Raw genomic sequence first — 110171 nt, forward strand, 5'->3', positions numbered from 1 at the left:
TCGATGCACTGGTGTTCAAATGCGATATACTCTGGGCCATGCTTGACGCGCTTCAACACGCCTATGGCGAGCGGGGAAACATACCGCCCGGCGCCTTCCAGCCCGAGGCAGCCCTATGACGGCGCTGCGCGAAAGAGCTGTGGTGTCGTTGCGATCGGTACCTTCGCTGCCGAAGCACGTGCGCATACAATACGATCCCTTGCGGCAGGCATTCGCCGTGCTTTCACCGGAAAAGATATTCTGGCCGAACGATGTCAGTCTCGACATATTGCGACGCTGCGATGGACGGTCCACGGTCGGCGACATCATTGCCGGCCTTGCCGCCGATTATGAGGCCGAACAGGAGGCCGTGGCGACCGACGTCATCGCCTTCCTGCAGGAATGGTCGGACAAGCTGCTGGTGAGGCTATGAGCACGCCCCTCCTCCCTCCAATCGGCATGCTGGCGGAACTGACGCATCGCTGCCCGCTGCAATGCCCTTATTGCTCCAATCCGCTCGAACTGCTCAAGGCCAATCGCGAACTCGACACAGAGACCTGGCTCGCCCTGTTCTCGGAGGCCGCCGATCTCGGAGTGCTCCAGGTGCATCTGTCCGGTGGCGAGCCGACACTGCGCCGCGACCTCGAGCAATTGATCGCCGGGCTTGCGGGGCGCGGCGTCTACACCAATCTGATTACCGCGGGCGTTGGCATCGTCGAGGGCCGTGTCGAGGCATTTGCCGAAGCCGGTCTAGACCATCTGCAACTGAGCTTTCAGGGCGCGCGGCCGGCGACCACGGATCGCATCGGCAACCACAAGGGTGCCCACGAAAAGAAGCTGGAGACGGCACGCCGCGCGCGCGCGGCCGGTCTGCCTCTAACCATCAACGCGCCGATCCATCGCCATAACATCGAGGAGGTGCCGGAATTCATCGATCTCGCCCTTTCGTTGGGCGCGGAGAGGCTCGAGATCGCCAATGTGCAATATGCCGGCTGGGCGTTAACCAATCGCGATCAACTGATGCCGGAGCGTGAAGCGGTCGATAGGCAGGCGGAGATCGTCGCGGAGGCACAGGAGCGGTTGGCCGGCATCATCAACATCGATTTTGTGACGCCGGACTATTTCGCGATCTATCCCAAGCCGTGCATGGGCGGCTGGGCGCGGGACGCCTTCATGGTGACGCCTGACGGCACCGTACTGCCCTGCCATGCCGCACAGACGATCCCGTCGCTCAGCTTCGAGCGTTTCGAACCACGCAGGCTGTCCTCGATCTGGGCCGATTCCCCGGCGTTCAATGCCTTTCGCGGTACGGACTGGATGCAGGAGCCATGCCGCGGCTGTGAGCGGCGCGAGATCGACTGGGGCGGCTGCCGCTGCCAGGCGATGGCGATCGCCGGCGATGCCGCTGCAACGGACCCGGCTTGCGCGAAATCGCCGATCCATGCTCGCATGGCAATGCTGATCGACGAAGCCAAGCGCATTGCCACAGTTCCTTCGAGAGAAGAAGCATTCGTCTACCGGCGGATCGGTGCGGTGACCGAATCCGCCTGACCTGGCGAGAAAGCGCTTCTCACCCCCTCGGCAAGACGCGTAGCGTCTGCTCGTCAAACAATGGCTCGTCCTGGCCGATGCGCACAAAAAGCAGGCTGTACCCCTCACCCGCGGGCACCTCGAAATACTGCATGCCGTCAGGCATTTCACCCCAGTCGCCGCAGGGCGGTTCGGGAATCTCGTCGGAGCTGGCAAGTGCTTTCAGCTCTTTCGCATAGGCGGCGTCGGGGCTGAATGTGTAGCGTTTGACGCCGGCGGGTACCGTGCCCTCGGTGTAAGGCGCCAGCACACAGCGGGCGCTGACGGCCTTGTCGGTCTTTTCCAGGAACAGGCGCTGCAACGCAGCCTCGGCGGTTTCGCCAGGCTTGATGTCAAAGACCTCGACAAGAGGGTCAGCCGCGCCGCCGTCGCTGTATTTGATGGCGAGCGCTTTGCCGGCGAATTCGAAATGGATCTGGCGGAAGCCGAAATCGCAGCGCTGCGTCCAGGCGGCCAGCCCGACAGTTTTGTCAGACAATTTTTCCCAGGCGCATTTGTCGATGGGCGGGCGCGACGGCGCCGGCTCGTCCGCCATGGCTGGTATCGTCGCGGATGCAAGCAGGGCACTGGCCCAGATGGTCGATCGCACGCTATTCATCGCTGCATCCTGTTAAAATGAAGGCGTCCCAGGCCGAACCGCCTGGATTGGCATTGGCGAAATCGGCTCCTTCGGTGAAAGCCACGCCGAAACCGGGCAAGAGCAGCCCTCTCGGCGCCGGTGTCGCTTCGCGCGAATTCAACTGCTCGGCGCCGCCGCCGGTCAAGGCATAGACCTGGCCCTCCCATAGCCTGCACAATCCGCTACCGTCCTGCAGGCCGCCTTCCCGGTCGTCGTCGGTGCAGGCGTGGCGAATGGTGCCGAGCGGGAAGGAATTCTTGCCGTTGGTCCAGGTGATGTCGGCGGGCAGGCTCGTGCCGGCTTTGGGCACGGCCAGCGAAAACACTTCGGCCGTCAGCGCCGCCGGCTCGTTGGCGAGCGGCCGGAATTGCACGACGGCACCCGAGCGCGGCTCCTGATAGGTGGCGTGACTCAGGAGGCATTCTTTTGCCAAGGCCGCCTGCATCGGGCCGAGCAGGCCCAGGAGGAAAAAGGCCAGTATGCGGGTGATCATCCAATGTCTCTGGGAAAGCGTTGAGTCGGCCCGCACAGTCGCATCATCCGCGCAAAAGCATAGCAAAATCCGGAACGGCGGCGTTTGTCCGCTCCTGGACAAAACTTGTCCACGCAAAATCCCACCAGCCTGTATGGTCGAGCGCACTGATCGAAGGAGTGGTGATGCGGCGTTTGGTGATGACGACGGCAATATCCGCATTCGCCGGTGGCTCCGCGCTGGCGGCGCCGCCTTATGTTGGGACATGGTCTAGCGACAGGCTGAACTGCCACGCGGCTCCCGACATCCAACGCGAGACTGTGTTCACAGTGGACCAGGCGTCGCTGTCGTTCCCCGATCTCGGCTGCGAGCAGGCGACATTTCGCAAAAGCTCGACCGGTTGGGTGGTGCATGCCAGCCAATGCTACGGTTCCGACCCGTCGATCGAGGAGCCGTTCGCGCGTGTCATCCATATCGTCAGGCATGGGGCCACGCTGCGGTTCACCTGGCCTGGCTTCGACAGCGGACCGCTCGTCCGCTGTTGAAGGCGTCCGGCGCCTCAGACCAGGCCGACCAGAAAGGCGGCGCCACCGAGAAAGCCTGCCGAGCAGATCCATAACAGCCAGAGCCCCCGTACCCGGCATTCCAGCACCGCCGAGCCGGGGTTGGCGGGGTCATAGTGGACGTCGACCTTGCTGCCTTCGACATACTGCCGTGCCTGGCCGCCGACGAGGCCGGGCAACGAAGCCGTCACGGTTCCGCCGAAGGTCACACGATCGGCGCTGTAGCGCTGGCCGGCGACGTCATAGGAGTAGACGATGCGGGATTTGAAGACGGTGCGCCAGCGACCATGGCCAGAATGGTTTCGGAGCGCCTGCAGGCCCGAGTTATCGATGCGGCCGGCAGTGACCGGCCATTTTGCCGCCTGCTCGGCCAGCGATCTCTGGACGAAGCCCATGCGCAAGGCAAACAGGCCCATGAACAGCAGCAGCGCTCCCGCGCCGAGGTTTTGCGGCTTGGGCAAATGCGGCCTGATCGCCTCCAGGACGCCGCCGACGGAAAACACCAGCACAAGCGCGCCGACCACCAGCCCGGCCGAGAGCTGGATCATGAACTTGAAGGCGCCTTCGGGCATGGTGCGCTCGATCACGGCTTTGCTCGGATCGGCCGGATTGTAGAAGACAGTCACCTCCGCGCCGCGGGGAAACTGGGCAAGGGTTTCGGTGACTTCGAAATTCCCCAAATTCTCCTTCACGCTGTAGCGCGAGCTTTGAAATTTCTTGCCGCCGACCTTGTATTCGAAGGTGATCGCCGGAAAATTGCGCATTTCGGTCGTATCAGTGCTGTCCGAACCAACGCCCGAGCTTCTGACCTCGCGTGCCTCGACGCGCGACGAGATGATCTTTCCCGGCGTCGGCAGCCAGCGGCTGAGTGCCTTCACCTCTCGCCATTTCATGAAGGTGATGAACGACAGCGCGCCCGCGACCACGCAGGCAAAGCCGACAAGCATGATCTTGAGTTCCAACTCGTCTCCCCCCAGGAGTGCAGGAACCCGCACATAGACAGCATGGCGGCGGCAATGTCTTGTATTTTCGCAAATCTGAAAAGGCTGAGCAGCGCAAACGGCAACAGCCCACGCCGCGTTATGCAGGCTTCACGGCCAGGAACGTGTTCCATTCTTCGCTATTGCGGCCGACGTTGAAATCGTCCCTGATAAGGACCAGCCCGGCGCCTTCGAGATGGGCGGCGAAGTCGTCCCTGCGCCAGTAGACCATGTGATATTCGCCTGATCTCTCGCCGTCGCCATTGCGCATCGAGACGAGGAAGGCGCCGCCCGGGCGCAGCGACCCGGCTATCTTGGCAAGCACCTGGTCGGTCTGGTCGCGAGGCACGTGGATCAGGACGCATAGGGCAAGGACCGCGTCGTAGGGGCCGCCGAGATCATCGGTGATGAGATCGAGCAACTCGCCATGCTTACCACGCGCGGCCTGCAGCTCGAGAAACCGCTTGGTGGCGTCGGTGCGCCGAACCTTGACGCCCAAATTTTCCAGAAAATCCGCATCGTATCCGGCTCCGGACCCGACTTCCAAAATCCGGCCACCTGTGCCGGCGATTGCCACCAGGCGCTTGAGCGATGCCTGCTCCCTCTCGTTGGGAACATGGCGCACGATGGCATCATATTGTTCCGCATAATCCTCGTAAGCGCTGATCGTTTGACGGCTCTGTGCCAGAGCCTCCGATGACACACCCATCTTTTCCTCCCATGCGTCCTTGTTGGTCAAAGAGCCAGGCACTTTCCTCAGCGAATGCTGCCGGCGGAAGCGTGTCCATCGAGCAGTCCGATATCGCGCTTGAAATGGTCCGACAGCGCACGCTGGTCAAGCAGGCCGCGTGAGCGGGTCCTGAAGGGAGCGGCGAAGAGGTCGAGGATCGGCGGACACCCGAGAAAGCGAACGACGCCAAGCCTGATAGCTTGTCTCAGTTGGCGTCGGCTACCGTCTGCCGGCCCCCGGCCCAGGCGCGCCATTGCCGTTCGTCGCCATGGAAGACATTGAGGTCTATGCGGCCAGTGACGCCGTGCGACAGGCCGGAGCCGGAATACTGCCAGAACAGCCATTTGCGACCGGGATAGACCTTTGACGGATGCTGGGCGACCGCACGCAGCCAAAACGGATAGTCGAGGAATTCGCCCCTGAGATTGTCGCGGTAGAAATCGGGCGCGGTGTAGATGATGGGCCGCTGGCCGTAATAGCGCTCCAGCTTGTCCATGAACACCTGCATCTTTTCCAGCACCTTTTCGCGCGACGGCCGCCGCTTGCAGCTGGACTCGCCGTTCCACTCGACGTCGATCACCGGCGGCAGCGCGCCTTCGACCCTGGGCACGTTGCGGATGAACCAGTCCGCCTGCTCGCCCGCCGTGCGGCACCAGTAGAAGAAATGGTAGGCGCCGCGCTTCAAGCCGGCGGCGTCGGCGTTGCGCCAGTTTTTCATGAACATCGGATCGAGGTGGTCGCCACCGTCGGTCGCCTTGATGTAGGCGAAGTTGGCGCCCTGCGCCCGCAGCTTGTCCCAGTTGACGTTGCCTTGCCAACGCGAGACGTCGACGCCGTGCACTGCAAGGCGGCGAGGCGAACCCTTGCCGAAATTGATCGGCTTGGCGTCGCGAAAACCGTAACGGGTGAGCGGCCCGGCAAGCATGGCCGGTGCCGCGCGGGTCAATAGCTTGGGCGGCGACACCAAGGCTGCCGGCTCGACCGGCAGCCCGCCGATATCAGGCACTTGGGGATCAGGCGCATCAGGTGCGGCAAACACCCCCGTCTCTTCCTCCTCCGCCAAGCCGAACGGGCGCGTTTTTTCCCCCGGACCGTTGTCAGACATGGGAGCCAATCCGGCCCTTGCCGCCCTGTTGCCCCTTGCCGCCGGAGCAGCGGCGATCGGTGCCGGCGGCCGGATCACGGAACTGGTGGTCTCGTTGGAGGGTTTCTGCAAATCCAGCGCATCGACGCCGGCCGTTGACGAGCAGCCGGCAAGGCATAGCGATGCTATCAAAAAACTGACGACGCCCGGAATCCGCATCTGGACCTGTACTCAAAACACAACAGACCGAGGGCGAAACGACAGCCGACGGACAAACCGGATCAGTTATGAATGAGAAATTACCAATAAAGTTTGAATCAAGTTTTTTTCGCCATACCGCATGCGGGTAAGCGCGGTGGAAACTGGCTCAGGATTTCCTGAAGACGCCGATCATCGGCCCGAGATTCCAGTAGTCGTCTTTGCGGCCGATGGCAGGCGCAAACAGGCTGGATATCGTGCCGTCGAGGAACAGCGCGTTATCGCAACCGAGCGCGTCGCGGAAAAGCCGGGCGAAGGCATGGAAGGTCACCGTGCCATTCGAAATCGCAAAGACCGCGACGCCATCCTTTCGCACCCCGACACCGTCGCGGGTTTTCCGCGAAGTGCCGTCGGCCTGGAATTTCGGATGCAGCTTGCCGTCGATCACCAGCATCGGCCCCGATTGCGTCGCATAGTCGACGGTCGGGCGCCTCTTCACGAAGTCCCTGGTGGCGCGGACCGCGGCCCTGCCGTCGCGTATGTAGAAAATGCCGTTTGGCTGCAGGGAAAAGTTGCCGCTTCCCGAACCCGTTTTCACCGACGCCATCTCCTGGCCGCGCTCGACATAGAGACCGACCGGCGCGAGGTTCGGGTGATACATGCCGGCATTGATGCCGAACAGCATCGTGCGCCCGATCGCCTGTTGCGCGGCATGCAGATTGTGCAGCGACTGAAACGGCTTGCCCGCCGCATCCTTCCAGAACAGCTCGAGCTGATATCGTTTCGGATCGACCTCGCAAACGAGATAGCTGGTCGCCTCGAAGGTGAAGTCCCGGCATGGTGGCAGCGAGACAACCCACTGGCCGAACGACGCGCCAAGCGCCGCCACCGACGGCAGCGCCCCCTTGGCCATCGCCAGCAACAGTGGCACCGATTGCAGGAGGGTCAAAAAATCCATGTGCGTACCGGAATCGAAGTTCGAGGTCCGGTACGGATATAGCCCGTTTCAAGCGATACTGTGGAACTGCCTTAGACGAGCCATCCCATGGCGACGCTCGACAACAAGACGATGCCGAGCAGGCCGCGATAGATGACGAACGGCCAAGCCGAGAAACGCTCCAGCACGCGCATCAGCCCCCATATGGCGAAGAAGGCGGAGATCGACGCGACGACCAGCCCGACAGCAAGCACCGACCAGCCATGGGCGTCGAGATGGACCTTGTGCAGTTCCCAGAGTTCCTTGAGGCCGGCGAGCGCGATGGCAGGCAGCCCGAGCAGGAACGAGAAGCGCGCCGCTTCGGCCCGTTTGAAGCCGAGCCCCAGTGCCGCTGTCAGGGTCGAGCCCGAGCGCGAGACGCCGGGGACAAGCGCGCCGATCTGGGCGATACCGACGAGCAGCGCATCGGTCAGCGACGCATCGCCCATGCTGCGCCGGTGACGGGCAAAGATCTCGGCCAGCGCCAGCAGGATCGCCATGGCGATGCAGGCCCAGCCGATCACCGTCAGGCTACGCAGCGGCGAATTGCAGGCGTTGAGCAGGCCCGACAGCGCAACGCCGGCGATGACGATGGGGATCGTCGCCAGCACGATCCAGAGCGCCAGCTTGAAATGCCGGTCGGCGAAATCGCGTCGCGCCAGAGCGTCGAGCGATCCAAACAGGATATCCCTGACGTCGCTCCAGAAATAGCTGACCACCGCGGCAAGGGCCGCAAGCTGCATGGCGGCGGAGAAGGCGGAGCCAGGATCCTGCCAGCCGAGCACGGCCGGCACGATGCGCATATGGGCAGTCGAGGAAATTGGCAGCAGTTCCGTGATGCCTTGCACCACGCCGAGGAACGCCACCTTGGCGAACCCCAGGCCGACGAAGCCCGTGTCGAGGCCTTGGGTGCAGATATCGGCCAAAATCGAATTCCGTGCATGAGAGATCGGAGTTGCGTGGACCGACCATCGGTCAATCCCGGGCAAGCCTTATCGTCATGGGCCGGATAATCAATTTACGGATTTGTAAGCTGGCACGCCGAGGTGCACGCCGTTCGAAAACCGGCCCACCTTGGGGCCGGCTTGAGGCACACAGGGAAAATCGCAAAGCGACTACGGGCAGAGCCAGAGTTTCTGGCATGTCCTGGCGATCACATGCGCCGGCGGCACTTCGGGCTCATCGGTCGAAGGCCGGCGAGCCCGTTCGAGCAGCATGCGCACCTGTTCGGGACGCACACGATCGCGCTCCATCACAAGCAGGACCATCGGATCTCTCAAAAGCTCGTCCAGGGTGCTGATGCTGTCGTTCATCCGTCGTCTCCTCGAATGCCGTACCCGCGACCCTTAAATAGGACGACAAAGATGGCTCGCCAATGACGCTTTGCCGGCTATCTCGTGTCGATTTGGATTAAATTTTGGCCATGCTTGCGCTCTTCCCTTCCCCTGGCGCTGCGCGTCGATCCACCTTCTTCCACAACAAGGGGAGAAGGGAAAAATTAGCCTGGCGGAGGGGCGCCTTCGTATTTCGGCAGGCCGTCATCAAGCACCAGCCAAGGCTGCTTCGAGGCCGTGAAAATATGCATTTGCGGCTTGAAAACCGTGGGATCGTCGAGCGAACCGGTGGTGATGCCGATAATCCCTGCGGAATCACGTCGGGAGAACAGCGTTGTGCCGCAGCTCGGGCAAAAGCCGCGCTTGAGATCCGGTGAAGAGCCTATAGTCGCCAGCGGCCCATCGATCGTCACGTCCTCGATGCGAAACAGCACGCGTGCGTTGAAGGCGGCGCCGATCGCCTTCTGGCAAAGCCGGCAGTGGCAGACGCGTTCGTTGATGGGAGCCGCGTCCGCGCGGTAGCGCACCGCCTTGCACAGGCATCCGCCCTCATATCTTGCCATTGTCTGGATCCACTGGTGGGAGAGAATAGGCGCGCAACGTATCGGCGGGGCCGATTGGGTCAATTGAAAAGCTTTGATGCAATGTCATCGCTTGTGCTGATGCGAGTTGGGATGAAGCCATGACGCCGAAAGCCGTCATGGAGCCACGGAATGCCGGCTGCCCGCCAACAGCCGGCGGTTTTGGCGTTCACTCCATTTCGCCGACGACCTCGTCCCAGGTCTTGACCTTGGTCTGGCCGTTTAGGAACGGCAGCGCGGCGGCCGTCAGCTCCGGGGCGAAGAAGACATCGTAGTGGGTGCGGTTGGGCAGGATCGCCAGGCGGTTCTGCGACAAGTTCTCGCGCATCCAGCCGGCGTCCTTCAGTCCGCCGCCGAGCATCTGATAGAACTTGATCTCGTGTTCGGGCTTATACATATCGCTGTCGCCATAGACCAGCATGACAGGCATCTTCAGCTTGGCGACATCGGCCGAGTAATCGCGGTTCTGACGCATGAAGCCGCCCAGCGCATCGAGGAGCTTCGGGAACTCCTCCGGATGTGGCGCCACCGCGACGTAGGATTTGTACATCGGCGTGTCCTTCATGAACTCAGCCGCGGCTGCGCTCACCTGTGCCTGCTGCGGACGCATCTCGTCATAGAAGCCGTCCGTGGCGTAGCCGGTCGATACCAAGACGAGGCGGCGCACCGCTTCGGGATGCTGGACGGCCATGCGGAAGGCGACGCCGCCGCCTAGCGAATAGCCCATGACATCGACCTGGCTGTAACCGAGCGCCTTGACGATGGCGGCCATGTCGTCGCCCATCGCCTCCACGGTGAATGGTCGGTCACCCAGCGCGGTGCGGCCGTGACCCTGCAGGTCGACGCCGATGACGGTGCGGTTTTCGGCAAGTTTCGGCAGGATCGGCGCGAACATATCCGTGGTGCCAAGACCACCATGCAGCAGAAGCAGCGGCTCGCCCTTGCCATAGATTGCATAGTAGTAGTTCAGGCCGTTGATCGTCAGAAGGCCGGACTTTTCCGGCTTCGGCAGTGCATTCGTTTCAGTCGTCATGGCAGGTTTTGTCTCCTCTGCATTGATGATGCCCGGGCAGGCAAGCAGTGCTGCGGCCGAAGCAAAAATGGCGAAAAACAGGGTTTTGAACATATCGATCTCCTCTCCTGTCGATATCAAGGCGTTATGCGGATCAAAGCGTTTTGGCGAGTTCTTCGAGCTGGTCGGCGCACTGTCCCCAGCCCTCGTGGAACCCCATCTTCTCATGCTGTTCGCGGTCGGCGACGCTCCAGTGCCTGACCCGAGCGATGTAGCGGGTCTTGCCGTTGCCCTCGTCCTCGAAGGTCAGCGCGACGGTCATGAACGGCTTTTCCGAAGGCTGCCAAGCCTCAGTGTAGGCGTCGGTGAGGACGATCTTCCTGCCGGCAACGACTTCGAGGAAGACACCTGGGTTGGGGAACTCGTTGCCGTCCGGGCTGGCCATGACGACAAGGCTCGAGCCACCGGCGCGCACATCCATCTCCGCGCGCGGCGTCGTCCACGGTTTTGGAGAGAACCAGCGCGTGATCAGTTTCGGATCGGTCCAGCAGCGATAGACGTTCTCGCGCGGCGCATCGATGATGCGGGCGAGAACCAGTTCGCGGTCGTTGGTGGGGGCGATGTCGAGCTTGGTGGTCATGATGGCGTCCTGCGTTTGATCTGGCTTCCGTCCCAAGGACGAGCCGATGAACCGCAAGCCGACATCGGCCAGCGAAAATTTTGCGACACCGTTTCGATTGACCCGAGGCGTCACTCACCTTCGTCATCCACGGGCGGAGCACGAACGCAGCTCCGTCGCGGAGACCCGAGGATGACAAAGTGATCGATGGGCCAAAGCCTTAGTGGCGCTTGGCTTGCACCAGATAGGCCTCGATCTCGGTCTCGCCGAGCCACTTTGCCGCTTCCAGCCGGTGCAGGCCTTCGACGAGGATGTGGCGCTTGCCGTCATGGCGGACCTGGATCGGCGTCTTCATGCCGTTTTCCAGAATGTCCTCGGCGAGATGGCGGACGGTCTCGGGATGCAGCGTTTTCTTGCGCGCCGTCGGCACGTAGATCTCGTCGACCTTGACCTTTTGCACTCTGAGCATGCCGACCCCCGTGGCGGAAACGCCGCCACCCCTGAAATAGTCCGTTTGATGGAGGTGGCCAAGGGTGCGGCTAACGAATACGAAGTCCGAAGGCCATTCTCGGTTCGAAGATGCCAGGGACAGCAGATCGTTTGCCTGTCGTCGCGCGTTTCGATATTGCGTCTGCGCGATCGTCGAAGGCCACGGAGCAAATCCCCATGAGCAAATCTCTCGTCACCTTTGTCGGCGTCGCTCATCCCTGGATGTGCGACGTGATGGGGCACGTGAATGTGCGTCACTACGCGGCGATGTTCGATGATGCCAGCTTCCAGCTTCTCGGCCATATTGCCGGACAGGACGACAACCAGGCGTCGCAGATCGGATGGGCCGACGTGCGCACCGAAATCGACTATCGGCATGAAACGAAAGCCGGTGCACTCATCACCATCCGCTCGCATGTCGTGAAGATCGGCCGCACCTCCATCACCTTCGAACAGGTGATGTTGGGCTCGCTCGACGGCATTGTCCGCGCATCGAGCCGGACGACAAGCGTGCGCTTCGACCTTGCCGCGCGCGCCTCGGTCGCTCTGGACGAGCCGATGCGCGACCGCTCTTCGGCCTTCTTGATCGAATAAGCCTGTCTCCGCCCGTCAGCCTATGTAGATGCGGTCATCGAGGGGCGTGTCGGCAATCAGCGTCTGCAGCCCTGACAGCAGCGCCTTCTCGGCGCGGTTCATCACCTTGTCCGGATTGACCAGCAGGAAGATGTCGATGGCCGGCGGCGCGTCATAGGGCGGCAGCCGCCACAGCATTCCATCCGCCACATCCCGCCGCGCGACGTGCAGCGGCAGCGGCCCAATGCCCAACCCGGCGACGATCATGCGCCGCACCTCTTCCAGGCTCGAGGACACGCCGACGACATCGGCATTGAGCCGGGCCTCGCTGCGCAACAGCGCGACCGGCCGCAACGCATCCGAGATATGGTCGGTCTGGAACGATACCGAGGGCTCGCCTCGGAGATCGGTCAGCGTCAGCCCGGTTTGCCCGTAAAGCCTGTGCTGCGGCCCACAGAAGAAGCCGAAGAACTCGCGGTAGACCATCGCATATTCCAGCGCCGGATCGCGCTGGCTGACCAGGCAGATGCCGAAGGAAGCACGCCGCTCCCTCACCTGCTTGGCGACTTCGGTGCTTGCTGCGACTGAAATGGTGATGCTGGCGTGCGGGTAGTTGCTGTGGAACTCGGACAGCGCCTGATCAAAGAGCGGCGAGACGACATGGCTTGCCGTCGCGATCATCACATGGCCGGGAACATCGTCGCTGATGCCGCGCATCAGCAGCGGCAACTGCGATATGGTGCCGAACACCTCGACGCTCTGCTCGTAGAGAAGCCGCCCGACCTCGGTCAGTTCGAAGCGCGTCGCGTCGCGCTCGACCAGACGCCGGCCCACCCGGTCCTCCAGTCGCCGCAGAGCATTGCTGACGCTGGGTTGCTTGAGGTTCAGTCGCTCCGCAGCTCGCGTGATGCCCTTCACCTCCGCGATGACGACGAATGTCCTCAGAAGGTTCCAGTCGAGATCCCAGACCAGCCGTTCGGGGCGTGGAAGTACCATTCCTGATATCTATGCTCTCTATTCGCATTATCTATTTGCGCAATGATACCGCAAAGGCAATCATTGATGACAGGAAAGCGTCTGCACGCCTCCCAAGAACAAACCTTGCGCGCCATCCAGAGGAGATGAAATCAGATGAACAGAGTATTTTCCGGCATCGCCGTTGCGGCCCTGCTGCTTGCGTCGACCTTCACTGCCGTTTCGGCCAGGGCCGACGACCTCGAAAAGATCAAGGCGGCGGGCGAGCTGAAGATTTCCATGAGCGGTCAGTATCCGCCCTTCAACTTCGTCAACGACCAGAATGAAGTCGTCGGTTTCGACGCCGATATCGGCAAGGCCATCGCCGAGCGCATCGGTGTCAAGGGCACCATCATCACCACGGCCTGGGACGGCATCATTGCCGGCCTGCTCGCCAACAAATACGACACCGTCGTTGGCTCGATGACGATCACGCCTGAGCGTGAAAAGGTGGTCGATTTCGTCGGGCCTTACTACCACGCCGGCCGCGCCGTTTTCGTCAGCGAGCAGTCGAAAGTGCAGAGCCTCGACGACCTCAAGGGCAAGACCATTGGCGTGACGCTGGGCGAGACGCATGAGAAATGGGCGCGCGAAAAGGGTGGCTGGGATATCCGTACCTACAAGGGCCTGCCGGAAATGCTGCTGGAGCTGAGGGCCGGCCGCGTCGACGCGATAGTCGTCGACAACATTCCGGTCATGGTTGCCGTCAAGGAGACGGGCGAGAAGGTCCGCAAGCTCAACACGCCCGATATCGAAGGCGGCGCTGTTGCCATCGGCATCGCCATCCGCAAGGACAATCCGGAGCTCAAGGCTGCGATGCAGAAGGCGCTGGACGACATGCTGGCGGACGGCAGCTACGAAAAGATCTCGATGAAGTGGGTCGGCAGCGACATCCGCTGATCTCTCCTGGCTTCAGGCGAGCAAAGCCGCCTGAAGCCGAGCGTTACTCCTGCTGGACCCTTTCATGGATTTCTCCTTGATGCAGCGCGTCTTCCCGTTCTTCGTGGAGGCCGCCTTGGTGACGATCGAGATCACGGTGTTGGCCCTGATCCTGGGCCTCGCGGCTGCTTCATTGGCCGCGGCCGCCAAGATGTCGAAATCGGCAATCCTGCGGACCATCGGCACGCTCTATGTCAGCCTGTTTCGCGGCACGCCGTGCCTGATCCAGCTCTTCGTGCTCTATTTCGGCGGCCCGCAGATCGGCATCAATCTGGAGCCGTTCGCCGCCGGCGTTATCGGCCTCGGTCTCAACATCGGCGCCTATATGGCGGAATCGATCCGTGGTGCGCTGGTCGCGGTCGACAGGGGCCAGACGGAGGCCGCCCGCACAACAGGCTTCAGCCGTTTCCAGACCTTGCGCAAGGTCGTGCTGCCGCAGGCCGCACGGCTGATGATCCGGCCGCTCGGGGTCAATACGGTTGCTTTGTTGAAGGGATCAGCACTTGTGTCGACCATTTCAGTCGTCGAACTGACCTACACCGCCCAGCGCTTCATCGGCTCCACCTACAAGCCGTTCGAGATATTCGGCGTTGCAGCCCTGCTCTACATGATCATGGTCTACGCGGTTGCGCGGATCGTCGACCTGCTCGACAAACGCTTCGCCATCGTCTGACCGGAGAGCACGATGCAAGGTTTGGATTTCACCGTCGTCGCGCCCTACTGGGACCTTCTGTTGATTGGTGCCTGGTGGACGGCGGTGCTGACGGTCTCGGCGGGCGCACTCAGCTTCGTCGGCGGCATCCTGTTCGCGGTCATCGTGCTCTACGCCCCTAAGATCGTTGCCTATCCCGTGCGCGCGCTCATGTGGGTGTTCATGGGCACGCCGCTGCTGTTGCAGCTGTTCCTGATCTATTTCGGCCTGGTGCAGATCGGCATCGACATTCCTGCCCTTGCCGCCGGCATTGTTGGGCTCGGCCTGCACTTTGCCGTCTACAATGCCGACATCATCCGCGCCGGCATCGTGGCCGTCGATGTCGGCCAGACGGAGGGTGCGCGCAGCATCGGCTTCGGCAAGTGGCAGACGCTGCGCCATGTCGTGATACCGCAAGCCATCCGCAACACGGCACCACCGATCGGCGGTAATCTGATCGCGCTGTTGAAGGAATCCTCGATCGTCTCGGTCATCGGCATCGCCGAGTTGGTCCATTCGGCCCAGCTGGCGATCAGCGAAACGTTCCGCCCGTTCGAGTTCTACATCACCGCAGCGGCGCTTTATTACATTCTCAATCTTGTGCTCGAGGCGGCTTTGCGTCGGTTTGAAAGACATGTGGAGGTTTCCCGATGAGCACGCAGCGGCCAATGGTCGAGGTTCGCGGCGCGCGCAAATCGTTTGGCGCCGTCGAGGTTCTCAAAGGCATAGGCCTGTCGGTCGATCGCGGGCAGATCGTCGCCATCATCGGCCCGAGTGGCTCCGGCAAGAGCACGCTGCTGCGCTCCATCAACCATTTGGAATCCCTGGACTCCGGTGAAGTCTGGCTCGACGGCGTGCAGGTCAACCAGAAGCTGCACGGCCATGCCTTCGAGCGGCACATCAACAAGGTGCGCCAGCAGATGGGCATGGTGTTTCAGCACTTCAATCTGTTCCCGCATCTGACCGTGATCGAGAACATTTCCATGGGACCGATCATCCTAAAAGGCATGACCAAAAGTGACGCGCATGCGCTGGCGCATAGCCTCTTGTCCAAGGTCGGGCTCGCCGACAAGATCGACGCCTACCCCTCGCGGCTTTCGGGCGGCCAGAAGCAGCGTGTGGCCATTGCCCGTGCACTGGCGATGCAGCCCAAGGTGATGCTGTTCGACGAAGCCACCTCGGCGCTCGATCCGGAACTGGTCGACGAGGTCAACGCGGTGATGAAACAGCTTGCCGCCGAACACATGACCATGCTCATCGTAACGCATGAGATGCGCTTTGCCGGCGAAGTGGCCGACAGGGTGCTGTTCATGGATGACGGCGTGATCGTCGAGGAAGGCCCGCCCGGCGACATGTTCCGCGCGCCGCAGAAGGACCGCACGCGCAGCTTCCTCAAGAAATATCTTTCCGCCTGAGTATGACCATGACCAGCCCAAACACGGAATTCCCCGATTTCGGACTGACGCCGGAGCAGCGCCGCCACGCGGTGCGCGGCCACTATTACGAGTGGCCAGGCATGGATGGCGAGCGCGGCGAGATCTGGTGCTACAGCGACCGGTTTTCCTATCGCGCCGGCGAAACGGTGGCTTTGCATGTCAGTTCGACAGCTGCGACGTTCGGCATCACAATCACCCGAGATGGCGGCAGCGAAAACAAAGTATTCGAGAAATCGGGCATCGCGGCACGCTGGCAGGACACACCCGACCAGTGTTCGGCTGAAGGCTGCGGTTGGGACCCATCCTTCGAATTTCGCGTCGGAGCGGGCTGGCCGTCCGGCGCCTATCGGGTCACGCTGACCGCCGACGGGCTCGACGGCAAGCCGATCCAATGCCACCATATTTTCATCGTCTGCCCGCAGCCGGGCCGCAAACCTGGCCGCGTGCTCCAGGTGGCGGCGACAGGCACATGGCTGGCCTACAACACCTGGGGCGGCTCCAACCACTATCAGGGCATCACCGGGCCGGATCGCAACCAGTATTCGCCCATCGTCTCGACGCAGCGCCCCTGGTGCCGTGGCTTCGTCGTGCTGCCCAAGGATGCGCCGCGTGTGCCGCTGGAGGTCGCTGTGCCGCCGAAGACCGTGCCGCGCTATCCGCACATGGAGTGGGCGCTCGCCACCGGCCATTCGAAGAAATACGCTTCGTCCGGCTGGGCCAGCTACGACAGCCATTTTTTCCGCTTCGCCGAGCGGGCCGGCTATCAAGTCGATCTCGCCAGCCAGCATGATCTGCATTTTTCGCCGGAAATTCTCGACGGCTATGACTGCGCCGTGTTCGTCGGCCATGACGAATACTGGACCTGGGAAATGCGCGATGCCGTCGACGCCTATGTGACCCGCGGCGGCCATGCGGCGCGCTTTGCCGGCAATTTCATGTGGCAGACGCGGTTCGAAGACGAGGGCCGCCGGCAGGTCTGCTACAAATATCGCTCGCGTGCCGAAGATCCGGCCTATCTCCCAGACGGCGACGTCACCCGTGCCACCAATTCCTGGGAGGCGCCGGAAATCGGCCGGCCGGGTTCGGCGACCTTCGGGCTCAACGCGACGCGCGGTGTCTATGCCGGCTGGGGCGGCTGTGCACCGCGCGGCGTGCGTGGTTTCCCGGTCTACCGGCCCGAGCATTGGGCCTTCGCCGGCACCGGCATCTACTATGGCGACCTGCTGGGCGCCGACAGCCATGTCTATGGCTATGAGGTCGACGGGCTCGACTTCGAGATACGCGGCGGCCTGCCCTACCCGACTGCGACCAGCGGCGCGCCAGATGGCCTGCAGGTTCTCGCCGTCGGCATGGCATCCCAGGTCGAGGAAAGCGCCGATATCCCGATCGAGGACCAGTTCCTCACCGACGAAGACGGCCGCTTCACCGCCGAAACGTTGTTTGGCGAGGCGAGCGACGCCAATCTGGAAAAGGTCAAACGCGGCAACGGCATGATCGTCAATTTCCCGCGCGGCAAGGGCGAGGTGTTCCATGCCGGAAGCTGCGAATGGGTCGCCGGCCTGCTAAGACAGGACCCGATGGTCGAACGCGTCACGAAAAATGTCCTCGATCGTTACCTCGGAAAGCCCTGACATGTCGAAAGTCCAATCCGCCGTTCAAGAAACCGAAGCCCGGCGAGACTCGCATCTGTTCTATCTGTCCAGCCTGCGCCGGCCGCTGATCGACCGCGCCGAAGGCATCTACATGTGGACGCAGGACGGCCGCCGCTTCATCGATGGCTCGAGCGGCCCGATGGTGGCCAATATCGGCCATTCCAATCGCAATGTGCTCGACGCCATGAAGCGGCAGATGGACCGCGCCACCTTCGCCTATCGGCTGCATTTCGAGAACGAGCCGGCGGAGGAGTTGGCGCGGGAGTTGGCCGGCAAGCTGCCGGAGGGCATGGACCGCATCTTCTTCGTCTCCGGTGGCTCGGAGGCGACGGAATCCTGCATCAAGCTGGCGCGGCAATGGGCGGTCGCCACCGGCCAGGCCAGCCGCTGGAAGGTGATCACGCGTTTCCCCTCCTATCATGGTGGCACGTTGGGTTCGCTCTCGATCACCGGCGACGATGCGCTGGCCGAAACGTTCGAGCCGATGATGCGGGTGATGCCAACCGTGCCGGCGCCGAATGCCTGGCGCGACCGCGACAATCTCTCGATTGAGCAGCGCGGCATCCGCTATGCCGACATGCTGGAGGAGAAGATTCTTGCGGAAGGTCCAGACAGCGTGGTTGCCTTCATCATGGAGCCGATCGGCGGTGCGGCGACCGCGGCGCTGGTGGCCCCGGACAGTTATTATCCACGCATCCGCGAGATCTGCGACCGCTACGGCATCCTGCTCATCCACGACGAAGTCATGAGCGGTGTCGGCCGCACCGGCAAATTCCTCGGCGGCGATCACTGGAACTGCAAGCCAGACATCGTCGCCTTGTCGAAGGGGCTGGGCTCCGGATATGCGCCGCTTGGCGCACTCGCCGCACCGATGCGGCTGGTGCAGCCGTTGCTCGCCTCCGGCGGCTTCCAGCACGGCCACACCTATGCCGGCAATCCGCTGGCCTGTGCCGCCGGCCTGGCTGTGCTCGGCGAAATGGACCGGCTCGACCTGATCGCCAATGCGGCAGCCATGGGCGATGTGCTGATGGACGGGCTTAAAGGCCTGGCGAAGCGGTTTCCGTTCCTTGCCGACGTGCGTGGCAAGGGCCTGCTCACCGGCGCCCAGATGGTCGCCGATCCCGAGACCCTAAAACCGATCGACCAGAACAAGAAAGCCACGCAGCGGCTGCTCGACCTCGCCTATGAACGCGGGCTGATCATCTATGGCCGCAGGGTCAAGGGCGGCGTCGACGGCGACAATTTCATGGTCGCGCCACCGATGATCGTCACGGCCGAGCAGGTCGGCGAGATCATCTCCATCATCGGTGACTCGCTGGAGGTTCTGGCCGCCGAGCTCGACCTGCCGGTCGGAGGCCAGGGGTAAGAATGGCACCGCGAAAAGTCATCATCACCTGCGCCGTCACCGGCTCGGTGCACACGCCGTCCATGTCGCCCTATCTGCCGGTGACGCCGGACCAGATCGCCGCAGACGCGATCGCGGCGGCGGAAGCCGGCGCCTCGATCCTGCATCTGCACGCCCGCGACCCGAGGGATGGCCGCCCGACCGCCGATCCGGACGTCTACATGCAGTTCCTGCCGCGCATCAAGCAGGCGACCGATGCAGTGATCAACATCACCACCGGCGGCTCGTCGCTGATGACGCTGGACCAGCGGCTGGCAGCCCCTTTGCGGGCCGAACCCGAAATGTGCTCGCTCAACATGGGTTCGATGAATTTCGCGCTGTTCCCGATGCTCGACAAGCCGAGGGAATGGCAGCACGAATGGGAACCCAAGCTGCTGGAAGCCACCCGCGACACGATCTTCAAGAACACCTTCGCCGATATGGAAGCGGTGCTGGAAAGACTGGGAAAGGGCTGCGGCACGCGCTTCGAATTCGAATGCTATGATGTCGGCCATCTCTATTCGCTGGCGCATTCGCGATCGGGGGTTGGTGTCGGGACCGCTGTTCATCCAATTCGTCCTTGGCATATTGGGCGGCATCGGCGCCGACCCGGACAATCTCGTCCACATGAAGCGGATCGCCGACAAATTGTTCGGCGACAGCTACCAGTTCTCGGTGCTCGCCGCCGGCCGCCAGCAGATGCCGCTGATCTCAATTGCAGCAGCCATGGGCGGCAATGTCCGTGTCGGGCTGGAGGACAGTCTCTATGACGGCCGCCAGCTGGCGAAATCCAATGCCGATCAGGTGCGCCGTATCCGTGGCATTCTCGACGGGCTGTCGCTGGAGGTTGCAACGCCCACCGAAGCGCGCGACATGCTGGCGCTCAAGGGCGGCGACCGGGTGGCGTTTTGAGATGCTGATCTGAGATGAACCTGAAATGATTGCCTCGCCCAAAATCCGCCTCCGCCCCGGCCGAGTGGAAGACGTCGAAACCATCCACGCCGCGATCCTGAAACTCGGCACGCATATCGGTGCGCCGGAGGAGATCATTTCGACAGCAGATGATTTGCGCACCTACGGCTTTGGTGAAAAGCCCGCTTTCTCCACCCTGATCGCCGAAGTGGGCGGCGAGTTTGCCGGCCTTTGCCTGCATTTCCCGATCTTTTCGACATGGATGGGGCGGCCTGGCGTCTATGTGCAGGACCTCTATGTCGAGGATCGTTTTCGCGGCCGCAAGATCGGCGAGCGGCTGCTGCGGCGTGTTGCGGCGCAGTGCCGGAAGGAAGGCGGCGTCTATCTCCGGCTGTCCGTCGACACCGACAATGAAGGGGCCAAGGCCTTCTACGAGAGGCTGGGCATCGCCTGGTCGAGCTACGAACAGACCCAAAAAATCATCGGCGAGGCCTTCTTTGCTTTCGCCGACGCGCCGGAAAACGGGGATCAGGAATGAAAGCCTTCTATGCCGAGGAACAGAAGCGCCACGACCCCAGGGCCTTTCTTTCGAGCGGCGCGGCACAGCCCAATCCGGAAAAGCCGGAGCGCATCGAGAGATTGTTAGTCGGCGCACTATCTGCGGGTTGCACGATCGAGCGACCTCGGGATCATGGGCTCGGCCCGGCCGCGGCGGTGCACACGCCGGAATATCTGGATTTCCTCGAGCATATCTACGCGCGCTGGCAGCGCATCGAGGGCGCTTCGGCCGAAGTGATCCCCAACATCCATCCGATCGCGCGCAACGGCTCCTATCCGGCCTCGGCGGTCGGCCAGGCCGGCTATCACATGGCCGACACCGCCTGCCCGATCTCGGGCGAGACATGGCAGAGCGCGCTATGGAGCGCCTGGAGCGCGGTCGATGCGGCCGAGGCGGTGATATCAGGCGCACCGGCCGCCTACGCGCTGTGCCGCCCTCCCGGCCACCATGCCTTTGCCGATGTTGCCGGCGGCTTCTGTTTCATCAACAATTCGGCCGTCGCGGCGCAGGTTCTGCGCAAACGGGCCGCACGGGTGGCGATCCTCGATGTCGACCTGCATCACGGCAACGGCACGCAAGGCATCTTCTATGCACGGCCGGATGTGCTGACCGTCTCACTGCACGCCGATCCGGTGCGCTTCTATCCGTTCTTCTGGGGCCATGCCGACGAGCGCGGCGAAGGGCCCGGCCTCGGCTACAATTTCAACCTGCCGCTGCCGCGCAAATCCGCCGACGCGGCGTTTCTCGAAGCGCTCGAGGTGGCCTTCCAGCGTATCCGTGCCTTTTCGCCCGACGCGCTCGTTGTGGCGCTCGGCCTCGACGCGTTCGAGGGCGATCCGTTCGGCGGACTTTCGGTGACGACGCCTGGCTTCTCGCGCATCGGCGAGGCCATCGCAAAGCTCGACCTGCCGACGGTCATCGTCCAGGAGGGCGGCTACCTCTGCGACAAACTCGGCGACAATCTCACCGCGTTCCTCACCGGCTTCGGCGGCAAGATGCGGTGAGTGCTCAAGCCAGCGTTAGGAGCGCTGCTGCCTGAGCATGGCGATGACCCGATGCACACTTTCCAGCGTTTCGTCGATTTCGGCTGCCGTGTTGTAGTGAGCAATGCCGATGCGCACGACGCCATGCTCGGCTGGAATGCCGAGCTGGTGGACGATCTCCCAGGCGTAGTTGTGACCGGACCACAGGAAGATGTTTTCGGCGTTCATCTGCCGCACGATTGTCTCCGGCACGATGCGCTCGACCGTGAAGGAAACCGTCGGCACGCGATCGCCGAGCCGCTTCGGGTCGGTGATGCCGTGGACGGTCAAGCCCTCGATATCGGACAGGCCGTCGATCAGTTGTTGCGCCAGCGGGTTTTCGTACGCGATCGAAGCCGCGAACGCCTTGGCGATCTTCTGCCTTCTTGAACCGCCCTCGCCCGCCGCCGCGCCAAGGTCGGCAAAGTAGTCGACTGCGGCGGTGAGGCCGGCCATCAGCTCGATCTGCGGCGTGCCGAGTTCGAACCGCTCCGGCAGGCCATTCGACGAACAGCGGCATTTATAGGGCTGCAAGTCATCGATGACGTCGCGCCGGCCCCACAATATGCCCATATGCGGTCCGAAGAATTTGTAGGCCGAGCAGATCAGGAAATCGCAGCCGAGCTCCTGCACGTCGATCAGCCCGTGCGGCGCGAATTGGACAGCATCGACATAGACCAGCGCACCGGCATTCCTGGCTATCGCAGTCAGCGCCTTCACCCGGTTGATCGAACCGGTCAAATTGCTGGCGTAGTTCAACGCGACCAGCCGTGTCTTCTCCGAAAGCAAGCCAGCCAGCGTCGCCTCCTCGACCTGCCAGCTGGTTTCGTCGAACGGCAGCCAGCACACGACGAGGCCGTGATCCTCGGCCAGTTGCAGCCAGGGCGAGACGTTGCCCTCATGGTCCATGCGGGTGAGGATGATCTCGTCGCCGGGCTGCATCGTGCGGCCGAGCGTGCGCGAGATGTGGTAGGTCAGCGTCGTCATGTTGGCGCCGATGACGATTTCCTCAGGGCTTGCGGCGCCGAGGAAATCGGCCATGGCCTCATGTGCCTCATCGACGACGGCCTGCGCGGCAATCGTCGTTTCGAAGTAGCCGCCAAGGTTCGCATTGGTGGTCAAGAGACAGCGCGATACCGCATCCGCCACTGCCTGTGGCACCTGCGTGCCGGCAGGGTTGTCGAGATAGATGCGGCGGCGGCCCTTGTCGGTCAGAGAGAGAGCGGGAAATTTCCCCCGGATAGCCTCGATCGGAAAATTCATTGCCGCCCTTCTCCCATTGTAATCGTTGGATATTCGGCCAGAAATCCCCGTTCAAGGACAGGGATTGCCGACCCGCTGGTGGATCGCATCCACCGCCTTCTGCATTTCGTCGGTCCAGACGACGTCGACGGAAGACAGCGCCATATCGAGCTGCGCAACGGTCGTCGCGCCGACGATGTTCGAGGTCACGAACGGCCGGCTCGAGACAAAGGCGTTGGCAAACAGTGCCGGCTCCAGGCCAAAGGAGCGCGCCAGCTCATTGTATTCGAGTTGTGCCTCGGCGGCACCTGGCGTCTCGTAGCGCTGGCCGCGATTGAACAGCTGCGTGCGCGAGCCCTGAGGCCGCGCGCCGTGGTCGTACTTGCCGGTGAGATAGCCCTGCGCCAGCGGCGAATAGGGCAGCAGCGACACCTGCTCGCGCTCGCAGACCTCGGCGAGATTCACCTCGAAGGTGCGGTTGACGAGATTGTAGGCGTTCTGGATCGACGCGACGCGCGGGCCGATACCCTTGTCGGCTTCGGCAAGGAACCGCATCACGCCCCAGGAACTCTCGTTCGACAGGCCGAAATGCCGAATCTTTCCTGCCTTCACCAATTCGTCAAACACGGCAAGCGTCTCGGCGATCGGCGTTTCGCCGGCCGGTGCGCCGACGGAATCGGCGCGCGGCGACACGGCGCCGACGCGCGTCGGGTTGGCGCCCCAGGGGATATCCCGCTCCGGCCAGTGGATCTGATAGAGGTCGATGTAGTCGGTGCCGAGCTTGGTCAGCGACTTGTCGATGGCGTCAAAGATATCGGCGCGCACCAGTTGCGACGGCCTGTCGCCGCGAAACCAGCTGTTGGCCGTGCGGCCGACGACCTTCGAGGCCAAGATCACCTTGTCGCGGTTGCCCTTGGCCTTCATCCAGCTGCCGATGATCTTTTCGGTCCGCCCCTGCGTCTCCGCCTTGGGCGGGATCGGATAGAGCTCGGCGGTGTCGATGAAATTGACGCCGCGCGAGAAAGCCAGGTCCATCTGGGCGTGGCCTTCGGCCTCGGTGTTCTGCTGGCCCCAGGTCATGGAGCCCAGGCAGATCTGGGTAACAAGAAGATCGGTCCGACCGAGACGGCGTTTGTGCATGGATTCGGCTCCGGAGGAAGGCTGGCGCGACTGCGCGGAGGAGCCGCATCTATAGGCAAAGCAGAGCCGCTCTCCAAGCCTCGCCAGGCCGACTTTTGCGTGAACCAGCCGGGTTAGCGGCGAGCACCGGCCAGTGCACGACGCTTGGCCTCGTCGATCAGCATGTTGGCCACTTGCATGCGGATCATGGCGCGCTGGCGCAAATGTGGGGCGACGCGGTCGGGATGGTTGGCAAAGGCAAAGCTGCGGCGCATACGGCCGAAATCGGCGACCTGCTTGGGCTGATTGAGGCCGAGTTCGACGGCGATGGCTTCGGGATCGATCGGCGGCAGTTTTTCCTCGGGCTTTGGCTCTTCGCCGGCGAGAACCAGCTTGGCATGATCGAGCAAAGCGGCGAATTCGGTCGCCAGATCCGCGCCCGCCTCGCGATATTCGGCAGCGGAAACCTTGATGCGGCCGGAATGGAGTTCATCGGCCACCGAAAGATAGTCGAACGGGATGGATGGACGAGCGCCGGCCTCTTCGCCCTCGCCATTCTTGTCGGGGGCGATGAAGAGGTCGTCGAGCAACGAAGCGAAATCCCGCTTGGCGCCAGTAGCGATGTCAGCCTCCCCCTCGCCCGACCATTCGGGTATCGAAGCATAGAACCGGCTCGTTAAAAATGCATGGCACCGATCTCAATGAATTTAGCCGTCGCCTCGTGGCAGCCATGCAGCCAGCATTCGAGGCTACGATGCGCGTCAGCAAAAGTTTCACCCGGTTGCGGAAAATGGCGAAAAAAATCGCCAAGACATGGCAGGTATGCAAATGCTGCACTGCACAATTGTCACGATTCACCTATATTGGCAGCCGTGGAGGACCAATTTGGGGCTTGAATCATGGGTTTCTTCACTGAAATGTTCGCCCGGCCTCGGCCACAGGAACATCTGAGATACCGCTCGGCGCTCGCGCTGCTTCATTCGATGAGCAATGCCGACCGCGCCGACATAGGGATCAAGCCGGCCGACTTCCCCCGCATCGCCCGCGAAATGTCCATTCGCTAGCTGCATCCGGTGTTCAGGATGTCCCGGATCGGTCCGGGACACCTCCAAAAAATTCAATTCCTTAGCGCGATCCCAGGAACGTCGCCTTGCCCAACGGTACGCCATTGTGGCGAAGGATGTCGTAAGCCGTGGTGAGATGGAAATAGAAGTTGGGCATGGCCACATGCAGCAGATACTGCAGGCCGGGCATCGAGCTTTCGCGTCCACCAAGCTTCAGCTCGATGATCTTGTCATCGGAGCCGTCGAATTCGGCAGCCGAAAATGTCGCGAGAAGGTCGAGCGTCTTCGTGATGCGAGCCTGGACATCGGCAAAACTCGCCTCATTGTCCTCGTATTTCGGCACTTCGCGGCCGGCGAGCCGTGACGGCGCGCCCTTGGCATGATCGGTGGCGATCTGCACCTGCCTGGTCAAGGCGAACATGTCCGGCGCCAGCCGCGCCGTCAGAAAAACCTGCGGGTCTATCTTGCGGTCCAGCGCATTCTGTTCGGCGGTCGCAAGCACATTGGAAAGCGCTTTCAGCCTGGCCGAAAACACCGGCACGGATGCCTCATACATCGATATCGTCACGTCAAATCTCCTGCCCGGCCCAGCGCCGGCGGACGCGACGTAGCGCCTTCGTGCAGGATTTTTCAAGGCCGCCGACGCCGCGTCACCACGTTGCCGCAATCGCCGTCGTAGAATCCTCTTATCGAGCGGAGGTTCCCGATGAGATGCGCCCTTTTCGCAGCGACTGCCTTTCTCTCCCTTGCCCCGATCGGTCAAACGACCTTGGCAGCCGAAGATGCCCGCGAAACGCCCTATGTCGACGACCGGTCGAGCGCCGATGCTGTTGTGCGTTCGCTCTACAGCGCCATCAGCCGGCACGAATTCGCTCGCGCCTGGGGGTATTTCGGCGATACAAAACCGGCAAAGGATTTCGACAGTTTCGTCAAGGGCTATGACGGCACCGACAAGGTCGAGGTCTTGACCGGGGCGGTTTCCGACGAAGGGGCGGCCGGCAGCATTTTCTACAACGTGCCCATCGCCATCCGCGCCACCGACAAGAGCGGCGGCGAAAAGGTTTTTGCGGGCTGCTACACGCTGCGCCAGGTGAATGCCCAGATCCAGGCGGAGCCACCCTTCGATCCGATCCACATCGAGAAGGGGGCACTGAAACCCTCCGCCGCCGATTTCGAGGAGGCGCTGCCGCCAAGCTGCGGCGATGGGCCGCCGCCACCGAAGAAGGACACTGCGCTGGAGCAGGCAAAGAAGGCGTTTCTGGCAACCTATGGCGGCCAGTGCGACAAACAGTTCCTGGCCGACGAGCCGACGGTCTTTTCAATCAAATACAAGGACAAGGATGCGCAGCCCGGCGACCCCGACAAGGAGACGCGGCTGTTCCATTTTTCCTGCTCGGCCGCCGCCTACAATGAAAGCTCGGTCTATTATATGACCGACGAGACATCGGCCGTGCAGCAATTGCAATTCGCCGAACCCAAGATGGACATCCGCTACGAGAACAATGACAGCAACGGCAAATTGCTGGGCATGAGCATCGTCGGTTTCCAGACGTCCGGCTGGGCGGTCAATTCCGACTATGACGAGGCCACCCAGACGATCACCACGTTCAACAAGTGGCGCGGGGTCGGCGATGCTTCCGACGCCGGCACGTATCTGTTCCGCAACGGCAATTTCTCGCTGGTCCAGTACGACGTCGATGCATCATATGACGGCGAGCAAAATCCCGAGACTGTCGTCGACTACAACACTGCGCCTTGAGCGTCACACGGGCTTGCAGGCAGCCTGTCAGGGCGACTTCGACAGCATCCAGTTGAGCGTGCCGCGCCAGTCGGTCATGCGGATCGGGGTGCCATGGGTGCCGGTCTCGAAACGAACGAAACGGGTCGGGTAAGTCTTCGATTTGGCCAGGATCGAGCGAAAGAATGCCTCCTGATTTGCCACTGGGAAGACCACGTCGTGACTGCCCTGGCCGAAAAAGACCGGCACACGGCGCTTGAATGCTGGGCTGGTGAAAAAGCTCTCATCCCATAGCGAGCCGAGCAGCAGCAGGCCGTTGATGCGGCCGCCCATGTCCTTGCGCGCGGCAAGCTTCCAGCACAGCGCACCACCCATCGATCCGCAGGCAACGAAGATCTTCGCGCCTGGCGACCGGTCGGCATAGTGACCGATCAGCGCTGCCACCTGCGCTGCTCCCTTGTCGCCGAAATCGGTAAAATCCGGGCTAAGGTAGAGGCCGCCATTGCTGGCCATCAGGTTCTTGAGCCGGTTGAAATTGCCGCCGAAGGTGAAGTCGTCGACGCCTTGCTTGCGGCTGCCGCCCTGCCCGTGCAGGTAAAGCACGATGATGCCGGCGCCCTCGGTCTTGCCGACGGCGAAATGCCTGATATCGCCGGCGTCGGTTTTCAGCAACAGATCCTGCTGCACCTTGCGCACGCTGGCGTCGGTATATTGGGCGTTCACCCGCCGCTCGGGCACCTGGTCACGCTGGTTGATGTCGCGCATCTCGCGGTAGTCGATGACCGTGTAGGCACCGTTGCTGTCGGACGACAGCGTGGGCGGATAGGCGAAGAGATCGTCCTTGAAGGGTTTTAGGGACAGCGTCTGACTTTGCGCGGCCGACGACAGCAACGCGGTCGTGACTGCAAAGGCACAGAAAATTTGGCGGCGAAAAGACATACCCAACGCATGCGTAATTCGGCTTGGGTTTGTCAATCCTGCAGCACACCGCCGGCGCCTTCCAGCGCCTCGCGCGTGTCGACATCGACAGACGCCGCCGCGCCGATCTCGACATCGATGACATCGAGCCCTTCGGTCTCGACCAGATGGCGTGCACCGGTGTCGCCCTCCAGATGGGCGATCGCCGGAAACAGCGAACGCGGCAACAGCACCGGATTGCCGCGCTTGCCGTCATGCGAAGCGCGGACCACCGCATTGCCGCCGCCCTTGCGGAACGCATCGATCAAGCTGTCGAGATCGTCGGACGTGATATCGGGCATGTCGCCGAGCGCGATCATCACACCGGCGGAGTCCTCCGGCAGATAGGCAATGCCGGCCTTCAGCGACGTGGACAAGCCGTCGGTAAAATCAGGATTGTCGGCGAAGGTCACGTCGAGGCCCGCCAGCGCAGCGCGCACCCGCTCGCGCTGGTGGCCGGTGACGACGACAGTTCTGGACGCCTTCGAGCCAAGCGCCCGCTCGGCGGTGCGGCGCACCAGCGGCTTGCCGTCGAACAGCGCCAACAGCTTGTTCGGCCCGCCCATGCGGCTCGACCGGCCGGCCGCCAGCAGCACGATGCCGACCTTCAGCTGAGATTTGGCCGGCAGCGGTTCGCGCGGCTGCGGCCGTGTGGGGATTTCCATCAGCAGCCCGCCGACCCCCATGCCGGCAATATCCCTGGCGGTCACGTCGAGACCGGCGATCAATCGGTCCAGCACCCAATCGAACCCGTTCTCCTTGGGACTGCGGGCGCAGCCGGGCGCGCCGATGACGTGCTTGCCGCCGAGCGTACCGAGCACCAGCAGATTGCCGGGATCGACCGGCATACCGGCGCGGACGACGGTACCGCCCGCCCTCTCGATCGCCGCGGGAATGACATCGGCGAAATCGCTCATCGCCGAGGCGCCGAAGATCACCACCATGTCATTGTCGCGCACCAGGGAAGCCGTGGCCTCCGCCACCGGCGCGATCTCATGCGCCGTGCGGCGCTCGGCCGTCAGCCTGCCGCCGGTGCGCGCCAGCCGCGCTTCGGTGACGCGCAGCGTCTTGTCGAGCACGGAAGGCTTGATGCCCGGCAGAACCGTCTGGATGACGCCGACACGCACGGGCCGGTAGGCATTGACGGCAAAGATCTCGCCTGCGGCGCAGATTTCTGTCGCAGCGTCGACCAGCGCTGAACCGACCGCGAAGGGAATGATCTTCACCGTCGCGACCATCTGGCCTTTCTCGACCGGCGCATGCTGCGCCAGCGTGGCGATGGTGATGGCGGGATCGATGGCATTGATGGCGTCGATGGCAGCGGCATCGACCGTGAAGATGCCCGGCGCCTTGGCGTGGAGGTTGACCCGCCCGGTCGCGGCAGGCTTGGCTTCGATGCCGCGAAAGGCCATGCTCCCGGCAATCGTTTGCGCGGCCGCATCCTCGCCGAGGTCGTCTTCAGCCAGAACAGCCGCAACGACCTCGGAAACACCGGCAGTCCGTAGCAGCGCCACATCTTCGGCGCTCAGCCTATGCGCCTTGCGGAAGCGGCGTTCACCAGCGGTGGTGGAGTGTGCCAGCACCGCGCCTTCCGCCGTCTCGATCGGGATCGGTCCGAATTTCACGCCGCCGCACCTTTTGCGTCCAGCCCGCGCGAGCGGAAGGCATGGATCGCCTGGGCCAACACCGCAACAGCAATCTCTCCCGGGCTGGCAGCACCAATATCGAGCCCGATCGGCGCATGAATACGGGCGATCTGGTCGGCGCTCGCGCCCAGCGCCAGCAAACGTTCGACACGCTTGGCATGCGTCTTCCTGCTGCCGAGCGCGCCGACATAGAAGCAGTTGGCGTCTAGTGCTGCCTTCAGGGCGAAATCATCGACCTTGGGATCATGGGTGACGGCGGCAAGTGCGGTGTAGCTGTCGAGCGGCTGACGCTTCAGCACATCCTCCGGCCATTCGGCATGAAGCGCCACATCGGGAAAGCGGTCCGGCGTGGCGAAAGCGGTGCGGGGGTCGATGATCTCCACGGGATAGCCGGCGATCTTCGCCATCGGCGCCAGCGCCTGGCTGATATGGACAGCGCCAATCACGACCAGACGCGGCTGCGGCAGATGCGCGTTGAGAAAGAAAGTCCGCCCCTCGGCTTCGACCGAACCGGAATTACCGGTGCGAAACGCCCTGGCGATCGCGGTTCCGAGATCGCCGGCGACGTGATCGCCCTCGCGCACGATCCGGTCGCGCCCGTCACCGAGATCGGTGACAAGGATCGCCGCACGGCGGGCGCGTCGTTCGGCGTTCAAAGTTTTTAAGGCGTAGGGATCCATCAGGAAATCTCTTGTCCGAGCATCATCTTGTCCAAAAACCGGGTCCCACTTTTTGGGATCATGCTCTAGCCCAGTCTTTCCACGTACACCTTGATGCGGCCGCCACAGGACAAGCCCACTTGCCATGCGGTTTCATCGGCAACACCGAACTCCAGCATCCTGGCCTTGCCGCTGTCGATGACGTCGATGGCCTCGCTGACCACAGCGCCTTCGACGCAGCCGCCCGAGACGGAGCCATGGAAATTGCCGTGTGCGTCGATGACCAGATGGCTGCCTACAGGTCGGGGCGCCGAACCCCAGGTCTCGACCACTGTCGCGATGGCCACGTCCTTGCCGTCCTTCATCCAGCCCTCCGCAATGATCAGCGGGTCGCGGGCCTCATCCAGATAAATGCTGTTTTCCATGACCGTTTCTCCAGAAGTCTGTTTTTCTCGGGATCTGTTTTCCGGATGGGAAGGATATGGTTATGCGGCGCGCCTCGCGCCAGCTTCCAGCCATCGGCGCGGATCGACGGATTGTGCCGACTTCTTGTCCAATGACGCGCAGAGATCGGCGAGCGCATCGAGATTGTGCACCGAGCGGAACTCGTCGACATGCGGCAGCATCGCCTTGACGCCACGGGCGCGCGCCTGGAAGCCGTCGAAGCGCAGCAACGGGTTCAGCCAGATCAGCCGCCGGCAAGATTTGTGCAGGCGCTCCATCTCCTCCGACAGGCCGGCGACATCGTCGCGCTCCAGCCCATCTGTGATCAGAAGCACGACCGCCCCCTGCCCCAGCACGCGACGCGACCATATCAGGTTGAACTCGGCCAGCGTGTCGCCGATGCGGGTGCCACCCGACCAGTCCATGACCGCCGCCGAACAGTCGGCAAGGGCTGCATCCGGGTCGCGATGGCGCATCTGCCGCGTCAGATTGGTCAGCCGGGTACCGAAGACGAAGGTGTGCACGCGACGCCTTTTTTCCGTCAGCGCATGCAGGAAATGCAGGAAAATCCGCGTATACTGGCTCATCGAGCCGGAAATGTCGGCCAACACGACCAGCGGCGGATGAACCTCGCGGGCTGAGCGGAATTTCGGCAGGATCAGTTCGCCGCCGGTGCGCGCGGCCGAACGCATCATGGCGCGCGGATCGATGCGGCGGCCATGCGCATCGGCCTTGAAGCGCCGCGTCCGCACCATGTCGAAAGGCAACCGCAACTGCGCGATCGCCTTCTTGGCGTCGGCCATCTCGGCGGCGTTCATCTGGGCAAAATCCTTGGCCCGCAGCACCTCGTTGCCGGAAAAGGTGAAGCGGGCGTCGACCTCGATCTCGGGAATTTCCTGTGGCGGCTGGTTCTTCTGGTGTCCCTCGAACATCGCCTGGCTGACTCGGTTTTCAGCGGCGCGTGGCTTCTGCTTTTCCCTGGTGTCGGGCGCCACCGGCGAAAACATCGCCAGCATCTTTTCGATCAGTTCGCGCGACTTCCAGAACAGCCGGAAGGCCTCGTCGAAAATGGCGTGATCCTCATGCCGCGACACCAGCACGGCGTGCAGCGTCCAGTAGAAATCGTCGCGCGAACCGATGCCCGCGGCGAGCACCGCCTCGATGGCGTCCTTGACCGAGGCCGGCCCGACCCGCATGCCCGCCTTGCGCAAGGTGCGGGCAAAATAGACGATGTTGTCGGCGATCCGCCCGTGCGGCATGGCCTCTTTTGGCTCGGGGCGCGGCATCGCCTACTCCGCCGCCGAAAGCTCGGCCTTCACCTCGTTGAGGATGCGCCGGCCTTCGCCCTGTTCGATGCGGGCAATGTCGTCCTGGTATTTCAACAGCACGCCGATCGTATCGGAGACGGTTTCCGGATCGAGCGCCACCTTGTCGAGCTCGGTCAGCGCGCCGGCCCAGTCGATGGTTTCGGCGACGCCCGGCACCTTGAACAGCTCGATCTGGCGCAGCTTCTGGATGAAGGAGACCACTTCGGCCGAAAGGCGCTGGTTGGCCTGCGGCACCTTGCGGCGCACGATCTCCAACTCGCGCTCGGCATTGGGATAGTCGACCCAGTGATAGAGGCAGCGCCGCTTCAGCGCGTCGTGGATCTCACGGGTGCGGTTGGTGGTGATGATGACGATCGGCGGCTCTTCCGCCTTGATGGTGCCGAGCTCGGGCACCGTCACCTGGAAGTCGGACAGGATTTCGAGCAGGAAGGCCTCGAACGCCTCGTCGGTGCGGTCGAGCTCATCGATCAGGAAAACCGGGGCAGCCCCCGCCTTGCCGGTCAGCGCATCGAGCACCGGGCGGCGGATCAGGTATTTTTCGGAGAAGACGTTGCGCTCCATGGCGGAGCGCTCGACCTTGCCGGCCGCCTCCTCCATGCGGATCTCGATCATCTGCGCGGCGTAGTTCCACTCGTAGACGGCGGACGAGACGTCAAGGCCTTCATAGCATTGCAGGCGGATCAGCCGGCGGCCGAGCGCCTGTGCCAACACCTTGGCGATCTCGGTCTTGCCGACGCCGGCCTCGCCCTCAAGGAAAAGCGGCCGCTTCATACGCAACGACAGGAACAGTACGGTCGCCAGCGACCGGTCCGCCACATAGTCCGCACCGGTCAGGAGATCGAGCGTCTCGTCGATCGTCCGTGGCGCGGCGCGCGGTTTCAGCTCGGTCATTCTTTCTCCGTGAACGCCGCCGCTCCGCTTTCCAGTACGTGGTAGCCGCGGGCGTGATAGATCAGCGGCCGCAAATTATCGCCCATCCGCAGGCCTGTCACCTTGCCAAAAAGCACACGATGGGTGGCCAGGTCCTTGGTATCGATCAATTCGCAGTCGAACACGGCGAGCGCACCCTTCAGCGTCGGCGCGCCGGTGGAGATCACGTCCCATTCGCCGAGCGCGAAGCGCTCCTCGACCGGCAAGCCGGTGATTCCGGAAAAGCCGACTGACAGCGGCTCCTGGTGGGAAGCCAGGGTGTTCAAGGCAAACCTGCCGTTTTTCACGAACGGTTCGTTCTTGGGATTTTCGCGATTGAGACAGACCAGAATGGTCGGCGGGGTGTCCGAAACCGAGCAGGCCGCGATCACCGTCGCGCCGCGCTTGCCGGCCGGCCCGTCGGTGGTGACCACATGGACGTGGCCGGCAAAGTGGCTCATCGCGTCGCGATAGGCCTGCGGCCCAATGTCGTTCTTCTTCAGCACCGTATTTTTTCCATTGTCAGGATCCTATCGACATATATGGCCAGACATAGCCCGCCACAAGCGAAGTGCCTGAGCCATATCCCGAAATTCGCGTGTTGCACCAAGGCCGGGCAGCCTTTAGGTCTTGGCGGCAACAGTGCCGGGAGCGTAGGACCGGCCCGGAGGATCCCATCGCTCGAATGCGACCCAGGACAAGAACAATAGCGGCGCTGTTCTGGCTGTTCCTGGCCAGTGGTGCGGATGCCCGGACGCTGCTGGTCGGCGTCTCGGCGCCCCTGTCGGGACCATCGGCCATTCTCGGCAAGCAGATCGAGGCCGGTACCGGTATGGCCGCCGAAGCGAACGGCATCGAACTCAAGACCGTGGATGACGCCTGCACCGCCGATGGCGGCGCTGCCGCGGCCAGGGAATTCGCAGCCGTCAAGGTCAATATCGTAATCGGCTTTCTCTGCACCGAGGCGATCGGGGCGGCGATGCCGATCCTGAAGGACGCCACCATTCCGGTCATCACCATTGGCGTGCGAACCGAAAGCCTGACCGACCGCCGCGCCAAGACCGGCTGGCCGGTCTATCGCCTCGGACCACGCGGCGACGATGAGCGCAATGCGGTCGCGTCAGCCCTCACCCGCCTGTGGCAAAACGAATTGTTCGCCATTATCGACGACGGCACCATCTACGGCCGTGAAATCGCCGAGACGTTGCGGGCAGCGGCCGAACAGGCAGCGCTGAAACCTGTGTTCGTCGACACGTTCCGGCCCCAGCTCGACAATCAGATCGGCATGATCGGTCGGCTGAAGAAGGCCGGCGCGACGCATGTCTTTGCCGGCGGCGATGGCGACGACATCGCCATCATGGGCCGCGATGCCGCACAGCTTCAGGCGGGCATCGTCTTTGCCGGCGGCGAGAATCTGCGCACGCCGCCCGGCGACGTGCCCTATTCCTTGGGCACACTGATGATCGCACCGCCGGAATGGGCCGATGTCGCCGATCCAAAAGTGCTGGCGGCCTTTGCCGCGCAGAAAGTCGTGCCCGACGGCTATACGCTGCCGGCCTTTGCGGCGGTCGAAATCGCCAAGGCAGCGTCGGGCTTGTCCGAAAGCTCGGGCAAACCACTGACCGAAGCTCTGACCGGACAGGATTTCACCACGGCGATCGGGCCGATCCGGTTTGATGCGAAAGGCGATCTCAGCCGGAGCCCCTACCGCGTCTTCCGCTTCGATGGCACGCGCTTTGCGCCCTTGGAAAGCAACTGATGTTTCGCACCGGCCCACGCAACCTGATCACCGACGTTGCCGGCCTGCGCGTCGGCAATGCGTCCGACGCCAGGCTGAAATCCGGGGTAACGACCGTGCTTTGCGATGCGTCCACAGTGGCCGGCGTTCAGATCCTGGGCGGTGCGCCGGGCACCCGCGAGACCGACCTGCTCGAACCGCACAATTCCGTCGATGTGGTGCACGCCGTGGTGCTTTCGGGCGGCTCGGCTTTCGGCCTCGACGCAGCTTCCGGCGTGCAGGCGGCGTTGCGTGAACGCGGCATCGGCCTCGAGGTCGGCGGTTTTCGCGTTCCGATCGTGCCGTCGGCGATCCTGTTCGACCTGCGCAATGGCGGCGACAAGGATTGGGGCCGTTATCCGCCCTACCGCGAGCTTGGCTATGAAGCCGCGCAAACCGCCACCGCCGATTTCCAACTCGGCACCATCGGCGCCGGCACCGGCGCGCTCACTTCGGGGCTGAAAGGCGGCCTCGGCTCCGCCTCGACGCTGCTCGACAATGGCGTCACCATCGGCGCGCTGGCCGCCGTCAATCCGACCGGTTCGGTGACCACAGGCCGAACCCGCCATTTCTGGGCGGCACCGTTCGAAATCGGCGACGAATTCGGTGGGCTTGGCTATCCCTCGCCGATGCCTGACGAGGCGAACCGGATTCTTTTGAAGTACCGCGACAAACATTTTGGCCGGCAGACGGAGACCGGCGGCAACACCACCATCGCCGTCATTGCCACCGATGCGGTGCTCACAAAGGCTGCCGCCAAGCGCCTGGCGATGTCGGCGCATGATGGATTCGTGCGCGCCATCTGGCCGACGCACACGCCGGCCGATGGCGACCTTGTGTTCGCGCTGGCGACCGGCACGAGCGGTATCGAACTCTCCGCCGATGCAGCAATCGATCTCTACGCCGCCGCCGGCGCCACCATGGCGCGCGCCATCAGCCGAGGCGTCTATGCCGCGACACCTGCCGAAAACGATCTGTTTCCGGTCTGGTCGTCACGCATGAAGTGAAGCGATCAATCAGACCGGATCGGACTTTTCTTCCTCGAACGTCACCGCGACATCAGAATTCGCCGACAGCCAGACCTTCTTGCCGTCGACTTCGGCAATCAGGCTCAGGGGAATGTAGTGGTGATGGCCCTTGTGGGCGCCCTCGCCGCTATCGGCCTTGGTTAGCTTGATGCGCTGGCCATCGACCTTGTCGACAGTGCCGACATGCACGCCATCGGCGCCGACGACTTCCATATGCTCACGAATTTTGCTGGTGTCGGTCATGGTGGTTCTCCATTGGGACTGCCGACAATAACAAATGACGGGCCGATTGGATGCATCGGCTTTCGCACCGCACGACGTTTTGATTCCGTCGTGCTAGGGGATTGAAACGATCACGGGGGTGAAGACCGATGCGAATGCTCTTTCTGTTTGCCGTTGGCCTGCTTGCACAGCTTGCGACCTCGATCGCGGCTCATGCCGGCGATGTCGCTGAACTTGAGATCCTCGGCTTCACCAAGGACGGCAGCGTCTTCGCTTTCGAGGAATATGGCGTGCAGGATGGATCGGGCTTTCCCTATGCCAACCGCTACTACATCGACACCAGCACCGACAGCTTTCTGAAGGGCACGCCGATCCGGGTCCGGCTTGAGGACGAGAATGCCAAACTGGATGCGGTGCGCCTTCAGGCCCGGCAAAAAGGCGAATCCATTGTCAGCCAGGCCGAGTTGGACGCCAACCGCGGCATCACCGCGGGTTTCAACCCGGTGACCGAGCTTTCGGCGGATCCGCACCGGATGGCGGTCAATCCGCGCCCGATCTTCACTCCGGTCGACCCACCGCTCGAGTTCCGGCTCGACGAGTTGGGCATGAACAACGCCGATGGCTGCGAGAGCCAGGGCGAAATCAACGGCTTCCGGCTGCTGCGCATCGAGGCGCAGGATGGCGGCACGACCAAGCTGCTGCACGAGGACAAGGCGATACCGAAAAGCCGGGGTTGCCCGAACGGCTATCGCATCGGCGCCGTGCAGACCTTTTCCATGGACAGCCTCAGCGCCTATGCCGTGCTGATCGCGGTGCGCCAATACGGCTTTGAAGGCCCGGACTTTCGCTGGATCGCGGTGACCGGCCGCCTGTGACACCCCCTGCTCAACCCGCCGCGCGCGATCGTGCGCTGAACCGCCTTCGCCGCGCGATACCGACGCCGCGCACAGCACTTGTCGGCGCCTTGTTGTGGGCTGTGACAATGGGCGCCAGCGCGCTCCTCACCTTGTTTTTGGGCGACTGGGAGACGCCGGCGAAAATCCGCATTGTCACCATGCTGTTTGCGGCGGGAGCTGCGCTGGCCTTCCCGATCGGCCTGTTCGCGGCGCGGCTGGTCTCGCAGGGAAGACGCTGGGAAGTCGCTTTCGCCGCGGCCTTCGTGTGCCTAGCAGCGGCGACGATCGGCCTGACCGGCGGGCTGTTTGCCCTGCAGTACCGCTCCTACTACGCCGAGTGGCATGCGCCTGCTTTCACCCGCACCTGGGTCCTCCAGTTCGTCTTCACGACGTTGATTGCGCTCTATCAATTCGTGGTGCTGGGCATCCGGCTCTATTTTCCAGTTGGTTTCATCGCTCTGTTTGCCGCGGGCGTCTGGTTTGCGCGCCAGCGGCGTTGAGCATTTTGCTCGCCTCTGTTAGGACGCGGGCAAACTTCTCGATATGTCAGGACTGACCGATGATCCCTCGCTATTCCCGGCCGGAAATGGTCGCCATCTGGTCGCCAGAAACCCGGTTCCGCATCTGGTTCGAGATCGAAGCCTATGCCTGCGATGCGCTGGCCGAACTCGGCGTCATCCCCAGGGAAGCGGCAAAAACCATCTGGGAAAAGGGCAGTGCCGCAAAATTCGACGTCGAGGCGATCGACGAGATCGAACGCGTCACCAAGCATGACGTCATCGCCTTCCTGACCCATCTTGCCGAATTCGTCGGGCCGGACGCCCGCTTCATCCACCAGGGCATGACCTCGTCCGACGTTCTCGACACCTGCTTCGCCGTACAGCTGACCCGCGCCAGCGACATCCTGCTCGCCGATATCGATGGTCTGCTTGCAGCGCTCAAGCGCCGCGCCTTCGAGCACAAGAACACCGTCACCATTGGCCGCAGCCACGGCATCCATGCCGAGCCGACGACCTTCGGCGTCAAGCTGGCGCAGGCCTATGCCGAGTTCTCGCGCTGCCGCGAGCGGTTGGTGTACGCGCGTGAGGATATCGCCACCTGTGCGATCTCCGGGGCGGTCGGCACCTTCGCCAACATCGACCCCTATGTCGAGGAGCATGTGGCGGCTAAGCTCGGCCTGAAGCCCGAGCCGGTGTCGACACAAGTAATCCCGCGTGATCGCCACGCGATGTTCTTCGCCACGCTCGGCGTCATCGCCTCGTCGGTCGAGCGGCTGTCGATCGAGATAAGGCATTTGCAGCGCACCGAAGTGCTCGAAGCGGAAGAGTATTTTTCGCCGGGCCAAAAGGGCTCGTCGGCCATGCCGCACAAGCGCAACCCTGTGCTGACCGAAAACCTCACCGGCCTTGCCCGCATGGTTCGCTCCATGGCGATGCCGGCGATGGAGAATGTGGCGCTCTGGCACGAGCGCGACATTTCCCACTCCTCGGTCGAGCGCATGATCGGCCCTGACGCCACCGTGACGCTCGATTTCGCACTGTCGCGGCTGACCGGCGTCATCGACAAGCTGCTCGTCTATCCCGACAACATGCTGAAGAACATGAACAAGTTCCGCGGCCTCGTGCATTCGCAGCGTGTCATGCTGGCGCTGACGCAGGCTGGGTTGTCTCGCGAAGACTCCTACCGTCTGGTCCAGCGCAACGCCATGAGGGTGTGGGAGCAAGGCGCTGATTTTCTTGAAGAATTACTGGCCGACAAGGAAGTGACCGCTGCCCTGCCCGAGGCCGAAATCCGCGAGAAATTCGACCTGGGCTATCACACCAAGCACGTCGACACGATCTTCAAGCGGGTGTTTGGCAAAGCCTGAGGCAAAGCGCTATACCGTCGCTGGCCGCGAGCGGCAGGCTTCACCTTCTCCCCTGTGGGAGAAGGTGGATCGGCGCGCAACGCCGCGACGGTTGAGGGGTGCTCCAGCTTGGCGCAGCCCTCAAATCAAGCCTTGCCGGGAACAGTCCTGATCACCGTGCCCCATGGATCTTCGCGGGTCACCGGGCTGGTCACATTGTCCGAACGCATCTCCACCCAGGCCAGACCCGACCGGCTGGGATCGCGGCGGCCGGCGCCCGAACTCTGCCAGGCGTTGGCGCCGATGTGGTGGTGATAGCCGCCTGACGACAGGAACACCGCCTGGCCGCCATATTTGGCCACCGTGTCGAAGCCGAATTCCTGGTTCCACCAGGCTTCGGCGTCTTCCGGCCTGCCGACGCGCAGGTGGACATGGCCGACGACGCTGTTTTCCGGCGCGCCCTGCCAGCCGGCGTCACCCGCAGGCACTTCGGCAACGACGGACGGAATGTTCATCCGCTCGGTCGCCATCGCCACCTTGTCGCCATTCCACTTCCAGTCCTGCGGACGGCGGTCGGCATAGATCTCGATGCCATTGCCTTCGGGATCGGTCAGGTACAGTGCTTCGCTGACCAGATGGTCGGAAGCGCCCTCGATGGCGATCTTGTTTGATATGGCGTGGTTGATCCAGCGGCCGAGATCGGCACGGCTGGGCAGCAGGAAGGCCGTATGGAACAGGCCTGCGCTGCGAGGATCATCCGGCTTGGCCGAAGGATCGGCCTCGATGACCAGCAACGGACGGTTGGCGGCGCCCAGCGTGATCGCCCCATCGGCGCGGCTCAGTTCCTGCAGACCGACGATGCTGCGATAATATGCGGCAAGGCTTTCCGCGTCGCGCGCCTTCAGCCCGACGCGGGCAACGCTGACCGGGGTGGTGGCGGCAAAAGGCAACTCGCTCATCAAATGCTCCGTTCGACCGGCCTGCGATGAAGCTCCCAAAGCGAGAAACCCCACTCCGCCGATCATTGTACGTCGTGTCAGTTCCAAAGTCAGGGTTCCCGCGCACGGCTGTTTCTTTTCCTGACCACAGATCGTCCATCCGCATCGTTCACACAAGACGCGAAGAAGCGAACATGGTGTTCACTATTGTGATCAAACGTGGCGTTTCTGCCGGTTGCACGAAGCGATGCCGCTCGCTATCTCAGCGCCATGAAGGTCAGAGACGCAGATATTCTCATCGTGCCGGGCTACACCAATTCCGGCCCCGACCATTGGCAGAGCCGCTGGCAGTCGAAGCTGTCGACGGCGCGCCGCGTCGAACAGGCGGAGTGGTCGAAGCCGGTGCGCGAGGACTGGACGGCGAGCGTCGCCAAGGCGGTCAACGAGGCCGAGCGGCCGGTCGTCCTGGTCGCGCACTCACTTGGCGTCGCCACCGCAGTGCAAGCCATTCCGCAATTCCGCAAGCCGGTCGCCGGGGCCTTTTTCGTGGCGCCGCCCGATGTCGCCAATCCAAAGATCAAGCCAAGGCACCTGATGACCTTCGGCCCCTACCCGCGCGAACCGCTGCCTTTTCCTTCGATCGTGATCGCCAGCCGCAACGACCCGTTCTGCGCCTTCGATGTCGCCGAGGACATTGCCGGGGCCTGGGGCTCGCTGTTCATCGACGCCGGCGAGACCGGGCATCTCAGCGAGGATTCAGGATTCGGCCCTTGGCCCGAAGGCTCCATGACCTTCGCCAAGTTCCTGACGGACCTGTAATATATACGGTCAAAGCCTGAACACGAAGCTGCTCGGCAGGCCATCCGGCTTGCGTGAACAATAATTTAATGCAGATCGCGATAATCTCTCCAGCAACGGCGAACTCTGTTCGCCGAACGATTATATTCGCGCGTACTAAATAGCAATTATTCAAAGAAAGCCCATACTTGGCCAAGGATGCTTCACTCGAATTGTTAAGAGGTGTCGCCGCGCTCGTAGTTCTGAATGGGCATTGTTTGGGTGCTTTTGCGCCATTGATGGAAGGCGAGGGAGACTTGGCCGGGCAATCGCTCAAAACAAGCCTGGCTTTCGTCGCGTTCAATGGCGGCTCCGCCGTCTACCTGTTTTTCGTCCTGTCTTCCTACGTGCTCGTGAAGCGTTATTTTCAGACCAGCAAGGCACAAGATCTGCGGTTGGGTGCGATCAAGCGCCTGCCACGCCTGGCCGGCCCGGTACTCGTTACGACGCTGGCATCCTGCATCATCTTCAAGCTCGACCTGTATTTCATCAAGGATGCGGCCGCCGTCACCCAATCCGACTGGCTGAGAAGTTTCGGCAATGCTTCAAAGGTGCTATCGCCGGAGACTGCGAGTTTCGCCGACGCGTTTCTGCAAGGGGCGTGGCGGACGTTCATCTACGGCGACAACTATTATGACAGCAGTCTGTGGACCATGACGGTCGAGTTCTGGGGGAGCATGCTGACCTTCGCCCTCGCCCCGATCGTCTTTTTCCTTCAAGGCCGCTGGACGTTATCGTTCTGGGTCTGCATAGCAGCAGTCGTGTTCCTGGCGCTGCAAGTCAGTTACTTTCTTTGTGCCTTTCCGGCCAGCCTCTTGCTCTATCCGCTTCTCGCCATGGATTTTCGCCCGAATCGGTGGGTGAGAGGCGCCATGGTGATGGTTTCCCTGGCGCTGCTGGGTTATGCGGGGAGTGCCGTGGGCATATATCGCCCGTTCGCCGTGCTTGACGTGGCTTCCGATGTGGGCCTGCGGCAAGCCTGCGTGGCCATCCCGGCAAGCGTCATGTTGGTCTACGCGGTGCTGAGTGTGGATGAGCCTTTATCATGGTTCTCGGGTAAGGTGGCACGTTTTCTGGGCGAGCTGTCCTTCCCACTCTACCTCGTGCATGTACCCGTTATCTGCTCATTGGGGTCATGGGTTTTGTTGACAAGCGGTTCCACCGCACTCGGCGCCGCCGCCGCCATACTGGGTTCGATCCTCGCGGCGTTGCCGCTCATGACCTTCAACAACTGGTGGGTCCAGATGGTCGGCGCCCTGTTCAACAGGTTCAGGCGCGGCGGACCTATCGCCGCGGCGCCTGCGGCGTCGAGCGCCTAACCGCCCGGCGCTGTGACGGCAGTGCGTCCGGTTCGGGTTCAGGATCCGATCGAATCCTTGATGCCCTTGAGCAGGGTCTTTGCGCCCAGTGAAATCAGCGCATGCTCCGAGCCCATGGCCAGCAGGCGATAGCCCATCGACACGACCCGGCCGGCAATTGCCGGCTCGACAACGTAGATCGCCGCATGTTTGCCGGCCTTGCGGGTGCGCTCGGCCACCGACGCCACCGTCTCCATCATGCTTTCCAGCGTCGAATTGACCGTGGCGCCATTGCTCCAGGCGATCGAGAAATCCGACGGGCCCAGGAAGATGCCGTCGATGCCGGGCGTGTCGAGGATGCCATCGAGCGCATCGAGGGCTGCACGCGTCTCGACCATGGCGAAGGCCATGGTGCGCTGGTTGGTGTCGCGCAGCCAGTCGGCCTGGTCGCCTTGGCCGTGGCGGGGAAAAGCGTAGGTCGGGCCCCAGGAGCGCTCGCCGACCGGCGGGTATTTCATGGCGGCGGCGAACAGTTTTGCGTCGGCAACCGAGTTCACCATCGGCGCGATGACCGCCTCGGCGCCGAAATCGAGCGCGCGGCTTGCCATGTCGAAACGGCCAACGGGAATTCGCACCAGCGCCGGCTTGCCGGTAGCGAGCACCGGCACCAGGCCACGCAGCACGCTGTCTTCGTGATGGCCGCCATGCTGCATGTCGAGCGTGACGGCATCGAAACCCTGCTTGGCGACGATCTCGACCGTCAAGGCATCCGGCACACCGGACCATGCGGTGAACAACGTTTCATCGGCCGCGAGGCGGGACTTCAGGGACATGAACTCTTTCCTTGTTAGCGACCGCAGTTTCAGCCGGAAACGGCGGCAAAGGCAAAGAAAAACCGCCCGGATAGGCCGGGCGGTCGATTGGTCCAGCGTATGGCCGCGGGATCAGCGCATGGCCCGGATCAGGTGTTCTTGATCTGCTCGATCGCCTGCGCCATCAGTTCGTCCATGGTGCGGCGGATCTGGTGGTCCGACTGCTCGACGCCGGCCGCGTCGAAATCCCCGCGGATCTTGCGGAACACGTCGTGGTCGCCGGCCTCCTCGATGTCGGAGATAACCACTTCCTTGGCATAGGCGTCGGCATCGGCGCCGGACTTTCCGAGCTTTTCGGCGGCCCACAGGCCGAGCGCCTTGTTGCGGCGCGCCGAGGCCTTGAACCGAAGCTCCTCGTCGAATGCGAATTTACGCTCAAAGCCCTCTTCACGGTCTTTCATGCTGCTCATGGCGTCCCTCCGGGTCAAATTCGATTCGTTGGCGGTGAATATGTGCGTTGTCAAAGCACAAACCAAAAGGTCGCGGGCCGGTCAATATGCTTCATCGCATGCTGCGCTGCGGCATTTCAGTCCCGAAAGCGGTTGATTGGAAGGATTTGCCGATTGAGCAAACGATGTGATTGGGATAGACCCGGCATTGAACCCTACCGTAGCCGCACTATTTCAGGCAGACGGACAGGAAATGGTCTGATACCGCCTGTCCGGAACCCCAGAGAAAAATCAGATGAAAAATCGCCGCCGCATTTATGAAGGCAAGGCCAAGATACTCTATGAGGGACCCGAACCGGGCACGCTTATCCAGTTCTTCAAGGATGATGCAACCGCGTTCAACAAGAAGAAGCACGAGGTCATCGACGGCAAGGGCGTCCTCAACAACCGCATTTCCGAGTATATTTTCAACCATTTGAACCGCATGGGCATTCCGACCCATTTCATCCGCCGTCTGAACATGCGCGAGCAGCTGATCAAGGAAGTCGAGATCATTCCGCTCGAAGTGGTGGTGCGCAATGTCGCCGCCGGTTCGCTGTCCAAGCGGCTCGGCATCGAGGAAGGCACCGTTCTGCCGCGCTCGATCATCGAATTCTATTACAAGGCCGACGCGCTCGACGACCCGATGGTGTCGGAAGAGCACATCACCGCGTTCGGCTGGGCGAGCCCGCAGGAGATCGACGACGTCATGGCGCTGGCGATCCGCGTCAACGACTTCCTCTCCGGCCTGTTCATGGGCGTCGGCATCCAGCTCGTCGACTTCAAGATCGAATGCGGCCGCCTGTTCGAAGGCGACATGATGCGCATCGTCGTCGCCGACGAGATCTCGCCGGACTCCTGCCGCCTGTGGGACGTGGCGACGCAGGACAAGCTCGACAAGGACCGTTTCCGCCGCGACATGGGCGGCCTCGTCGAGGCCTACCAGGAAGTTGCCCGCCGCCTCGGCATCATGAACGAGAACGAGCCGCCGCGCCCGACCGGCCCGGTGCTCGTCGCCTCGACCGACGGCCTCAAAGGCAAGCCGCACTGATCGCGGTTTGCGACCCGATAATCAGAACAGGAGCATGTCCAGCGTGATCAAGGCCCGCATTACCGTCACCCTCAAGAACGGCGTGCTCGACCCGCAGGGCAAGGCGATCGAACACGCATTGTCCGGCCTGGGCTTCGGCGGCGTCGGCACGGTGCGGCAGGGCAAGGTGTTCGACGTCGAGCTGGCGGAAAGCGACAAGGCCAAGGCCGAAGCCGACCTCAAGGCCATGTGCGACAAGCTGCTGGCGAATACGGTGATTGAGAATTACGCGGTGGAGATAGGCTGATTGAACTCAGTCTTTGCAAAACATGCAAGCAACGTTGTGGAGCTATTCCACCGACTCGACGATGCAATAGCCCGTGGCTTTCTGGATAAATTTCCACCAGAGCCGGGTGTGTATTTATTCTTGGAGGATGGCACTCCCGAAAGAATCGGGCGTACGAACAATCTCTCACAGCGATTAAAGAACCATCTCCGGCAAGATCATGGTTCTGCTGCGTATGCCTTCAAACGCGCTCGTCAAAAGCTAGGGCTAAAGCCCACATATCGCAAAGGTTCCGGCAGGAAAGACCTTCAAAAAGACCCGGCTTTCGTTGAAGTTTTTCGGGCAGAGATCGAGCGATTGAAGACACTCAGCGTGAAATATGTGGTTGTTGAAGACATTGCAGAGCAGTACCTGCTCGAAATTTACTCAGCAATCGAATATGGGTTCGCCCTAGACGAGTTTGGGAATCACTAAGAAAATGAAATCCGCCGTCGTCCTCCTGCCTGGCCTCAATCGCGACCGCGACATGATCGCGGCGCTGACCAAGATTTCGGGAACACCGCCGGTCACCGTCTGGCAAACCGACACCGAAATCCCCGATGTCGATCTGATCGCCATTCCGGGCGGTTTTTCCTTCGGCGACTATCTGCGCTGTGGCGCGATCGCCGCGCGCATGCCGGTCATGCGGGCAGTGGCCGAAAAAGCGGCCGCGGGCGTGACGGTCATCGGCGTCTGCAACGGTTTCCAGATCCTGGTCGAGGCCGGCTTGTTGCCGGGCGCCTTGATGCGCAACACCTCGCTGAAATTCGTCTGCCGGCAGGTGAAGCTCGAGATCACCAATGCCAACACCATGTTCACCCGCCGCTATCAGCCGGGCCAGATCATCCGCTCGCCGGTCGCGCATCATGACGGCAATTATTTCGCCGACGCCGACACGCTTGCCCGTCTCGAAGGCGAAGGCCAGGTGGTGTTCCGCTATGCCGAGGGCACCAACCCCAACGGCTCGATCAACGACATTGCCGGCATCGTCAACAGCCAAGGCAATGTGCTCGGGCTGATGCCGCATCCGGAAAACCTGATCGAAGCAGCTCATGGCGGTACCGACGGCCGCGGACTGTTCGAGAGCGCCCTCGGCATCGCTGCCTGACGATATCGAAGCGAACAGCTTGAAAACAGCCGGACATTCCTGTCTCTTTGGAGCAAGTCTGGTTCATTGGGGAGAGAGACGGTCATGAAACTCTATTCGCGGCCGTTGTCGCCCTACTCGTCGATCGTGCGGGCATTGGCCTACATCAAGGACGTGCCACTCAAGATCATCGCGCCGCCGCCCGGTTTTCCCATCCCGGAAGAGTTTCGCGCCATCTCGCCGATGAACCGGATTCCGGTGCTGATCACCGGCTCGGGCGAGACGATCGTCGAATCGGTGGTCATCGCCGAATATCTCGAGGAACGGTTTCCAGAACCGGCGCTGCTGCCCCCCGATTCCAAGGACCGTGCGCTGGTGCGCATGTTCGCCCGCATCACCGATCTCGATGTGCTGACCCCGTTGATGAAGCTTTTCGAGCTTCATTCCGTGCCGAAGCGCAACAATGCCGAGATCGACGCTCAGTTCGCCCGCCTGCATCATGGACTGGCGGCAATCGAGGCCCGTATGGCGCAAGGGCCCTTCGCACTCGGCGACGACATCAGCTTCGCCGATGCCTGGCTGACGCCGACGCGGTTCATCTTCAACAATTTCCGCGCCATGACAGGACGCCACGACCTGCTCGACGCCTATCCCAAATTCGACGCCTACCAGCAGATCGCCTCGCAACACCCGGCATTGTCGCGTGTGTGGGGCGAGATGACCGACGGCTTGAAAATCTTCCTGTCCGAGCTTGAGATGGGTGCCGCTTGATCAAGTCGAGGACGATCGCGCTGGTCGCCGCGACGGGCTTTGTGCTGGCATCCTGCCAGTCGACGCCAAAGAGCACGCCTGTTCCCTCGGGCAAAAGTGCAGCGCTGCTGGCCATGGAACAAGTGGCGATCGCCGCCCACAAATGCTGGATCGCCAGCAAGGACCCGGCCTTCAAACCGTATCAGATGGCCAATGAGCTGAATTCGTTCAGCGGCACGCCGCGTTTCCTGCTGGTTCCGGCCAAGCACTATGGCGGCAAACCTTTGCTGGTCGTGCAGGCGCAAGGCAATTCTAGCCGTGTCGACGTCTTCGGACCGCTGATGAACGATCCGCTCGGCGCCCGCATCGGCTCCGACATTTCCCGCTGGCAGGCCGGCAATCCGGCCTGCGCCGCGACGGCCTAGCCCATGGGCCGGTTCCTGCAGATTGTGGGGCTGGTCATCGGTCTGGCCGGGCTCATCCTGCAGTTCTGCATCAGCATTCCTGCATCGATGGAAGCAGGCCGCAGCCTGCTTGGCTCCGTCATTTTCGTCTTCAGCTTCTTCACCATCCTGACCAACATCGGCGCGGTGCTGGTGTACACGTCGCTGCTGTCACCCACCTTCTATGCCTGGCTGCCGGCCTTTGCAGGGGCGCGGATGCGCACCGGCGTTGCGGTTTCGATCGCACTGGTCTTCATCATCTACGCAACGGTTCTGGCACGACTCTGGCAGCCGCAGGGACTGTTCCTGCTCTGCGATGTTCTCCTGCACTACGTCACGCCGGTGCTGTTCGTGCTGTGGTGGCTGATATCGGGCGCCGACGGCCGGACACGCTGGAGCGACATTTCGTGGTGGGTGATCTATCCCATCGCTTATCTGGTCTATGCGCTGGTGCGGGCGCCGCTTGCCGGCGAGGTGCCCTACCCTTTCCTGAACATCGCCAAGAACGGCGCGACCAGCGTCGTCATCTCAGCTGCAGCCATCACCGGACTTTTCCTCGTGCTGTGCGTGGTCGCCGTCCTTGCGGACCATGCCGTTGCACGCACCAGGGCGTCGAGGGTCCGTTAGAACTGTGCGGACCTTCTGTCCGGATTTCCCGGGACCATCATCTTTCCCAAACCGGTTCCCACTTTTGGGATCACGGTCAGTCCCAGAACGGCCTGATGCCCTCGCGGTGGGCGTCGCAGCGCGTGACGCCGATATCCTTGAGCTGGTCGTCGGTCATCTCCAGCAGAGCCAACCGGCTGCGGCGGCGATCCAGCAGGTTGTCGATCCATCTTGCCAGCGACCTCAGCACGCGCACAAGGCGGCTGACAAAGCCGCGCTGAGCCGACGGGCGTGTCGATTGGGCCGATAATGCAGCGCTCGAATGACGTATTGTCACGATTGTATTCATTTTCTTTCTGCCAAAGTCCTAAATTGTACCCTTTTGGCACGCGATTGATATGTATTGACTCATCTATCGGTGCAATATAGAAAATTGTCACCATGACAAATTGGCTTCCAGATCTCACTGCCGGCTCCGGCCCGCTGTATCAGCGGCTGGCGGATTCCATCGAGACGGACATCGATCGGGGCGTGATCGATGCCGGCGCAAAGTTGCCGCCGCAGCGCGACCTCGCCTACGACATCGGCACCACCGTCGGCACGGTCGGCCGGGCCTATCAATTGCTGCGCGAGCGTGGGCTGGTGAGCGGCGAGGTCGGGCGTGGAACCTATGTGCTCGGCCAGCGCGCGAAGCCGGATTTTCCGGCTCCGGACGTCGGCGGCGAAGGCACGCGCTATATCGATGCGCCTAAAGGCAAGCTGCGTTTCGACAGCACCGCAGCACCTGATATCGGCCAGGGCGACATTGTCGCCGGTGTCCTGTCGCGCACGGCGCAAGACCATCCGCATGAGATTTCGAGCTACACCAGGGATTTCCCCGAACGATGGTACGAAGCCGGCGCCCGCTGGTTGGCGCGCAATTCCTTTCGCCCGGATGCCGACACCATCGTTCCCACGCTCGGCACCCATGCGGCGGTGATGGCGGCGATCGCGGCGCTCACCATGCCTGGCGACTATGTTGCCTTCGAGCACCTCACCTACTCGCAGGTTTCCCGCAGTGCCGGCTTGATCGGCAGGCGCACCGCGTTGGTGGCATCGGACGATGAAGGCATCGATCCGCAGGATTTCGAGCGCGTCTGCGCGCAAAAGCATCCCAAGATGATCTTCCTGATGCCGACGGCGCAGAATCCGACGCTGGCCACCTTGTCGGCGGCGCGCCGCGAAGCGATCGCCCATGTCGCACGCGAATACAATGTCGTCCTCATCGAGGACGACCTCTATGGCAATCTGACCGATGATCCGACGCCGTTGCTGGCCGAATATGCTCCTGAGAGGACCATTGTCGCGGGCGGCCTGTCGAAGTCGGTCGCAGCCGGTGTGCGCGGCGGCTGGCTTTCCTGCCCGCCCGCCTACCGCCACCGCATCCGCGTCGCCCACAAGATGATGACCGGCGGCATGCCCTTCCTGCTGGCGGAGGTGAATACAAGGCTGGTGCTGTCCGGTCAGGCGGATGAGATACGAAAGCGCAGCATCGCCGAAATCAGCGCCCGCATCGCCATCGTACGCGAGACTTTGGCCGGCTTCGCCTTCAAGTCGCATGACAGGGTGCCCTTTGTCTGGCTGACCCTGCCCGACCCCTGGCTTTCCGGCACCTTCAAGAACGCTTGCCTGGAGCACGGCGTGCTGATCGACGACGAGGACGAATTCAAGGCCGGCCGTTCCGAGCAGGTTTTCCATGGCGTCCGCTTCGGCGTTTCGCAGCCGAGACAGCGCGGGGATATCGCTGAAGGCGTTGCGGTGATCCGGCGACTTCTCGATGAAGGCCGCGCCGGCTACGACAGCTTCTCCTGACACTGCGTGGCTTTGTCCGGTTTTCCGTCGTTTTTCGTCAATCCATGGGTGTATCGGCCGCAAGGCTTGCGATAAGACGGGACTCAAAATCCCAACGTCCCGGATAAAAATCGCCGCCCATGACCATTTCCAATTCCGTGCCGATCACCCCCGAGCTCATTGCCTCACACGGGCTCAAGCCCGACGAGTACCAGCGCATTCTCGACCTCGTCGGGCGCGAGCCGAGCTTCACCGAACTCGGCATCTTCTCGGCGATGTGGAATGAGCACTGCTCCTACAAATCCTCGAAGAAATGGCTGCGCACGCTGCCGACCACCGGACCTCAGGTCATCCAGGGGCCGGGCGAGAATGCTGGCGTGGTCGACATCGGCGATGGCGACTGCGTCGTCTTCAAGATGGAGAGTCACAACCACCCATCCTACATCGAGCCCTACCAGGGTGCGGCGACCGGCGTCGGCGGCATATTGCGCGACGTCTTCACCATGGGCGCGCGGCCGATCGCGGCGATGAATGCGCTGCGTTTTGGTGCGCCCGACCATCCCAAGACCAGGCACCTCGTTTCAGGCGTGGTTTCCGGCGTCGGCGGCTATGGCAACGCGTTCGGCGTGCCGACGGTCGGCGGCGAGGTCAATTTCGATGCCCGCTACAATGGCAACATCCTGGTCAACGCCTTTGCAGCGGGCCTTGCCAAGACCGATGCGATCTTCCTGTCCGAAGCCAAGGGAGTCGGCCTGCCGGTCGTCTATCTCGGCGCCAAGACCGGCCGCGACGGCGTCGGCGGCGCCACCATGGCTTCGGCCGAATTCGACGACAAGATCGATGAGAAGCGTCCGACAGTGCAGGTCGGCGATCCCTTCACCGAAAAGTGCCTGCTGGAAGCCAGCCTCGAACTGATGGCCTCGGGCGCCGTCATCGCCATCCAGGACATGGGTGCGGCCGGCCTCACCTGCTCGGCGGTCGAAATGGGCGCCAAGGGCGACCTCGGCATCGAGCTCGATCTCGACAAGGTGCCGGTGCGCGAAGAGCGCATGAGCGCCTACGAAATGATGCTTTCGGAAAGCCAGGAGCGCATGCTGATGGTGCTGCGTCCGGAAAAGGAAAAGGAAGCCGAGGCGATCTTCCACAAATGGGGGCTCGACTTCGCCATCGTCGGCAAGACCACCGACGATCTGCGCTTCCGCGTGCTGCACCAGGGCGACGAGGTTGCCAACCTGCCGATCAAGGATCTTGGCGACAAGGCTCCGGAATATGACCGGCCGTGGATCGAACCGAAGAAGCCGGCGCCGCTGGCCGCCAATGATGTTCCGCAAGCCGATGTTGCAGACGCGCTCCTGAAGCTGCTCGGCGGTCCCGACCTGTCTTCGCGCCGCTGGGTGTGGGAGCAGTATGACACGCTGATCCAGGGCAATTCGCTGCAGCTTCCAGGCGGCGATGCCGGCGTGGTGCGGGTCGAAGGCCATGCGACCAAGGCGCTCGCCTTCTCGTCCGACGTGACGCCGCGCTATTGCGAGGCCGACCCTTACGAGGGCGGCAAGCAGGCGGTGGCCGAATGCTGGCGCAACTTGACCGCCACCGGCGCTCTGCCGCTGGCCGCAACCGACAACCTCAATTTCGGCAACCCGGAACGGCCCGAGATCATGGGCCAGCTGGTCGGTGCCGTGAAGGGCATCGGCGACGCCTGTCGTGCGCTCGAATTCCCGATCGTCTCCGGCAATGTCTCGCTCTACAACGAGACCAACGGCCAGGGCATCCTGCCCACCCCGACCATCGGCGGCGTCGGCCTGATCGCCGATTGGTCGAAGATGGTGCGGGCCGGCTTTGCGGCCGAGGGCCAAATGATCCTGCTGGTCGGCGCGCCGGCGTCCTGGGGAACGCATCTCGGGCAATCGGTCTATTTCAGGGACATACACGGCCGCACGGATGGACCGCCGCCGCCGGTCGACCTCGAGCATGAAAAGCGCGTCGGCGACCATGTGCGCGCGCTCATCGCCTCCGGCATCGTCACGGCGGCGCATGACGTTTCCGATGGCGGTATCGCGGTGGCTTTAGCCGAAATGGTGATGGCGTCCGGCATCGGCGCCACCGTTCCCGGCCTTGTCGGCACCGACCCGATCCCGGTCTGGTTCGGCGAGGATCAGGGCCGTTATCTGCTGACGCTGTCGATCGACCCGCATGGTGACGAATGGGACGCCATTCGCAAGCAGCAGGGCGAGCTTGGCATCTTCGCGCCGTGGATCGGCTCCACAGGCGGCAGCGCGCTGAAGCTTGGCGACGCCAGGGCAATCCCGGTCAGCGAACTCTCCTCGGCTCACGAAGGCTGGTTCCCGCGCTTCATGGATCAGGCTAGTTGACCACACTGGCTGCCCGGGCGCTGCTTGCAGTCGTTTTCTGGCCGTCGCTGTTCTTCTTCTGGTTCCTGGGACCGTTCGTCTTTTTCCTGCTGTCGACAACCTCGAGCGAGGTTTGTATGCGGCTGGAAACACGTGCGGAGTTCCTTGCCGCGGCGAACGGCGCCGTCCCGATGCTGGCGCTGCAGAACCTCCTCTACGCGGTCCCGATCATCTGCCTGGTGCTCTGGGGCCGCCTTTTCCCGGATCCGGCACGGGCAAGGCACATCGTCACCTGCGTCAAGCTTTTCGCCGGCACGGTGGTCGTGGGCGCGTTGTGGGAGTACGGCTCGTCGCTCATCTGCGACGGCCATGGCCAAGGGTTCTTCTCGCCGGCTTGGCAAATGACGAGCTATCTCCCCATTGTCAGCCTGCTGCTCAACGCGCCGCTCTATGTGCTTGCCTTCAGCCTTGGCCGCGCTTTCTCGACACGCGAGGACGTTGCCGAGGATGAAGCAAGCCCACCGGCCTAGTCTTTCTCTGAAGCCGTGTGGCCGTTGGCGGGACAGAACGGCTTCAATCCGGACCGGAAAGGCTTTAGGCTCACCCGACTCTCATCTTATGGCCGGCTACCGGCCGCTCGAAACAGGATTTTGCCATGGCAATGGATGCCCACGACATCGAAAAACTGATCAAGGACGGCATTCCGGACGCCAAGGTGACGATTCGCGATCTCGCCGGCGACGGCGACCACTATGCGGCCGAGGTGGTGGCCGAGAGCTTTCGCGGCAAGAGCCGCGTCCAGCAGCACCAGATGGTCTATGACGCGCTGAAGGGCAATATGGGCGGCGTGTTGCACGCATTGGCGCTGCAGACCAGCGTTCCCGACTGACCCTTAGCGCTTGGCCCAACACGGCTCATCCTTTGCGCCATTTCAGCCACGGCGCGGCTAACGTCTTGTTTCGAGCAATCGTTGGGTTTATTTGAAGGGTATGTTTCGAGCCTGACTCCCACAGGCGGGAAAGGATATTCCATGAGCAGCATCAACGACTACATTGACAATGAAGTGAAGGGCAACGACGTCGTCCTTTTCATGAAGGGCACACCTGGTTTCCCGCAATGCGGATTTTCCGGCCAGGTCGTCCAGATCCTCGACTATATCGGCGCCGACTACAAAGGCGTGAACGTCCTGGACTCGGCTGAACTGCGCCAGGGCATCAAGGAATACTCCAACTGGCCGACGATCCCTCAGCTCTACGTCAAGGGAGAATTCGTCGGCGGTTGCGACATCGTGCGCGAGATGTTCCAGGCGGGCGAGCTGCAGACGTTCCTCGTCGAGAAGGGCGTCAGCGTCAAAGGCGCCGCCTGATTTCTGTTTTGTGCATGCCCGAAATCGACGTTGATTTTCGGGCATCGAGCACCAGGCACCGGGGCAACCTCACCTCGGCAATTTTCATGTCCTGACCCCAGGACCAGGACGAGCCAATGCGCCGGCCCGCCGGCGCATTTTCGTTTGAAAGATCGGACTTGCCGTGGACCAGCCAAAACCAGCGCCGCAATCGGCAAGCAAACTGCCCATTCCGCGCTGGGAGTTCATCGCTCTGTGCGCGGCACTGATGGCGCTGAACTCGCTGGCCATCGATATCATGCTGCCGGCTCTGCAGCAGATCGGCGCCTCGCTCGGCGTCGAAAATGAAAACCACCGGCAGTACGTCATAACGGCCTACATTCTGGGCTTCGGTGGCGGGCAGCTGTTCTTCGGGCCGATCTCGGATCGCTTCGGACGTCGCGCACCACTGGTCGCCGGGCTGGTGATTTATGTCGCCGCGGCTGCGGCCGCCGCCGTTGCACCAAGCTTTGAAACACTTCTGCTGTGCCGGGCCGTGCAAGGCATCGGTGCAGCCGCCACTCGTGTCATCGCGGTCTCGATCGTGCGCGATACGTTCGACGGCCGGCGCATGGCCGAGGTGATGTCGCTGATCTTCATGGTGTTCATGGCGATACCGGTCATTGCTCCCGGCATCGGCCAATTTATCATGCTGTTTGCGACCTGGCATTGGATCTTCGTCACCATGGCCGTCGGTGCGCTGCTCGTCTCGGCCTGGTCGCTGCTGCGCCTTCCTGAAACGCTGCATCCCGAACATCGCCGGCCGCTGACGCTCAACTCCATTGTCGGCGGGTTTCGTATCGTTCTCACCAACCGCATTGCGATCTGCTATGCCTTCGCCAGCACCTTCATTTTCGGCGCCATGTTTGGCTTCATCGCTTCGGCGCAGCAGATCTATGTCGACATTTTCAAAGTCGGCGAGATGTTCCCGGTCATCTTTGCCGGGGTTGCGGGCGTGCTCGCCTTCTCCAACTTTCTGAACTCGCGCCTTGTCGGTCGCATCGGCATGCGCCGCCTGTCGCAGAGTGCGTTGCTGCTGTTCCTGGTCATCAGCCTTGCCTGGCTGGTGATTTCGCTGGAGATGAAGATGCCGCTCTGGCTGTTCATCACCTTCTTTGCCTGCGCCATGCTTCCATTCGGTGCGCTCGGCGCGAACTTCAACGCGCTGGCCATGGAGCCGCTCGGCCAACTGGCCGGCACGGCTTCGTCGATCCTCGGTTTCATGCAGACGTTTCTCGGCGGCATTCTCGGTACGCTGATCGGCCAGGCCTTCAACGGCACGGTGACGCCGCTGGCCGCCGGCTTCTGCAGCGTCTCGGTCGCCGCGCTGCTGATGATCTTCATCGCCGAGCGCGGCAAGATGTTCCAGCCACAGAACCCGCCCGTTTCAGGGCACATCACCGACTTGCATTAGGACGCACCTTCAAGGGCTGCCGTGAACCGAGGGGCAAGCATGCGCCCCGCAATTGCTTCGCCCATGCTGTCCGAAAAGTGCAATGGCAGAGCGTCATCGAGTGCCCTGAGGATGGATGCCACGAAGGCCCGGCTGCGCTGGGCATCGGTTCCCAGATCGGAATATGTGGCGCGAGGTTTGCCGATCAGCGTGCCGTTGCGGCGAAGCGAGAACCGCAGCGTGAGGGACATGCCCGCGGTTCCGGGTGGCGGCTTCCAGCAGGCATAGATCGCGTCCGACATCTCCTTTATCGTGTCGACGGGATCGGTACTGCGACAGCTGCGCTCTTGCGACCTTGCTTCCAGGGAACTGGCGAACAGACCGGCGGCAAGAGCCGCCGCGACAAATGCAAACCGAGGTTTCATTCGAGAGCCTCCGGATTTGCGCGAGATTGTACTGCTTTCGGCTAACGCAGCAATCGATCCTACTGCGCCCAGAGCTCGCGGCGCAATTCGTGCCAGCTTTCCTTGTCTGGCGCGACAAGCAGGCCGCCGCCGAGATGCGAGGGCAGATAGGCGCTGCCGTCGAAGCGCGCCGCATGGCCGCCGGCCTCGGCATGGATCAGCACGCCGGCCAGGTGGTCCCACGGCATCAGCTTGTTGTAGACGACGAAGTGGGCATGGCCGCTCGCCAGCAGGCGGTATTCGTGCGCGGCGCAGCGATAGGCGAACTGCGACAGGATCTTGGTCTGGTTGCGCGCCAGCCGTGTCCGTTCCGGCTCGGCCATATATTGCCAGGAGACAGAGCCGGTCATCTCCGAGATCGGCGCGGGTACCGCTACATGCACCTTCTCGATGCTGCCGTGCGCATGCCGGATATGGCTGCCGGCACCCCTGGCGCCAATCAGCCAGTCCTTGCCGACGGGATCGTGGATGATGCCGGCGACGGTCTCGCCCTTGACCACGACCGCCAGCATGACGCCGAACAGCGGCACGCCGGAGGCGAAATTGAAAGTACCGTCGACCGGGTCGATGACGAAGGCCAGATCGGCATCGCCCAACCCGTTTAAAAGCGCTGGATTGTCGGAACAGGCCTCCTCGCCGACGACCATCGCTGAGGGATACCGCTCGCGCAGCCGCGCGGTGATCAGCCGCTCGGCATTGACGTCGGCTTCGGTCACCAGGTCGGCGGCCGACGTCTTCTGCCTGACATCGCCATCGCCCAACCGGCGAAAGCGCGGCATGATCTCGGCCAGTGCCGCCTCGGCCAGAATGCCGGCCAGCCAGTCGATCGCGGTGTCGTCAAATGTCATCGGCTTGCCTTGTGGTGAGGGTCTTGAGGGCAGCGAAATCGAACAGCTTTCTGTCGAGCAGATGCGATGGCCTGCTGTTCGACAGCGCGCGCAGCATCGTATCCTTGCGGCCCGGCATGCGCTTTTCCAGGTCCTCGAGCATCGCCTTCATGGCATTGCGCTGAAGACCTTCCTGGCTGCCGCAGAGATCGCAGGGAATGATCGGGAATCGCATGGCGGCAGCGAATTTTTCCAGATCGACCTCGGCGCAATAGCTCAAGGGCCGCAGCACCATGACGTCGCCTTCGTCATTGAGCAGTTTTGGCGGCATGGCGGCGAGACGCCCGCCATGGAAGAGGTTCATGAAGAAGGTCTCGAGAATGTCCTCGCGATGATGGCCGAGCACCAGCGCCGAGCACCCCTCCTCGCGTGCAATGCGGTAGAGATGGCCGCGCCTGAGACGCGAGCAGAGCGAGCAATAGGTGCTGCCCGCCGGCAGCTTGTCGGTGACGACGGAATAGGTGTCCTGATATTCGATCCGGTGCGCAATGCCGTGGCTGTCGAGATAGTCCGGCAGGATATGTTTGGGGAAATTCGGTTGGCCCTGGTCGAGATTGCAGGCCAGAAGATCGACCGGCAAGAGCCCGCGCCATTTGAGGTCGAGCAGCACCGCGAGCAGGCCGTAGGAATCCTTGCCGCCCGACAGCGCTACGAGCCAGCGCTGGCCGGGCTTGACCATCGAGAAATCCTCGATCGCCTGCCGGGTCAGCCGCAGCAGCCGCTTGCGCAGTTTGTTGAACTCGACCGAGGACGGCACGTCGGCGAACAGCGGATGGAAACCGCCTTCGCTGTCGGCGACCAGCGGATGGAAACCGCCTTCGCTGTCGGCGACCGGTTCGAGCGTTTCAATGTCTGGAAGCATGTTCATGGCATGTCGCTTTCAATGGCCCAGAGCGCCGGATTAGCGGACATGACCGACAAAGAAAAGGCCGCCTCGACGGGCGGCCTTCGCAGGATGTCGCAGAACGCGCTCGTTTAGCGCGAATAGAATTCGACGACCAGGTTCGGTTCCATCTGCACGGCGAACGGAACGTCCGCCAGGCCGGGGATGCGCGAGAAGGTCGCGACCATCTTGTTGTGATCGGCTTCGATGTAGTCCGGCACGTCGCGCTCGGCGAGACCGACCGCTTCCAGAACGATGACCAGCTGCTTGGACTTTTCGCGGATTTCGACGACATCGCCCGGCTTGCAGCGGTACGAGCCGATGTTGACGCGCTTGCCGTTGACGTTGACGTGACCGTGGTTGACGAACTGACGGGCGGCGAAAATGGTCGGCACGAACTTGGCGCGGTAGACGACCGCGTCGAGACGCGACTCGAGCAGGCCGATCAGGTTCTCCGAGGTGTCGCCCTTGCGGCGGTCAGCCTCTTCATAAACCTTGCGGAACTGCTTTTCCGAAACGTCGCCATAGTGCCCCTTCAGCTTCTGCTTGGCGCGCAGCTGCAGGCCGAAATCGGAAAGCTTGCCCTTGCGGCGCTGGCCATGCTGGCCGGGGCCGTATTCACGCTTGTTGACCGGGGACTTCGGGCGGCCCCAGATGTTTTCGCCGAGACGGCGGTCGATCTTGTACTTCGCGGATTCGCGCTTGCTCATCGCATTCCCTTTTCAAAACAACACACCCGGAACCTCATGGTCCGGGTGAAGGAAACGCGCCCTCCTCTGGCCTCCGTTTTCGAGACCTGACAGGGTTTTCCCACGCAACGCGGCGGAAAACCCACGGGACACGTCAGTTCAAACAAGATAGTAGAATTGGATTTCCACGCATCTTGCGCACATAAAGAAAACCACCGGGCATTGCGGCCCGGTGTTAGCGCGCTGATTAAACGGAGATTTAACCGGTGTCAAGCTTGTGGCTGGCGTAGGCCATGGCGACGATATAGCGTCTCTGGGTTGAGTACAGTGCCGGATGTGGCGGGAGGTTGCGCCAGCGGCATCAGGAAGGGACCGGAGCAGAGGAGCTACATTCGCATGAAGAAATTCTTCCTTACCCTGACAGGAGCCGCTGTGTTGGCGGGATCCATGGCGGTCATGACACCGGAGCCGGCTGAGGCCAGGCATTGGCAAGGGCACCGGCACCACCAGGCTTGCCGCATCGTGATCAAGAAGAAAATTATCTGGCGGCACGGCCACAAGAAGGTCATCCGCTACAAGATCAAGCAGTGCAGAGGGCGCTGGTAGGCTGCAATCAGGCGGCCGACATCATTTCGAAGCCTGCGGTTTGGCCGCGGGCTTTTGATTCCGGCTCGTGTTCTTCGGCGTTTCCCTTGAACGGCGGACTGCACTCTAGCCTTTCGACTTCTTCTCCGGCAGGCCCTTGCGCTTCGTCTCGGCGAATTCCTCGAGCTGCTTTTCGCTCATCGATTCGTACATTCCCTTGGAAGCGCCCTGGAGTTCGCTCTTCTTGGTCTCGCCGCGCTTGGCCGACAGAGCCGCGCCGGCGGCTTTCTGCTGGGCTTTCGAGGTGGCTGGCATGGCTCTTTCTCCCGTTGGCATCAGGAGAAAAACGCAACGACTGCCGTGATGTTCCGCTTCGCAATCACGACATCGCCAACCCGAACCCCTGCATCAGGCGGCGGGTGGGGAAATCGGCTCTTTTCGATGTGAAGACGGCAAGGTCGGGCCCTTCAGGCAACATCTCGCCACGACCGCTCGGATCGATGTCGGCGAGAAGCGACAGCGCCCGGCGCGCGATCGCTTCGGCGGGGTCGAGCCAGTCGACCGGCCAAGGCGCCGTCTTGCGCATACGATTGGCCAGAAAGGGGTAGTGTGTGCAGGCGAGCACGACGATATCCGTACGCAGCGCATCACGTTCGACGAAGCATGGCGTGATCTCGGCGCGCACCGCCTCCTCATCGACGAAGCCCTCACGCATGTAGATCTCAGCCAGTCCCGCCAGCCTGTCGCTGCCGACCAGGCGGACATGGCATTTCTGCGCCCATTTGCTGATCAGGTCGCGCGTGTACTGGCGCTTGACGGTGCCAGGCGTCGCCAGCACCGAAACCAGCCCTGAGCGCGTGCGTTCCGCCGCCGGCTTGATCGCAGGCACCATGCCGACAAAAGGATGCTCGGGAAATCTGTCGCGCAGCGCGTCGATCACCAACGTCGAGGCGGTGTTGCAGGCGATGACCGAAATGGCCGGCGCAAACCGCTCAAGCAGTTTGCCGAACAATTCAAGGATATGCACCCTCAGCGCCGGCTCTTCCCAGGCGCCATAGGGAAACGCAGCGTCGTCGGCGACATAGATGAAACGGCGGTCGGGCATCAGCACGCGCGCCTCGCGCAGTACGGTGAGCCCGCCGATGCCCGAATCGAACATCAGGATCGGCCGCTCAGTCATTGTCGGTTCCTTTTCCGCCAAGCGGCGGTATGTCATCGTCCTTGCCGGCGCCGGCAAGGCGCGCCGCTTCCGCCTTGCGGGCTCGCGCGGCGGCCGCGGGCAAGCGCCGTGGATCATCGCCAGGGGACCCGTCGCCGCGCGGCATCGCCGGCGAAAACCTGTCGAGCGACGAGATGATGCCGCGCAGCACCTTCAGCTCCGGTTCGGCAAAACCGGCGCGCGTCAGCACCGCACGCAGATTGTCGATCATTTTCGGCTTCTTCGGTGCCGGCCGGAAATAGCCGCGCGCTTCCAGTGCGCCTTCGAGATAGGCGAACAGGCCGTGCAATTCCTCCTTGCTTGCCGGCTTCATGTCCGGGCCGGAAAAATTGGTCTTGGTCTCGTCTTCCAGGCCGGACTTCATCCATTCGTAGGACATCAGAAGCGCGGCCTGGGCGATGTTGAGCGACGAGAAATCGGGATCGACCGGGAACGTGACGATCTCGTCGGCAAGGCCGACCTCGTCATTGTAGAGGCCGAAGCGCTCGCGGCCGAACAGGATGCCGGTGCGCTGGCCCATTGCGTGACGGGTCCGAAGCATCCTGCCCGCCTCCACCGGCCCGCGCACGGATTTGAAGCCGTCGCGCTGCCTGGCCGTGGTGGCGAAGACGAAGTTCAGGTCGGCGAGCGCCGAGGCCAGATCGTCAAAGACGGTGACGGCGTCGATGACATGATCGGCGCGGCTCGCCGCCGCACGTGCCTTCTCGCTCGGCCAACCGTCACGCGGATTGACGAGGCGCAGCTCCGACAGACCGAAATTGGCCATGGCGCGCGCGACCATGCCGATGTTCTCGCCAAGCTGAGGCTCGACGAGGATGATCGCCGGGCCGGCGACTGCAATGCTATCAGGATCTTTGGTGACGGGCATGATTGTCAATGAACTGCTGTTTGCGGCATTTCAGCGTCCCCTGCCATATTCGGCCGGGAAAATGAAGCATTCGCAAATGACGACGGCTCTGGCCTCCAATTCGTGACCGATCGCCGTTTGCGTGGCCAAAAGCGCTTTGATATACGGGCGACATCTCCCGGCCCAACGCCACGCGGGCAAGGCCGTCCCACATCCCAGCAACGAGGCATTCTTTCCATGGCGAAGATCAAGGTGGCGAACCCGGTCGTCGAACTCGACGGCGACGAGATGACCCGCATCATCTGGCAGTTCATCAAGGACAAGCTGATCCACCCTTATCTCGACCTCAAGCTGGAATATTACGACCTCGGCGTGGAACACCGCGACGCCACCAACGACCAGGTGACGATCGATTCGGCCAACGCCATCAAGAAATACGGCGTCGGCGTGAAATGCGCGACGATCACGCCTGACGAGCAGCGCGTCGAGGAGTTCAAGCTGAAGAAGATGTGGAAGTCGCCGAACGGCACCATCCGCAACATCCTCGGCGGCACCATCTTCCGCGAGCCGATCATCATGAAGAACGTGCCGCGCCTGGTGCCCGGCTGGACCAAGCCAATCATCGTCGGCCGTCACGCTTTCGGCGACCAGTACCGCGCCACCGATTTCCGCTTCCCCGGCAAGGGCAAGCTGACCATCAAGTTCGTCGGCGAGGACGGCCAGGTGATCGAGCACGATGTGTACGACGCGCCCGGCGCCGGTGTCGCCATGGCCATGTACAATCTCGATGAGTCGATCCGCGAGTTCGCCCGCGCCTCGCTGAACTACGGCTTGCTGCGCAACTACCCGGTCTATCTGTCGACCAAGAACACCATCCTGAAGGCCTATGACGGCCGCTTCAAGGACATCTTCCAGGAGGTCTACGAGGCTGAATTCGAGACCGAGTTCAAGTCGAAGAAGCTGTGGTACGAGCACCGCCTGATCGACGACATGGTAGCCTCCGCCCTGAAATGGTCGGGCGGCTATGTCTGGGCCTGCAAGAACTATGACGGCGACGTCCAGTCCGACACGGTCGCGCAAGGTTTCGGCTCACTCGGCCTGATGACCTCGGTGCTGATGACGCCGGACGGCAAGACGGTGGAAGCCGAAGCCGCGCACGGCACCGTTACCCGCCACTATCGCCAGCACCAGAAGGGCGAGGAAACCTCGACCAATTCGATCGCCTCGATCTTCGCCTGGACGCGGGGGCTCGCCCACCGCGCCAAGCTCGACGACAATGCCGAGCTGAAGCGCTTTGCCGACACGCTGGAAAAGGTCTGTATCCAGACGGTCGAGTCCGGCTTCATGACCAAGGACCTGTCGCTGCTGATCGGCCCCGACCAGCCCTGGCTGTCGACCACCGGTTTCCTCGACAAGATCGACGAGAATTTGCAGAAAGCGATGGCGTAGGCATGTCGTCCAAAGGCTTCGCTCGATATTGATCTCGTGCGCGACAGCACTGAGTTAACGACAAAGACTTGAGGCGTGTCGAAGTGCAAATCTGTCTTCCGTGGATGAGCTGGATTTGCGAAAATAGGTAGATGTAAATGGCTATGTGGTTCGATCAGCAAGAACGGCTAAAGAGTACCAAGGGCAAAGAGCTCTTGGACTCCATGCCGAAGTTTGAGGTGCAAGCTGCCAATGTCGCTCCCGCTCCGGCGGAGCTTGGAGGCAAGATCACGCTCGTCATCGAAGATGGCAAGCCCGTTGTGAAGATAAAAGAATAGAGCGTCGCCCGCATCGATCATAGCGTCAACACCACATCGTCGAGCAAGCCCATCGTCTACGGGGCGGACTATAGCGTCTATGTGCGCATCGTCCGCCTCGTGCTTGAGGAAAAAGGCATCGACTACGAGCTTGTGCCAGTCGATGTCTTTGCCGCCGACGGGATTCCCGCCTGGTATTTCGAACATCATCCGTTCGGCCGCATCCCGGCCTTCGAGCATGACGGATTCCGGCTGTTCGAGACGAGCGCGATTGCCAGATATGTTGACGAGGCGTTCGACGGGCCAGCGCTGCAAGCGACGGAGCCTCGTGGCCGCGCAACCATGAACCAGATCATCGGCATGCTCGATGCCTATGCCTACAGATCGATGGTCTGGGATGTCGCCGTCGAGCGGCTGGAGAAGGCTCAGCCGGATGAGGCGTTGATCGCCGGCGGCCTTGCTCAGGCGAGCAAAGCGCTTCGGACGCTGTCCGCGCTGAAAGCGCCGGGACCGTGGCTGCTGGGCGACCAGCTGACGCTGGCCGACCTGCATGCCGCACCGATCATCGGTTATTTCGTCAAGGTCGCCGAGGGGCGAAATCTGCTGGCCGAGTTCCCTGATATCCGGGACTGGTATGCGCGCATTGCGGCTCGGCCGAGCTTCGTGCGGACTGAAAAAATCGGCTGATAAGTGACGTCCGCTGTCCCTCCAACCGTTGCTTTAAATTCAGTCCACTCGCCTACGCCGCTTCGAGTGCCGCCCTTACCGCAGCAATCGCATCATCGGCCTTGGAAGCGTCGGGGCCGCCGGCCTGGGCCATGTCGGGCCGTCCGCCGCCGCCCTGCCCGCCGAGTGCCGCCGAGGCCACTCGGACAAGGTCGACGGCGCTGAAGCGGCCGACGAGGTCGTCGGTGACGGCCACCACGACGCTTGCCTTGTTGTCTTCGCCGGCGCCGACGAAGACGACGACGCCGGAGCCGAGCGACGTCTTGCCGGCATCGGCCAGCGGCTTCAGGTCCTTCGGTGAGACACCTGAGACCGTCTTGCCGAGGAAGCCGACACCGGCGACCGTCTCATTGGCGGCTGGAGCATCGGCAGACGATCCGCCGCCCAATGCCAGCTTCTTGCGCGCTTCGGTCAGTTCCTTTTCGAGCTTCTTGCGCTCTTCGAGCAGCGTCTCGACGCGCGCCGGTACATCGGCCGGCGAAATCTTCAACACGGCTGCCGTCGCCTTCAAACGCCTGTCCTGCTCGTCGAGATGTTTGCGCGCGGCTTCGCCCGTCAATGCCTCGATGCGGCGCACGCCGGCGGCGACCGCGCTGTCCGACACGACACGCACCAGGCCGATGTCGCCGGTCGCCCGGACATGGGTGCCACCGCAGAGCTCGACCGAATAGGGCCGGTTCGCCTTGGCGCCGTGCAGGCCGGTGCCCATCGACACGACGCGCACTTCGTCGCCGTACTTTTCGCCAAACAGCGCCATGGCGCCCTCGGCGATGGCATCGTCGACCGACATCAGGCGCGTGGTCACCGGGCCGTTCTGGACGACGATCTCGTTGGCCATGCGCTCGACCTCTTCGAGGTCTTCGGCCGAAATCGGCTTGTTGTGCGAGATGTCAAAGCGCAGGCGCTCGGGCGCGACCAGCGAGCCCTTCTGTGCGACATGGCTGCCCAGCACTTCGCGCAGCGCCTCATGGATCAGATGCGTCGCGGAATGGTTGGCGCGCAGCCTCGAGCGCCTTGCATGATCGACCTTCAGCTCGACAGCCGCGCCCGTCTTGACGGTGCCGCTGGCCACCTTGCCGATATGCACGAACAGCCCGTCGGCCTTCTTCTGCGTATCCGAAACCTCGATCGAGAACCCCTCGCCGGAGATGACGCCGGTGTCGCCCATCTGGCCGCCGGACTCGGCATAGAACGGCGTCTGGTTGACGACGATCGCCACCGCGTCGCCCTTGCCGGCGCCGTCGACAGCCTTGCCGTCCCGGACAAGCGCCTGGATGATGCCTTCCGCAGCTTCAGTCTCATAGCCGAGGAACTCGGTGGCGCCGGCCTTCTCGCGCACCGAGAACCAGATGGTCTCGGTGGCGGCGTCGCCGGACCCGGCCCAATGCTTGCGCGCCTCGGCCTTCTGCTGCTCCATCGCGTTGGTGAAGCCGGCAATATCGACCGAGATGCTGCGCTGGCGCAGTGCGTCCTGCGTCAGGTCGAGCGGGAAGCCATAGGTGTCGTAGAGCTTGAAGGCCGTCTCGCCATCCAGCATGTCGCCGGCATGCAGCGTTTCGGTCGCCTCGGAAAGCAGGCCGAGGCCGCGCACCAGCGTCTTGCGAAACCTGGTCTCCTCGAGCTTCAGCGTCTCGGTGATCAATTGTTCGCCGCGCAGCAGTTCCGGATAGGCCTGGCCCATTTCGCGCACCAGCGCCGGCACCAGCTTCCACATCAGCGGTTCGTTGGCACCGAGCAGCTGCGCATGGCGCATGGCGCGGCGCATGATGCGGCGCAGGACGTAGCCCCTGCCTTCGTTCGAGGGCAGCACGCCATCGGCGACCAGGAAGGAGGACGAGCGCAGATGATCGGCAATGACTCGGTAGGAGGCGACCGTCTCCTTGTCGGGATCATGCCCGATCGCGGACGAGGCCGCGTCGATCAGGTGACGGAACAGATCGGTCTCGAAGACGCTTTCCACCCCTTGCAGGATGGAGGCCATGCGCTCCAGGCCCATGCCGGTGTCGATCGAGGGGCGCGGCAGGTCGATGCGCTCCTCCTTCGTCACCTGTTCATACTGCATGAACACCAGGTTCCAGAATTCCAGGAAACGGTCGCCGTCCTCCTCCGGGCTGCCGGGAGGGCCGCCCCAGATGTGCTCGCCGCGGTCGATGAAGATCTCCGAGCACGGCCCGCAGGGTCCGGTGTCGCCCATCGCCCAGAAATTGTCCGAGGTCGCGATGCGAATGATGCGGTCGTCGGAAAAACCGGCGATCTTCTTCCAGAAGCCGGCCGCCTCGTCATCCGTGTGATAGACGGTGACCAGCAGCTTGTCCTTGCTCAGCCCGAATTCCCTGGTGATCAGGTTCCAGGCAAGCTCGATGGCGCGCTCCTTGAAATAGTCGCCGAAGGAGAAGTTGCCGAGCATCTCGAAGAAGGTCAGATGACGCGCGGTGTAGCCGACATTGTCGAGATCGTTGTGCTTGCCGCCGGCGCGAACGCTCTTCTGGGCGGTCGAGGCGCGCGAATAGGGCCGCTTCTCCAGGCCGGTGAAGACGTTCTTGAACTGTACCATTCCGGCGTTGGTGAACATCAGCGTCGGGTCGTTGCGCGGCACCAGCGGACTCGACGCGACGATCTCGTGACCCTCCTTGCGGAAGTAGTCGAGAAATGTCGACCGGATTTCGTTCACGCCACTCATGAATGCTGCCTTTTCAGAAGGGCCGCCGGCAAACCGGCGGAAATGGGCTCTGCGTTTTAGAAGATTAGGACTTGGCCTTTTAGCCGCCGCGCTTCACCCTGTCCAGAAACACGGAATTGGTCCAATCCACGGCCTTTGCCGGCCGTTCGAACCGGCCTGTTTTCGCCGCCGAAACGCAAAACCGCCGGCACTGGGCCGGCGGTTTCAAAACGCATTAACGCGGAACTCGATTACTTAAGCCCGAGATAATAGAATGCGATTATGGCCGAACTCCGGCCGACCTCGCGAGTTGTCACATCGCGCCGGATTCCTCCTCGAACCCGTCGTCGCCACCTTCGGAGCCGCCATTCTCAAGGAACTTTTCGGCGATCAGCCCGGCATTCTGTCGGAGCGCCAGCTCGATCTCGCGTGCGGTGTCGGGATTGTCGCGCAGGAACAGTTTGGCATTCTCGCGGCCTTGGCCGAGACGCTGCGAATTGTAGGAGAACCAGGCGCCCGACTTCTCGACCACGCCGGCCTTGACGCCGAGATCGACCAGTTCGCCGGTCTTGGACACGCCTTCACCATACATGATGTCGAACTCGACCACCTTGAAGGGCGGCGCCAGCTTGTTCTTGACCACCTTGACGCGGGTCTGGTTGCCGACGACTTCGTCGCGGTCCTTGACCGAGCCGATGCGGCGGATGTCGAGGCGCACCGATGCGTAGAATTTCAGCGCGTTGCCGCCGGTCGTCGTCTCGGGCGAACCGAACATGACGCCGATCTTCATGCGGATCTGGTTGATGAAGATGACCATGGTGTTGGAGCGCGAGATCGAGGCGGTCAGCTTGCGCAGCGCCTGGCTCATCAGGCGGGCCTGCAGGCCGGGCAGCGAATCACCCATCTCGCCTTCGATTTCGGCACGTGGCGTCAGCGCCGCGACCGAATCGACCACCAGCACGTCGATGGCGCCGGAGCGCACCAGCGTGTCGCAGATTTCCAGCGCCTGCTCACCGGTGTCGGGCTGCGAAATCAGCAGGTTTTCGAGATCGACGCCAAGCTTGCGGGCATAGACCGGGTCAAGCGCGTGCTCGGCATCGACGAAAGCGCAGATGCCGCCCTTCTTCTGGGCTTCGGCCACGGTGTGCAGGGCCAGCGTCGTCTTGCCCGAGCTTTCCGGCCCGTAGATCTCGATGATGCGGCCGCGCGGCAGGCCACCGACGCCAAGCGCGATGTCGAGGCCAAGCGAGCCGGTCGGCACCGTTTCGATCTCGACGACCTGCTCGTTGGCGCCGAGCCGCATGATCGAGCCCTTGCCGAAAGCCCGCTCGATCTGCGACAGCGCCGCATCCAGAGCCTTTGATTTGTCCACTGCCTTGTCCTCTACCAGCCGCAAAGAATTCTGAGCCATGATACATCACCCCTTGGTCGTCAATGAAGGCCGGACAATCCGTAATCCCTGCCTATTTGTACCTTTTTTGTTCTCATTTGGCAAGAGGGATCAAATATCTGAAAAACAAGCAATATCCGGATTTGTTCTTTTTTTGTCCAAGGATTCGATCAGGAATGCACCGCACGTTGGGCCAGACGGCTCGGTTGTTTCGACCTGCCGAATCGCCGCCTTGCATGCGAAGCTCGGTCGCACAGCCTAGCGCTTGTGCGGCTGGAATAACAAAGGTCATATCGCCGGCATGCTGAAATCCGCGAAAATACTGGCCGTAGGCGGCGCCCATATCGACCGGCGCGGCCAGGTGTCCGGCGCCTACGTGCCCGCCGCCTCCAATCCGGGCACAATGCGCGAGGATGTCGGCGGCGGCGTCTTCAACGCCTTGCGCAGTGCCGTGCGGCGCGGCGTCTCCGCGTCGCTGATGTCGGTTCGCGGCGGCGATCCCGCTGCCGACACCGTTTCGCGAGCCATTGCCGGGGCAGGCATTACCGACCTGTCGGCGGTCTTCCTCGACCGCACGACGCCGAGCTACACGGCACTGATCGACAGCGAGGGCGAGTTGATCGTCGGCTTTGCCGACATGGCGCTCTACGACCTGGCGTTTCCCAAGCAGATCAGGCGCTCCAAGGTGCGGGAGGTGATCGCCGCCGCCGACGCGATCCTGTGCGACGCCAATCTGCCCTCTTCGGCGCTGGAACGGCTGGTCGCGCTCGCTGCGGGCAAGCCGGTTTTCGCGATTGCCATTTCGCCGGCCAAGGTGGTGCGGTTGCTACCGGTGCTGAAGGAGCTTTCGCTGGTCTTCATGAACCGGCGCGAGGCCATGGCGCTGGCCGGCGTCGCCGCGAATGCCACGGAGCGCGAGGTCGTCGACGGGTTGCGATGCAGCGGCCTCGTCAGCGGCGTGGTGACGGCAGGCGGCGGGCCCATGCTGGGCTTCGATGAAGCCGGCGCCTTCTCTATCCTGCCGCCGCCACCAAGAAAGGTCGCCGACGTCACCGGCGCCGGTGATGCGCTGGCAGGCGCAACGGTCGCTGCCTTGCTGCGCGGACTGCCGTTGCGGGCAGCTCTGCGCGAAGGCATTGCCGGGGCGACGCTTGCCATCGAAAGCGCCGCCGCCGTTCCGGAGTTCACCGCGGCGAGCTTCGCGGAAGCGTTGGCTCTTGTGCCGGATGCCAGGGAAATGGCATGAGACCGGCGAATTCATAGTGCCGCGATGTTGCCGAGCGTCCGACGGACGCGCCGCATTCCGGATAGGAGACCTTGATGACCCCTGAGACCGCCCGCCCCTTCATCGACATCCACGCGCCGGTGGCGCAGGCCCTGGCCGACGGCCGGCCGGTGGTGGTGCTGGAAAGCACCATCATCACCCATGGCATGCCCTACCCCGACAATGGCGCCATGGCGGCCGATGTCGAAAAGATCATCAGCGATGGCGGCGCCGTGCCGGCGACGATCGCCGTGGTTGGCGGCCGCATCAAGATCGGGCTTTCGGACGGCGAGCGCGAATCGCTGGCGATGACGGGCGACGCGATGAAGCTGTCGCGCGCCGATCTCGGTTTTGCCGTGGCGCAAGGGCGCACCGGCGGCACCACGGTCGCCGCCACGATGATCGCGGCGCATATGGTCGGCATAAAAGTGTTTGCCACCGGCGGCATCGGCGGCGTGCACAAGGGCGCCGAAAAGAGCTTTGACATTTCCGCCGATCTCGACGAGCTGGCGCGCACCCCGGTGATTGTCGTCTCGGCCGGCGCCAAGGCGATCCTCGACATCGAAAAGACGCTGGAAGTGCTGGAGACGCGCGGCGTGCCGGTGATCGGCCATGGCTGCGAGACGATGCCGGCCTTCTGGTCCAGGCAATCGCCGTTCCGCGCGCCGCTGACCTTGCACGAGCCGGAAGAGATCGCGCATTTCTACCAGACGAGGGCAGCACTTGGGCTTGCTGGCGGCATGCTGATTGCCAATCCTGTGCCGGAAAACCAGGAAATCCCGGCTGCGGAGATGGCGGGCTATATCGACGCCGCGCAGAAGGCCGCCGAGGCACAACATGTCACCGGCAAGGCAGTGACGCCATTCCTGCTGGGAAAGATCCTCGAACTGACCGGCGGCAGGAGCCTGAAGACCAACATCGCGCTGGTGGAAAACAATGCAAGGTTGGCGGCGAGGATAGCCAGGGCATTGTAGGGCACGGCCTCCAAGGTCGGCGGGACAGAGGGGGGTGCTGTCCCTCCGCTGTGCCAAGAAGGTTGGCATTCACTTCCCCGCCCGCCGCCCCGCCTCATACGCCCGGCGTGCCCAGGCCGCCATCTCCTCGGGATCATCGAAAGCGCTGTCGGGAACGCTCCAGTAGGGCATGGCGACCAGCTTGCCGTGGCGCGAGCCGGTATAGGTCCATTGCGTGCAGCCGGCGGCCTCGAACTCGGGCGCGCTTTGCTCGTCGGCTTTCAGCATCAATTCGCCACGCAACACGATGGCGACGATGACGCCGTCGAAATAGATGCCCTTGCCGCCGAACAGTTTGCGGATGCTGACAGGGCCGAGACCCTCGAACAGTTCGGCGATGCGTTCATTGTCCATGCCGCGATCATGTCACCGGCATCTGGCCTTGTCATCGCCGCAACCAAAATCATGCTGACAGGTTGAGAGAGGTATCGGAGTTTTCCCGCCATGCCGCTTCTGCTGAAAGGGTCCTGTCGCTGCAATGCCGTGCGTTTCGAGGTGGAGAGCCACACGCCGGCGCCATTCATGCTGTGCTACTGCTCGATCTGCCGCAAGCAGCAGGGCGGCGGCGGGTTTGCCATCAATCTCGGTGCCGACAACGAGACACTGAACATCAGGGGCAAGCGCAGCCTCGGCGTCTTTCGGGCGGAGATCGAGGACGACGAGCATCCGCATTGCGAAATCTCAACCGGCGAGCGCAATTTCTGCAAGAAATGCGGCTCAGCCCTTTGGCTCTACGATCCAACCTGGCCGGAGCTTGTGCATCCCTTCGCCTCGGCGATCGACAGCGACCTGCCCATCCCACAGAGCAAGGTGCACCTGATGCTGAAATACAAGGCGAACTGGGTCGAGCCGGTGGTTGGCAAGCACGACAAGGTCTTCGACGTCTATCCCGAGGAATCGATCGCCGATTGGCACAAGCGGACGGGCATGTGGGTGGAGTGAGTTTCTTCGCCCCGTTTACGGGGAGGTGAGGAGTGATCCGCGCAGCGAACGAAAAGCCAATTGCTTGGATTTTCTAACGACGTACGCCGGCAGGCTGGGCGGAGCTAACTCTGGAGAGGCTGGCGCTGCCCCTCATCCGTCACTTCGTGACACTTTCTCCGCGTAAACGGGGCGAAGGAAAAAATCAGGCCGAAGCGCGTGCCTCTGCCAGTGCCTTCAGGTCGGCCGGCTTCAGTTCGACGGATTCGCCGCAGCCGCAGGCCGAGCTCTGGTTCGGGTTGTGGAAGGTGAAGCCGGTGCGCAGCGTCGTCTGCTCGAAATCCATCTCGGTGCCGAACAGGAATAGCGCGGCCTCGGGCGCGACATAGACATGAGCGCCGTCGCGCTCGATATGGTCGTCCTTGGTGTTGGGCTCGGTCACCAGATCGACCGTATATTCCATGCCGGCGCAGCCGCCCTTCTTGATGCCGAGGCGGATGCCATGCGCGTTGTCGCGGGTGGCGACGATCTCGCGCACCCGGTCGGCGGCCTTTTCGGTCATGGTGATGACGGCGAAGCGTCCCATTCTTTTTCCTTCCATTCCATGCAGGTTCAAGGCCTGCCGAATGATTCCTCACCTAAAATGGTGAAGTTTTATCCCTCGCGCAAGTGTGCCAGGCTTGACGCTAGTACCAGCCCACCGCCACCTGCGCCTCTTCCGACATGCGGTCGGCCGACCATGGCGGGTCGAAGGTCATGTTGACCTCGACGCCGGACACGCCTTCGACGGCGCCGACGGCATTTTCGACCCAGCCGGGCATTTCGCCGGCGACAGGGCAGCCGGGAGCGGTCAGCGTCATGTCGATCTTGACCGAGCGATTGTCCTCGATGTCGATCTTGTAGATGAGGCCGAGTTCGTAGATATCGGCCGGGATTTCCGGATCGTAGACCGTCTTCAGCGCCGATACGATGTCGTCGGTCAACCGCGCCAGTTCGTCGGCTGGAATGGCCGATCCCGAAACCAGCGCATTGGGCGCGGTTTCCGGAGTGGTCTCGGCAGCGATGCTTGCATCATCCATGGTCGTCACCCAAAAAAATCGTCATCCGAAGAATTTGCGCGCTTTCTCAAGCGCCTCGGCCAAAGCGTCGACTTCGGCCCTGGTATTATACATGCCGAACGATGCCCTGCATGTGGAGGTTACGCCGAAACGTTTCAACAGCGGCTGGGCGCAATGGGTGCCCGCGCGGACAGCAACGCCCTGCCTGTCTATCACCATCGACACGTCGTGCGCATGAATGCCTTGCAGTTCGAACGAGATGATGGCGCCCTTGCCGGGCGCATCGCCGAAGATGCGCAGCGAATTGATGGCGCGCAGCCGCTCATGCGCATAAGTCTTGAGGTCTTCCTCATGCGCGGCGATGCGCTCGCGGCCGATCGTTTCCATATAGTCGAGCGCGGCACCCAGTCCGATCGCCTGCACGATCGGCGGCGTGCCGGCTTCGAAACGATGCGGCGGCTCGTTGTAGGTGACGATGTCTTCCGTCACCTCCTCGATCATCTCGCCACCGCCCATGAAGGGGCGCATGCCCTGGAGAATGTCCTTCTTGCCGTAGAGCACCCCGATGCCCGAAGGGCCATAAACCTTGTGCCCGGTGAAGACGAAGAAGTCGCAGTCGAGATCCTGCACATCGATCGGCATATGCACGGCGCTCTGGCTGCCGTCGACGAGGACGGGAATTCCACGCGCATGCGCGATGCGCACGATTTCCTTGATCGGCGTCACCGTGCCCAGCGCATTCGACATCTGCGTGACGGCGACCAGTTTGGTGCGGTCGGTCAGCCGTTTTTCGAATTCCTCGATGTGGAGGACGCCGAGATCGTCGACCGGCACCCAGACCAGCTTGGCGCCCTGCCGCTCGCGGATAAAATGCCAGGGAACGATGTTGGAGTGGTGCTCCATGATCGACAGCACGATCTCGTCGCCCTCGCCGATGTTGGGCATGCCATAGCCATAGGCCACGGTGTTGATGGCCGAGGTCGTGTTCGAGGTGAAGATGATGTTGTCGGTGCTTGGCGCGTTGAGGAAACGGCGTACCGTTTCGCGCGCCTTTTCGTAGGCGTCGGTCGCGGCATTGGACAGGAAATGCAGGCCACGATGGACGTTGGCATATTCCTGGCTGTAGGCGTGCTGGACAGCGTCGAGCACCGCCTGCGGCTTCTGTGCCGAGGCGCCATTGTCGAGATAGACCAGCTTCTTGCCATAGACTTCCCGCGACAGGATCGGGAAATCGCGGCGGATCGCTTCGACGTCGTAGGGAATGTTTTCGAGTTTCTGGTCCATTTCAAAGTCCTTGCCGGCCAAGGCCGAGATCCTTCCAACACCCCTCATCCGACCGAGCTTCGCTCGGCCACCTTCTCCCACAAGGGGAGAAGGTCTAGCGCTTTACCTTCTCCCCTTGTGGGAGAAGGTGGATTGGCGCGTAGCGCCAAGACGGATGAGGGGTGGCTTTGCCGGACCCCATCCAATTAGCCGTGTGCCACGAACCAGCCGTCGAGCCGCGCTTCCAGCGCTTCGACGATCGCCTCGTCGTCCAGTTCCTCGATCACCTCGGCGACGAAGGCCTTCACGAGCAGCCCCCGCGCGCTTTTCTCGTCGACGCCGCGCGCCATCAGGTAGAACAGATGATCGTGGTCGATCTCGGTGACCGTCGCGCCATGGCCGCAAATCACGTCGTCGGCGAAGATTTCAAGCTCCGGCTTGGTCGAGAACTCGCCGTCGTCCGACAGCAACAGCGTGTTGCATGCCATCTTGGCGTTGGTCTTCTGCGCATATTGATGGACGTTGATGCGGCCCTGAAACACGCCGCGCGCCTTGCCCGTCACCACGTTGCGGATGATCTCCGTCGAGGTCGTGTGCGGCACGGCGTGGTCGAGAACCATGGTCACGTCGGTATGGGTGTCGCCGGCCAAGAGGTTGATGCCGCGCAGCTTGAAATCGGCGCCTTCGCCAGTCGTCCTGACCATGATCTCCTGGCGCACGAGCTTGCCGCCGGCGTTCATGACGAACAACGTCAGCTTGGCATTCTTGCCGATATGGGCCTTGAACTGGGCCAGATGCGTCGCCGTTTCCGGCTGTTCCTGGACAATCAGCCACGTCACCTCGGCGCCTTCGCCGAGCACGAGCTGGCTGACCGAGCTGCCCAGGGCAGCGCCGTCACCTGTCTGCCGTTCGACGATGACGGCCTTGGCGCCGGCGCCGACACGCACTGGCAGGCGCACATGGGTCTGGCCGCCGGCCTGCAGGTTCTGCAGCTCGACCGGCTTTTCGAGTTCCACGCCATCGGCGATGTCGACAAAATATCCGTCGGCGACGAAAGCCGTGTTCAGCGCGCCGATGGCGTCGTCGCTGCCATAGGGGTCGAGCCCAGGTGCTGCGCTGCCGTCGACCAGCTTTTCCGACAGGCGCTGGAAAGAGACGCCTTCAAGAACCGGCACTTTGGCGTCGGACTTGCCGTTCAGGATCGACACCACAGTGGAACCGTCAACGATCGGCGCAATGGCCTTGGCCATGGCGGCAGGGTCGAAGTCCGGCACGGTATTCAGCAACCGGCGCAAGTCGGTATAGTGCCAGGATTCGACGCGCCGCGTCGGCAGGCCGTGCTTGATCGTCTCGATGGCGTCGTCGCGCTTCAGCATCACCGCGCCGTCGCCCGGCAGCAGCGACAGCCGGTCGCCGAACGCGTCGATCAACGCTGTCTCGGCCGGTGTCCGCTGCGGTTGTGCGTGCATGTTCATCGGTATTACCTCTGGCATCTCACGCTGCTTCGCCGATCACGCCGGCATAGCCATTGGCTTCCAGGTCGAGCGCCAGCGACTTGTCGCCTGACTTGATGACCTGCCCCTTGTAGAGCACATGCACGGTGTCGGGCACGATGTGCTCAAGCAGGCGCTGGTAGTGGGTGATGACCAGGAACGCCCGGTCCGGCGCGCGCAGCGCGTTGACGCCGTCGGAAACGATCTTCAGCGCATCGATGTCGAGGCCGGAATCGGTCTCGTCGAGCACGCACAATTTCGGCTCCAGCAATTTCATCTGCAGGATCTCCGCCCGCTTCTTCTCGCCGCCGGAAAAGCCGACATTAAGCGGCCGCTTCAGCATCGCCATCTCCATGCTGAGCGAGGCGGCGGCTTCCTTCACGCGCTTCAAAAATTCCGGGATCTTCAGCGGCTCCTCGCCGCGCGCCTTGCGCTGCTCGTTCATCGCCACTTTCAGGAATTCCATGGTGGCGACGCCCGGTATCTCCATCGGATACTGGAAGGCGAGGAAGATGCCTGACGTGGCGCGCTCGGCCGGATCCATTTCGAGGATCGACTGGCCGTTGTAGAGGATGTCGCCCTCGGTCACCTCATAGTCCTCGCGACCGGCGAGGATGTAGGACAGCGTCGATTTGCCCGAGCCGTTCGGCCCCATGATCGCGGCAACCTCGCCGGCTTTCACCGTCAGGTTCAGACCGCGGATGATTTCGGTGCCGTCATCGACGATGCGGGCGTGCAGGTTTCTGATTTCAAGCATTTTTTCGTTTCCTGAATATCTGTCCGGTCAGCCGACCGAGCCCTCAAGCGAGATACCGATCAGCTTCTGCGCCTCGACAGCGAATTCCATCGGCAGTTGCTGGATGACGTCCTTGACGAAGCCGTTGACGATCAGCGCGATCGCCTCCTCTTCAGGGATACCGCGCTGCATGACGTAGAATTTCTGGTCCTCGGAAATCTTCGACGTGGTCGCTTCGTGCTCGAACTGCGCCGTCGAATTCTTGGCTTCCATGTAGGGCACGGTGTGCGCGCCGCACTGGTCGCCGATCAGCAGGGAATCGCAGTTGGTGAAGTTGCGGGCGTTGGTCGCCTTGCGGTGCGCCGAGACCTGGCCGCGATAGGTGTTCTGCGAGAAGCCGGCGGCGATGCCTTTGGAGATGATGCGGCTCGACGTGTTCTTGCCGAGGTGGATCATCTTGGTGCCGCTGTCGACCTGCTGATAACCGTTCGAGACAGCGATCGAATAGAACTCGCCCGAGGAATCGTCGCCGCGCAGGATGCAGCTCGGATATTTCCAGGTGATCGCCGAGCCGGTCTCGACCTGCGTCCACGAGATCTTCGAGCGATCGCCACGGCAGTCGCCGCGCTTGGTGACGAAATTGTAGATGCCACCCTTGCCCTCGGCGTCTCCGGGATACCAGTTCTGCACCGTCGAATATTTGATCTCGGCATCGTCGAGCGCCACCAGTTCGACGACGGCGGCATGCAGCTGGTTCTCATCGCGCTGCGGCGCCGTGCAGCCTTCGAGATAGGAGACGTAAGCCCCCTCCTCGGCGATGATCAGCGTGCGCTCGAACTGGCCGGTGTTCTTCTCGTTCATGCGGAAATAGGTCGACAGCTCCATCGGGCAGCGCACGCCCTTGGGCACGAAGACGAACGAGCCGTCGGTGAACACGGCCGAATTCAGCGTGGCGTAATAATTGTCGGAGGTCGGCACAACCGAGCCGAGATACTTCTTCACCAGTTCGGGATGCTCGCGGATGGCTTCCGAGATCGAGCAGAAGATGACGCCGGCCTGCGCCAGCTCCTTCTTGAAGGTGGTGACGACGGAAACGGAATCGAACACGGCGTCGACGGCGACGCGGCCCGATTTGTAGACATTGTCGCTGACTTCCTCGAGTTCCGAGGCGTCGGTCTTCTGCACGCCGGCGAGGATTTCCTGCTCGCGCAGCGGAATACCGAGCTTCTCGTAGACCTTCAAGAGTTCGGGATCGACATCGCTGAGCGAGGTCGGGCCGGGCGTGCTCTTGGGCGCCGCGTAGAAGTAGATGTCCTGGAAATCGATCTTGGGATAGTGGACGCGCGCCCAGGTCGGCTCGTCAAGCGTCAGCCAACGGCGATAGGCTTCCAGACGCCATTCCAGCATCCAGGACGGTTCGTCCTTCTTGGCCGAAATGAAACGGATAATGTCTTCGCTGAGGCCTTTGGGGGCCTTATCCATCGCGATTTCGGTCTGGAATCCATATTTATATTGGTCGACGTCGATCTTTCGGACCCGATCGATCGTGTCCTGCACAGCAGGCATATGCGTTCTCCATCCACGCCGGGGTCAAGGCCCGACAGTTTTCAAACTATGGCACCGCCAAAACGAACCCCAAAAAGGCGCTTGCGGCAGCGTAAGTTTCATATAGTGCGCTTCGACCGGAAATTCACCCGGCCAGCATGAAACGCACGGCTCTACCAGGCCGAATGGCCCAAATCATTTTCGTCAAGCATCGGATTTTCCCGAAAATCGCTACGCGCTTTTCGGTCCGATGCCCCAACCGCTCACGCGGCTTTTTCTCTATCCGCCCGACGCGCGGCGATTCCCGTCAGCGCAACGCGAAACAACTCGATGTCTTCCGCGCCCGTCGCCGGACCGATCGACACGCGCAAGGCGCCAAGGCTGTCACCGTATCCCATGGCTTTCAGCACATGGCTCGGTCCGACCTTGCCGGACGAACAGGCAGAGCCGGCCGACAGCGCTACGCCGGCCAGGTCGAAGGCGATCTGCGCGGTTTCGGCTTTGACGCCCGCAATAGCGAAGAATGCCGTATTGGCAAGCCTTGGCGCACCGGTTCCGAAGATTTCCGCGTCCGGCACCAGCGTTTTCACGATGGCCTCGATCTCGTCGCGGCGCCGGCGCACCGCATCTATGGCCGGCAATCCGGCCAGGGCCTCGCGGGCGGCCGCGCCAAAACCGGCAATGGCAGCGAGGTTTTCAGTCCCGCCGCGATGGCCCTTTTCCTGACCGCCGCCATTGATCAACGGCTTCGGCATCATCAGATCCGAAGCCGCGACGATGGCGCCGACGCCCTTGGGACCACCGATCTTGTGCGAGGACAGAATCAGATAATCGGCGTAACCCGCTGATAGATCGATCGAAACACGCCCGGCGGCCTGCACGGCGTCGACCATGAGGATGCCGCCCGCCGCCTTGACGATCCCGGCGATGCGATCGATCGGCTGGATGACGCCGGTCTCGTTGTTGGCGGCGTGGATGGCAACCAGCGGCAGGCCTTCGCTCTTGTCATGACCACTGAGCGCTGCCGCCAAAGCGTCGAGATCGGCGATACCGTTGGCGTCGACGCCGATCCGGTTTACCTGCACTGCCGGGAAATGTCCGCCGTTCAACAGGCAGGGATGATCGGCCTCCGACACGTAAAGCCGGCTCATGCGCACCGTGCCGCGCCCCATCTGCCAGTCGGGTGACAGCAGCGTCGAGGCTGCTTCCGTGGCACCGGAGGTGAACACGACGTGCTCGGGCTTGGCGTTGACGAGCGCCGCCACGTCACGCCTTGCGGTCTCGATCAGACGGCGGGCCGCCCGCCCCTCGGCGTGAACCGATGACGGATTGGCGGCGACATCGAGCGCCGCGACCATAGCTTCGCGGGCCGCGGCAAGCAGCGGCGCACTGGCATTGTAGTCGAGATAGGCGCGTTTTGCGGCCATTTTCGTCCGTCAAGTCCCGTCAGAAGCCATTCCGCCGTCGTATGGCGTTATTTCCTTGAAATTCCAAGGCGAGCCGTCCTATTTACGCGGCTTGCGGCGCGGGTGGCCGGGCTCGATGTCTTGCCACTCAGTTTTGAACAATTCTAAACTAGCTTCTAAGAAGACGCTCGCCCTGCGTCAAGGCCAGAGGAAACGTTCCAGGCACCGCGCATTCGTATTACCTAGTGGAGTATTTTATGCCTGAGGTCATTTTCACCGGTCCTGCCGGCCGCCTGGAGGGTCGCTACCAGCCTTCCAAGGAAAAGAGCGCGCCGATTGCCATCGTCCTGCACCCGCACCCGCAATTCGGCGGCACGATGAACAACAAGATCGTCTACGACCTCTTCTACATGTTCCAGAAGCGGGACTTCACCACGCTTCGCTTCAATTTCCGCGGCATCGGCCGCAGTCAGGGCGAATTCGACCACGGCACCGGCGAGTTGTCGGACGCTGCCGCGGCGCTGGATTGGGTGCAGTCGCTGCATCCCGATTCCAAGAGCTGCTGGGTCGCCGGCTACTCGTTCGGATCCTGGATCGGCATGCAGCTTCTGATGCGCCGGCCCGAGATCGAAGGCTTCATCTCGATCGCGCCGCAGCCCAACACCTATGATTTCTCGTTCCTGGCGCCCTGCCCGTCATCGGGCCTGATCATCCATGGCGATGCCGACAAGGTGGCGCCGCCGAAGGATGTGCAGGGCCTGGTCGACAAGCTGCACACGCAGAAGGGCATCACCATCACCCAAAAGACGTTGCCCGGCGCCAACCATTTCTTCTCCAACGATGCCGACCTGCTGCTCGAGGAATGCGCCGACTATCTCGACCGCCGGCTGGCCGGCGAATTGTCGGATCCGCGGCCGAAGCGGCTGAGATAAGCAAAGAAAGCAGGGACGGCGATGTACGAACCTCCTCATTTCAGGGAAACGCGGCCGGAAATCCTGCACGGGCTGATCCGGACGCATCCGCTGGGCCTGTTGATTTCCAACGGACCCGATGGGCCGGTCGCCAACGCCATCCCGTTCCTGCTCGACGCGGAAATCGGGCCGAACGGCAGGCTGCGCGCCCATCTGGCGCGGGCCAACCCGCAATGGCGCCTGTTGGCCGACAATCCGGCGTCAACCGTACTGATCGTCTTCCAGGGCAGCGATGCCTATGTGACGCCGTCCTGGTACGAGACCAAGCGCGAGACCGGCAAGGTGGTGCCGACCTGGAATTATGCCATCGTGCAGGTTCGCGGCACCGTCAAGGTGATGGATGATCAGGACTGGCTGGCGCAGCAGATCGCCGATCTGACCGTCTCCCAGGAAGGCGCCCGCGCCGCGCCCTGGGCGGTGACCGATGCGCCGGAGCCCTTCATCCAGTCGCAGATCAAGGGCATTATCGGGCTGGAAATCGAGATCAGCGAAATCCACGGCAAGTGGAAGGTCAGCCAGAACCGGCCGGTCGCCGATCGCGTCGGCGTTGCGCAAGGGCTCGAACACGAGGACCACCGGTCGCCCGACATGGCCGGATTGGTCAGATCCTATGGCGGCCTGGACGGCGTCTAGCTGAATTGGCGGAATGTAGCTTGGAGGTTGGTCATGACGACCAAGCGGGAATTTCAGAGCGACGCCTTTGAGGACCATAGCGCGGTCAGTGACATGGTTCGCGCTGGGACGATCAATAAGCAGACACTACGGTCTTTTGAGGTCTGTCGGTCCGGCCCATCACCGTTCGCGAAGGAAATTAAGGCGCGCCAATGAGCACTGATGAAGCCGAGCCTTGGTGAAGCCCAGCCCGGCCAAATAGAAATCGGGTCATTGCCCTGTAAAAACCTTATCTTTATTAAAATATTTGTCTATGTTGTAAATTGCATGAGCATTACCTTGTGCGGCGGCCCTTTTAAACCAATCATGAGCCACCTCTCGCTCGGACGGCACTCCAAGACCTTTAAGATAGGCTACTCCAAGAGTGTTTTGTGCTTCCGCGTTTCCTTGGTCCGCCGCCTTTGTCGTCCACTCGATCGCTTGCATGAAATCCTGCGGCAGTCCGTAGAATCCGCCGCCATAACTCTGGCCCAACTGTTCCTGAGCCGCAGCATTCCCGTTTGCTGCCGCTTTCTTCAGCCATTTCACGGCAGTGTCTTGGTTGGCGGTTACACCATGCCCAGTAAGGTACATGGCGGACAGCATCGTTTGTGCATACGCTGAGCCCTGCTCCGCGGCCAATAGGTACCATCTGGCCGCTTCAGAATAGCTCTGCGTTACGCCGTTCCCCTCGAAATACATGGCAGCAAGAGCCGCTTGAGAGTCCGCAAATCCACTCTCGGCGGAGAACGCAATCGACTTCAGCGCCTGTACCTTGTCGACTTCAATTCTCAGATTTGGCGGTGAACTGGGAGTTCCGCGTCCTGTCAAAAGCAATAGGCCAAGATTGTGATTGGCCAACACGTCGCCATGTTCCGCAGCCCGCCTGAACCACGCGATGGCTTCGGTGTAGTTCGTGGCGGTGAGTGTCCCCTCTAGGAAATTCACTCCCAAATTATATTCTGCGCGGCTGTAACCGCGCTCTGCGGCCTTCCTTGTCCAAAACAGAGATTTCTGCCGATCGAGTGTTACTCCTCGACCGGTTCCATAAAGATTGCCCAACCAAGTCTCCGCGTCGGGGTGCCCTTTCTCGGCCGCTTTTTGGAACCATTCGAAAGCCTTGACGAAATCCGCTTTAACTCCGAGTCCCAGCAGAAAAACGACGCCAAGCCGGTTCTGCGCGTCGGCCGACCCCGTTAGCGCAGCCGCCTGCAATTCCTGCAGGGTCATATGGTCGACCTGGACTTGCCCCTCCTTCGTGTCAACGAAGGGCGAGGCGTTCGCCATCTCTCCGCCAGCAACAAATGCCGCCAGCAGCGCTCCTACCACCATTCGCGATCGTCGTACCATTGTCCCGCCTTGCCGTCCGGTTATCGCAACGACTTTCCTACCCATGGCATCATCGGCCCGTCAAATTCCTTCTCGGCCCAATCAGCCAAAACGTCTTCTTGCGGACCGGCAAGCCCGAAGGCATCGGCCGGAAGATGAAGCCGAGCCGGGCAAAGACCAGCCCGCAGGCAAGCGCGAAACCGCAGCCAAGGCCGAAGCCGGCGACGGTGTCGCTGGGATAGTGCGCGCCAACGAAGATACGGGTCGAGGCGATGCAGGCGGTGATCGCCAGGGCGATGTACCAGCGCCGCGGAAACAACAGCAAAGCGACCCCGAACACCGCGCCCATTGTCGTACCATGGCCGGACGGAAAGCCGGCGAAGCGCGCATCGAAAGCGAAGGGGTGCAGGGTCAGCACGCCAAAGTCCTCGTAATAGAGCGGGCGAGCCCGGCCAATGGCATATTTCAGCACATTGACGGCGATCCCCGACAGGCCGGTGGCGCACAGCACCAGAAAAGCCAGGCAGGTCCAGTTGTAGAGGAGCATCAGCGAGCGCCGCGACAGGCTTCGCCAATCCGTCAGGTTCGCGGCGACAAGCAGAAGCACTGAGGGAATGATATACCAGCCTCCCAGGCCGAACTGGGTGAAAAAGTCGGCAGTCCGGGCAAATCCCGCCGACCACTTGCCGTGAAGCATTCCGGCCGGAGTGTCGAGACGAACAAACGCCGACGCCGTCAGCAAGACCCAGACCAGCACCCAGACCGACCACAAAATATTCGGGTATCTGGCCGGCCGGGTGGCAAGGCGGCTTTTGGCGATCTGCATCGTATCGCGAAAGTTGTCGAGCGACCGGCGCCCTATGCCAAGGAGCAGGCTCGAAACGGGCGGGCGTGATTTCACCAGCATAGGAAATTCGACCCCATTGTTGCCGTCATGGGCATCGGCGAGCCGTCACTGGCTTACACGATAGAGGCCGAGCGACAGTTTGTCTCCCGACGAATAGTTGAGGCCATCGACCTCGGCAACGCGGCTCGCCGACTTGCCTTGCGCCTCCAACAGGCCATTCAGCTTCTGCTCGTCGCCGATTTGTGCCAGCGCCAGCGCGCAGGCCGGATCGCCGAGCAGATGCTTGGCGACGCCATCGACATCGGTCAGGACGGTCTTGGTGCCGACCAGGAACACCAGGCTCGGCTCGTGATATTCCGCTGAGGCGAGCACCGTGGTGTCGCAAGGCCTGTTGGCCTGGACTGCCGCCTCGATCGCCGGGCTCAGCCAGATCGGCTTCAGCGAAGGCGCGATGACGCCGAACAACAGCCCATAGGTAATGCCGGCGCAAACCGCGATGGCGCCGATGCGGGAGAGCGGCACTTGCAGCTGTCGCGAAAAAGCGAAATACCCTGCCGCCAGCGCCGCCGCGGCGGCCGGGATGCTCCACCAGGAAAAGGAGCCGGTGAGATAGATCGGCGCTCCGACGCAGACCGCCGCCAGGCCAAGGCTGACCACGACAAGACCGAATGCGGTCGACCACCACAACCAGTCCTGCCAGCGCCTGAGCGGCGCATTGGCCTCCTGCGGCGACAATGTCAGCAGCCAGCCAATCAGCAGCGCCATGCCGGGATAGGCCGGCAGGACATAGTGCGGCAGCTTGGTCGGGATCAGCTCGAACACCAGCCAGAACGGAATATACCAGGCGAGGCAGAAACGCAGCCGGGGATCGTCGCGCAGACGGTTGAGGGCCTGGAGCCCGGCGCCGACCGCGATCAGGCCGAACGGCCACATGAACAAGGAATAGGTCAGCATGTAGAAACCGGGCGGCAGGCCGTGCGATTCCTCGCCCGAGGCGACCTTGGCCATCATGTCCTTGCCGACGGCATCGCTGAGAAAGGTGCCGCCGCTCTTCCAGGTGATGAGGGCAACCCAGGGCAACACGATGAGCGCCACCAGAGCGACACCGCGCACGAGCTTCAGCTTCAGGAGCCAGCGCCAGTCGCGCTCGAAGGCAAACAGGGCGGCGACCGTGAGCAACGACAACAGCGGAGCCACCGGCCCCTTGATAAGAATTCCAAGGCCTTGAGCGGCCCAGAAAATCCACGGCAGATGGGCGGCTACCGGTTCGTTGCGGCGCGCTGCCAGATAGATCTGGGCGAGCGCGCCTTGCGCCGCCACGCAGCAGGCCAGCAGCATGGCGTCGGTCTTGGCGTCACGGCCCTCGAAGGCGGTGGCGAAGATCGCCGCCATCATCAGGCCGGCGGCGAGACCGGCATTGGCCCCGAACAGCTTGGTGCCCGTCCAGGCGATGCCGACGACGGCCAAGGCAATGCCAAGCATGGAGACGAGGCGGTAGACCCAGATCGGCGCCGCCGCCCCCTCGCCGCTCAGCGCCACGGCCGCCGATTGCAGCCAGTAGATGCCGATCGGCTTCTTGTAGCGCGAGGCATCCTGAAAACGGATGTCGACATAGTCGGAGGTTTCGACCATCTGCTTGGTAGCCTGGACAAAACGGGATTCGTCGCGGTCGATGGGTGGAAGGCTCGCCAGTCCACTGAACGTCATCAGCACGCTGAACAGAAAGAGAAAGAGATAGTTCCTGTTCATCGCGGAGCTTTCCGGATCTGATCTGCGGGATGGCCCCGTCGCGGCGCCTCAGGCCCTGCCCTGCGCGGCGCCTCAATACGCCAGCCCAAACGACGAAGCAAGGATTCGCAACGCCATCCGCGCGGGCTGCAAACCGGAAACCACTTTTGCTGATCGCTGGACCTTTGTCTGGCGCGATCAGTCGCAAAACCGGAAACCACTTTTGCTGATCGCGCTTGGATGCTAAACGCCCGCGTTCATGCACGCCTGAGCCACAGCGGCCGGACGCTTTCGGGAATAGAAAAAATGCCTGCCTTCAAATCGGATTTCCTGCGCACGATGAGCGAGCGCGGTTTCATCCACCAGACTTCGGATGATGCCGGTCTCGACAATATCTTCGCCAAGGAGACGGTGACAGCCTATATCGGCTTCGACGCGACCGCCAAGAGCCTGCACGCCGGCTCGCTGATCCAGATCATGATGCTGCACTGGCTGCAGCAGACCGGTCACCGGCCGATCGCGCTGATGGGCGGCGGCACCTCGATGATCGGCGACCCGTCGTTCAAGGATGAGGCGCGCAAGCTTTTGACCCCGCAGGACATCGAAGACAATCTTGCCGGTATCCGCCGCAACTTCATGCCCTACCTCAAATTCGGCAGCGGTCCCAACGACGCCATCATGGTCAACAACGCCGATTGGCTGATGGAGATCAACTACGTCAATTTCCTGCGCGATGTCGGTCGTCACTTTTCGGTCAACCGCATGCTGGCCTTCGATTCCGTCAAGCTGCGGCTCGATCGCGAGCAGTCGCTGTCGTTCCTCGAATTCAACTACATGATCCTGCAGGCCTATGATTTCGTCGAGCTCTACAAGCGTCTCGGCTGCCGCCTGCAGATGGGCGGCTCCGACCAGTGGGGCAACATCATCAACGGCATCGATCTCGGCCGCCGCACGGAGGACGCGCAGCTCTATGCACTGACCACGCCGCTGCTCACCACCTCGTCGGGCGCCAAGATGGGCAAGTCGGCGTCGGGCGCGGTCTGGCTCGACGCGGAGATGCTGAGCCCCTACGAATTCTGGCAGTACTGGCGCAACACCGAGGATGCCGACGTCGCCCGCTTCCTGAAGCTCTACACGACGCTGCCGCTGGACGAGGTGGCGCGGCTCGAGCGGCTCGGCGGATCCGAGATCAATGAGGCCAAGAAGATCCTCGCCACCGAGATCACCGCCCTGCTGCACGGCCGCGCGGCCGCCGAGCAAGCCAGCGATACGGCGCGCAAGACGTTCGAGGAAGGCGCGCTCGCGGAGTCGCTGCCGACCGTCGAGGTCGACAGGACAGCGCTCGAAACCGGCGTCGGCATCCTGTCGCTGCTGGTCACCGCCGGACTGGCGGCGTCGAACGGCGAAGCGCGGCGGCATGTGCAGGGCGGCGCCGTGCGCCTGAACGACGAGCCGGTGAGCGACGAGCGCCGGCTGGTGACCCCTCAGGATTTGAGTCCGGAAAACGTCGTAAAGCTTTCCTTGGGAAAGAAAAAACACATTCTGGTGCGACCGGCCTGAACTCGCTCACCTATATTCGAAGATCGACCTGAATATTCCGGGCGCGATCACCGACAGCGGATTGATGTCCAGCAACGGCTTGTTGGCGTTGCCCTTGAGCCGGTAGGTGACGCCGATCAGGCCACGGTCGCGGCCATTGCCGAGCAGCGCGCCAACGATGGGCAATTCGCCGAAGATGCGATTGAGGCCATAGACCGGCATGAACGTGCCGGTCATGTCCATGTTGTTGTTCTGGTCGTAGAGCGTGCCCTGGAACGTGGTGCCGATGCGCGGTCCGCGCAGCACACCGTTGGCGATTTTCAGGTAACCGCTGCCCTTGTCGATCTCGGCGTAACCGCGTTCGAACTTCACCCGCGACGTGTCCAGTTTGCCCTTGACCGCCTGGTTGAGGCTGCGGTTGTCGCCGGCGGGCGTGGTCGAGACGATGGAGGCCAGTTTCGGTTCGTTGACGACGAAAAAGTTGCTGGTGTCGACCTTGCCCCTCAGCGATCCGTCGCTCGGCCCCGCCAGGGCCAGGGTGATCGTTCCGCCTTCCATATGCTCGTAGATATTGAGGAATCTCAGGATGGCGCCAGCGTCGGCGGACTGCATGTTGAGCGCGCGCTGGCCGGCACCGGTGGTGTTGCTGATGGTTATGGCGGCGCCCGAACTTGCCGTGGCGCTGACCTTCAGCCCGTTCACCCGCGAGCCGGCCGCGCTGTAGTCGAGCTTCAGATTGGACAATTGCTCGTCGTGGAAACCGGTCAGCCGGTCGACATCGGCGCTGACGGAGATGGCGTCGGAACCGGTGGTTTTGGTAGCCGTGTCGACGTCGGAGGTGAACTGCTTGATGAGCGAGCGGGCATCGAGCGCATTGCCCGATATGTCGACCGCATAGCCCTTGCCGGACCGCTTCACCGACACAGCAACGTCGTCGCCTCTGTTCAAGGTGACCTTGCTGAACCGCGCCGACGACAAGGCGCCATTGACCAGCACGATGCTGCCGTCGACGGAGAACGTCTTTCCGTCGAGATTGAAATCGGACAGCGTCGTGGTGTCGCCGGACTTGGTCATGACGAAGGTGACGTTGGCGGGCACCCCCGCCCCCTTGCTCCAGCCCGCCCAGGGAATGTCCAGCCTGGCGTTGGTCAGGTCGGCCGAGACGTTCTGGTCGCCGCTGCCGTTCTTGTCGATCGCCACCTTCACAGTTCCGGCAAGCAGCGGCTTCAGGCCGGGCATGGCGGCGGCGCGGATCTTGTCGTCGAGCACCAGGGCCACCTTGCGGCTGCGCGCCGGCCCCTCATCCCTGAGCGGCTCGATCAGATCGAGTTCGGCCGGAATGCCGTTCAGCAACGCCTTGGCGGAGATCACCGCCTTCTCGGGGTCGACCGTGATCGAACCGTCGGCATCCGTCACGACCTGTCCTTCGAAGGGCTTGGCCAGGGACATGCCGGTGTAGTCGAGCGACACCAGCCAATCGAGCTTCGAGGAGTCGACGCCGGACTGCAGCGGAATATCCGCCTTGACGTGACCGGTGACGCTGCCCGACAGGTCCTCCGGCAGAATGCCGACATGGCGCATGGCGTTGATCGGCTCGTAGGATGCGAGTTCGGCAACGGCGGATGCGTCGCCGTCGACATCGATGTCGAGCGCGCCGACGACCGGCGGGCGGTTGGCCGCCTTGACCGTCAGCGTGCCGTTGCTGGCCGCCACGGTGCGGCCGCTGGGCATGTAGACGGTGCCCGAGGACAGCGAGATATCGACATCGTTGCCGTGGAAACCGACGACGCCGACCGCATCGCGTATCGGAGGGATGCGGCCGGCGGTGTCGAAGCGCGATCCCTCGATCTGGAAGCGGCCGAACACCTCATCGGCCGAAAGCGGCACGCCGTTGCCCAGCCGGCCCGGCACCACCTGGAACTGAAGGTTGGCGTCGACGACACGGCCGCCGAACAGATTTGCCAGCACCCACAGCCGGGCATTGCGCGCCGAAAACCACGGCCATAGCTGCTTGACGTGAGAGACCTGCATGTCGTGGATGTTGAACGCCAGATTGATCCCCGGCACTTTGCCGTCGACGAACGCCACGGCGGCGGTGCCAAGCATCTCGCCCGAGCCGGCGGACCGAAGCGCGATCTGCTCGGCCACCAGTTTGTGGCTCACCGTGTTGTAGACACCGGCGATCCGGGCGAGGAAGGTGAGCGCCGGCTCGGGCGACTCCGAAGGCGCAAGCGACGACCCGTCGCTGGTCAGGTCGTAGCGATAGGAGGGCTCTTCACCCACCGCTCCGCTTGCCGGCTTCGGCCCGATCGAACCGGCGAAATCGAATGTCGAGCGGCCGGTCTTCAGCAGCAATCTGTCGACCTGGACCTTGTTGCTGCCAGCAACCAGCGTCGCATTGATATCGACGTCCGCCGCCAGCAATCCTCGCGTGCCGAGATCGAGGACAGAGCCCGTCGATGACAAAGCGGCCGTCAGCCGCGATGCGTTCACGCCGAACCCTTCCGATCCCGTCAGCTTCAACGCGACGGGTCCCAACTTGCCGGCAGCGGCCGCGCCGGTGTCGGCCAGATCGACGCTCGCATCCAGCGCCGTGACCCGGTGCGCCGCGATATCACGGGTGGCGGTAGCGGCAACCGTAAGCGTCCTGCCGTCGATGTCCGCCTTCGAGGAAAACTCCATGCCGCCCGGTCCCGACTGCACGACGGTGGCGTCGGTGATCTTGACGAGCTTGATCGCTCCGGTTTCGGGCAGCACGAATTCGACATTGCGAAGATCGATGCGACGCAGCGAATCCTCCCGCACGGCATCGAGTGCGTGGTTGATGTTTCCGAACACCGCGGCGGACAGCTTCTCCGGATCGATGAGGCCGTCCGCATTGCGCAGGCCGGCGGTCCAGTCGCCGCCTGACGGCATCGCCGCCACGACGATGCGGGCATCCGAGATCCTGGCGCTGGTCAGCCGCACATCTCCCCACAGCAGCGGGAACAGACGCACGCCGAAGCGCACGCGGCCGGCATCGGCCATCGGCTTGCCGTCTGATGTCTTCAAGCTGACGTCGCTGACCTGAAGCGCGATGAAACTCGAACCGTCGAGCGTGATGCGGGCAGGCCCGACCGCGACATTGACATCGACGCCCGCCAGTTTCTCAAGCGCCGTTTCCGCCTCGGCGCGAAGCCGGTCGGCTCCGATGCCGGAGGCGCCAACCAGATAAACGAGCACGGCGGCCAGCAGCACGAAAGCGACCAGACCGGCGAACAGTCGCGACAGGATGCGAAAACCGCGTCCGATCGACGCCTGACCAAGCGGCGGCACACGGCAGGCGGACGGAAAGGTCCCCAGGTCGGTGATCTCATCACGCCTGAACCGGATCTTCTCGTGCTGCGGTCGCTCCTGATCCACGCAATTTTCCGTTGTACGAACTCGATCGTGGACGAATCCCCGTCCGACACTATATCGGTGTGGCTTCGCGCGTAACCTCAAACAAGGGCATCGGTATGGCTGACCTCGACGTAGGCGATCTTGCGCCGCAATTTGACCTGCCGCGGGACGGCGGCGGATCGGTCAGCCTTGCCGCATCGTCCGGCAAGCCCATCGTGCTCTATTTCTATCCGCAGGACGACACAACAAGCTGCACGCAGGAGGCGATCAGCTTCTCGCAGTTGAAGCCGGAGTTCGAGAAGGCCGGCGCCGTGGTGATCGGCCTGTCGCCCGACCCCGTCAAGAAGCACGACAAGTTCAAGTCGAAATACAATCTCACCATCGACCTCGCCGCCGACGAGGAGCGCACGGTGATCGAGGCCTACCATCTGTGGGTCGAGAAATCGATGTATGGCCGCAAGTATATGGGCGTCGAGCGCGCGACGTTCCTGATCGGCCGCGACGGGCGGATCGCCAGGATCTGGCGCAAGGTCCGCGTCAAGGGCCATGCCGAAGAGGTGCTCGAGGCCGTTCGAGCGCTTTGAGGTTTGCCGGCGAGGCTGGCCCAGGTTCCCTTGCAACCTTACGCACGCCTGGCGGGCAATCGCTGCGAGCAAGCTATCGCTGCAAGCCTTTGTTAACCCTAATAATGTGTAATCAAGCTGTCGTGGTGTCGTAAACGAAAGCTTGGTCCCGTGAACGCAACCGGTCAGTCCGCAGTCTTCGGCAAGCGTAAGGAGCCCCATACGGTCATCATCGCCCGGGGCAACGAGATCAGGCATTTTACGATCCGACCGTGGCTGGCGGCCTTTATCGGCTCGGCGCTGGCCGCCATTGCCGTCGGCTACCTCATGGCCACCTCCTATCTCGTGCTGCGCGACGATTTGATCGGCGCCACAACGGCGCGTCAGGCGCGCATGCAGCAAGCCTATGAAGATCGCATTTCGGCGCTTCGCGCCCAGGTCGACCGCATCACCAGCCGCCAGTTGCTCGACCAGCAGCTGATGGAAACCAAGGTCAGCGAACTGCTTGAACGCCAGAGCCAGTTGAGCCAGCGTCATGGCCGCCTTGGTCCGCTGCTCGAACGCGCCGAGAGCGAGGTCGGCGCAGCGCCGGCCGAAGATCCGGCAGCGGCTGCGAAGCCGGACAAACGCGCCGAAGTGACCGGCAGCATCAAGGAGCCCGCGCGGAATTATGCGGTCGCCAGCCTGAGCGCCGATCTCGGCGCCGGCGACACAAGGCCGTTCTCGCTGTGGTCAACCCGCTCCGATCCGCTGCCCAATGATTCAGCCGCCGATCGTGCCGACAAGCTCTTCGTCTCGATCAACCAGTCGTTGAAATCCATCGAGAGCGATCAACTGACCCGCATCAGCACGCTTGCCGACAATGCCTATAAGAGCGCCGATGCCATCACCCAGGCGCTCGAGGCGGCCGGACTGCCCGTCGACAGCGACTTCGGCAAGGGCGACAGCGACGTCGGCGGACCGCTGATCCCGCTCGACAGTTCGATGATGTTCGACAGCAAGGTCAAGGAATTGGACGAAGCGCTTGACGCGCTCGACCATCTCAAGAAAGAAGCGCGCCAGCTGCCGCTGACCAACCCCGCGCCGGGCCACTCCGTCACCAGCCCGTTCGGCGTGCGCACCGACCCGATCCTCGGCACCGCGGCACTGCATTCCGGCATGGATTTCAGGGCGCCGATCGGCATGGCCGCAAAGGTCACGGCGCCCGGCACCGTCACCAAGGCCGGCTGGAACGGCGGCTATGGCCGCATGGTTGAAGTCGACCATGGCAATGGTTTTGCGACACGTTACGGGCATCTCAGCGAGATCGACGTGACCGTCGGCGAGAAACTGGACGCCGGCGCCGTCATCGGCAAGACCGGCAGCAGCGGCCGCTCGACCGGCCCGCATCTGCACTACGAAGTCCGCCACAATGGCGAAGCGATCGATCCCTTGCGCTTCCTCACGGTCGGCAAGAAGGTCGCCCAGTATCTGTAAGCGATCCCAGGCTCCTGCCCCATGCGCCGATGACCATCATGATGGCTGACTAAGGCGCTCCCGTAGACAGAAACGCCGTCGCTGCCGCAACCAGGGTGGTCGCGCCGACCTTCAACGCGGCCTCGTCGACACGAAACCGGGCGTGATGGAGCGGAAAGACCGATCCGATCTCCTCGTTCCGGATTCCCAGCCGAAAATAGACCGAAGGACGTTTCTCGCTGTAGTAGCCAAAGTCGTCCGCGATCGTCCATCCGGGCGTGTTGAGGACGTTGTCGGCACCGATGCAGGCCTTGGCGCTGGCGGCAATCAGCTCTGTCATCTCGACATCGTTGACGACGCCGGGTTCGCCCTTGTGGATGTCGACCTCGACACGCGCGCCGTGGCTCGTCGCCATACCCTCGGCTATCGTACGAACGCGGTGCCAGGCCCGCTCGCGGGTTGCATCGCTGCCGCTGCGGATGGTGCCTTTCAACGTGACCCTGCCGGCTGTGACATTGTAGGCGTTGCCGCCATTGATGGCAGTCACGGAAATCACCAGCGGATCGTACGGATCGGTCTCGCGCGAAACGATCTTCTGCAATTCGCTCACCAGGGAGCAAGCCACGGCCAACGCATCGACGCCTTCATGCGGTTTTGCCGCGTGTGCCGCCGAGCCGATGACGGCCACATCGAACGTGTCACAGGCCAGAGTGTAGGGACCGGAGCCGACGGCGATCTTGCCGGTCGGTGTGTACGGATCGACGTGGACGCAGATGGCGGCGTCGATGTCGTCGAGAAGCCCCTCTTCCACCACCCGCTTGCCGCCCGACGGTTCGTCCTCCTCCGCCGGCTGGAAGATCAGGCGAACGGTACCGCCAAAACTGTCCCGCGACTGGTGAAGATGCGCGGCCACCGCGAAAGCCATCGATGCATGGGCGTCGTGACCGCAGGCATGCATCACACCTGGATTCGTCGATGCATAATCGACGCCGGACTCCTCCTCGATCGGCAAGGCATCGATGTCGGCGCGAATGGCGATCTTTCGATTTGACGGCCTGCCGGCGCCGACAATATCGACGGCAAGGCCAAAGCCGGCGACGTCGCGAATGTCGACGATTCCCTGATCCACCAGCATCTGCCTGAGGTAACGCTGCGTGCCGGCCTCCTGGTTCGAAAGCTCGGGATTGCGGTGCAGATGGCGACGGACCTCGATCATCCGGTCGAGAATTCCGGCGTCGATATCGGTCGTCACGGTTTTCGCAACACCACCCGCCGTGGCCGAACCCTCAGGATTTGACATGGATCTCTCGCGGGAACTTCGTCAGGGTCTCGTGGCCGGTTTCGGTGACCAGGATGGTCTCGCTGACCTCGATGCCCCAGCCGTCCATCCACATGCCAAGGATGGAATGAACGACGTTGCCCGGTTCAAGCACCGTCTTGTCGCCCGGCCTGAGGCTGATCGTGTGTTCGCCCCAATCCGGCGGATAGGCGACGCCGATGGAGTAGCCGATGCGCGATTCCTTCTTCAGTCCGTAGCGCTGGATGACCTTGCGCCAGGCAGCTTCGACCGCTTCGGCAGTCGTTCCCGGCCTGACCGCGTTGAGCACCGCGTCCATGCCCTCGATCACCGCTTTGGCGGTATCCGAGACATTTGTCGGCGTCTTGCCAAGCTGCATGGTCCTGGCGAGGCCGGCGGCATAGCGGCGGCAAACGCCGGCAAGTTCCAGCGCAATCGTCTCGTTTTCTCCAAACCGCCTGTCGCTCCACATGATGTGCGGCGCCGAGGCATTCTCGCCACCGAGGATTGTCGGCGGAAGCGCTGTGATGTCGCCGGCAAAATCCGGGCTGCCCGCGATCTGCGCCGCCTGGATGGCGGCGATGGCGTCGCATTCGCGAACGCCCGGCGCGATCACCTCGAAGGCTCGCGTGACGGCAGCTTCGGCGAGCGTCGATGCCTTGCGCAAATAGGCGATCTCCGGCGCCGATTTGACCGCCCGGATCCAGTTCACCAGCAGGTCGGCATCGTGCCATTTTGCATTGGGAAGTCCGGCGACAAGCCGGGCGTGCGCCTTGGGGGAGAAATAATAGGCTTCGAGTTCGATGCCGATATGGCGACTCCCCCAGCTCTTGGCGACAATCCAGTTCGCAATCCAGTCCATGGGATGGCGATCGCCTCGCTGGACATGGTCTTCCGGAAAGCCGACCACGTTTTCCGGTTTCATCCAGGCTGTCAGAAGACCGCCGGCCGCATCCATGGCGCGCCCGATCCAGACCGGCTCGACCTCCTCGATTGGAACCAGCACCATTTGCGGCGTGTAGAACGACCAGCCGTCATAACCGGTGATGTAATGCTGGTTGGCAACGTCGTTGACGACAAGAAGCTCGAGACCGCGCTTGGCCATCTCGGTGCGGATCTTGCGAAGCCGCTGTCGGTACTCGTCGCGGGCAAACGGCAATTCGATCATCTTTGCTCCTGCTTTGTCATCAACGGTCGCGGGTTCGCTCACCATTGAAGAGGTTTCGCCATGGCGGCAATCGGCCAGGGCGGCGTGTGGGCAGGTCCTGAATCGGGTACGTCCATACCCGGCCTTCCCAAGATTTGTGTTTCATTATCATTTATTTTTGAATTCCATTTGACTGAATAAATAAGCGGTGCCAAGCTATCCTCTCCTAAGGGGCGCAAGGCATGGCACTGCGGGGGACCAATCAGGAGTTCGGGCGGCCATACAACCGGCGCATCGTGCTTGAGTCCATCCGCCTGCACGGGCCGATCGCGCGCGGCGAGATCGCCCGGCGCGTCGGCCTCACCGTCCAGACGGTATCGACCATCGTTCGCGAACTGGAAGATCAGGACTACATCCTGTCGCTGCGCGAAGAGCCGAGGGGGCGCGGCCTGCCGCCGGCGACGCTCCGGATCAACCCCGAGGGCGGCTATGCCGTGGGTATCCACATCACTCCGCTTGGTATCAGCGCCGCCTTGATCAATCTGAGCGGCGACGTGATCGAGAGCATCTACCGCGAAGCGCCGAACGCGACGCCGGACCGCGCCTTCGAGTTGATCGGGGCGATGGTGGTGGAATTGACCCGGCTGCGGGCTGGCGGACGGGTGCTGGGGGTCGGCATGGCCCTGCCCGGCCCATTCGACGTGGAGTCCATGAGTTTCGTGGGGCCGACCACCATGACCGGCTGGAAGGATGTCGCGCTGCGCGAACGGCTGGCGGCCTCCACCGGATTGCCGGCCTTCTTTGAAACCGATATGGCCGCGGCCGCCATGGGCGAGCGCCTTTATGGCCTCGGCGCCCAGTTTTCCGAATATTACTATCTCTATTTCGGCGTCGGCCTTGGCGGCGTCATGGTTCATGACGGCAGCGCCTTGCGCGGCGCCTGGGGAAATGCCGGCGAGATCGGACACATTCCCGTCATTCCCGGCGGCGAGGCCTGCCCGTGCGGCAACAGCGGCTGCCTCGAAAGATATTTGTCGCTCGAGGCGCTCCGGCGCTGGAACGGCAGCGAGGCCGACTGGGTGGCCGAAGTCGCACCGATCTTTCACAACGCCGTCGCCGTCATCGAGAACCTGTTCGACCCGGAGACGGTCATCCTCGGCGGGCTGGCATCCACCGACCTGCTCGAAATGCTGGCTGGTTCGGCCGCAGGCCTGCACAACTCCGTCTCGGCCCGCAAGGACCGCACGACGCCCAGGGTCGTGGTCGCGCGCGGCGGACAGCATTCCGTGCTGCGCGGCGCCGCCGCCCTGGCGGTTTCCGGGGTTCTGTCACCTCGCTTCGGGCAGATGTTCGCGGCCGAACGCGAACGCGAGCGCGACCTTCTCAAAGGCAGGGAGATTGCGGCATGAGTGAACCCCTGCTGGTGCTCGACAACGTCACCAAGAACTATGGCGCGATCGAAGCGCTCAAGGGGATCAGCTTCTCGATCGACAAGGGCGAGGTCGTGGCGCTGCTGGGCGACAACGGCGCCGGCAAATCGACACTGGTGAAGATCATATCAGGCGGACTGGAGCCGACATCGGGCCGCATGCTGTTCGAGGGCAAGGAATTCCTCGCCAAATCACCGGCCGAGGCCAAGGCGGCCGGCATCGAGACCGTCTACCAGGATCTCTCGCTGTGCACCAACGTCGACGTGGTCGCCAATTTCTTCATGGGCCGCGAGATCACCCGCAAGTTTCTCGGCATTCCCGTGCTTGACGAGCGCGCCATGGAAGCCGTCGTCGGAAAGGCGCTGGCCAATGCCGGCACCCGCATTCCCTCGCTGCGCGCCAATGTCGAGCATCTTTCGGGCGGCCAGCGGCAAGCCATCGAACTCAACCGCTTCGTGCACTGGGGCGGCAAGCTGGTGCTGCTCGACGAACCATTCGCCGCCCTCGGTGTCGAACAGACGCGGCGCGGTCTCGACATGATCCGCCAGGTGGCCAACCAGGGCATCGGCGTCGTCATCATCACCCATATCATGCAGCAGGCTTTTCAGGTCGCCGACCGGATCGTGGTGATCCGCCAGGGCGTCGTGGCCGGCGATGTCGCACGCAATAAAACAAGTCCCGACGCGGTGATCAACATGATCACCGGTGAGACGCTTGCCGGTGCCGGACCGACAGGCTGAGGGACAAAAGAGGGGTCCGGCTTAAGAGGAGCGAACGACATGAAGCGAATACTTCTTGCTGTCTTCGGTATCCTTGCACTGGCCTTTGCCACGCTCACGCCGGCATTCGCCCAGTCCAAGGGTATCGTCTACTATATGGTGCCGACCCTGCTGGACGAGTTCCAGACCGGCTCGGTGAGCGCGCTGGAACTGTTCCTGAAGCAGACCGGCTACGAGATGAAGACGCTGAACGCCGACAACAAGACCGACGCCCAGCAATCGCAGATGAACGATGTCATCGCGCTGAAGCCGGCGGCCATCATCCTGGCTGCAGTCGACTTCAATGCGCTGAAACCGTCCATCGAAGCCGCGCGCGCCGCCGGCATCCCGGTGGTCGAGTTCGACCGCCAGATCACCTCGACCCCGTCCGACTTCACCTCTGTCGCCGGAACGGTCGAGATCGGCTACGTCGCCGCGGATCAGGCCGAGAAGCTGCTGAAAGCCAAGAACGGCTCGGTGAAGGGCAAGGTTCTGCAGGTGCTCGGCGACCCCGGCGATCCCTACACGCTCGACATCCAGAAGGGTTTTGAGGAGAAGATGAAGGCATTTCCGGACGTCAAGATCATCTCGCTTCCGGCCATGCAATGGGAAGCCAGCAATGCCGGCACAATCGTTGCCGACCAGATGCTGGCCAACCCCGACATCGACCTGATCTTCAGCCATGCCGCGCACCTATCGGTCGCCGCCGTCGCCTCGCTCGAGGCGGCCGGCAAGAAGCCGGGCGACGTCATGCTGATGAGCTCGAACGGCGCTCCGGTCGGCCTCGACCTGATCCGCAAGGGCTGGCTCAACGCCGAAATCGAGCAGCCGCTTTACGCGCAGGCCGCGGCTGTCGCCATGTTCATGGACAAGATCGTCAAGAAGCAGGAAATCAAGCCCGGCGAATACGACGTGCTCGGCCTGAAATCGACCGTGACCAAGGAAGCCTGGGGTCCGAACATCAAGATCCCCGGTGCAGCGATCACCAAGGAAAACGTCGATAATCCGGCCTTCTGGGGCAACCAGAAGCCGCCGACGGACACCGTCAAGTCGGTCGAATAGTCATCTGAAAGCGCTCCGGGCCGTAGCGGCCCGGAGCCTGCCTTTCACACCGCCGCGTCCGAAAGGATGCCGTGGCGAATTTGAATCCGCGCCTGAACCCGACGAAATCGAGTTGATTTCGCGGGGGCGCCAACCGGATCAACCCATGAACCCGCGCACACGCAAAGCCCTGGAGTTCGTACTCGACAACCTCGTCTGGTTCATGCTGCTGTTCGTGCTGGTGGTCTTCTCCATCTTCGTCCCGAACTACTTTCAGCTCGGCATCTTCGCCAATATCATCGAGGCTTCGAGCGTGCTCGGCGTCATGTCGATCGGCCTGGCGCTGGTGATCATCGCCGGTCACATGGATCTGTCGGTCGAATCCGTCGCAGCGCTCAGCGCCATGGCGGTCGGCATCCTGTTTTGCTCGTCGGGCATCGGCATGGGCGTGCAGCTGCATCCCGAGTGGCTGATGGTTCCGGTTTCGCTGCTGCTGGCGCTGGCAGTCGGGGGTCTCATCGGCGCCTTCAACGGCTATCTGGTGGTCAAGGTGAAGATGAGCGCCTTCATCATCACGCTGGCGTCCTACATCTGGGTGCGCGGCCTCGTGTTGGTCGTGTCGGGCGGCCGCTCGGCGCAGGACCTGGCGCCGGCCATCCGCTGGTTCGGCATCCAGCGCCTTGTCGGCCTGCCGCTCACCGCCTGGATCGCGGTTGGCTGTTTCGTGGTCTTTTCGCTGATCATGGCCAAGACGCCGCTCGGCCGGCATCTGGTGATGATCGGCGGCAACGAGACGGCGACCTTCCGCGCCGGCATCCGGGTGAACCGCAATCTCATCATCGCCTTCGTGCTCGCCGGCGCCATCGCCGGCCTGGCTGGCTGGCTGCTGGCGATCCGCACGTCGGGCGCCACCGCCAATCTCGGCGTCGGCTTGCTGTTCAACGCCTTCGCCGCGGTCGTCATCGGCGGCGTCAGCCTCAAAGGCGGCGTCGGCACCCTCCCCGGCGTCTATGCCGGCGTGCTTTTGCTCTCGGCCATCAACACGGCGATCAATTTGATGGGCCTGCCGGCCAATTTCACCCAGGTGATTCATGGCCTGCTGGTGCTGGCCGCGGTGCTGCTCGACGCCTTCAAGCAAACCATTCGCCAAAGACTCGCATGACAGGACGGCTCGCATGACAGGACGGCTAAAAGACAAGGTGGCGCTCATCGTCGGCGCCGCCCGCGGCATCGGCAAGGGCATTGCGCTCCGCTTTGCCGAAGAGGGGGCGCGGCTGGTGCTCGCCGACACCGAAGTCGAGGCCGGGCAAGCGACCGCTGGCGAGTTGGGCGTCCCCTTCATCCGCACCGACATCTCGCAAATGAGCGACGCCAAGGCCGCCGTGGCGCTGGCGCTGAAGCAGCATGGCCGTCTCGACATCATCGTGCAGAATGCGGGCATCTATCCCTGGCAGCTGATCGAGAACACCAGCGCCGACGACTGGGACCGCGTCATGGCGGTCAATCTGCGCGGCACCTTCAATGCCAGCCGCGCGGCCCTGGTGCCGATGAAGGCGCAACGCTTCGGCCGCATGCTCTACACCTCCTCCATCACCGGTCCGCATGTCACCAGCCCGGGCCATGGCCACTATTCGGCCAGCAAGGCCGGCATCAACGGCTTCATCCGCGCCGCGGCACTGGAATTCTCCGGCTACGGCATCACCGTCAACGGCGTCGAGCCCGGCAACATCCTGACCGAAGCGATCGAGCTGCATCGCGGCGAGGCGTTCATCAAGAACATGGAGGATTCCATCCCGCTTGGCCGCCTCGGCAGCCCGCGCGACGTCGCCAATGCCTTCCTGTTCCTCGCCTCGGACGATGCCAGTTACATCACCGGCACGACCATCGTCGTCGATGGTGGCCAGTTGCTGCCCGAAGGCAGCGATTTCCGGCTCGTTCCGCCATGATCATCGATTTCGGCGATGGCTTCTTCCTGCGCCAGGCGACCGAGGCCGACCATCCAGCACTTGCCATGATCTGCCTCAAGACCGGTGATGCCGGCCAGGATGCAACCGGTCGCGAAGACGCTCCGGATCTGTTGGGCCAGATCTACACCATCCCCTACCAGGTGCTGGAGCCCGACCTCGCTTTCATCGTCGATGGGCCAACGGGCGCCGCGGGCTATCTGCTGGGTGCAAAAGACACAAAGGCTTTCAATGCAGGCCTGGCAGCAAAGTGGTATCCGCGCCTTCGCGCGCAGGTGACCGATCCCGGACCCGACCGCGCACGCTGGAGCGGCAGCGACTGGGCTCGCCACCAGATCCATCATCGCGACTTCACCATTCCGCCGGCCCTGGCTGCCTACCCTTCGCACGGTCATATCGACCTTTTGTCGCAAGCGCGTGGCAAAGGCATCGGCCGGCGGGCGATGGCTTTTCTCGAGCAAAGGCTCGCCGCGCTCGGTTCACGCGGGCTTTGCCTCGAAGTGATGCCGGACAATCACAACGCGCTGCGCTTCTACAGGGCCATCGGATTCGCGGTGTTGCGGGAGCCGGGATTGCCGGACCACAGCATCTATGTCGCCAAACGGCTGACAACCGCACCGGAGATCGTGCGCACCGGAGATCGTGTGAATGGTGGGCGATGACGGGCTCGAACCGCCGACATCTTCGGTGTAAACGAAGCGCTCTACCAACTGAGCTAATCGCCCGCTCCGGGCCGGACCTTTAAGCGGTCAGGGTCCGCTTCGCAAGGCCAAATGAGCGCAGGACGCCCTGGTTGGATGCCGGTTTTGCCAACAAAACGCCGGCTGTCAAAAAACCTTCTCCTGTTTGCTGTTATGATGGTTTGGTGCGCTTGACACCCGGTGGCGAACCCCTTATCCAGCGCCCCAACGACGAACACGGCTGACACGTGTTCGCCATGCGCGGGTGTAGCTCAGTTGGTTAGAGTGCCGGCCTGTCACGCCGGAGGTCGCGGGTTCGAGCCCCGTCACTCGCGCCATTTCTCTCAAGGGTATCAAGCCCTTGGCTTTGGAGAAATGTCGACATTGATTGTCAAAAATGTTGTCTTGCAAGAGACCTGAGGTCCAAGAGACCTGAGGTCACTCAGGTCCGTTCGGCCCGTGCAGACGTCTTGCCGCGCAAGATCATCCTCTCGCCAGCAGCGCCTCGACCTCCTGCAGCGTCGGCATGGATGGCGCAGTCCCTGGCCGGGTCACCGAGATTCCGGCGACGGCGCAAGCGAAGCGCACCGCCTGCAGCGGTTCCACGCCCCTCGAAAGTGCTGCCGCAAGCCCGCCATTGAAGGCATCGCCTGCCCCCGTGGTTTCGACCACCGGGCCGGCACTGACGGCTGGAACATGGTCGGAGCGATTTTTCGAGTGCAAAAGCGCGCCCTTGTCGCCGAGCGTGACGATGACTGTGCCGACGCCCTTTTCGAGCAGACTGTCCGCAGCGGCTCGCGCCTCGTCGACCGAGGACACCTTCATCCCGGTCAGTTCCTCCGTCTCGGTCTCGTTGGGTGTGAAGTAGTCGCAGAGCGTGTAGATGCGGTCGGGAAGCTTTGCCGCAGGGGCCGGATTGAGGATCGTCGTCACCCCTGCCCCACGCGCGATCTCCAACGCCCGCATGGCTGCTTCGATCGGCTGTTCGAGCTGCGTGACAAAGACGCCGGCATTGCTGATCAATGCGGCATTGGCTTCGATATCGGCTGGAGAGATCAGCATGGCAGCACCGGGGCTGACGATGATGGCGTTGTTGCCGGTGGTCTCCTCGACGAAGATGTAGGCCGCGCCGGTGTAGCTTTCCGGCGTGTCGATGACGGCATCCTTGACGCCCGCCTGCGTCCAGGTCTGCCTGGCCATGTCGGCGAAGGGGTCTACGCCGAGGCGGGTGAGGAAGGTGACGTCGGCGCCGAGCTTGCCGGCGGCCACCGCCTGGTTCGAGCCCTTGCCGCCGGGACCCAGCGTGAAGGATGTGCCGAGGATCGTTTCGCCCATGCGCGGCTGCCGCTGCGCCCTGTAGGCGGTGTCGGCGACGAACACACCCAATATGACGACCGGCTTGCCCGAAGCCATGCCGCTACTCCGCATCCGGCGGCACGACGCCCTTGCGGAAGGCGAAGCAGCCATAGAAGCGGCGTTCGCCGGTCTGGATGACACAATAGGCTTGTTTGGCGCGCTCGTAGAAGGCGTAGCGCTCGACCGCGATCATCGGCCACGACTTGCCCTCGGCCTTATCGACTTCCTTCTGCACTTCCTTCTGCACTGCAGGAATCTCGTCCGGCTTGCCGACGATTTCCATGCGCGCGGCCGAATCGTCGACGAACGTGTCGAGCGGGTAGAGCGACAGCACCGCCTTGACCACTTGCGCGGCCGAGGCATCGATGCGCAGCACGCGGCCGAGCGCCGTCTGGCGCGCCACCGAATCGGACGGAAAATTGGTGTCGGCGATGATCAGATCATCGCCATGCCCCATTGCCCGCAATGCCTGCAGCACGTCGGCATTGAGCAGCGGGTTGATGCCTTTGAGCATGGTATTCCTCGTGAGTTGGGATCAGAGACGCTTGCCGGTCTCTGCGTCGAAAAGATGGATCTGGTCGAGCCTTGGCTTCAGCTTCAGCGTATCGCCCGGCTTGAAGTCGTGGCGCTCGCGAAACAGCGCCACCATCTCGCCTTCGCCGAAGCGCAGGAACACCAGCGTTTCCGAGCCGGTCGGCTCGACCACCGAAATCTTCGCCGGCACGCCGTCGGGATGGATCTCGAGGTGCTCCGGTCGCACGCCATAGACGACCGCTTGACCGTCCTGCGCGGCATTGCCCGATCCGATCGGGAACAGCGTGCCTGCGATGTCGACACCGGGCTTGTCGCCCTTGCGCATGGTGCCCTTGAGCAGGTTCATCGAAGGCGAGCCGATGAAGCCGGCGACAAACAGGTTGGCCGGGCGGTCGAACAGTTCCAGCGGCGCGCCGACCTGCTCGATGCGGCCGTCGCGCATGACAACGATCTTGTCGGCCATGGTCATGGCCTCGATCTGGTCGTGGGTGACGTAGATGGTGGTGGTCTTCAGCCTCTGGTGCAGTTCCTTGATCTCGGTGCGCATCTGCACGCGCAGCTTGGCGTCGAGATTGGACAGCGGCTCGTCGAACAGGAACACCTGCGGATTGCGCACGATGGCGCGGCCCATGGCCACGCGCTGGCGCTGCCCGCCGGAAAGCTGGCGGGGATAGCGCTTCAGATAGGGATTGAGGTCGAGGATGTCGGCGGCGCGCTTGACCCGCTCGGCGACCACGGCCGGATCGGTTTTCCTGAGCTTGAGCGCGAAGGCCATGTTCTGCTCGACCGTCTTGTGCGGATAGAGCGCATAGTTCTGGAACACCATGGCGATGTCGCGCTTGGCCGGCGGCAGATGATTGACGACGCGGTCGCCGATGGCGATCGTGCCGGCGGAGACGGTCTCCAGCCCGGCCACCATCCTGAGCAGCGTGGACTTGCCGCAACCCGAAGGGCCAACCAGCACCACGAACTGTCCGTCTGCGATATCGACGCTGACTTCGTGCAGAACCTTGACCGTTCCAAAGGCCTTGGCCACCTTGCTGATCGCGACTTGCGCCATGTCTCCCCCATCGGCTCCATTAGCCGTAGGCGCAGAAGCTAACCAACGCGACCTGCCAGGGCAAGTCGGTCCCTTATAGATAAAAACCCGCTCTCGTTGACACGGCGTTGGGTTGTGAGAATAGTGGCAGGCGCTGGTCAAAATGTCGGTGCCCGATCCGCAATCGGAACTTCAATCGACGCAGGGTGGGGTCCTGCCTAATTCGTTTCCGAAACGGGAGCATCGTTGGCGCTCCGGCGTCCGACAGTTGGCCGATTTATTCACACTGATGTTCTGGGAGGAATAGGCGATGAGAACGGGTCTTTACGACAAACTGGTTCGAGCCGGCGCCACAAGGCGCGACATATTGAAGGGTGCGGCAAGCATGGCCGCGATCGCAGCCGCATCCGGCGCCGGACTTGGCGCCTTGACGCGCCCGGCCTCCGCGGCAAGCGAATTGCGCACAAAAATCCTGCAGATCCCCGGCGTCGGCAAAGGCCAGCCGACGGACGCCGATTTCCAGAAGGTCGGTGAACTCTGCCTCGAAGCCACCAAGGCCAATGTCAAGGAAGGCGAATTCGCCGGCGTCGAGCTGACCTTCATGGGTCTCAACAACCAGAACCTGCACAATGTGCTGTTCCGCGGCTTCCTGAAGCCATGGGAGACCTATACCGGCGCCAAGATCAACTGGATCGACCTGGCGCAGGCCGACTACAACGCCCGCCTGCAGCAGTCGATCGCGACCGGGACCGTCGACTTCGACATCATCGAAATGGGCGCGCCGTTCGAAGGTGATGTCTGCGGCAAGGGCCTGACGTCGGAAATGCCCGACTGGGTCAAGACCCAGATCGATTTCGACGATCTGGTCAGCTATCTGAAGCCGCCGGTCGGCACCTGGGACGGCAAGCAATACCGCGTGACCGTCGACGGCGACGCGCACAACTTCAACTACCGCACCGACGTGTTCGCCGATGCCGACCTCGCCAAGGCCTGGAAGGACGGCGGCGGCGAAGGTGAATGGGGCGTGCCGAAGACCTGGCAGCAGGTTCAGGCGGTGACCAAGTTCCTGAAGGGCAAGAAGCTCAAGGACCAGGACGTCTATGGCTATCTCGACGCGCCGAAGCCCTGGGGCGGCTTCGGCTTCTATTTCCTTGGCAGCCGCGCCACCGCCTATGCCAAGCACCCCGACGACAAGGCCTGGCTGTTCGACGCCGACACGATGAAGCCGCGCGTCAACAATCCGGCCTGGGTGCGCGCCATCCAGGACGTCATCGACGCGCTGCCCTCCGAACCCGCCGACCAGATCAACGCCGATCCGAACACGACCGCCTTCCAGCAGTTCCTGGCCGGCACCGGCTCGATGGTCACCTGGTGGGGCGACGTCGGCTCCAACGTCAAGACCAACGACTCTTCCGTCGTCGGCGACGTCACCGGCTTCTCGATCCTGCCGGGCTCGGACGATGTCTACAATGCGAAGACCGGCGCCTGGGACAAGCTCGCCAGCGGCCCGAACTATGCGCCCAACTGCGCCTATCTCGGCTGGGGCGTCTATGTCATGGCCCGCGTCGATGCCGACGAAAAGAAGAAGAAGGCGGCATGGTCCGCTGCAGCCCATCTCGGCGGCAAGGACCTGTCGATCTGGACGGCGATGTATCCGTCGGGCTTCCAGCCTTACCGCAACTCGCATTTCGACATTCCCGAATGGGTGGCGGCCGGCTACGACGAGGCCTTCATCACCTCCTACCTCAAATCGGAATCCGACAGCTACAACCATCCGAACGCGGCGATCGAGCCACGCATCCCCGGCATCTTCCAGTACTACAGCGCCGCCGAGGACATCCTGGCCAACACTTTCGCGGGCAAGATGAAGGCGCAGGAAGGCGCCGACGCCATCGCGGCGGCATGGGAGAAGCTGACCGACCAGATCGGGCGCGACAACCAGATCAAGCTCTACAAAGCTTCGCTCGGCATGTAGGCTGGCCTATGAACCGTGGTCCGGCGGCAACGCCGGACCACTTTAGACAGGCTCCGGCTCCTCGAGAGCCTTCAAACGGGCGAGATTTGTGGCTGACCAGACATCGACCGCGAACCCGTGGCCGGCAGATGCCGGCACTTCCGATCTGATCTCTCCAGGCCGTAAACGCCTTGGCTGGGCGCTGATGGCCGTTGCGACGCTTGGCCTGCTGGCGACGATCGTGCTGGAGATCCTCTACAAGGGCAGCCCCGATACGATCGGCTTCGAGACCTGGCGCCCCGTCGTCTATGCCTATGTGCTGTGGGGCGTGGCGATCGGTGTCGGCCAGGTGCTGACGCGCGGCGAAGACGGCCAGCGTGCCCTGTTTCTGCTGCCGGCGCTGCTGTTCACCATCGCCATGGTCATCTTCCCGACGCTGTTCGGTTTCTACATCGCACTCACCGACTGGAACCTCAGTTCCTTCAGCGGCCGCCGGTTCAACGGGCTCGACAATTTCTGGCAGATGCTGGGCGATCCCTACTACCGCAACGCGCTGTTCAACATGGTGCTCTACGTGCTGGCGGTGGCGGTCGAATATGTCATTGCCTTCGGCTTGGCGCTGCTCCTCAACGCCCAGATCCGGGCGCGAAAATTCTTCCGCGTCGTCTTCCTGATGCCGCTGATGCTGTCGCCGGTCGCGGTGTCGTGGATGATCGGAAAATCGCTGATGGAATACAGGTTCGGACCGGCCGCAACGCTGGCGCGCCATCTCGGCTGGGAAAATCCGGCCTTCTTCTCCGATCCGATCATCGCGCGCATATCGATCATGATACTGGATGCCTGGACCTTCATTCCGTTCATGATGATCATGCTGCTGGCCGGGCTGCAGGCGATGTCGCGCGAGGTGCTCGAAGCCGCACGCGTCGACGGCGCCAATGCGTGGCAGACCTTCTGGCAGGTCACCTTCCCGCTGATGCTGCCGGTGTCGGTGACGGCGGTGGTCCTGCGCATCATCTTCAAGCTGAAGCTTGCCGACATCATCATCACCGTGACGTCCGGCGGCCCCGGCGGCGCCACCGATTCCGTGTCGAGCTTCATCTACCGCGAATACCGCGACCGCTCGAATGTCGGCTACGGAACCATGCTGGCGATGGCCTATCTGGTGATCATCGTCGTGTTCGTCACGTGGTTGTTGAAATTTGCCAACCGTTTTGTCCGCAATGTCAATTAAAGCAAGATGGGGGTGAATTGAGCCCGATGAGCGTTCAGACCACCGAATATGTCGCCTCGGAGATCCGCTCGCCGGCGAGCTTCCTCGCCAGCCGCGTCTTCATCTATGGCGCGCTGGCCTTCTGGGCGTTCATCTGCCTGTTCCCGATCTATTGGACGATCACGACCTCGTTCAAAACCGCAGTCGACGTCACGCAAGGCCATCTCATCCCCTTCGTCGACTTCCAGCCGGACTGGAAGGGCTGGCGTTCGCTCGGCCTGTCGCCGGACTCGATCTTCCAGACCTCGACCGTGCGCGAGGAGTTCCTCAAGCGCTTCATGAATTCGGTGATCACCTCGGTCGGCGCGTCGAGCCTCGCCATCATCATCGGCAGCCTCGCCGCCTACGGGCTCACCCGCTATCGCTACCATTTCGCCTGGTTCAAGAACGAGGACATCTCGTTCTTCTTCCTGTCGCAGCTGATCCTGCCGCCGGTGGTGCTGGCGCTGCCCTTCCTGGTGCTCTACCGCGAGGTCGGCCTGCTCGACACGCGCATCGGGCTGATCCTGCTCTACACGCTGATGGTGCTGCCGATCGTCATCTGGATCATGCGCGACCAGTTCAACTCGATCCCGGTCGAGCTCGAGGAAGCCGCCCTTGTCGACGGGCTGTCGATCTGGGGCGCGTTCTTCCGCATCGTCATGCCGATCGCGCTGCCGGGCATGGTCGCCGCCTTCATCCTGGCGATGGTGCTGTGCTGGAACGAGTATTTCTTCGCCGCCCTTTTGACCTCGACCGACGCCAAGACGATCCCGGTCATGGTGGCGAGCCAGACCGGCTCGCAAGGCATCAACTGGTGGTCGATGGCGGCACTAGCGACGGCGGCCATCGCGCCGCTCGCCGTCATTGGCATCGCGTTGGAGCGCTATCTGATCATGGGCATGACCGCGGGCGCGGTGAAGTAGCATGGCGCCCTCTTACCTTCTCCCCCTTGTGGGAGAAGGGAAGCCGCGCGCTAGCGTCCCAATATTGCCCGCAGGTGGTCCATGATCATGGCGACGCCCTTCTGCCCGAGCTCTGCCGAAGCATCCTTGGCGCTCGCCGTGTACCAGCCGGTATTGTCGGCGAAGTGATTGGCATCGACAGCCTCCGGGCATAGCGCCAGCATCAGCGAGGTCTCGCCAATGCCGGCATGGTCGAACGGGTACTTGCCGTTCATGTCAGCCGACATCAGCGGATGCACCTGCACCCAGTTGAAGAAATTTTCACCCGCCGCGTGTCCTGAATAATAGTCCGCCATCGCCTGCGACCCCCACCAGCCCTCGCCGCGCTCCTTTTCGAGGAAGCGGAAGATCGCCTGGCGGCCGGCGGCCTTGAACGCCAGATCGGTCGGCATGCCGGCGACAAAGTTCTCGGTCTGGTGGTGGATAATGGCGTGGATGTTGCGGAAGCCGATGCGCAACAGGCTGTAGAACAGCTCCTCGCCGAACGGCGCCAGCGCATTGCCGCCGACCTGCACCGAGCCGCTGCCTTCCGGCGGCGCCACCGCATAGCTTGCCGCACCGTAGTAGAAGGGCGGCAGGATGACGACGTCCTTCTCCTTTTCGAACAGCTCCAGCGTCTTGATGACGGCCAGCGTGTCCATGCCGACGGCCATATGCTCGCCATGGTATTCCAGCACGCCGAGCGGCAGAGCGACCGGCCAATTCTCGGCGATCGCCCTGCGGATCTGGTGTGGCAGCATCAGTTCATAGCGCATGATCTATTCCATGTTGGTGTGGCGGGCGCGCATGGCTTCGGGCGACACGCCGGTCAATTCCCTAAGCTTCAGCACCATCACCTCAAACAGCAGGAACAGCGCGCCTTCGAACACCGAGCCCATCGGCAGGACCGATGTTTTTTGCGCCCCCTGATCGTTGGCCATGGTCTGCGCGGGAATGAGCAGCGTGAAGTCGGCAAGCCTTGCCGCGCTGCCTTCGGCCTGGGCGGTCAGCAGGAGATTGGTTGCACCTGCTTGGCGCGCGACCTGCATCAGGGTCAGCACGGTCGAGGTTTCTCCCGGCCCGGAACTGACCAGGAAGACATCGCCCTGCCCCAGCGGCGGCGTGTTCATGTCGCCGACCACGGAAACCGGCAGGCCCAAATGGTAGAGCCGCATGGCAAAACCCTTGACCTGCAAGGCCTCGCGGCCGCAGCCATAGACGACGATCTGTCGCGCGCCGGCTAGCGTTTTGCAGGCGGCGTCGATCCGGCTTTCGTCGATGCGTGCCAGCACGCCACCCAGCTCCTCAAGTGAGGTCTCGAACAGGCTTTTGCTCTTGTCGCTCACCGCAAACCCGCCATTGAAAAATCACCCTGGTATTTGCCGCTCTTGCTGCCACGAACAGCTTGATTTCGTTCATGCTAGCAACCGCGAAAATGCGTGTCCAACGCGCAGCTATGCTTTTGCCTGATCACAGGCGTGATAGTGTCATGTCAGACAAATCAGGCGAGGCAAACAGCAGGATATGAAGACACGGCATTTCGACCGCATCGGCAATGGCGGCATCAGTTTCACCGAGCTCGGCTTCGGCGCGGCGCCGCTCGGCAATCTCTACCGTGCCGTCTCCGACGAGGACGCCAACGCTACGCTGGAGGCCGCCTGGGCGACCGGCTGCCGCTACTACGACACCGCGCCGCTCTATGGGCTCGGCCTCTCGGAAACGCGGCTCAACCCGTTCCTGCGCGGCAAGAAGCGCGACGACTATGTGCTGTCGAGCAAGGTCGGCCGCATCATGCGTGCCTGCCCGCCCGAAGAGCGCACCGGCATCGGCAAGTTCTTCGACACGCCATCACGCCGCGAGGTGTACGACTACAGCTATGACGGTGTCATGCGCTCGTTCGAAGCCTCGCTTGAGCGCCTCGGCGTCGACCGGATCGACATCCTCTTCGTGCACGATGTCGACATCTTCACGCATGGCAGCAAGGAAGCCTCCGACCGGCGCATCGAGGAGTTCATGCGCTCGGGCTATTACGGCCTGCTGTCGCTGCGCGACCAGGGCGTGATCAAGGCGTTCGGCGGCGGCATCAATGAGTGGCAGGTCGCGCAGACGCTGGCTGAGCGCGGCGACTTCGATCTGTTCCTGCTGGCCGGGCGCTATACGCTCTTGGAACAGGAGGCGCTGACGTCCTTCCTGCCGCTCTGCCAGGCACGCGGCATCGGCATCGTTCTCGGCGGACCCTACAACTCCGGCATCCTCGCAACAGGGCCGAAGCCCGGAGCCTACTACAACTACTCCGAAGCGCCGAAGGACATACTCGACCGGGTCGCCGGGATCGAGAACGTCTGCAAGCGTCATGGTGTCAGGCTGATCGAGGCCGCCCTGCAATTCCCGCTGCTGCATCCTTCAGTCGTTTCGGTGATCCCCGGTGGCCAACGGCCGAGCGAAGTCGAGAGCAATCGCTCGCTGCTCGATGCGAAACTGCCCGCAGCACTTTGGGCGGATCTCAAGGAGGAAGGTCTTATGCGCACTGATGCGCCGACCGCATAAGCCGGCCGCGTCGCGTCAGCGTCGGGCACCAAAATGAAAAGCCGGGCAAGCCCGGCTTTTCTGGTCGCATGAACCGGCGTAGGGCACCAAAATGAAAAGCCGGGCAAGCCCGGCTTTTCTGAGGTCTCTGAAAAGAAAAAACGCTTAGTTGACTGCGTCCTTGAGGCCTTTGCCGGCCGAGAACTTCGGCACGGTACGCGCCGGGATCTTCACTTCGGCGCCGGTCTGAGGATTGCGGCCGGTCGAGGCGGCACGCTTTGACACGGTGAAATTGCCAAAGCCGACAAGCCGGACATCGCCGCCCTTCTTCAGTTCGCCGGTGATCACGGAAAATACCGCATCGACCGCCGACTGCGCGTCACCCTTCGAAATGCTCGCGGCGTCGGCGACAGCGGACACCAGTTCGTTCTTGTTCATAAAAATTCCCTTCCATGAGAACACCGGAACTATCGACTCATCCGGCAGGAAACGGACTTTAGAAAGAAGCGCTCCCGCAACCAAGTCGAAAAGGCAGGAAAAAAGCGGAAAAAGCCCGGAATTCCGGGGTTTTTCACATGAAAAAGCCGGGCGTCAGGCCCGGCTCTCCGTTTGTGCGCTGCAACCTCGACGAAAACCAACGCATGGCCCCGAAAACCGTAGCCGGTTTGCGGCAAGGGCCATGCGCAAGTCTGGGCGTTAGAGCGTCCTTTGTGCGTCCAGATGGACGCCCGGCGCTCTAATGCGCCAGGGACTTTCCAGCGTCGTCGGCACTGTCTGTCGCAGCCGGCGGATTGACCGGCTCGACCCATTCGATCGGCTCCGGCATACGCACCAGCGCGTGGCGCAACACCTCGCCGACACGTGAGACCGGAATGATCTCCATGCCGTTCTTCACATTGTCCGGAATCTCCGCCAGGTCCTTGGCATTGTCTTCCGGGATCAGCACCTTCTTGATGCCGCCGCGCAGTGCGGCGAGCAGCTTCTCCTTGAGCCCGCCGATCGGCAGGATGCGGCCGCGAAGCGTTATCTCGCCGGTCATCGCCACATCCGCCCGGACCGGAATACCCGTCAGTACCGATACAATGGCTGTCGCCATGGCAGCACCTGCAGACGGGCCGTCCTTCGGCGTGGCGCCTTCCGGCAAGTGCACGTGGATGTCGCGCTTGTCGAACAGCGGCGGCTCGATGCCGAAATCGACGGCGCGCGAGCGGACATAGGAGGCCGCCGCCGAAATCGATTCCTTCATCACGTCGCGCAAATTGCCGGTCACCGTCATGCGGCCCTTGCCGGGCATCATGACGCCTTCGACCGTCAGCAGCTCGCCGCCGACTTCCGTCCAGGCGAGTCCGGTAACGACACCGACCTGATCGTCAGCCTCGACCTGACCGAAGCGGAAGCGTTCAACACCGAGGTAATCGGCGAGGTTCGCCGCCGTGATGTTCACCGTCTTCTTCTTCGTCTTCAGGATCTCGGTCACCGCCTTGCGCCCGAGCTTCATCAGCTCGCGCTCCAGGCTTCTGACGCCCGCTTCACGGGTGTAGGTCTGGACGATGGCGCGGATCGCGTCCTCACCGACGGAAAACTCCTTCGGCTGCAGCGCGTGATCGCGGATCACCTTAGGCATCAGGTGCCGCTTGGCGATCTCGATCTTCTCGTCCTCGGTGTAGCCGGCGATACGGATGATCTCCATGCGGTCCATCAAGGGCGCCGGGATGTTCAGCGTGTTCGCCGTCGTCACGAACATGACGCTCGACAGATCGTATTCGACCTCGAGGTAGTGGTCCATGAACGTCGAGTTCTGTTCCGGATCGAGGACCTCGAGCAACGCCGATGACGGATCGCCACGGAAGTCCTGGCCCATCTTGTCGATCTCGTCGAGCAGGAAGAGCGGGTTGGACTTCTTGGCCTTCTTCATCGACTGGATGACCTTGCCGGGCATCGAGCCGATATAGGTGCGCCGGTGGCCACGGATCTCGGCCTCGTCACGCACGCCGCCCAGCGCCATGCGGATGAACTCGCGTCCAGTCGCCTTGGCGATCGACTTGCCGAGCGAGGTCTTGCCGACACCGGGAGGGCCGACGAGGCACAGGATCGGCCCCTTCAGCTTCTTCTGGCGGCTTTGCACGGCGAGATACTCGACGATGCGCTCCTTGACCTTGTCGAGGCCGAAATGGTCGGTATCGAGCACGTTCTGCGCGAAAGCCAGGTCCTGCTTGACCTTGGAGTTCTTGCCCCACGGGATAGACAGGATCCAGTCGAGATAGTTGCGCACGACCGTCGATTCAGCCGACATCGGCGACATCGTCCGGAGCTTCTTCAACTCGGCTTCCGCCTTTTCGCGGGCCTCCTTGGAGAGCTTGGTCTTCTTGATGCGCGCCTCTATCTCGGCGGCCTCGTCGCGGCCGTCCTCGCCTTCGCCGAGTTCCTTCTGGATCGCCTTCATCTGCTCGTTCAGGTAGTACTCGCGCTGCGTCTTCTCCATCTGGCGCTTGACACGCGAGCGGATGCGCTTCTCCACCTGCAGGACGGAGATTTCGGCTTCCATGAAGCCCATCGCCTTTTCCAGCCGCTCCTTGACCGAAAGCGTGGCCAGCATCTCCTGCTTCTCGGGGATCTTGATGGCGAGATGCGAGGCAACCGTGTCGGCGAGCTTGGAGTAGTCGTCGATCTGGCTGGCAGCACCCACCACTTCGGGCGAGATCTTCTTGTTCAGCTTGACGTAATTCTCGAAATCGGTGACGACCGAACGCGCCAGCGCCTCAACCTCGACCTCTTCCTCTTCCGGCTCGACCAGCGCCGCGGCGCGGGCCTCGTGGAAATCGGGACGGTCGGTGAACGAGACGATTTTCGCACGCGAGGCGCCCTCGACCAGAACCTTGACGGTGCCGTCGGGCAGCTTGAGCAATTGCAGCACATTGGCGAGCGTGCCGATGTCGAAAATGGCATCGGGCTCGGGATCGTCATCAGCGGCATTCATCTGGGTGGCAAGCAGGATCTGCTTTTCCTGACCCATCACCTCTTCCAGCGCCTTGATCGACTTCTCACGCCCGACGAAGAGCGGAACGATCATGTGCGGGAACACCACGATGTCGCGCAGTGGGAGAACTGCGAAGACGCCGTCGCTGGGTGCCTTGGATACT

Annotated in this window: 118 protein-coding genes, 2 tRNA genes and 1 pseudogene (2 of these 121 cut by a window edge); 60 read left to right on the forward strand and 61 right to left on the reverse strand. The window is 62.6% G+C overall.

Annotated elements, in window-relative coordinates; all coding sequences use genetic code 11:
* The 3 genes in view from pqqC to pqqE are tightly spaced (each overlapping or abutting the next) and all read left to right on the forward strand, a layout consistent with a single transcriptional unit that may run on beyond the window.
* Nucleotides 1-119 carry the 3' portion of a pyrroloquinoline-quinone synthase PqqC gene (pqqC, locus tag EOC83_RS02130; RefSeq protein WP_063167843.1) on the forward strand. Its footprint begins 640 nt before the window's first position, so the window shows 119 of its 759 coding nt (coding positions 641-759); its start codon lies off the left edge, out of view; its stop codon occupies nt 117-119.
* Nucleotides 116-412 carry a pyrroloquinoline quinone biosynthesis peptide chaperone PqqD gene (gene pqqD, locus EOC83_RS02135; RefSeq protein WP_024504366.1) on the forward strand — a complete coding sequence of 99 codons (297 nt, stop codon included), beginning with the start codon at nt 116-118 and terminating at the stop codon, nt 410-412. Before pqqC ends, pqqD begins: the two co-directional genes overlap by 4 nt.
* Nucleotides 409-1530 carry a pyrroloquinoline quinone biosynthesis protein PqqE gene (gene pqqE, locus EOC83_RS02140; RefSeq protein WP_063167842.1) on the forward strand — a complete coding sequence of 374 codons (1122 nt, stop codon included), beginning with the start codon at nt 409-411 and terminating at the stop codon, nt 1528-1530. Before pqqD ends, pqqE begins: the two co-directional genes overlap by 4 nt.
* Nucleotides 1531-1549: 19 nt before the next feature.
* Here the strand turns inward: pqqE and EOC83_RS02145 are convergent, their stop codons facing one another.
* Together EOC83_RS02145 and EOC83_RS02150 are read right to left on the reverse strand one after the other, a co-directional pair.
* Nucleotides 1550-2167: a hypothetical protein gene (locus EOC83_RS02145; RefSeq protein WP_063167841.1), complete on the reverse strand. Its 618-nt coding sequence runs from the start codon at nt 2165-2167 to the stop codon at nt 1550-1552.
* The gene (locus tag EOC83_RS02150) at nt 2160-2681 is read right to left on the reverse strand and encodes a hypothetical protein (RefSeq protein WP_013532080.1); all 522 of its coding nucleotides are present in this window, start codon (nt 2679-2681) and stop codon (nt 2160-2162) included. The genes EOC83_RS02145 and EOC83_RS02150 overlap by 8 nt, the downstream gene beginning before the upstream one ends.
* 164 nt (nt 2682-2845) lie before the next feature.
* On the opposite strand from EOC83_RS02150, the gene EOC83_RS02155 reads away from it, so the two are divergent.
* The gene (locus EOC83_RS02155) at nt 2846-3205 is read left to right on the forward strand and encodes a hypothetical protein (RefSeq protein WP_013532081.1); all 360 of its coding nucleotides are present in this window, start codon (nt 2846-2848) and stop codon (nt 3203-3205) included.
* 14 nt (nt 3206-3219) lie between these two features.
* Here EOC83_RS02155 and EOC83_RS02160 read toward each other — a convergent pair whose 3' ends face one another.
* From EOC83_RS02160 to EOC83_RS02175, 3 genes are all read right to left on the reverse strand, one after another.
* On the reverse strand, nt 3220-4185 hold the full coding sequence (locus tag EOC83_RS02160; RefSeq protein ID WP_224619575.1) for a DUF3592 domain-containing protein: 966 nt from the start codon (nt 4183-4185) through the stop codon (nt 3220-3222).
* Nucleotides 4186-4303: 118 nt separating this feature from the next.
* A complete protein-coding gene (locus EOC83_RS02165; RefSeq protein WP_063170216.1) occupies nt 4304-4912 on the reverse strand; it encodes a class I SAM-dependent methyltransferase in 609 nt (202 codons plus the stop codon).
* A 226-nt stretch (nt 4913-5138) separates the two neighbouring features.
* Nucleotides 5139-6038, reverse strand: a complete 900-nt coding sequence (locus tag EOC83_RS02175; protein ID WP_127371385.1) for a GH25 family lysozyme — start codon at nt 6036-6038, stop codon at nt 5139-5141.
* On the opposite strand from EOC83_RS02175, the gene EOC83_RS33150 reads away from it, so the two are divergent.
* On the forward strand, nt 6037-6312 hold the full coding sequence (locus EOC83_RS33150; protein WP_164748023.1) for a hypothetical protein: 276 nt from the start codon (nt 6037-6039) through the stop codon (nt 6310-6312). The two genes, EOC83_RS02175 and EOC83_RS33150, sit on opposite strands and share 2 nt — an antisense overlap.
* Before the next feature lie 72 nt (nt 6313-6384).
* Here EOC83_RS33150 and EOC83_RS02180 read toward each other — a convergent pair whose 3' ends face one another.
* The 7 genes from EOC83_RS02180 to EOC83_RS02210 all read right to left on the reverse strand — a co-directional run bounded on the left by EOC83_RS02180 (nt 6385) and on the right by EOC83_RS02210 (nt 11206).
* Nucleotides 6385-7173: a phosphodiester glycosidase family protein gene (locus tag EOC83_RS02180; RefSeq protein WP_013532085.1), complete on the reverse strand. Its 789-nt coding sequence runs from the start codon at nt 7171-7173 to the stop codon at nt 6385-6387.
* 71 nt (nt 7174-7244) lie between these two features.
* Nucleotides 7245-8117 carry an undecaprenyl-diphosphate phosphatase gene (locus EOC83_RS02185; protein WP_013532086.1) on the reverse strand — a complete coding sequence of 291 codons (873 nt, stop codon included), beginning with the start codon at nt 8115-8117 and terminating at the stop codon, nt 7245-7247.
* Between the two features lie 189 nt (nt 8118-8306).
* A complete protein-coding gene (locus tag EOC83_RS02190) occupies nt 8307-8504 on the reverse strand; it encodes a hypothetical protein (RefSeq protein WP_027162632.1) in 198 nt (65 codons plus the stop codon).
* Nucleotides 8505-8689: 185 nt separating this feature from the next.
* A complete protein-coding gene (locus EOC83_RS02195; protein ID WP_013532088.1) occupies nt 8690-9088 on the reverse strand; it encodes a GFA family protein in 399 nt (132 codons plus the stop codon).
* Between the two features lie 187 nt (nt 9089-9275).
* Entirely contained in the window at nt 9276-10232 is a 957-nt protein-coding gene (locus tag EOC83_RS02200) for an alpha/beta hydrolase (protein ID WP_063167839.1), read from the reverse strand.
* Between the two features lie 40 nt (nt 10233-10272).
* Nucleotides 10273-10758: an SRPBCC family protein gene (locus tag EOC83_RS02205; RefSeq protein ID WP_024504356.1), complete on the reverse strand. Its 486-nt coding sequence runs from the start codon at nt 10756-10758 to the stop codon at nt 10273-10275.
* Nucleotides 10759-10957: 199 nt separating this feature from the next.
* Nucleotides 10958-11206: a ParB N-terminal domain-containing protein gene (locus EOC83_RS02210; RefSeq protein WP_013532091.1), complete on the reverse strand. Its 249-nt coding sequence runs from the start codon at nt 11204-11206 to the stop codon at nt 10958-10960.
* A 197-nt stretch (nt 11207-11403) separates the two neighbouring features.
* Here EOC83_RS02210 and EOC83_RS02215 point away from each other — a divergent pair, with 197 nt between their 5' ends.
* Nucleotides 11404-11820, forward strand: coding sequence for an acyl-CoA thioesterase (locus EOC83_RS02215; protein WP_024504355.1), 417 nt, complete (start codon nt 11404-11406; stop codon nt 11818-11820).
* 15 nt (nt 11821-11835) lie between these two features.
* Here EOC83_RS02215 and EOC83_RS02220 read toward each other — a convergent pair whose 3' ends face one another.
* Nucleotides 11836-12795, reverse strand: coding sequence for a LysR family transcriptional regulator (locus EOC83_RS02220; RefSeq protein ID WP_063167838.1), 960 nt, complete (start codon nt 12793-12795; stop codon nt 11836-11838).
* A 135-nt stretch (nt 12796-12930) separates the two neighbouring features.
* Between EOC83_RS02220 and EOC83_RS02225 the strand changes: the two genes are divergently transcribed.
* The 9 genes and pseudogenes from EOC83_RS02225 (at nt 12931) to EOC83_RS02265 (ending at nt 21390) form a co-directional block, all read left to right on the forward strand.
* Nucleotides 12931-13713 carry an ABC transporter substrate-binding protein gene (locus tag EOC83_RS02225; protein ID WP_063167837.1) on the forward strand — a complete coding sequence of 261 codons (783 nt, stop codon included), beginning with the start codon at nt 12931-12933 and terminating at the stop codon, nt 13711-13713.
* Between the two features lie 64 nt (nt 13714-13777).
* Nucleotides 13778-14425 carry an amino acid ABC transporter permease gene (locus EOC83_RS02230; protein WP_063167836.1) on the forward strand — a complete coding sequence of 216 codons (648 nt, stop codon included), beginning with the start codon at nt 13778-13780 and terminating at the stop codon, nt 14423-14425.
* 12 nt (nt 14426-14437) lie between these two features.
* Nucleotides 14438-15097 (forward strand): amino acid ABC transporter permease, encoded by a 660-nt coding sequence (locus tag EOC83_RS02235; RefSeq protein WP_013532096.1) that lies wholly within the window; start codon nt 14438-14440, stop codon nt 15095-15097.
* Nucleotides 15094-15858 carry an amino acid ABC transporter ATP-binding protein gene (locus tag EOC83_RS02240; RefSeq protein ID WP_063167835.1) on the forward strand — a complete coding sequence of 255 codons (765 nt, stop codon included), beginning with the start codon at nt 15094-15096 and terminating at the stop codon, nt 15856-15858. Before EOC83_RS02235 ends, EOC83_RS02240 begins: the two co-directional genes overlap by 4 nt.
* Before the next feature lie 8 nt (nt 15859-15866).
* Complete coding sequence (locus tag EOC83_RS02245) at nt 15867-17510, forward strand: N,N-dimethylformamidase beta subunit family domain-containing protein (protein WP_063170215.1); 1644 nt, start codon at nt 15867-15869, stop codon at nt 17508-17510.
* A 1-nt stretch (nt 17511) separates the two neighbouring features.
* On the forward strand, nt 17512-18897 hold the full coding sequence (locus EOC83_RS02250) for an aspartate aminotransferase family protein (RefSeq protein WP_063167834.1): 1386 nt from the start codon (nt 17512-17514) through the stop codon (nt 18895-18897).
* A gap of 2 nt (nt 18898-18899) precedes the next feature.
* A pseudogene (locus tag EOC83_RS02255) lies at nt 18900-19827 on the forward strand (3-keto-5-aminohexanoate cleavage protein).
* Nucleotides 19828-19852: 25 nt separating this feature from the next.
* Nucleotides 19853-20365 carry a GNAT family N-acetyltransferase gene (locus tag EOC83_RS02260; protein WP_013532101.1) on the forward strand — a complete coding sequence of 171 codons (513 nt, stop codon included), beginning with the start codon at nt 19853-19855 and terminating at the stop codon, nt 20363-20365.
* Nucleotides 20362-21390, forward strand: a complete 1029-nt coding sequence (locus EOC83_RS02265; protein ID WP_063167833.1) for a histone deacetylase family protein — start codon at nt 20362-20364, stop codon at nt 21388-21390. Before EOC83_RS02260 ends, EOC83_RS02265 begins: the two co-directional genes overlap by 4 nt.
* A gap of 15 nt (nt 21391-21405) precedes the next feature.
* Here EOC83_RS02265 and EOC83_RS02270 read toward each other — a convergent pair whose 3' ends face one another.
* The 3 genes from EOC83_RS02270 to EOC83_RS02280 form a co-directional block, all read right to left on the reverse strand.
* Nucleotides 21406-22671, reverse strand: a complete 1266-nt coding sequence (locus EOC83_RS02270) for a cysteine desulfurase-like protein (protein ID WP_063167832.1) — start codon at nt 22669-22671, stop codon at nt 21406-21408.
* A 51-nt stretch (nt 22672-22722) separates the two neighbouring features.
* Complete coding sequence (locus EOC83_RS02275) at nt 22723-23790, reverse strand: aldo/keto reductase (RefSeq protein WP_027162642.1); 1068 nt, start codon at nt 23788-23790, stop codon at nt 22723-22725.
* 113 nt (nt 23791-23903) lie between these two features.
* On the reverse strand, nt 23904-24359 hold the full coding sequence (locus EOC83_RS02280; RefSeq protein ID WP_081714352.1) for a hypothetical protein: 456 nt from the start codon (nt 24357-24359) through the stop codon (nt 23904-23906).
* Between the two features lie 309 nt (nt 24360-24668).
* On the opposite strand from EOC83_RS02280, the gene EOC83_RS02285 reads away from it, so the two are divergent.
* Entirely contained in the window at nt 24669-24833 is a 165-nt protein-coding gene (locus EOC83_RS02285; protein ID WP_023810361.1) for a hypothetical protein, read from the forward strand.
* A gap of 61 nt (nt 24834-24894) precedes the next feature.
* Here EOC83_RS02285 and EOC83_RS02290 read toward each other — a convergent pair whose 3' ends face one another.
* A complete protein-coding gene (locus EOC83_RS02290) occupies nt 24895-25401 on the reverse strand; it encodes a DUF1993 family protein (RefSeq protein ID WP_063167831.1) in 507 nt (168 codons plus the stop codon).
* Between the two features lie 138 nt (nt 25402-25539).
* Between EOC83_RS02290 and EOC83_RS02295 the strand changes: the two genes are divergently transcribed.
* A complete protein-coding gene (locus EOC83_RS02295; protein WP_063167830.1) occupies nt 25540-26592 on the forward strand; it encodes a DUF1176 domain-containing protein in 1053 nt (350 codons plus the stop codon).
* Between the two features lie 27 nt (nt 26593-26619).
* Here EOC83_RS02295 and EOC83_RS02300 read toward each other — a convergent pair whose 3' ends face one another.
* The 7 genes from EOC83_RS02300 to EOC83_RS02330 all read right to left on the reverse strand — a co-directional run bounded on the left by EOC83_RS02300 (nt 26620) and on the right by EOC83_RS02330 (nt 33020).
* Complete coding sequence (locus EOC83_RS02300) at nt 26620-27510, reverse strand: phospholipase (protein ID WP_063167829.1); 891 nt, start codon at nt 27508-27510, stop codon at nt 26620-26622.
* 32 nt (nt 27511-27542) lie between these two features.
* Entirely contained in the window at nt 27543-29153 is a 1611-nt protein-coding gene (locus EOC83_RS02305) for a molybdopterin-binding/glycosyltransferase family 2 protein (protein WP_063167828.1), read from the reverse strand.
* Complete coding sequence (locus EOC83_RS02310; protein WP_013532111.1) at nt 29150-29854, reverse strand: XdhC family protein; 705 nt, start codon at nt 29852-29854, stop codon at nt 29150-29152. The genes EOC83_RS02305 and EOC83_RS02310 overlap by 4 nt, the downstream gene beginning before the upstream one ends.
* A 65-nt stretch (nt 29855-29919) precedes the next feature.
* Nucleotides 29920-30258, reverse strand: coding sequence for an XdhC family protein (locus tag EOC83_RS02315; protein ID WP_063167827.1), 339 nt, complete (start codon nt 30256-30258; stop codon nt 29920-29922).
* 60 nt (nt 30259-30318) lie between these two features.
* Nucleotides 30319-31563 carry a VWA domain-containing protein gene (locus EOC83_RS02320; RefSeq protein WP_024504342.1) on the reverse strand — a complete coding sequence of 415 codons (1245 nt, stop codon included), beginning with the start codon at nt 31561-31563 and terminating at the stop codon, nt 30319-30321.
* Nucleotides 31564-31566: 3 nt separating this feature from the next.
* Nucleotides 31567-32496, reverse strand: coding sequence for a MoxR family ATPase (locus tag EOC83_RS02325; RefSeq protein ID WP_013532114.1), 930 nt, complete (start codon nt 32494-32496; stop codon nt 31567-31569).
* Nucleotides 32493-33020 (reverse strand): flavin reductase, encoded by a 528-nt coding sequence (locus tag EOC83_RS02330; protein WP_013532115.1) that lies wholly within the window; start codon nt 33018-33020, stop codon nt 32493-32495. Before EOC83_RS02330 ends, EOC83_RS02325 begins: the two co-directional genes overlap by 4 nt.
* 179 nt (nt 33021-33199) lie before the next feature.
* Between EOC83_RS02330 and EOC83_RS02335 the strand changes: the two genes are divergently transcribed.
* Entirely contained in the window at nt 33200-34273 is a 1074-nt protein-coding gene (locus tag EOC83_RS02335; protein WP_127325913.1) for an ABC transporter substrate-binding protein, read from the forward strand.
* The gene (locus tag EOC83_RS02340) at nt 34273-35298 is read left to right on the forward strand and encodes a P1 family peptidase (RefSeq protein WP_063167825.1); all 1026 of its coding nucleotides are present in this window, start codon (nt 34273-34275) and stop codon (nt 35296-35298) included. The genes EOC83_RS02335 and EOC83_RS02340 overlap by 1 nt, the downstream gene beginning before the upstream one ends.
* A gap of 9 nt (nt 35299-35307) precedes the next feature.
* Here the strand turns inward: EOC83_RS02340 and EOC83_RS02345 are convergent, their stop codons facing one another.
* A complete protein-coding gene (locus EOC83_RS02345; protein WP_013532118.1) occupies nt 35308-35562 on the reverse strand; it encodes a DUF2171 domain-containing protein in 255 nt (84 codons plus the stop codon).
* Between the two features lie 128 nt (nt 35563-35690).
* Here EOC83_RS02345 and EOC83_RS02350 point away from each other — a divergent pair, with 128 nt between their 5' ends.
* The 3 genes from EOC83_RS02350 to purB all read left to right on the forward strand — a co-directional run bounded on the left by EOC83_RS02350 (nt 35691) and on the right by purB (nt 38304).
* Nucleotides 35691-36416 carry a DUF2259 domain-containing protein gene (locus tag EOC83_RS02350; RefSeq protein ID WP_013532119.1) on the forward strand — a complete coding sequence of 242 codons (726 nt, stop codon included), beginning with the start codon at nt 35691-35693 and terminating at the stop codon, nt 36414-36416.
* Between the two features lie 107 nt (nt 36417-36523).
* Nucleotides 36524-36937 carry a hypothetical protein gene (locus EOC83_RS02355; RefSeq protein WP_082826442.1) on the forward strand — a complete coding sequence of 138 codons (414 nt, stop codon included), beginning with the start codon at nt 36524-36526 and terminating at the stop codon, nt 36935-36937.
* 59 nt (nt 36938-36996) lie between these two features.
* Nucleotides 36997-38304, forward strand: coding sequence for an adenylosuccinate lyase (gene purB / locus EOC83_RS02360; RefSeq protein WP_063167823.1), 1308 nt, complete (start codon nt 36997-36999; stop codon nt 38302-38304).
* 125 nt (nt 38305-38429) lie between these two features.
* Here the strand turns inward: purB and EOC83_RS02365 are convergent, their stop codons facing one another.
* Complete coding sequence (locus EOC83_RS02365) at nt 38430-39242, reverse strand: VOC family protein (RefSeq protein WP_013532122.1); 813 nt, start codon at nt 39240-39242, stop codon at nt 38430-38432.
* Nucleotides 39243-39491: 249 nt separating this feature from the next.
* On the opposite strand from EOC83_RS02365, the gene EOC83_RS02370 reads away from it, so the two are divergent.
* Together EOC83_RS02370 and EOC83_RS02375 are read left to right on the forward strand one after the other, a co-directional pair.
* Nucleotides 39492-40040, forward strand: a complete 549-nt coding sequence (locus EOC83_RS02370) for an alpha/beta hydrolase (RefSeq protein ID WP_063170214.1) — start codon at nt 39492-39494, stop codon at nt 40038-40040.
* 167 nt (nt 40041-40207) lie between these two features.
* The gene (locus EOC83_RS02375) at nt 40208-41377 is read left to right on the forward strand and encodes an acyltransferase (RefSeq protein ID WP_063167822.1); all 1170 of its coding nucleotides are present in this window, start codon (nt 40208-40210) and stop codon (nt 41375-41377) included.
* Nucleotides 41378-41415: 38 nt separating this feature from the next.
* Here EOC83_RS02375 and EOC83_RS02380 read toward each other — a convergent pair whose 3' ends face one another.
* Both EOC83_RS02380 and EOC83_RS02385 read right to left on the reverse strand, forming a co-directional pair.
* Entirely contained in the window at nt 41416-42189 is a 774-nt protein-coding gene (locus EOC83_RS02380) for an HpcH/HpaI aldolase/citrate lyase family protein (protein WP_013532125.1), read from the reverse strand.
* A 128-nt stretch (nt 42190-42317) separates the two neighbouring features.
* On the reverse strand, nt 42318-42638 hold the full coding sequence (locus EOC83_RS02385) for a DUF1476 domain-containing protein (RefSeq protein WP_013532126.1): 321 nt from the start codon (nt 42636-42638) through the stop codon (nt 42318-42320).
* Nucleotides 42639-42912: 274 nt separating this feature from the next.
* Between EOC83_RS02385 and purC the strand changes: the two genes are divergently transcribed.
* From purC to EOC83_RS02420, 7 genes are all read left to right on the forward strand, one after another.
* On the forward strand, nt 42913-43707 hold the full coding sequence (gene purC, locus EOC83_RS02390) for a phosphoribosylaminoimidazolesuccinocarboxamide synthase (protein ID WP_013532127.1): 795 nt from the start codon (nt 42913-42915) through the stop codon (nt 43705-43707).
* A 43-nt stretch (nt 43708-43750) separates the two neighbouring features.
* The gene (purS, locus tag EOC83_RS02395; protein WP_063170213.1) at nt 43751-43993 is read left to right on the forward strand and encodes a phosphoribosylformylglycinamidine synthase subunit PurS; all 243 of its coding nucleotides are present in this window, start codon (nt 43751-43753) and stop codon (nt 43991-43993) included.
* Nucleotides 43994-44446 (forward strand): hypothetical protein, encoded by a 453-nt coding sequence (locus EOC83_RS02400; RefSeq protein WP_063167821.1) that lies wholly within the window; start codon nt 43994-43996, stop codon nt 44444-44446.
* A 4-nt stretch (nt 44447-44450) separates the two neighbouring features.
* The gene (purQ, locus tag EOC83_RS02405; protein ID WP_024504558.1) at nt 44451-45119 is read left to right on the forward strand and encodes a phosphoribosylformylglycinamidine synthase subunit PurQ; all 669 of its coding nucleotides are present in this window, start codon (nt 44451-44453) and stop codon (nt 45117-45119) included.
* 84 nt (nt 45120-45203) lie between these two features.
* Nucleotides 45204-45869, forward strand: coding sequence for a glutathione S-transferase family protein (locus tag EOC83_RS02410; RefSeq protein WP_013532130.1), 666 nt, complete (start codon nt 45204-45206; stop codon nt 45867-45869).
* Nucleotides 45866-46273, forward strand: a complete 408-nt coding sequence (locus EOC83_RS02415) for a hypothetical protein (RefSeq protein WP_063167820.1) — start codon at nt 45866-45868, stop codon at nt 46271-46273. The genes EOC83_RS02410 and EOC83_RS02415 overlap by 4 nt, the downstream gene beginning before the upstream one ends.
* A gap of 3 nt (nt 46274-46276) precedes the next feature.
* A complete protein-coding gene (locus EOC83_RS02420) occupies nt 46277-46918 on the forward strand; it encodes a Pr6Pr family membrane protein (RefSeq protein ID WP_013532132.1) in 642 nt (213 codons plus the stop codon).
* A 76-nt stretch (nt 46919-46994) separates the two neighbouring features.
* On the opposite strand, the gene EOC83_RS02425 is transcribed toward EOC83_RS02420, so the two are convergent.
* Entirely contained in the window at nt 46995-47246 is a 252-nt protein-coding gene (locus EOC83_RS02425) for a DUF1127 domain-containing protein (RefSeq protein ID WP_063167819.1), read from the reverse strand.
* Nucleotides 47247-47338: 92 nt separating this feature from the next.
* Here EOC83_RS02425 and EOC83_RS02430 point away from each other — a divergent pair, with 92 nt between their 5' ends.
* From EOC83_RS02430 to EOC83_RS02455, 6 genes are all read left to right on the forward strand, one after another.
* Nucleotides 47339-48748, forward strand: coding sequence for a PLP-dependent aminotransferase family protein (locus tag EOC83_RS02430; RefSeq protein ID WP_013532134.1), 1410 nt, complete (start codon nt 47339-47341; stop codon nt 48746-48748).
* Between the two features lie 119 nt (nt 48749-48867).
* Nucleotides 48868-51099, forward strand: coding sequence for a phosphoribosylformylglycinamidine synthase subunit PurL (purL, locus tag EOC83_RS02435; protein ID WP_013532135.1), 2232 nt, complete (start codon nt 48868-48870; stop codon nt 51097-51099).
* A complete protein-coding gene (locus EOC83_RS02440; RefSeq protein ID WP_024504561.1) occupies nt 51096-51608 on the forward strand; it encodes a hypothetical protein in 513 nt (170 codons plus the stop codon). Before purL ends, EOC83_RS02440 begins: the two co-directional genes overlap by 4 nt.
* A gap of 125 nt (nt 51609-51733) precedes the next feature.
* Nucleotides 51734-51967 (forward strand): BolA family transcriptional regulator, encoded by a 234-nt coding sequence (locus EOC83_RS02445; RefSeq protein ID WP_010909092.1) that lies wholly within the window; start codon nt 51734-51736, stop codon nt 51965-51967.
* 141 nt (nt 51968-52108) lie between these two features.
* Nucleotides 52109-52444, forward strand: a complete 336-nt coding sequence (gene grxD, locus EOC83_RS02450) for a Grx4 family monothiol glutaredoxin (protein ID WP_063167818.1) — start codon at nt 52109-52111, stop codon at nt 52442-52444.
* A gap of 163 nt (nt 52445-52607) precedes the next feature.
* Entirely contained in the window at nt 52608-53876 is a 1269-nt protein-coding gene (locus EOC83_RS02455) for a multidrug effflux MFS transporter (protein WP_082826441.1), read from the forward strand.
* Here the strand turns inward: EOC83_RS02455 and EOC83_RS02460 are convergent.
* The 4 genes from EOC83_RS02460 to rpsD form a co-directional block, all read right to left on the reverse strand.
* The gene (locus EOC83_RS02460; RefSeq protein ID WP_063167817.1) at nt 53873-54280 is read right to left on the reverse strand and encodes a hypothetical protein; all 408 of its coding nucleotides are present in this window, start codon (nt 54278-54280) and stop codon (nt 53873-53875) included. The genes EOC83_RS02455 and EOC83_RS02460 overlap by 4 nt on opposite strands.
* Before the next feature lie 59 nt (nt 54281-54339).
* Nucleotides 54340-55167 (reverse strand): inositol monophosphatase family protein, encoded by an 828-nt coding sequence (locus EOC83_RS02465; RefSeq protein WP_013532140.1) that lies wholly within the window; start codon nt 55165-55167, stop codon nt 54340-54342.
* Nucleotides 55157-56074 (reverse strand): tRNA 2-thiocytidine(32) synthetase TtcA, encoded by a 918-nt coding sequence (gene ttcA / locus EOC83_RS02470; RefSeq protein ID WP_063167816.1) that lies wholly within the window; start codon nt 56072-56074, stop codon nt 55157-55159. The genes EOC83_RS02465 and ttcA overlap by 11 nt, the downstream gene beginning before the upstream one ends.
* A gap of 107 nt (nt 56075-56181) precedes the next feature.
* On the reverse strand, nt 56182-56799 hold the full coding sequence (gene rpsD / locus EOC83_RS02475) for a 30S ribosomal protein S4 (protein ID WP_013532142.1): 618 nt from the start codon (nt 56797-56799) through the stop codon (nt 56182-56184).
* Between the two features lie 375 nt (nt 56800-57174).
* Between rpsD and EOC83_RS02480 the strand changes: the two genes are divergently transcribed.
* Nucleotides 57175-57384, forward strand: coding sequence for a hypothetical protein (locus EOC83_RS02480; protein WP_013532143.1), 210 nt, complete (start codon nt 57175-57177; stop codon nt 57382-57384).
* A gap of 105 nt (nt 57385-57489) precedes the next feature.
* On the opposite strand, the gene EOC83_RS02485 is transcribed toward EOC83_RS02480, so the two are convergent.
* The 3 genes from EOC83_RS02485 to EOC83_RS02495 form a co-directional block, all read right to left on the reverse strand.
* Nucleotides 57490-57678: a DUF3008 family protein gene (locus EOC83_RS02485; RefSeq protein ID WP_013532144.1), complete on the reverse strand. Its 189-nt coding sequence runs from the start codon at nt 57676-57678 to the stop codon at nt 57490-57492.
* A 64-nt stretch (nt 57679-57742) separates the two neighbouring features.
* Nucleotides 57743-58543 (reverse strand): glutamate racemase, encoded by an 801-nt coding sequence (murI, locus tag EOC83_RS02490; protein ID WP_013532145.1) that lies wholly within the window; start codon nt 58541-58543, stop codon nt 57743-57745.
* A complete protein-coding gene (locus EOC83_RS02495; protein WP_024504565.1) occupies nt 58536-59450 on the reverse strand; it encodes an RNA methyltransferase in 915 nt (304 codons plus the stop codon). Before EOC83_RS02495 ends, murI begins: the two co-directional genes overlap by 8 nt.
* Nucleotides 59451-59666: 216 nt before the next feature.
* Here EOC83_RS02495 and EOC83_RS02500 point away from each other — a divergent pair, with 216 nt between their 5' ends.
* From EOC83_RS02500 to EOC83_RS02510, 3 genes are all read left to right on the forward strand, one after another.
* On the forward strand, nt 59667-60878 hold the full coding sequence (locus EOC83_RS02500; RefSeq protein ID WP_063167815.1) for an NADP-dependent isocitrate dehydrogenase: 1212 nt from the start codon (nt 59667-59669) through the stop codon (nt 60876-60878).
* 137 nt (nt 60879-61015) lie between these two features.
* A complete protein-coding gene (locus EOC83_RS02505) occupies nt 61016-61195 on the forward strand; it encodes a hypothetical protein (RefSeq protein ID WP_027162373.1) in 180 nt (59 codons plus the stop codon).
* Nucleotides 61196-61207: 12 nt separating this feature from the next.
* A complete protein-coding gene (locus tag EOC83_RS02510; RefSeq protein WP_063167814.1) occupies nt 61208-61861 on the forward strand; it encodes a glutathione S-transferase family protein in 654 nt (217 codons plus the stop codon).
* A 52-nt stretch (nt 61862-61913) separates the two neighbouring features.
* Here EOC83_RS02510 and alaS read toward each other — a convergent pair whose 3' ends face one another.
* Nucleotides 61914-64580 (reverse strand): alanine--tRNA ligase, encoded by a 2667-nt coding sequence (alaS, locus tag EOC83_RS02515; RefSeq protein ID WP_063167813.1) that lies wholly within the window; start codon nt 64578-64580, stop codon nt 61914-61916.
* Between the two features lie 292 nt (nt 64581-64872).
* On the reverse strand, nt 64873-65970 hold the full coding sequence (recA, locus tag EOC83_RS02520) for a recombinase RecA (protein ID WP_013532151.1): 1098 nt from the start codon (nt 65968-65970) through the stop codon (nt 64873-64875).
* A 280-nt stretch (nt 65971-66250) separates the two neighbouring features.
* On the opposite strand from recA, the gene EOC83_RS02525 reads away from it, so the two are divergent.
* Nucleotides 66251-67195 (forward strand): carbohydrate kinase family protein, encoded by a 945-nt coding sequence (locus EOC83_RS02525; RefSeq protein ID WP_063167812.1) that lies wholly within the window; start codon nt 66251-66253, stop codon nt 67193-67195.
* A 74-nt stretch (nt 67196-67269) separates the two neighbouring features.
* Nucleotides 67270-68187, forward strand: coding sequence for a pseudouridine-5'-phosphate glycosidase (locus EOC83_RS02530; protein WP_063167811.1), 918 nt, complete (start codon nt 67270-67272; stop codon nt 68185-68187).
* Between the two features lie 69 nt (nt 68188-68256).
* On the opposite strand, the gene EOC83_RS02535 is transcribed toward EOC83_RS02530, so the two are convergent.
* Nucleotides 68257-68580: a TfoX/Sxy family protein gene (locus EOC83_RS02535; protein WP_063167810.1), complete on the reverse strand. Its 324-nt coding sequence runs from the start codon at nt 68578-68580 to the stop codon at nt 68257-68259.
* A gap of 90 nt (nt 68581-68670) precedes the next feature.
* Between EOC83_RS02535 and EOC83_RS02540 the strand changes: the two genes are divergently transcribed.
* The gene (locus EOC83_RS02540; RefSeq protein WP_013532155.1) at nt 68671-69168 is read left to right on the forward strand and encodes a GFA family protein; all 498 of its coding nucleotides are present in this window, start codon (nt 68671-68673) and stop codon (nt 69166-69168) included.
* A gap of 184 nt (nt 69169-69352) precedes the next feature.
* On the opposite strand, the gene sufA is transcribed toward EOC83_RS02540, so the two are convergent.
* From sufA to EOC83_RS02575, 7 genes are all read right to left on the reverse strand, one after another.
* A complete protein-coding gene (sufA, locus tag EOC83_RS02545; protein WP_013532156.1) occupies nt 69353-69733 on the reverse strand; it encodes a Fe-S cluster assembly scaffold SufA in 381 nt (126 codons plus the stop codon).
* Between the two features lie 100 nt (nt 69734-69833).
* Entirely contained in the window at nt 69834-70226 is a 393-nt protein-coding gene (locus tag EOC83_RS02550; RefSeq protein ID WP_013532157.1) for an SUF system Fe-S cluster assembly protein, read from the reverse strand.
* 21 nt (nt 70227-70247) lie between these two features.
* Nucleotides 70248-71489: a cysteine desulfurase gene (locus EOC83_RS02555; protein ID WP_063170212.1), complete on the reverse strand. Its 1242-nt coding sequence runs from the start codon at nt 71487-71489 to the stop codon at nt 70248-70250.
* Nucleotides 71490-71674: 185 nt separating this feature from the next.
* Entirely contained in the window at nt 71675-72943 is a 1269-nt protein-coding gene (sufD, locus tag EOC83_RS02560) for a Fe-S cluster assembly protein SufD (protein ID WP_063167809.1), read from the reverse strand.
* A gap of 19 nt (nt 72944-72962) precedes the next feature.
* Nucleotides 72963-73718, reverse strand: coding sequence for a Fe-S cluster assembly ATPase SufC (gene sufC / locus EOC83_RS02565; RefSeq protein WP_013532160.1), 756 nt, complete (start codon nt 73716-73718; stop codon nt 72963-72965).
* Between the two features lie 27 nt (nt 73719-73745).
* Nucleotides 73746-75263: a Fe-S cluster assembly protein SufB gene (gene sufB / locus EOC83_RS02570; protein WP_013532161.1), complete on the reverse strand. Its 1518-nt coding sequence runs from the start codon at nt 75261-75263 to the stop codon at nt 73746-73748.
* Nucleotides 75264-75505: 242 nt separating this feature from the next.
* Nucleotides 75506-76669, reverse strand: coding sequence for a cysteine desulfurase family protein (locus EOC83_RS02575; RefSeq protein ID WP_063167808.1), 1164 nt, complete (start codon nt 76667-76669; stop codon nt 75506-75508).
* A gap of 236 nt (nt 76670-76905) precedes the next feature.
* On the opposite strand from EOC83_RS02575, the gene EOC83_RS02580 reads away from it, so the two are divergent.
* The gene (locus EOC83_RS02580; protein ID WP_013532163.1) at nt 76906-77580 is read left to right on the forward strand and encodes an alpha/beta hydrolase; all 675 of its coding nucleotides are present in this window, start codon (nt 76906-76908) and stop codon (nt 77578-77580) included.
* Between the two features lie 21 nt (nt 77581-77601).
* A complete protein-coding gene (locus tag EOC83_RS02585; protein ID WP_063167807.1) occupies nt 77602-78252 on the forward strand; it encodes an FMN-binding negative transcriptional regulator in 651 nt (216 codons plus the stop codon).
* A gap of 249 nt (nt 78253-78501) precedes the next feature.
* Here the strand turns inward: EOC83_RS02585 and EOC83_RS02590 are convergent, their stop codons facing one another.
* The 3 genes from EOC83_RS02590 to EOC83_RS02600 form a co-directional block, all read right to left on the reverse strand.
* The gene (locus EOC83_RS02590; RefSeq protein WP_063167806.1) at nt 78502-79602 is read right to left on the reverse strand and encodes an SEL1-like repeat protein; all 1101 of its coding nucleotides are present in this window, start codon (nt 79600-79602) and stop codon (nt 78502-78504) included.
* Nucleotides 79603-79669: 67 nt separating this feature from the next.
* On the reverse strand, nt 79670-80506 hold the full coding sequence (locus EOC83_RS02595) for a phosphatase PAP2 family protein (RefSeq protein ID WP_063167805.1): 837 nt from the start codon (nt 80504-80506) through the stop codon (nt 79670-79672).
* A gap of 45 nt (nt 80507-80551) precedes the next feature.
* Nucleotides 80552-82195 carry a glycosyltransferase family 39 protein gene (locus tag EOC83_RS02600; protein ID WP_063167804.1) on the reverse strand — a complete coding sequence of 548 codons (1644 nt, stop codon included), beginning with the start codon at nt 82193-82195 and terminating at the stop codon, nt 80552-80554.
* A 285-nt stretch (nt 82196-82480) separates the two neighbouring features.
* Here EOC83_RS02600 and tyrS point away from each other — a divergent pair, with 285 nt between their 5' ends.
* A complete protein-coding gene (gene tyrS, locus EOC83_RS02605; protein ID WP_063167803.1) occupies nt 82481-83734 on the forward strand; it encodes a tyrosine--tRNA ligase in 1254 nt (417 codons plus the stop codon).
* 6 nt (nt 83735-83740) lie between these two features.
* On the opposite strand, the gene EOC83_RS02610 is transcribed toward tyrS, so the two are convergent.
* Nucleotides 83741-87115 carry a DUF3971 domain-containing protein gene (locus EOC83_RS02610; RefSeq protein WP_063167802.1) on the reverse strand — a complete coding sequence of 1125 codons (3375 nt, stop codon included), beginning with the start codon at nt 87113-87115 and terminating at the stop codon, nt 83741-83743.
* A gap of 95 nt (nt 87116-87210) precedes the next feature.
* On the opposite strand from EOC83_RS02610, the gene EOC83_RS02615 reads away from it, so the two are divergent.
* Both EOC83_RS02615 and EOC83_RS02620 read left to right on the forward strand, forming a co-directional pair.
* Nucleotides 87211-87678, forward strand: coding sequence for a peroxiredoxin (locus EOC83_RS02615; protein WP_063167801.1), 468 nt, complete (start codon nt 87211-87213; stop codon nt 87676-87678).
* A gap of 150 nt (nt 87679-87828) precedes the next feature.
* Nucleotides 87829-89133 (forward strand): M23 family metallopeptidase, encoded by a 1305-nt coding sequence (locus EOC83_RS02620; protein ID WP_063167800.1) that lies wholly within the window; start codon nt 87829-87831, stop codon nt 89131-89133.
* A 49-nt stretch (nt 89134-89182) separates the two neighbouring features.
* Here EOC83_RS02620 and EOC83_RS02625 read toward each other — a convergent pair whose 3' ends face one another.
* Genes EOC83_RS02625 through EOC83_RS32740 form a run of 3 tightly spaced genes read right to left on the reverse strand, consistent with a single transcriptional unit; the run spans nt 89183 to nt 91771 of the window.
* On the reverse strand, nt 89183-90412 hold the full coding sequence (locus EOC83_RS02625) for an amidohydrolase (RefSeq protein ID WP_063167799.1): 1230 nt from the start codon (nt 90410-90412) through the stop codon (nt 89183-89185).
* Nucleotides 90399-91577, reverse strand: a complete 1179-nt coding sequence (locus EOC83_RS02630) for a M24 family metallopeptidase (protein WP_063170211.1) — start codon at nt 91575-91577, stop codon at nt 90399-90401. The genes EOC83_RS02625 and EOC83_RS02630 overlap by 14 nt, the downstream gene beginning before the upstream one ends.
* 38 nt (nt 91578-91615) lie before the next feature.
* On the reverse strand, nt 91616-91771 hold the full coding sequence (locus tag EOC83_RS32740; RefSeq protein WP_164752000.1) for a hypothetical protein: 156 nt from the start codon (nt 91769-91771) through the stop codon (nt 91616-91618).
* Nucleotides 91772-91798: 27 nt separating this feature from the next.
* Between EOC83_RS32740 and EOC83_RS02640 the strand changes: the two genes are divergently transcribed.
* The 6 genes from EOC83_RS02640 to EOC83_RS02665 all read left to right on the forward strand — a co-directional run bounded on the left by EOC83_RS02640 (nt 91799) and on the right by EOC83_RS02665 (nt 97411).
* Nucleotides 91799-92965, forward strand: a complete 1167-nt coding sequence (locus EOC83_RS02640) for an ROK family transcriptional regulator (RefSeq protein ID WP_063167798.1) — start codon at nt 91799-91801, stop codon at nt 92963-92965.
* Nucleotides 92962-93726, forward strand: a complete 765-nt coding sequence (locus EOC83_RS02645) for an ATP-binding cassette domain-containing protein (RefSeq protein WP_063167797.1) — start codon at nt 92962-92964, stop codon at nt 93724-93726. The genes EOC83_RS02640 and EOC83_RS02645 overlap by 4 nt, the downstream gene beginning before the upstream one ends.
* Nucleotides 93727-93765: 39 nt before the next feature.
* Nucleotides 93766-94806, forward strand: a complete 1041-nt coding sequence (locus EOC83_RS02650; RefSeq protein WP_013532176.1) for a sugar ABC transporter substrate-binding protein — start codon at nt 93766-93768, stop codon at nt 94804-94806.
* Between the two features lie 145 nt (nt 94807-94951).
* A complete protein-coding gene (locus EOC83_RS02655) occupies nt 94952-95947 on the forward strand; it encodes an ABC transporter permease (RefSeq protein ID WP_063167796.1) in 996 nt (331 codons plus the stop codon).
* A 13-nt stretch (nt 95948-95960) separates the two neighbouring features.
* Nucleotides 95961-96731, forward strand: a complete 771-nt coding sequence (locus tag EOC83_RS02660) for an SDR family NAD(P)-dependent oxidoreductase (protein WP_063167795.1) — start codon at nt 95961-95963, stop codon at nt 96729-96731.
* Nucleotides 96728-97411, forward strand: a complete 684-nt coding sequence (locus EOC83_RS02665) for a GNAT family N-acetyltransferase (protein WP_063167794.1) — start codon at nt 96728-96730, stop codon at nt 97409-97411. The genes EOC83_RS02660 and EOC83_RS02665 overlap by 4 nt, the downstream gene beginning before the upstream one ends.
* Here EOC83_RS02665 and EOC83_RS02670 read toward each other — a convergent pair.
* Nucleotides 97399-97474: transfer RNA gene (locus EOC83_RS02670), tRNA-Val, on the reverse strand. The genes EOC83_RS02665 and EOC83_RS02670 overlap by 13 nt on opposite strands.
* Nucleotides 97475-97690: 216 nt before the next feature.
* Here EOC83_RS02670 and EOC83_RS02675 point away from each other — a divergent pair.
* Nucleotides 97691-97767 (forward strand) — tRNA-Asp (locus tag EOC83_RS02675).
* Between the two features lie 145 nt (nt 97768-97912).
* Here EOC83_RS02675 and rbsK read toward each other — a convergent pair.
* Genes rbsK through ugpC form a run of 3 tightly spaced genes read right to left on the reverse strand, consistent with a single transcriptional unit; the run spans nt 97913 to nt 100379 of the window.
* Entirely contained in the window at nt 97913-98842 is a 930-nt protein-coding gene (gene rbsK, locus EOC83_RS02680) for a ribokinase (RefSeq protein WP_063167793.1), read from the reverse strand.
* A 4-nt stretch (nt 98843-98846) separates the two neighbouring features.
* Complete coding sequence (locus tag EOC83_RS02685; protein ID WP_027162392.1) at nt 98847-99299, reverse strand: RbsD/FucU family protein; 453 nt, start codon at nt 99297-99299, stop codon at nt 98847-98849.
* A 21-nt stretch (nt 99300-99320) separates the two neighbouring features.
* The gene (gene ugpC, locus EOC83_RS02690; RefSeq protein WP_024504587.1) at nt 99321-100379 is read right to left on the reverse strand and encodes a sn-glycerol-3-phosphate ABC transporter ATP-binding protein UgpC; all 1059 of its coding nucleotides are present in this window, start codon (nt 100377-100379) and stop codon (nt 99321-99323) included.
* A gap of 289 nt (nt 100380-100668) precedes the next feature.
* Here ugpC and EOC83_RS02695 point away from each other — a divergent pair, with 289 nt between their 5' ends.
* From EOC83_RS02695 to EOC83_RS02705, 3 genes are all read left to right on the forward strand, one after another.
* Nucleotides 100669-102333, forward strand: coding sequence for a sugar ABC transporter substrate-binding protein (locus EOC83_RS02695; protein ID WP_013532183.1), 1665 nt, complete (start codon nt 100669-100671; stop codon nt 102331-102333).
* An 88-nt stretch (nt 102334-102421) separates the two neighbouring features.
* Nucleotides 102422-103543 (forward strand): sugar ABC transporter permease, encoded by a 1122-nt coding sequence (locus EOC83_RS02700; RefSeq protein WP_024504588.1) that lies wholly within the window; start codon nt 102422-102424, stop codon nt 103541-103543.
* A 26-nt stretch (nt 103544-103569) separates the two neighbouring features.
* Nucleotides 103570-104487, forward strand: coding sequence for a carbohydrate ABC transporter permease (locus EOC83_RS02705; RefSeq protein ID WP_013532185.1), 918 nt, complete (start codon nt 103570-103572; stop codon nt 104485-104487).
* A 50-nt stretch (nt 104488-104537) separates the two neighbouring features.
* On the opposite strand, the gene EOC83_RS02710 is transcribed toward EOC83_RS02705, so the two are convergent.
* Both EOC83_RS02710 and EOC83_RS02715 read right to left on the reverse strand, forming a co-directional pair.
* Nucleotides 104538-105281 carry a creatininase family protein gene (locus EOC83_RS02710; RefSeq protein WP_063167792.1) on the reverse strand — a complete coding sequence of 248 codons (744 nt, stop codon included), beginning with the start codon at nt 105279-105281 and terminating at the stop codon, nt 104538-104540.
* Nucleotides 105282-105284: 3 nt separating this feature from the next.
* On the reverse strand, nt 105285-105851 hold the full coding sequence (locus EOC83_RS02715; protein ID WP_027162393.1) for an SIS domain-containing protein: 567 nt from the start codon (nt 105849-105851) through the stop codon (nt 105285-105287).
* Between the two features lie 178 nt (nt 105852-106029).
* On the opposite strand from EOC83_RS02715, the gene EOC83_RS02720 reads away from it, so the two are divergent.
* On the forward strand, nt 106030-107052 hold the full coding sequence (locus EOC83_RS02720; RefSeq protein ID WP_063167791.1) for an aldo/keto reductase: 1023 nt from the start codon (nt 106030-106032) through the stop codon (nt 107050-107052).
* Between the two features lie 144 nt (nt 107053-107196).
* On the opposite strand, the gene EOC83_RS02725 is transcribed toward EOC83_RS02720, so the two are convergent.
* Together EOC83_RS02725 and lon are read right to left on the reverse strand one after the other, a co-directional pair.
* The gene (locus tag EOC83_RS02725; protein WP_006201846.1) at nt 107197-107469 is read right to left on the reverse strand and encodes an HU family DNA-binding protein; all 273 of its coding nucleotides are present in this window, start codon (nt 107467-107469) and stop codon (nt 107197-107199) included.
* Between the two features lie 298 nt (nt 107470-107767).
* Nucleotides 107768-110171 carry the 3' portion of an endopeptidase La gene (gene lon, locus EOC83_RS02730; protein ID WP_013532189.1) on the reverse strand. 8 nt of this gene lie beyond the right edge of the window, so only the last 2404 of its 2412 coding nucleotides appear in the window; the start codon falls outside the window, past its right edge; the stop codon is at nt 107768-107770.

It is taken from the genome of Mesorhizobium sp. Primo-A (assembly GCF_003997175.1).
Taxonomy (GTDB): Bacteria; Pseudomonadota; Alphaproteobacteria; order Rhizobiales; family Rhizobiaceae; genus Mesorhizobium; species Mesorhizobium ciceri.

What these genes read in the sequence shown, in the direction of transcription:
- purB (WP_063167823.1), top strand. Translation starts at nt 36,997, where the DNA reads ATGATCCCTCGCTATTCCCGGCCGGAAATGGTCGCCATCTGGTCGCCA.
- grxD (WP_063167818.1), top strand. Translation starts at nt 52,109, where the DNA reads ATGAGCAGCATCAACGACTACATTGACAATGAAGTGAAGGGCAACGAC.
- EOC83_RS02250 (WP_063167834.1), top strand. Translation starts at nt 17,512, where the DNA reads ATGTCGAAAGTCCAATCCGCCGTTCAAGAAACCGAAGCCCGGCGAGAC.
- EOC83_RS02655 (WP_063167796.1), top strand. Translation starts at nt 94,952, where the DNA reads ATGAACCCGCGCACACGCAAAGCCCTGGAGTTCGTACTCGACAACCTC.
- EOC83_RS33150 (WP_164748023.1), top strand. Translation starts at nt 6,037, where the DNA reads ATGGGAGCCAATCCGGCCCTTGCCGCCCTGTTGCCCCTTGCCGCCGGA.
- EOC83_RS02380 (WP_013532125.1), bottom strand. Translation starts at nt 42,189, where the DNA reads ATGTCCCTGAAGTCCCGCCTCGCGGCCGATGAAACGTTGTTCACCGCA.
- EOC83_RS02320 (WP_024504342.1), bottom strand. Translation starts at nt 31,563, where the DNA reads ATGCCGCGCCCCGAGCCAAAAGAGGCCATGCCGCACGGGCGGATCGCC.
- murI (WP_013532145.1), bottom strand. Translation starts at nt 58,543, where the DNA reads ATGACTGAGCGGCCGATCCTGATGTTCGATTCGGGCATCGGCGGGCTC.
- EOC83_RS02275 (WP_027162642.1), bottom strand. Translation starts at nt 23,790, where the DNA reads ATGCACAAACGCCGTCTCGGTCGGACCGATCTTCTTGTTACCCAGATC.
- EOC83_RS02505 (WP_027162373.1), top strand. Translation starts at nt 61,016, where the DNA reads ATGGCTATGTGGTTCGATCAGCAAGAACGGCTAAAGAGTACCAAGGGC.
- EOC83_RS02550 (WP_013532157.1), bottom strand. Translation starts at nt 70,226, where the DNA reads ATGGATGATGCAAGCATCGCTGCCGAGACCACTCCGGAAACCGCGCCC.
- EOC83_RS02410 (WP_013532130.1), top strand. Translation starts at nt 45,204, where the DNA reads ATGAAACTCTATTCGCGGCCGTTGTCGCCCTACTCGTCGATCGTGCGG.
- EOC83_RS02665 (WP_063167794.1), top strand. Translation starts at nt 96,728, where the DNA reads ATGATCATCGATTTCGGCGATGGCTTCTTCCTGCGCCAGGCGACCGAG.
- EOC83_RS02270 (WP_063167832.1), bottom strand. Translation starts at nt 22,671, where the DNA reads ATGAATTTTCCGATCGAGGCTATCCGGGGGAAATTTCCCGCTCTCTCT.
- sufD (WP_063167809.1), bottom strand. Translation starts at nt 72,943, where the DNA reads ATGAACATGCACGCACAACCGCAGCGGACACCGGCCGAGACAGCGTTG.
- EOC83_RS02580 (WP_013532163.1), top strand. Translation starts at nt 76,906, where the DNA reads ATGCCTGAGGTCATTTTCACCGGTCCTGCCGGCCGCCTGGAGGGTCGC.
- pqqE (WP_063167842.1), top strand. Translation starts at nt 409, where the DNA reads ATGAGCACGCCCCTCCTCCCTCCAATCGGCATGCTGGCGGAACTGACG.
- recA (WP_013532151.1), bottom strand. Translation starts at nt 65,970, where the DNA reads ATGGCTCAGAATTCTTTGCGGCTGGTAGAGGACAAGGCAGTGGACAAA.
- EOC83_RS02210 (WP_013532091.1), bottom strand. Translation starts at nt 11,206, where the DNA reads ATGCTCAGAGTGCAAAAGGTCAAGGTCGACGAGATCTACGTGCCGACG.
- EOC83_RS02695 (WP_013532183.1), top strand. Translation starts at nt 100,669, where the DNA reads ATGAGAACGGGTCTTTACGACAAACTGGTTCGAGCCGGCGCCACAAGG.
- pqqD (WP_024504366.1), top strand. Translation starts at nt 116, where the DNA reads ATGACGGCGCTGCGCGAAAGAGCTGTGGTGTCGTTGCGATCGGTACCT.
- EOC83_RS02725 (WP_006201846.1), bottom strand. Translation starts at nt 107,469, where the DNA reads ATGAACAAGAACGAACTGGTGTCCGCTGTCGCCGACGCCGCGAGCATT.
- EOC83_RS02590 (WP_063167806.1), bottom strand. Translation starts at nt 79,602, where the DNA reads ATGGTGGTAGGAGCGCTGCTGGCGGCATTTGTTGCTGGCGGAGAGATG.
- rpsD (WP_013532142.1), bottom strand. Translation starts at nt 56,799, where the DNA reads ATGAGCAAGCGCGAATCCGCGAAGTACAAGATCGACCGCCGTCTCGGC.
- EOC83_RS02225 (WP_063167837.1), top strand. Translation starts at nt 12,931, where the DNA reads ATGAACAGAGTATTTTCCGGCATCGCCGTTGCGGCCCTGCTGCTTGCG.
- EOC83_RS02345 (WP_013532118.1), bottom strand. Translation starts at nt 35,562, where the DNA reads ATGACCGACACCAGCAAAATTCGTGAGCATATGGAAGTCGTCGGCGCC.
- ugpC (WP_024504587.1), bottom strand. Translation starts at nt 100,379, where the DNA reads ATGGCGCAAGTCGCGATCAGCAAGGTGGCCAAGGCCTTTGGAACGGTC.
- sufA (WP_013532156.1), bottom strand. Translation starts at nt 69,733, where the DNA reads ATGGGACGCTTCGCCGTCATCACCATGACCGAAAAGGCCGCCGACCGG.
- EOC83_RS02315 (WP_063167827.1), bottom strand. Translation starts at nt 30,258, where the DNA reads ATGGAAAACAGCATTTATCTGGATGAGGCCCGCGACCCGCTGATCATT.
- EOC83_RS02240 (WP_063167835.1), top strand. Translation starts at nt 15,094, where the DNA reads ATGAGCACGCAGCGGCCAATGGTCGAGGTTCGCGGCGCGCGCAAATCG.
- EOC83_RS02355 (WP_082826442.1), top strand. Translation starts at nt 36,524, where the DNA reads ATGGGCGCCAGCGCGCTCCTCACCTTGTTTTTGGGCGACTGGGAGACG.
- EOC83_RS02535 (WP_063167810.1), bottom strand. Translation starts at nt 68,580, where the DNA reads ATGGACAATGAACGCATCGCCGAACTGTTCGAGGGTCTCGGCCCTGTC.
- EOC83_RS02595 (WP_063167805.1), bottom strand. Translation starts at nt 80,506, where the DNA reads ATGCTGGTGAAATCACGCCCGCCCGTTTCGAGCCTGCTCCTTGGCATA.
- EOC83_RS02495 (WP_024504565.1), bottom strand. Translation starts at nt 59,450, where the DNA reads ATGCCCGTCACCAAAGATCCTGATAGCATTGCAGTCGCCGGCCCGGCG.
- sufB (WP_013532161.1), bottom strand. Translation starts at nt 75,263, where the DNA reads ATGCCTGCTGTGCAGGACACGATCGATCGGGTCCGAAAGATCGACGTC.
- EOC83_RS02205 (WP_024504356.1), bottom strand. Translation starts at nt 10,758, where the DNA reads ATGACCACCAAGCTCGACATCGCCCCCACCAACGACCGCGAACTGGTT.
- EOC83_RS02555 (WP_063170212.1), bottom strand. Translation starts at nt 71,489, where the DNA reads ATGGACCAGAAACTCGAAAACATTCCCTACGACGTCGAAGCGATCCGC.
- tyrS (WP_063167803.1), top strand. Translation starts at nt 82,481, where the DNA reads ATGCCTGCCTTCAAATCGGATTTCCTGCGCACGATGAGCGAGCGCGGT.
- EOC83_RS02150 (WP_013532080.1), bottom strand. Translation starts at nt 2,681, where the DNA reads ATGATCACCCGCATACTGGCCTTTTTCCTCCTGGGCCTGCTCGGCCCG.
- EOC83_RS02530 (WP_063167811.1), top strand. Translation starts at nt 67,270, where the DNA reads ATGACCCCTGAGACCGCCCGCCCCTTCATCGACATCCACGCGCCGGTG.
- EOC83_RS02155 (WP_013532081.1), top strand. Translation starts at nt 2,846, where the DNA reads ATGCGGCGTTTGGTGATGACGACGGCAATATCCGCATTCGCCGGTGGC.
- EOC83_RS02425 (WP_063167819.1), bottom strand. Translation starts at nt 47,246, where the DNA reads ATGAATACAATCGTGACAATACGTCATTCGAGCGCTGCATTATCGGCC.
- EOC83_RS02350 (WP_013532119.1), top strand. Translation starts at nt 35,691, where the DNA reads ATGCGAATGCTCTTTCTGTTTGCCGTTGGCCTGCTTGCACAGCTTGCG.
- EOC83_RS02460 (WP_063167817.1), bottom strand. Translation starts at nt 54,280, where the DNA reads ATGAAACCTCGGTTTGCATTTGTCGCGGCGGCTCTTGCCGCCGGTCTG.
- EOC83_RS02295 (WP_063167830.1), top strand. Translation starts at nt 25,540, where the DNA reads ATGAGATGCGCCCTTTTCGCAGCGACTGCCTTTCTCTCCCTTGCCCCG.
- EOC83_RS02575 (WP_063167808.1), bottom strand. Translation starts at nt 76,669, where the DNA reads ATGGCCGCAAAACGCGCCTATCTCGACTACAATGCCAGTGCGCCGCTG.
- EOC83_RS02325 (WP_013532114.1), bottom strand. Translation starts at nt 32,496, where the DNA reads ATGACCGAGCTGAAACCGCGCGCCGCGCCACGGACGATCGACGAGACG.
- EOC83_RS02720 (WP_063167791.1), top strand. Translation starts at nt 106,030, where the DNA reads ATGAAGACACGGCATTTCGACCGCATCGGCAATGGCGGCATCAGTTTC.
- EOC83_RS02705 (WP_013532185.1), top strand. Translation starts at nt 103,570, where the DNA reads ATGAGCGTTCAGACCACCGAATATGTCGCCTCGGAGATCCGCTCGCCG.
- sufC (WP_013532160.1), bottom strand. Translation starts at nt 73,718, where the DNA reads ATGCTTGAAATCAGAAACCTGCACGCCCGCATCGTCGATGACGGCACC.
- EOC83_RS02165 (WP_063170216.1), bottom strand. Translation starts at nt 4,912, where the DNA reads ATGGGTGTGTCATCGGAGGCTCTGGCACAGAGCCGTCAAACGATCAGC.
- EOC83_RS02710 (WP_063167792.1), bottom strand. Translation starts at nt 105,281, where the DNA reads ATGCGCTATGAACTGATGCTGCCACACCAGATCCGCAGGGCGATCGCC.
- EOC83_RS02485 (WP_013532144.1), bottom strand. Translation starts at nt 57,678, where the DNA reads ATGCCAGCCACCTCGAAAGCCCAGCAGAAAGCCGCCGGCGCGGCTCTG.
- EOC83_RS02650 (WP_013532176.1), top strand. Translation starts at nt 93,766, where the DNA reads ATGAAGCGAATACTTCTTGCTGTCTTCGGTATCCTTGCACTGGCCTTT.
- EOC83_RS02625 (WP_063167799.1), bottom strand. Translation starts at nt 90,412, where the DNA reads ATGTCAAATCCTGAGGGTTCGGCCACGGCGGGTGGTGTTGCGAAAACC.
- EOC83_RS02645 (WP_063167797.1), top strand. Translation starts at nt 92,962, where the DNA reads ATGAGTGAACCCCTGCTGGTGCTCGACAACGTCACCAAGAACTATGGC.
- EOC83_RS02600 (WP_063167804.1), bottom strand. Translation starts at nt 82,195, where the DNA reads ATGAACAGGAACTATCTCTTTCTCTTTCTGTTCAGCGTGCTGATGACG.
- EOC83_RS02190 (WP_027162632.1), bottom strand. Translation starts at nt 8,504, where the DNA reads ATGAACGACAGCATCAGCACCCTGGACGAGCTTTTGAGAGATCCGATG.
- EOC83_RS02260 (WP_013532101.1), top strand. Translation starts at nt 19,853, where the DNA reads ATGATTGCCTCGCCCAAAATCCGCCTCCGCCCCGGCCGAGTGGAAGAC.
- EOC83_RS02310 (WP_013532111.1), bottom strand. Translation starts at nt 29,854, where the DNA reads ATGGATCCCTACGCCTTAAAAACTTTGAACGCCGAACGACGCGCCCGC.
- EOC83_RS02500 (WP_063167815.1), top strand. Translation starts at nt 59,667, where the DNA reads ATGGCGAAGATCAAGGTGGCGAACCCGGTCGTCGAACTCGACGGCGAC.
- EOC83_RS02180 (WP_013532085.1), bottom strand. Translation starts at nt 7,173, where the DNA reads ATGGATTTTTTGACCCTCCTGCAATCGGTGCCACTGTTGCTGGCGATG.
- EOC83_RS02335 (WP_127325913.1), top strand. Translation starts at nt 33,200, where the DNA reads ATGCGACCCAGGACAAGAACAATAGCGGCGCTGTTCTGGCTGTTCCTG.
- EOC83_RS02285 (WP_023810361.1), top strand. Translation starts at nt 24,669, where the DNA reads ATGGGTTTCTTCACTGAAATGTTCGCCCGGCCTCGGCCACAGGAACAT.
- EOC83_RS02685 (WP_027162392.1), bottom strand. Translation starts at nt 99,299, where the DNA reads ATGCTCAAAGGCATCAACCCGCTGCTCAATGCCGACGTGCTGCAGGCA.
- EOC83_RS02370 (WP_063170214.1), top strand. Translation starts at nt 39,492, where the DNA reads ATGAAGGTCAGAGACGCAGATATTCTCATCGTGCCGGGCTACACCAAT.
- EOC83_RS02640 (WP_063167798.1), top strand. Translation starts at nt 91,799, where the DNA reads ATGGCACTGCGGGGGACCAATCAGGAGTTCGGGCGGCCATACAACCGG.
- EOC83_RS02300 (WP_063167829.1), bottom strand. Translation starts at nt 27,510, where the DNA reads ATGTCTTTTCGCCGCCAAATTTTCTGTGCCTTTGCAGTCACGACCGCG.
- EOC83_RS02445 (WP_010909092.1), top strand. Translation starts at nt 51,734, where the DNA reads ATGGCAATGGATGCCCACGACATCGAAAAACTGATCAAGGACGGCATT.
- EOC83_RS02430 (WP_013532134.1), top strand. Translation starts at nt 47,339, where the DNA reads ATGACAAATTGGCTTCCAGATCTCACTGCCGGCTCCGGCCCGCTGTAT.
- EOC83_RS02230 (WP_063167836.1), top strand. Translation starts at nt 13,778, where the DNA reads ATGGATTTCTCCTTGATGCAGCGCGTCTTCCCGTTCTTCGTGGAGGCC.
- EOC83_RS02540 (WP_013532155.1), top strand. Translation starts at nt 68,671, where the DNA reads ATGCCGCTTCTGCTGAAAGGGTCCTGTCGCTGCAATGCCGTGCGTTTC.
- EOC83_RS02195 (WP_013532088.1), bottom strand. Translation starts at nt 9,088, where the DNA reads ATGGCAAGATATGAGGGCGGATGCCTGTGCAAGGCGGTGCGCTACCGC.
- EOC83_RS02630 (WP_063170211.1), bottom strand. Translation starts at nt 91,577, where the DNA reads ATGATCGAATTGCCGTTTGCCCGCGACGAGTACCGACAGCGGCTTCGC.
- ttcA (WP_063167816.1), bottom strand. Translation starts at nt 56,074, where the DNA reads ATGAACATGCTTCCAGACATTGAAACGCTCGAACCGGTCGCCGACAGC.
- EOC83_RS02265 (WP_063167833.1), top strand. Translation starts at nt 20,362, where the DNA reads ATGAAAGCCTTCTATGCCGAGGAACAGAAGCGCCACGACCCCAGGGCC.
- EOC83_RS02660 (WP_063167795.1), top strand. Translation starts at nt 95,961, where the DNA reads ATGACAGGACGGCTAAAAGACAAGGTGGCGCTCATCGTCGGCGCCGCC.
- EOC83_RS02420 (WP_013532132.1), top strand. Translation starts at nt 46,277, where the DNA reads ATGGGCCGGTTCCTGCAGATTGTGGGGCTGGTCATCGGTCTGGCCGGG.
- EOC83_RS02245 (WP_063170215.1), top strand. Translation starts at nt 15,867, where the DNA reads ATGACCAGCCCAAACACGGAATTCCCCGATTTCGGACTGACGCCGGAG.
- purC (WP_013532127.1), top strand. Translation starts at nt 42,913, where the DNA reads ATGAAAAATCGCCGCCGCATTTATGAAGGCAAGGCCAAGATACTCTAT.
- purL (WP_013532135.1), top strand. Translation starts at nt 48,868, where the DNA reads ATGACCATTTCCAATTCCGTGCCGATCACCCCCGAGCTCATTGCCTCA.
- purQ (WP_024504558.1), top strand. Translation starts at nt 44,451, where the DNA reads ATGAAATCCGCCGTCGTCCTCCTGCCTGGCCTCAATCGCGACCGCGAC.
- EOC83_RS02215 (WP_024504355.1), top strand. Translation starts at nt 11,404, where the DNA reads ATGAGCAAATCTCTCGTCACCTTTGTCGGCGTCGCTCATCCCTGGATG.
- EOC83_RS02235 (WP_013532096.1), top strand. Translation starts at nt 14,438, where the DNA reads ATGCAAGGTTTGGATTTCACCGTCGTCGCGCCCTACTGGGACCTTCTG.
- EOC83_RS02175 (WP_127371385.1), bottom strand. Translation starts at nt 6,038, where the DNA reads ATGTCTGACAACGGTCCGGGGGAAAAAACGCGCCCGTTCGGCTTGGCG.
- EOC83_RS02465 (WP_013532140.1), bottom strand. Translation starts at nt 55,167, where the DNA reads ATGACATTTGACGACACCGCGATCGACTGGCTGGCCGGCATTCTGGCC.
- EOC83_RS02525 (WP_063167812.1), top strand. Translation starts at nt 66,251, where the DNA reads ATGCTGAAATCCGCGAAAATACTGGCCGTAGGCGGCGCCCATATCGAC.
- alaS (WP_063167813.1), bottom strand. Translation starts at nt 64,580, where the DNA reads ATGAGTGGCGTGAACGAAATCCGGTCGACATTTCTCGACTACTTCCGC.
- EOC83_RS02340 (WP_063167825.1), top strand. Translation starts at nt 34,273, where the DNA reads ATGTTTCGCACCGGCCCACGCAACCTGATCACCGACGTTGCCGGCCTG.
- EOC83_RS02365 (WP_013532122.1), bottom strand. Translation starts at nt 39,242, where the DNA reads ATGAGCGAGTTGCCTTTTGCCGCCACCACCCCGGTCAGCGTTGCCCGC.
- EOC83_RS02385 (WP_013532126.1), bottom strand. Translation starts at nt 42,638, where the DNA reads ATGAGCAGCATGAAAGACCGTGAAGAGGGCTTTGAGCGTAAATTCGCA.
- rbsK (WP_063167793.1), bottom strand. Translation starts at nt 98,842, where the DNA reads ATGGCTTCGGGCAAGCCGGTCGTCATATTGGGTGTGTTCGTCGCCGAC.
- EOC83_RS02615 (WP_063167801.1), top strand. Translation starts at nt 87,211, where the DNA reads ATGGCTGACCTCGACGTAGGCGATCTTGCGCCGCAATTTGACCTGCCG.
- EOC83_RS02480 (WP_013532143.1), top strand. Translation starts at nt 57,175, where the DNA reads ATGAAGAAATTCTTCCTTACCCTGACAGGAGCCGCTGTGTTGGCGGGA.
- EOC83_RS02585 (WP_063167807.1), top strand. Translation starts at nt 77,602, where the DNA reads ATGTACGAACCTCCTCATTTCAGGGAAACGCGGCCGGAAATCCTGCAC.
- EOC83_RS02200 (WP_063167839.1), bottom strand. Translation starts at nt 10,232, where the DNA reads ATGTTCAAAACCCTGTTTTTCGCCATTTTTGCTTCGGCCGCAGCACTG.
- EOC83_RS02145 (WP_063167841.1), bottom strand. Translation starts at nt 2,167, where the DNA reads ATGAATAGCGTGCGATCGACCATCTGGGCCAGTGCCCTGCTTGCATCC.
- EOC83_RS02220 (WP_063167838.1), bottom strand. Translation starts at nt 12,795, where the DNA reads ATGGTACTTCCACGCCCCGAACGGCTGGTCTGGGATCTCGACTGGAAC.